The sequence below is a fragment of the Micromonospora sp. NPDC049836 genome (assembly GCF_044465125.1).
In the GTDB taxonomy this organism is placed as follows: domain Bacteria; phylum Actinomycetota; class Actinomycetes; order Mycobacteriales; family Micromonosporaceae; genus Micromonospora.
Genome location: NZ_JBITLH010000008.1, coordinates 111,749 through 226,068, shown reverse-complemented (window position 1 = coordinate 226,068; position 114,320 = coordinate 111,749). Strand labels below are relative to the sequence as shown.

95 protein-coding genes and 1 tRNA gene (2 of these 96 running past the window's edge) are annotated in these 114,320 nt (G+C 73.4%); 30 read left to right on the top strand and 66 right to left on the bottom strand.

Annotated elements, in window-relative coordinates:
• A protein-coding gene (locus ACIBPB_RS22355) for a PP2C family protein-serine/threonine phosphatase (RefSeq protein ID WP_396841432.1) crosses the window boundary here: on the top strand, positions 1–1,444 show its 3' portion. The gene continues 221 nt to the left of window position 1, outside the view; only the last 1,444 of its 1,665 coding nucleotides appear in the window; its start codon lies off the left edge, out of view; it ends in the stop codon at positions 1,442–1,444.
• A gap of 80 nt (positions 1,445–1,524) precedes the next feature.
• Here ACIBPB_RS22355 and ACIBPB_RS22350 read toward each other — a convergent pair whose 3' ends face one another.
• On the bottom strand, positions 1,525–2,070 hold the full coding sequence (locus ACIBPB_RS22350; protein ID WP_396841431.1) for a MarR family winged helix-turn-helix transcriptional regulator: 546 nt from the start codon (positions 2,068–2,070) through the stop codon (positions 1,525–1,527).
• A 95-nt stretch (positions 2,071–2,165) separates the two neighbouring features.
• Here ACIBPB_RS22350 and ACIBPB_RS22345 point away from each other — a divergent pair, with 95 nt between their 5' ends.
• A complete protein-coding gene (locus tag ACIBPB_RS22345) occupies positions 2,166–3,296 on the top strand; it encodes a PP2C family protein-serine/threonine phosphatase (protein WP_396841430.1) in 1,131 nt (376 codons plus the stop codon).
• Between the two features lie 12 nt (positions 3,297–3,308).
• Here the strand turns inward: ACIBPB_RS22345 and ACIBPB_RS22340 are convergent, their stop codons facing one another.
• From ACIBPB_RS22340 to ACIBPB_RS22310, 7 genes are all read right to left on the bottom strand, one after another.
• Positions 3,309–4,793, bottom strand: a complete 1,485-nt coding sequence (locus tag ACIBPB_RS22340; RefSeq protein ID WP_396841429.1) for a sugar transferase — start codon at positions 4,791–4,793, stop codon at positions 3,309–3,311.
• A 203-nt stretch (positions 4,794–4,996) separates the two neighbouring features.
• Positions 4,997–6,754 (bottom strand): substrate-binding domain-containing protein, encoded by a 1,758-nt coding sequence (locus tag ACIBPB_RS22335; RefSeq protein WP_396841428.1) that lies wholly within the window; start codon positions 6,752–6,754, stop codon positions 4,997–4,999.
• Positions 6,755–6,930: 176 nt separating this feature from the next.
• Complete coding sequence (locus tag ACIBPB_RS22330; RefSeq protein WP_396841427.1) at positions 6,931–7,968, bottom strand: lactonase family protein; 1,038 nt, start codon at positions 7,966–7,968, stop codon at positions 6,931–6,933.
• Between the two features lie 103 nt (positions 7,969–8,071).
• The gene (locus tag ACIBPB_RS22325) at positions 8,072–8,674 is read right to left on the bottom strand and encodes a GTP-binding protein (RefSeq protein ID WP_396841426.1); all 603 of its coding nucleotides are present in this window, start codon (positions 8,672–8,674) and stop codon (positions 8,072–8,074) included.
• The gene (locus tag ACIBPB_RS22320) at positions 8,655–9,044 is read right to left on the bottom strand and encodes a DUF742 domain-containing protein (protein WP_357318379.1); all 390 of its coding nucleotides are present in this window, start codon (positions 9,042–9,044) and stop codon (positions 8,655–8,657) included. Before ACIBPB_RS22320 ends, ACIBPB_RS22325 begins: the two co-directional genes overlap by 20 nt.
• A complete protein-coding gene (locus ACIBPB_RS22315; protein ID WP_046566132.1) occupies positions 9,034–9,456 on the bottom strand; it encodes a roadblock/LC7 domain-containing protein in 423 nt (140 codons plus the stop codon). Before ACIBPB_RS22315 ends, ACIBPB_RS22320 begins: the two co-directional genes overlap by 11 nt.
• On the bottom strand, positions 9,456–11,771 hold the full coding sequence (locus ACIBPB_RS22310) for a nitrate- and nitrite sensing domain-containing protein (RefSeq protein ID WP_396841425.1): 2,316 nt from the start codon (positions 11,769–11,771) through the stop codon (positions 9,456–9,458). Before ACIBPB_RS22310 ends, ACIBPB_RS22315 begins: the two co-directional genes overlap by 1 nt.
• A gap of 284 nt (positions 11,772–12,055) precedes the next feature.
• Between ACIBPB_RS22310 and ACIBPB_RS22305 the strand changes: the two genes are divergently transcribed.
• The 5 genes from ACIBPB_RS22305 to ACIBPB_RS22285 all read left to right on the top strand — a co-directional run bounded on the left by ACIBPB_RS22305 (position 12,056) and on the right by ACIBPB_RS22285 (position 16,359).
• Positions 12,056–12,649: a hypothetical protein gene (locus ACIBPB_RS22305; RefSeq protein ID WP_046566130.1), complete on the top strand. Its 594-nt coding sequence runs from the start codon at positions 12,056–12,058 to the stop codon at positions 12,647–12,649.
• A 13-nt stretch (positions 12,650–12,662) separates the two neighbouring features.
• Complete coding sequence (locus ACIBPB_RS22300) at positions 12,663–13,679, top strand: hypothetical protein (protein ID WP_396841424.1); 1,017 nt, start codon at positions 12,663–12,665, stop codon at positions 13,677–13,679.
• A gap of 139 nt (positions 13,680–13,818) precedes the next feature.
• Entirely contained in the window at positions 13,819–15,474 is a 1,656-nt protein-coding gene (locus tag ACIBPB_RS22295) for a sodium:solute symporter family protein (RefSeq protein WP_396841423.1), read from the top strand.
• A gap of 16 nt (positions 15,475–15,490) precedes the next feature.
• Positions 15,491–15,805 (top strand): hypothetical protein, encoded by a 315-nt coding sequence (locus tag ACIBPB_RS22290; RefSeq protein WP_357318364.1) that lies wholly within the window; start codon positions 15,491–15,493, stop codon positions 15,803–15,805.
• 170 nt (positions 15,806–15,975) lie between these two features.
• On the top strand, positions 15,976–16,359 hold the full coding sequence (locus tag ACIBPB_RS22285) for a hypothetical protein (RefSeq protein WP_396841422.1): 384 nt from the start codon (positions 15,976–15,978) through the stop codon (positions 16,357–16,359).
• Positions 16,360–16,512: 153 nt separating this feature from the next.
• On the opposite strand, the gene ACIBPB_RS22280 is transcribed toward ACIBPB_RS22285, so the two are convergent.
• The gene (locus ACIBPB_RS22280; protein ID WP_396841421.1) at positions 16,513–18,315 is read right to left on the bottom strand and encodes a glycoside hydrolase family 6 protein; all 1,803 of its coding nucleotides are present in this window, start codon (positions 18,313–18,315) and stop codon (positions 16,513–16,515) included.
• A gap of 502 nt (positions 18,316–18,817) precedes the next feature.
• On the opposite strand from ACIBPB_RS22280, the gene ACIBPB_RS22275 reads away from it, so the two are divergent.
• Both ACIBPB_RS22275 and ACIBPB_RS22270 read left to right on the top strand, forming a co-directional pair.
• Positions 18,818–19,708 carry a hypothetical protein gene (locus ACIBPB_RS22275; RefSeq protein ID WP_396841420.1) on the top strand — a complete coding sequence of 297 codons (891 nt, stop codon included), beginning with the start codon at positions 18,818–18,820 and terminating at the stop codon, positions 19,706–19,708.
• Positions 19,695–20,435: a class F sortase gene (locus ACIBPB_RS22270; protein WP_396841419.1), complete on the top strand. Its 741-nt coding sequence runs from the start codon at positions 19,695–19,697 to the stop codon at positions 20,433–20,435. The genes ACIBPB_RS22275 and ACIBPB_RS22270 overlap by 14 nt, the downstream gene beginning before the upstream one ends.
• Positions 20,436–20,495: 60 nt before the next feature.
• Here ACIBPB_RS22270 and ACIBPB_RS22265 read toward each other — a convergent pair whose 3' ends face one another.
• Complete coding sequence (locus ACIBPB_RS22265) at positions 20,496–25,562, bottom strand: NAD-glutamate dehydrogenase (RefSeq protein ID WP_396841418.1); 5,067 nt, start codon at positions 25,560–25,562, stop codon at positions 20,496–20,498.
• A gap of 285 nt (positions 25,563–25,847) precedes the next feature.
• Between ACIBPB_RS22265 and ACIBPB_RS22260 the strand changes: the two genes are divergently transcribed.
• Positions 25,848–27,815: a penicillin-binding transpeptidase domain-containing protein gene (locus ACIBPB_RS22260; protein WP_396841417.1), complete on the top strand. Its 1,968-nt coding sequence runs from the start codon at positions 25,848–25,850 to the stop codon at positions 27,813–27,815.
• A gap of 33 nt (positions 27,816–27,848) precedes the next feature.
• On the opposite strand, the gene ACIBPB_RS22255 is transcribed toward ACIBPB_RS22260, so the two are convergent.
• The 9 genes from ACIBPB_RS22255 to ACIBPB_RS22215 form a co-directional block, all read right to left on the bottom strand.
• On the bottom strand, positions 27,849–29,108 hold the full coding sequence (locus tag ACIBPB_RS22255) for an arginase family protein (RefSeq protein WP_396841416.1): 1,260 nt from the start codon (positions 29,106–29,108) through the stop codon (positions 27,849–27,851).
• Between the two features lie 66 nt (positions 29,109–29,174).
• Complete coding sequence (locus tag ACIBPB_RS22250; RefSeq protein WP_396841415.1) at positions 29,175–30,095, bottom strand: tetratricopeptide repeat protein; 921 nt, start codon at positions 30,093–30,095, stop codon at positions 29,175–29,177.
• A gap of 273 nt (positions 30,096–30,368) precedes the next feature.
• A complete protein-coding gene (locus ACIBPB_RS22245) occupies positions 30,369–32,057 on the bottom strand; it encodes a methylmalonyl-CoA mutase (RefSeq protein ID WP_396841414.1) in 1,689 nt (562 codons plus the stop codon).
• A 96-nt stretch (positions 32,058–32,153) separates the two neighbouring features.
• Positions 32,154–32,567 carry an Asp23/Gls24 family envelope stress response protein gene (locus tag ACIBPB_RS22240; RefSeq protein ID WP_396841413.1) on the bottom strand — a complete coding sequence of 138 codons (414 nt, stop codon included), beginning with the start codon at positions 32,565–32,567 and terminating at the stop codon, positions 32,154–32,156.
• Between the two features lie 179 nt (positions 32,568–32,746).
• Complete coding sequence (locus ACIBPB_RS22235) at positions 32,747–35,080, bottom strand: endo-1,4-beta-xylanase (protein WP_396841412.1); 2,334 nt, start codon at positions 35,078–35,080, stop codon at positions 32,747–32,749.
• 113 nt (positions 35,081–35,193) lie between these two features.
• Positions 35,194–36,129, bottom strand: a complete 936-nt coding sequence (meaB, locus tag ACIBPB_RS22230) for a methylmalonyl Co-A mutase-associated GTPase MeaB (RefSeq protein WP_396841549.1) — start codon at positions 36,127–36,129, stop codon at positions 35,194–35,196.
• Positions 36,130–36,259: 130 nt separating this feature from the next.
• Positions 36,260–37,453, bottom strand: coding sequence for an acetyl-CoA C-acetyltransferase (locus ACIBPB_RS22225; protein ID WP_396841411.1), 1,194 nt, complete (start codon positions 37,451–37,453; stop codon positions 36,260–36,262).
• Between the two features lie 303 nt (positions 37,454–37,756).
• Positions 37,757–38,077, bottom strand: coding sequence for a hypothetical protein (locus ACIBPB_RS22220; protein WP_396841410.1), 321 nt, complete (start codon positions 38,075–38,077; stop codon positions 37,757–37,759).
• A 204-nt stretch (positions 38,078–38,281) separates the two neighbouring features.
• Positions 38,282–38,614, bottom strand: a complete 333-nt coding sequence (locus ACIBPB_RS22215) for a hypothetical protein (protein WP_396841409.1) — start codon at positions 38,612–38,614, stop codon at positions 38,282–38,284.
• A 410-nt stretch (positions 38,615–39,024) separates the two neighbouring features.
• Here ACIBPB_RS22215 and mce point away from each other — a divergent pair, with 410 nt between their 5' ends.
• From mce to ACIBPB_RS22190, 5 genes are all read left to right on the top strand, one after another.
• Positions 39,025–39,489 (top strand): methylmalonyl-CoA epimerase, encoded by a 465-nt coding sequence (gene mce / locus ACIBPB_RS22210; protein WP_396841408.1) that lies wholly within the window; start codon positions 39,025–39,027, stop codon positions 39,487–39,489.
• Between the two features lie 359 nt (positions 39,490–39,848).
• Positions 39,849–41,204: a crotonyl-CoA carboxylase/reductase gene (gene ccrA, locus ACIBPB_RS22205; RefSeq protein ID WP_396841548.1), complete on the top strand. Its 1,356-nt coding sequence runs from the start codon at positions 39,849–39,851 to the stop codon at positions 41,202–41,204.
• A gap of 276 nt (positions 41,205–41,480) precedes the next feature.
• Positions 41,481–42,734, top strand: a complete 1,254-nt coding sequence (locus ACIBPB_RS22200) for a DivIVA domain-containing protein (RefSeq protein ID WP_396841407.1) — start codon at positions 41,481–41,483, stop codon at positions 42,732–42,734.
• A gap of 167 nt (positions 42,735–42,901) precedes the next feature.
• On the top strand, positions 42,902–44,911 hold the full coding sequence (locus tag ACIBPB_RS22195) for a hypothetical protein (protein ID WP_396841406.1): 2,010 nt from the start codon (positions 42,902–42,904) through the stop codon (positions 44,909–44,911).
• A gap of 326 nt (positions 44,912–45,237) precedes the next feature.
• Positions 45,238–46,332 (top strand): AI-2E family transporter, encoded by a 1,095-nt coding sequence (locus ACIBPB_RS22190; protein ID WP_396841547.1) that lies wholly within the window; start codon positions 45,238–45,240, stop codon positions 46,330–46,332.
• A 38-nt stretch (positions 46,333–46,370) separates the two neighbouring features.
• Here the strand turns inward: ACIBPB_RS22190 and ACIBPB_RS22185 are convergent, their stop codons facing one another.
• The 7 genes from ACIBPB_RS22185 to ACIBPB_RS22155 form a co-directional block, all read right to left on the bottom strand.
• Entirely contained in the window at positions 46,371–47,180 is an 810-nt protein-coding gene (locus ACIBPB_RS22185; RefSeq protein ID WP_357318310.1) for an alpha/beta hydrolase, read from the bottom strand.
• A 66-nt stretch (positions 47,181–47,246) separates the two neighbouring features.
• On the bottom strand, positions 47,247–47,573 hold the full coding sequence (locus ACIBPB_RS22180; RefSeq protein WP_396841405.1) for a hypothetical protein: 327 nt from the start codon (positions 47,571–47,573) through the stop codon (positions 47,247–47,249).
• Between the two features lie 63 nt (positions 47,574–47,636).
• Positions 47,637–48,713, bottom strand: coding sequence for a hypothetical protein (locus ACIBPB_RS22175; protein ID WP_396841404.1), 1,077 nt, complete (start codon positions 48,711–48,713; stop codon positions 47,637–47,639).
• A complete protein-coding gene (locus tag ACIBPB_RS22170) occupies positions 48,710–49,204 on the bottom strand; it encodes a SigE family RNA polymerase sigma factor (RefSeq protein ID WP_396841403.1) in 495 nt (164 codons plus the stop codon). Before ACIBPB_RS22170 ends, ACIBPB_RS22175 begins: the two co-directional genes overlap by 4 nt.
• Positions 49,205–49,245: 41 nt before the next feature.
• Positions 49,246–51,036 carry a 3-hydroxyacyl-CoA dehydrogenase family protein gene (locus ACIBPB_RS22165; RefSeq protein ID WP_396841402.1) on the bottom strand — a complete coding sequence of 597 codons (1,791 nt, stop codon included), beginning with the start codon at positions 51,034–51,036 and terminating at the stop codon, positions 49,246–49,248.
• A 122-nt stretch (positions 51,037–51,158) separates the two neighbouring features.
• On the bottom strand, positions 51,159–52,223 hold the full coding sequence (locus tag ACIBPB_RS22160; protein WP_396841401.1) for an alpha/beta fold hydrolase: 1,065 nt from the start codon (positions 52,221–52,223) through the stop codon (positions 51,159–51,161).
• 86 nt (positions 52,224–52,309) lie between these two features.
• Complete coding sequence (locus tag ACIBPB_RS22155; RefSeq protein ID WP_396841400.1) at positions 52,310–52,840, bottom strand: FHA domain-containing protein; 531 nt, start codon at positions 52,838–52,840, stop codon at positions 52,310–52,312.
• 166 nt (positions 52,841–53,006) lie between these two features.
• On the opposite strand from ACIBPB_RS22155, the gene ACIBPB_RS22150 reads away from it, so the two are divergent.
• The gene (locus ACIBPB_RS22150) at positions 53,007–54,509 is read left to right on the top strand and encodes an aldehyde dehydrogenase family protein (RefSeq protein ID WP_396841399.1); all 1,503 of its coding nucleotides are present in this window, start codon (positions 53,007–53,009) and stop codon (positions 54,507–54,509) included.
• 70 nt (positions 54,510–54,579) lie between these two features.
• Here the strand turns inward: ACIBPB_RS22150 and nucS are convergent, their stop codons facing one another.
• A complete protein-coding gene (gene nucS, locus ACIBPB_RS22145; protein WP_357318286.1) occupies positions 54,580–55,239 on the bottom strand; it encodes an endonuclease NucS in 660 nt (219 codons plus the stop codon).
• Positions 55,240–55,310: 71 nt separating this feature from the next.
• On the opposite strand from nucS, the gene ACIBPB_RS22140 reads away from it, so the two are divergent.
• Positions 55,311–55,928: a DUF4126 domain-containing protein gene (locus ACIBPB_RS22140; RefSeq protein ID WP_357318283.1), complete on the top strand. Its 618-nt coding sequence runs from the start codon at positions 55,311–55,313 to the stop codon at positions 55,926–55,928.
• 201 nt (positions 55,929–56,129) lie between these two features.
• Here the strand turns inward: ACIBPB_RS22140 and ACIBPB_RS22135 are convergent, their stop codons facing one another.
• Entirely contained in the window at positions 56,130–56,723 is a 594-nt protein-coding gene (locus tag ACIBPB_RS22135; RefSeq protein WP_396841398.1) for a hypothetical protein, read from the bottom strand.
• A gap of 722 nt (positions 56,724–57,445) precedes the next feature.
• Between ACIBPB_RS22135 and ACIBPB_RS22130 the strand changes: the two genes are divergently transcribed.
• Positions 57,446–57,742, top strand: coding sequence for a DUF1540 domain-containing protein (locus ACIBPB_RS22130; protein ID WP_357328449.1), 297 nt, complete (start codon positions 57,446–57,448; stop codon positions 57,740–57,742).
• Positions 57,743–57,854: 112 nt separating this feature from the next.
• Here the strand turns inward: ACIBPB_RS22130 and ACIBPB_RS22125 are convergent, their stop codons facing one another.
• The 4 genes from ACIBPB_RS22125 to ACIBPB_RS22110 all read right to left on the bottom strand — a co-directional run bounded on the left by ACIBPB_RS22125 (position 57,855) and on the right by ACIBPB_RS22110 (position 63,311).
• Positions 57,855–59,858 carry a protein meaA gene (locus ACIBPB_RS22125; protein ID WP_396841397.1) on the bottom strand — a complete coding sequence of 668 codons (2,004 nt, stop codon included), beginning with the start codon at positions 59,856–59,858 and terminating at the stop codon, positions 57,855–57,857.
• 101 nt (positions 59,859–59,959) lie between these two features.
• A complete protein-coding gene (locus ACIBPB_RS22120; protein ID WP_396841396.1) occupies positions 59,960–62,113 on the bottom strand; it encodes an FtsX-like permease family protein in 2,154 nt (717 codons plus the stop codon).
• On the bottom strand, positions 62,110–62,790 hold the full coding sequence (locus tag ACIBPB_RS22115) for an ABC transporter ATP-binding protein (protein WP_396841395.1): 681 nt from the start codon (positions 62,788–62,790) through the stop codon (positions 62,110–62,112). Before ACIBPB_RS22115 ends, ACIBPB_RS22120 begins: the two co-directional genes overlap by 4 nt.
• A complete protein-coding gene (locus ACIBPB_RS22110; protein WP_396841394.1) occupies positions 62,787–63,311 on the bottom strand; it encodes a PadR family transcriptional regulator in 525 nt (174 codons plus the stop codon). Before ACIBPB_RS22110 ends, ACIBPB_RS22115 begins: the two co-directional genes overlap by 4 nt.
• An 86-nt stretch (positions 63,312–63,397) precedes the next feature.
• Between ACIBPB_RS22110 and ACIBPB_RS22105 the strand changes: the two genes are divergently transcribed.
• Both ACIBPB_RS22105 and ACIBPB_RS22100 read left to right on the top strand, forming a co-directional pair.
• Positions 63,398–64,246 (top strand): ABC transporter ATP-binding protein, encoded by an 849-nt coding sequence (locus ACIBPB_RS22105; RefSeq protein ID WP_396841393.1) that lies wholly within the window; start codon positions 63,398–63,400, stop codon positions 64,244–64,246.
• On the top strand, positions 64,243–65,091 hold the full coding sequence (locus tag ACIBPB_RS22100; RefSeq protein ID WP_396841392.1) for an ABC transporter permease: 849 nt from the start codon (positions 64,243–64,245) through the stop codon (positions 65,089–65,091). Before ACIBPB_RS22105 ends, ACIBPB_RS22100 begins: the two co-directional genes overlap by 4 nt.
• An 83-nt stretch (positions 65,092–65,174) precedes the next feature.
• Here ACIBPB_RS22100 and ACIBPB_RS22095 read toward each other — a convergent pair whose 3' ends face one another.
• Entirely contained in the window at positions 65,175–66,023 is an 849-nt protein-coding gene (locus ACIBPB_RS22095) for a 3-hydroxyacyl-CoA dehydrogenase family protein (protein ID WP_396841391.1), read from the bottom strand.
• Positions 66,024–66,092: 69 nt separating this feature from the next.
• Positions 66,093–67,532, bottom strand: a complete 1,440-nt coding sequence (gene murA, locus ACIBPB_RS22090) for a UDP-N-acetylglucosamine 1-carboxyvinyltransferase (protein ID WP_396841390.1) — start codon at positions 67,530–67,532, stop codon at positions 66,093–66,095.
• Between murA and ACIBPB_RS22085 the strand changes: the two genes are divergently transcribed.
• Both ACIBPB_RS22085 and ACIBPB_RS22080 read left to right on the top strand, forming a co-directional pair.
• Positions 67,531–68,103, top strand: a complete 573-nt coding sequence (locus ACIBPB_RS22085) for a cob(I)yrinic acid a,c-diamide adenosyltransferase (RefSeq protein WP_396841389.1) — start codon at positions 67,531–67,533, stop codon at positions 68,101–68,103. The two genes, murA and ACIBPB_RS22085, sit on opposite strands and share 2 nt — an antisense overlap.
• A complete protein-coding gene (locus tag ACIBPB_RS22080; protein WP_396841388.1) occupies positions 68,079–68,501 on the top strand; it encodes a VOC family protein in 423 nt (140 codons plus the stop codon). Before ACIBPB_RS22085 ends, ACIBPB_RS22080 begins: the two co-directional genes overlap by 25 nt.
• Positions 68,502–68,532: 31 nt before the next feature.
• Here the strand turns inward: ACIBPB_RS22080 and ACIBPB_RS22075 are convergent, their stop codons facing one another.
• The 13 genes from ACIBPB_RS22075 to glyA form a co-directional block, all read right to left on the bottom strand.
• Positions 68,533–68,988: a DUF2550 domain-containing protein gene (locus ACIBPB_RS22075; protein WP_357328418.1), complete on the bottom strand. Its 456-nt coding sequence runs from the start codon at positions 68,986–68,988 to the stop codon at positions 68,533–68,535.
• A gap of 12 nt (positions 68,989–69,000) precedes the next feature.
• Positions 69,001–69,279, bottom strand: coding sequence for a F0F1 ATP synthase subunit epsilon (locus ACIBPB_RS22070; protein ID WP_089012816.1), 279 nt, complete (start codon positions 69,277–69,279; stop codon positions 69,001–69,003).
• A 134-nt stretch (positions 69,280–69,413) separates the two neighbouring features.
• Positions 69,414–70,556 (bottom strand): LCP family protein, encoded by a 1,143-nt coding sequence (locus tag ACIBPB_RS22065; protein WP_396841387.1) that lies wholly within the window; start codon positions 70,554–70,556, stop codon positions 69,414–69,416.
• Positions 70,557–70,772: 216 nt separating this feature from the next.
• The gene (gene atpD / locus ACIBPB_RS22060; RefSeq protein WP_396841386.1) at positions 70,773–72,227 is read right to left on the bottom strand and encodes a F0F1 ATP synthase subunit beta; all 1,455 of its coding nucleotides are present in this window, start codon (positions 72,225–72,227) and stop codon (positions 70,773–70,775) included.
• Positions 72,227–73,156 carry a F0F1 ATP synthase subunit gamma gene (locus ACIBPB_RS22055; RefSeq protein WP_396841385.1) on the bottom strand — a complete coding sequence of 310 codons (930 nt, stop codon included), beginning with the start codon at positions 73,154–73,156 and terminating at the stop codon, positions 72,227–72,229. Before ACIBPB_RS22055 ends, atpD begins: the two co-directional genes overlap by 1 nt.
• 2 nt (positions 73,157–73,158) lie before the next feature.
• Positions 73,159–74,811: a F0F1 ATP synthase subunit alpha gene (atpA, locus tag ACIBPB_RS22050; protein WP_357328405.1), complete on the bottom strand. Its 1,653-nt coding sequence runs from the start codon at positions 74,809–74,811 to the stop codon at positions 73,159–73,161.
• Positions 74,812–74,896: 85 nt separating this feature from the next.
• Positions 74,897–75,718, bottom strand: a complete 822-nt coding sequence (locus tag ACIBPB_RS22045) for a F0F1 ATP synthase subunit delta (RefSeq protein WP_396841384.1) — start codon at positions 75,716–75,718, stop codon at positions 74,897–74,899.
• The gene (locus tag ACIBPB_RS22040; RefSeq protein ID WP_357328400.1) at positions 75,718–76,260 is read right to left on the bottom strand and encodes a F0F1 ATP synthase subunit B; all 543 of its coding nucleotides are present in this window, start codon (positions 76,258–76,260) and stop codon (positions 75,718–75,720) included. The genes ACIBPB_RS22045 and ACIBPB_RS22040 overlap by 1 nt, the downstream gene beginning before the upstream one ends.
• 29 nt (positions 76,261–76,289) lie before the next feature.
• Complete coding sequence (locus tag ACIBPB_RS22035; protein ID WP_091318740.1) at positions 76,290–76,517, bottom strand: F0F1 ATP synthase subunit C; 228 nt, start codon at positions 76,515–76,517, stop codon at positions 76,290–76,292.
• A 68-nt stretch (positions 76,518–76,585) separates the two neighbouring features.
• Positions 76,586–77,383, bottom strand: a complete 798-nt coding sequence (gene atpB, locus ACIBPB_RS22030; RefSeq protein ID WP_357328396.1) for a F0F1 ATP synthase subunit A — start codon at positions 77,381–77,383, stop codon at positions 76,586–76,588.
• Between the two features lie 11 nt (positions 77,384–77,394).
• Positions 77,395–77,631 carry an AtpZ/AtpI family protein gene (locus ACIBPB_RS22025; protein ID WP_013288260.1) on the bottom strand — a complete coding sequence of 79 codons (237 nt, stop codon included), beginning with the start codon at positions 77,629–77,631 and terminating at the stop codon, positions 77,395–77,397.
• A gap of 245 nt (positions 77,632–77,876) precedes the next feature.
• Entirely contained in the window at positions 77,877–78,311 is a 435-nt protein-coding gene (locus tag ACIBPB_RS22020) for a hypothetical protein (RefSeq protein ID WP_396841383.1), read from the bottom strand.
• Positions 78,304–79,593, bottom strand: a complete 1,290-nt coding sequence (glyA, locus tag ACIBPB_RS22015; RefSeq protein ID WP_396841382.1) for a serine hydroxymethyltransferase — start codon at positions 79,591–79,593, stop codon at positions 78,304–78,306. The genes ACIBPB_RS22020 and glyA overlap by 8 nt, the downstream gene beginning before the upstream one ends.
• Before the next feature lie 35 nt (positions 79,594–79,628).
• Here glyA and ACIBPB_RS22010 point away from each other — a divergent pair, with 35 nt between their 5' ends.
• Positions 79,629–81,095 (top strand): SDR family oxidoreductase, encoded by a 1,467-nt coding sequence (locus tag ACIBPB_RS22010; protein ID WP_396841381.1) that lies wholly within the window; start codon positions 79,629–79,631, stop codon positions 81,093–81,095.
• A 186-nt stretch (positions 81,096–81,281) separates the two neighbouring features.
• Here the strand turns inward: ACIBPB_RS22010 and ACIBPB_RS22005 are convergent, their stop codons facing one another.
• The 4 genes from ACIBPB_RS22005 to prmC form a co-directional block, all read right to left on the bottom strand.
• Positions 81,282–83,393: a transglycosylase domain-containing protein gene (locus ACIBPB_RS22005; protein ID WP_396841380.1), complete on the bottom strand. Its 2,112-nt coding sequence runs from the start codon at positions 83,391–83,393 to the stop codon at positions 81,282–81,284.
• A 102-nt stretch (positions 83,394–83,495) separates the two neighbouring features.
• Positions 83,496–84,107 (bottom strand): phosphotyrosine protein phosphatase, encoded by a 612-nt coding sequence (locus ACIBPB_RS22000; RefSeq protein ID WP_396841379.1) that lies wholly within the window; start codon positions 84,105–84,107, stop codon positions 83,496–83,498.
• Positions 84,108–84,752: an L-threonylcarbamoyladenylate synthase gene (locus ACIBPB_RS21995; RefSeq protein ID WP_046563796.1), complete on the bottom strand. Its 645-nt coding sequence runs from the start codon at positions 84,750–84,752 to the stop codon at positions 84,108–84,110.
• A complete protein-coding gene (gene prmC, locus ACIBPB_RS21990) occupies positions 84,752–85,642 on the bottom strand; it encodes a peptide chain release factor N(5)-glutamine methyltransferase (protein ID WP_396841546.1) in 891 nt (296 codons plus the stop codon). Before prmC ends, ACIBPB_RS21995 begins: the two co-directional genes overlap by 1 nt.
• Before the next feature lie 131 nt (positions 85,643–85,773).
• Here prmC and ACIBPB_RS21985 point away from each other — a divergent pair, with 131 nt between their 5' ends.
• The gene (locus ACIBPB_RS21985) at positions 85,774–87,327 is read left to right on the top strand and encodes a diguanylate cyclase domain-containing protein (RefSeq protein ID WP_396841378.1); all 1,554 of its coding nucleotides are present in this window, start codon (positions 85,774–85,776) and stop codon (positions 87,325–87,327) included.
• Positions 87,328–87,370: 43 nt separating this feature from the next.
• Here the strand turns inward: ACIBPB_RS21985 and prfA are convergent, their stop codons facing one another.
• The gene (prfA, locus tag ACIBPB_RS21980) at positions 87,371–88,459 is read right to left on the bottom strand and encodes a peptide chain release factor 1 (protein ID WP_396841377.1); all 1,089 of its coding nucleotides are present in this window, start codon (positions 88,457–88,459) and stop codon (positions 87,371–87,373) included.
• 110 nt (positions 88,460–88,569) lie between these two features.
• The gene (gene rpmE, locus ACIBPB_RS21975; RefSeq protein ID WP_046563792.1) at positions 88,570–88,794 is read right to left on the bottom strand and encodes a 50S ribosomal protein L31; all 225 of its coding nucleotides are present in this window, start codon (positions 88,792–88,794) and stop codon (positions 88,570–88,572) included.
• A gap of 250 nt (positions 88,795–89,044) precedes the next feature.
• Between rpmE and ACIBPB_RS21970 the strand changes: the two genes are divergently transcribed.
• On the top strand, positions 89,045–89,941 hold the full coding sequence (locus ACIBPB_RS21970) for an AAA family ATPase (protein ID WP_396841376.1): 897 nt from the start codon (positions 89,045–89,047) through the stop codon (positions 89,939–89,941).
• Positions 89,942–90,077: 136 nt separating this feature from the next.
• Here ACIBPB_RS21970 and ACIBPB_RS21965 read toward each other — a convergent pair whose 3' ends face one another.
• From ACIBPB_RS21965 to thrB, 3 genes are all read right to left on the bottom strand, one after another.
• Positions 90,078–93,548: a phosphodiester glycosidase family protein gene (locus tag ACIBPB_RS21965; RefSeq protein WP_396841375.1), complete on the bottom strand. Its 3,471-nt coding sequence runs from the start codon at positions 93,546–93,548 to the stop codon at positions 90,078–90,080.
• A 231-nt stretch (positions 93,549–93,779) separates the two neighbouring features.
• Complete coding sequence (gene rho, locus ACIBPB_RS21960; RefSeq protein ID WP_396841374.1) at positions 93,780–95,906, bottom strand: transcription termination factor Rho; 2,127 nt, start codon at positions 95,904–95,906, stop codon at positions 93,780–93,782.
• 294 nt (positions 95,907–96,200) lie between these two features.
• Complete coding sequence (thrB, locus tag ACIBPB_RS21955) at positions 96,201–97,139, bottom strand: homoserine kinase (RefSeq protein WP_396841545.1); 939 nt, start codon at positions 97,137–97,139, stop codon at positions 96,201–96,203.
• 112 nt (positions 97,140–97,251) lie between these two features.
• Between thrB and ACIBPB_RS21950 the strand changes: the two genes are divergently transcribed.
• Positions 97,252–97,686: a hypothetical protein gene (locus ACIBPB_RS21950; RefSeq protein ID WP_396841373.1), complete on the top strand. Its 435-nt coding sequence runs from the start codon at positions 97,252–97,254 to the stop codon at positions 97,684–97,686.
• Positions 97,687–97,691: 5 nt separating this feature from the next.
• Here the strand turns inward: ACIBPB_RS21950 and ACIBPB_RS21945 are convergent, their stop codons facing one another.
• The 7 genes from ACIBPB_RS21945 to argS form a co-directional block, all read right to left on the bottom strand.
• Positions 97,692–98,936: an MFS transporter gene (locus tag ACIBPB_RS21945; protein WP_396841372.1), complete on the bottom strand. Its 1,245-nt coding sequence runs from the start codon at positions 98,934–98,936 to the stop codon at positions 97,692–97,694.
• Between the two features lie 21 nt (positions 98,937–98,957).
• On the bottom strand, positions 98,958–99,770 hold the full coding sequence (locus ACIBPB_RS21940) for a polysaccharide deacetylase family protein (protein ID WP_396841371.1): 813 nt from the start codon (positions 99,768–99,770) through the stop codon (positions 98,958–98,960).
• 193 nt (positions 99,771–99,963) lie between these two features.
• Positions 99,964–103,227, bottom strand: a complete 3,264-nt coding sequence (locus tag ACIBPB_RS21935; RefSeq protein ID WP_396841370.1) for an efflux RND transporter permease subunit — start codon at positions 103,225–103,227, stop codon at positions 99,964–99,966.
• Positions 103,228–103,417: 190 nt separating this feature from the next.
• Positions 103,418–104,467, bottom strand: coding sequence for a threonine synthase (gene thrC / locus ACIBPB_RS21930; protein WP_396841369.1), 1,050 nt, complete (start codon positions 104,465–104,467; stop codon positions 103,418–103,420).
• A 113-nt stretch (positions 104,468–104,580) separates the two neighbouring features.
• Positions 104,581–105,891 (bottom strand): homoserine dehydrogenase, encoded by a 1,311-nt coding sequence (locus ACIBPB_RS21925; protein ID WP_396841368.1) that lies wholly within the window; start codon positions 105,889–105,891, stop codon positions 104,581–104,583.
• Positions 105,888–107,273, bottom strand: a complete 1,386-nt coding sequence (gene lysA / locus ACIBPB_RS21920; protein ID WP_396841367.1) for a diaminopimelate decarboxylase — start codon at positions 107,271–107,273, stop codon at positions 105,888–105,890. The genes ACIBPB_RS21925 and lysA overlap by 4 nt, the downstream gene beginning before the upstream one ends.
• 56 nt (positions 107,274–107,329) lie before the next feature.
• A complete protein-coding gene (gene argS / locus ACIBPB_RS21915; RefSeq protein WP_396841366.1) occupies positions 107,330–108,994 on the bottom strand; it encodes an arginine--tRNA ligase in 1,665 nt (554 codons plus the stop codon).
• 99 nt (positions 108,995–109,093) lie between these two features.
• Between argS and ACIBPB_RS21910 the strand changes: the two genes are divergently transcribed.
• The 4 genes from ACIBPB_RS21910 to ACIBPB_RS21895 all read left to right on the top strand — a co-directional run bounded on the left by ACIBPB_RS21910 (position 109,094) and on the right by ACIBPB_RS21895 (position 111,617).
• A complete protein-coding gene (locus ACIBPB_RS21910) occupies positions 109,094–109,912 on the top strand; it encodes a DUF3105 domain-containing protein (RefSeq protein WP_396841365.1) in 819 nt (272 codons plus the stop codon).
• Positions 109,913–109,922: 10 nt separating this feature from the next.
• Positions 109,923–110,591: a DUF305 domain-containing protein gene (locus ACIBPB_RS21905; RefSeq protein ID WP_396841364.1), complete on the top strand. Its 669-nt coding sequence runs from the start codon at positions 109,923–109,925 to the stop codon at positions 110,589–110,591.
• Between the two features lie 181 nt (positions 110,592–110,772).
• Positions 110,773–111,468: a winged helix-turn-helix domain-containing protein gene (locus ACIBPB_RS21900; RefSeq protein WP_396841363.1), complete on the top strand. Its 696-nt coding sequence runs from the start codon at positions 110,773–110,775 to the stop codon at positions 111,466–111,468.
• A gap of 74 nt (positions 111,469–111,542) precedes the next feature.
• Positions 111,543–111,617 (top strand) — tRNA-Arg (locus ACIBPB_RS21895).
• A 133-nt stretch (positions 111,618–111,750) separates the two neighbouring features.
• Here the strand turns inward: ACIBPB_RS21895 and ACIBPB_RS21890 are convergent.
• From ACIBPB_RS21890 to ACIBPB_RS21880, 3 genes are all read right to left on the bottom strand, one after another.
• Positions 111,751–112,770 (bottom strand): hypothetical protein, encoded by a 1,020-nt coding sequence (locus ACIBPB_RS21890; protein WP_396841362.1) that lies wholly within the window; start codon positions 112,768–112,770, stop codon positions 111,751–111,753.
• A gap of 209 nt (positions 112,771–112,979) precedes the next feature.
• Entirely contained in the window at positions 112,980–113,939 is a 960-nt protein-coding gene (gene ligD, locus ACIBPB_RS21885) for a non-homologous end-joining DNA ligase (RefSeq protein ID WP_396841361.1), read from the bottom strand.
• Between the two features lie 60 nt (positions 113,940–113,999).
• Positions 114,000–114,320: the 3' end of an isocitrate lyase/phosphoenolpyruvate mutase family protein gene (locus ACIBPB_RS21880; protein WP_396841360.1), read on the bottom strand. 453 nt of this gene lie beyond the right edge of the window; the window shows 321 of its 774 coding nt (coding positions 454–774); the start codon falls outside the window, past its right edge; its stop codon occupies positions 114,000–114,002.

Here is a 114,320-nt window from a genome sequence, read left to right as displayed (position 1 = left end):
CCCCGGCACCGACCTGGCCGGTGGCGCGCTGCCCGGCCTGGCGGACGCGGTCCGCGCGGGCGCCGACAGCTTCGCCGCCGAGCACCGCGGCCGGCACCTGCACGGGCTGCGACGTGAGCTGCCCGGCGGGCGCAGCGCCTGGTACGTGCGGGACGTCACCGAGGAACGGGCCCGCGCCGCGGCGCTGCTCGCCGAACGCGCCCGCACCCGGTTCCTGGCCCAGGCCGGCAGCCGGCTCGGCCTCTCCCTGGACCGGGAGCAGGCGCTGCGGGCCGCCGTCACCCTGCCGGTGCCCTACCTGGCCGACGCGGCGCTGGTCGTGCACCGCCCGCCACCCCCCGCCGGGCCGGTCCCGCACTGGATCCGGTACGCCGCCGGGGACCCCGGTCCGGCCACCGGCGTCGGCGACCCGGCCCTGCTCGACGCCGTACCGGGGCTGGTCGAGGCCCTCGACGGCGACGCATCGGAGCCGGGCCCCTGGTGGGCGGCCGAGCTGACCGGGGTGCTGCCCGCCGGCTTCGGCCGGACCGGCGCCGTGCTGGTCAGCCCGATGGGCGGCGCCGGCGGCCCGGCCGGCGCGCTGATCCTGGTCCGCCGCCCCGACCGGCCCGGGTTCGACCAGCGGGAGCTGACCCTGGCCCGGGAGTTCGCCGCCCGGGCCGGCGCCGCGCTGGCCGCCGCCCAGCTCTTCGGCGAGCAGGCCCACCTGGCCCGCGTCCTGCAGCACAGCCTCCTCCCGCCGGACCTGCCACCGGTGGCGGGCATGACGCTGGCCGGCGGCTACCGGGCGGCCGGCGACGGCCTGCGCATCGGCGGCGACTTCTACGACCTCTTCCCCACCGGGGCGGGCGCGCTCTTCGCCCTCGGCGACGTGTGCGGCAAGGGGGTCGGGGCGGCCGTGCTGACCGGCCGGGTACGCCAGTCCCTGCGCACGCTGCGCCTGGTCGAGCAGCGGCCGCGGGAGCTACTGGGCCTGCTCAACCGGGCACTGCTCGACCCGCCGGACGCGGCCCGGCGGGCCCAGTTCACCACCCTGCTGCTGGGCGCCCTGACCCGCGAGCCGGACGGCGGGCTGCGGGTCCGGCTGGCCGGCGGCGGGCACCCCGACCCGCTGGTGGTCCGCGCCGGCGGCGGGACCGAGCCGGTGCGGGTGGGCGGCATGCCGGTCGGCGCGCTGGCCGCCGCCCGGTTCGGCGTGGCCGAGGTACGGCTCGCGCCGGGCGACCTGCTGGTGGCGTACACCGACGGGGTGACCGAGGCCCGCGGCGGCCCGGACGGGCTGGAGATGTTCGGCGAGCCGCGGCTGCGCGCGGCGCTGGCCCCCGTCGCCGGCCGGCCGCCGGCCGACCTGGTGGACCGGCTGCTCCGGCTGGTGGACGGGTGGCTCGGCGGGCAGGCCCACGACGACATCGCCATGCTGGTCGTGACCCCGGCCCCGGCCTGACCCGCCCGGCCGACCGGGGGTGCCGGGCCGGACGGTCGATGAAGCAGGCGAGGGACCGCCGGGCCCGGACGGGGCCGCGGTCAGGCGGTGCGGGCCACGGGTGGCTCGCCGGTCTGCGACGGGCCCTGCTCGCCCGGCGCGGCGCCGGCCGGTGCGGTCCCCACCGGCTCGCCGGCCGGCTGGAGCAGCACCACCCCCTCCGTGGCGGCGGCCTCGCCCCGCCGGGCGGCCTCGTCGAACTCCCGCATGCCGCGCAGCAGGGCGGCCCGGCCCTCCGCGCTCATCCCGGCCAGGATCCGCTCCAGCCGCTGCCGCCGGTCGGCCCGCAGCTCGCCCAGGAGGCGGGTCGCCGCCGGCGTGAGGTGCAGGGAGATCTCCCGCCGGTCGTACCGGCCGGGCTCCCGCTCGAGCATCCCGGCGGCCACCAGGCGGTCGCAGAGCCGGCTGGCCGAGGAGAGCAGCATGTCCGTCAGCGTGGCGAGCCGGCGCAGGTTGATCCCGTCGTACTGCTCCACGACCATGACCGCGCGTAGCTGGGCGCCGGAGAGCCGGCTCGTGGTCCGCTCCCGGGCGGCCTCCCAGACAGCCAGCAGGGTGGCCGCCGCCTCGTCCAGCGCGGCGGCCATACTCGCATCAGGTCCGTGCGGACCGCGTTCTTCGGCCATGGTGGGCCCGAGACTACCCGCCCCACCAGGCCGACGACCTGTGCAAAGGAGCAAAGATGAGCGGACCGGAGGATCGGGCGCGGCGGACCCTCACCGGGGCCCCGACGGATCTGCTCGTCGACCGGCTCGGCGCCGAGCTGGAACGGTCGTACGGCATCACCCGGACGGTGCTCTACCAGGTCGACTACCGGCTGGCCGTACTGCTGCCGCTCGGCGAGGGCGAGCCCGTCTCCGGGCCGGGCCACCCGGCCTGGCGCTGCTTCGACCACCAGGAGCCGATCGTCGCGGCGGGCACCGGCTGGTTCCCGGTGGGGATGCGCGGCGAGCGGCGCGGGGTGCTGCACGTCTCGCCGGTGCCGAGCGATCCGGACGCCCTGCGCGAACTGGACGCGATCGCCACCGCGCTCGGCCACGAGCTGACCGCAGTGGCCGCCACCACCGACATCTACCTCACCGCCCGGCGCGACCGGCGGCTCACGCTCGCCGCGGAGATGCAGTGGGAGCTGCTGCCCGGCCGCAGCCGGGTCCGGCCCTCGTTCAGCCTCGCCGGCCAGCTCGAACCCGCGTACGCGGTGCGCGGCGACGGCTTCGACTGGTCCGACGACGGCTCCCGGCTCTGGCTCTCGGTGATCAACGGCACCGGCGAGGGGGTGGCCGCGTCGATGCTCACCTCGCTGGCCACCCACGCGCTGCGCAACGCCCGCCGTGCCCAGCTGGCCCTGGCCGACCAGGCCGCCCTGGCCGACCAGGCGATCTACGCGCTGCACCGGGGCGGGCAGCACCTCTCCGCGCTGCTGCTGGAGCTGGACCTCGCCACCGGGACGATGACCGTGGTCGACGCCGGCTCGCCCCGCCTGCTGCGGCTGCGCGACGCCGAGGTGAGCGAGCAGGTGCTGACGAAGCAGTTCCCGCTCGGCATGTTCGACGGCACGGACTACCAGGAGCAGCGGTTCCTGCTCCGCCCCGGCGACCGGCTCTTCGTGGTCAGCGACGGGGTGATCGACGCGACCGCCGAGCAGGTCCGGTACGGCGAGACCGCGCTGGACCGGTTCCTGCGCCGGACCGGGCCGATGGAGCCGCTGGAGGCGGTCCGCTCGCTCATCGGCGACCTGCGCGCCTTCGTCGCCGGCGACCTGGTCGACGACGCCGTGGTGGTCTGCCTGGACTGGTTCGGCCCGCAGCCCTGACCGGCCGCCGGCTCAGTACGCGCCGCGGCTGCGCAGCACCGCGCCGAAGGTCTTCCAGAGGATGGTCAGGTCGGCGGCGAGCGACCAGTTCTCCACGTAGTAGAGGTCCAGCCGGATGCCGTCCTCCCAGCTCAGGTCGGACCGGCCACTGACCTGCCAGAGGCCGGTCATGCCGGGCTTGACCAGCAGGCGACGGGCGACGTCGCCGTCGTAGCGGGCCACCTCGGAGGGCAGCGGCGGCCGGGGGCCGACCAGGCTCATCTGGCCGAGCAGGACGTTGGCCAGCTGGGGCAGCTCGTCCAGGGACCATTTGCGCAGCAGCCGGCCGACCCGGGTCACCCGGGGGTCGTCGCGCATCTTGAACATCAACCCGTCGGTCTCGTTGCGCGCGGCCAGCTCGGCCAGCAGGGCGTCGGCGTTGACCACCATGGTGCGGAACTTGAACACGCCGAACTCCCGGCCACCCTGGCCGACGCGGACCTGCCGGAACAGCACCGGCCCGCGGCTGTCCAGCTTGATGGCGAGCGCGATCACCAGCAGCGCGGGCAGCAGCAGGAGCAGCGCGACCAGCGACACCGACCGGTCCACGAAGCCCTTGACCAGCTTGCGGGCACCCCGGAACTCGGGCGCCTCGACGTGGATCAGCGGCAGGCCGGCGACCGGGCGGGTGTGGATCCGCGGGCCGGCGACGTCGGTCAGCGCCGGTGCCACGACCAGGTCGACCCCGGTGCCCTCGAGCTGCCAGCCGAGGCGACGCAGCCGGGTCGCGGTCAGCTCACCCGAGGCGGTCACCGCCACGGTGTCCGCGCCGATGGCGGTGGCCGCCTCGGGGATGCCGCGGAACGAGCCGACCACCGGCACGTCGCCGAGCCGCTGCGGCACCGGGGCGAGCAGCGCGTCCGGGATGCAGGCGCCGACCACCCGGTAGCCGGCGTACGGCTCGCGGTGCAGGGTGTGCACCAGCTCCAGCACGTGGGCGGTGTCGCCGACCACCAGCACCTTGCGGGACCAGCCCCGGCCCCGGTACCGGGCCCGGTGCAGCCGCTTGCGGGCGCCGAACCGGGCCACCTCCAGGCCGAGGGTGCCCACCACGAAGGAGATGGCCAGGAAGCCCCGGGAGACCCCCACGTCGGCGATGTACCCGGTGATCGCGATGCCGCCGGCCAGCCGCAGGCTCGCCGAGCTGACCCGCCGGTACTCGTCCGCGCCGTAGCCGAGCACCCGGTCGTCGTAGCAGCCCATGGCGCGCAGCGAGATCAGCCAGACCACCAGGAGCCCGGGCGCGAACAGCACGTACGGGATCTCCGAGCCGCTCGGCCGGTCGTCGCCGAACCGGCCGGCGTACCCGACGAGGATCGCCACGGCCAGCACGGCGGTGTCCAGCACCACGAGGATCCGGAGGTACGCCCGTTCGGCGGCGCGGGTGGCGGAGCCGGGACCGCCCCCACCGGGCCGCGCCGAGGTGGTGGCGGGGGTCAGCAGCGTAGCCGCGCTCATCGGCCCTCCCCACCTCGCGCTGGACGGCTCCGCGGCGGGCGACGCCGACGGACGGTCGCCGACCCGGAGCACACCGACATCCTGCCTCGATAATTATTGATGATGATTGATACCGACGTGTTGCTGTCACTTTTCCCGGCCCGGAAAGCGTTCCGCCGCACCGGTTCACCGGTACGGCGGATCGCCTGTCGCGGGCCGGCGGATCAGCGCGGCGCCTGGGGGCGCAGCGCGATCGCCTGGAGGAAGATCTCACCGATCTTGGTCGGGTCGGTGGCCACGAAGGCCGCACCGTCGGCCTCGTGCGCGATCGCGTCCAACTCCGCCTTGTTGACCTCGGTGCCGATGCCGATGACGATGGCCCGCACCGGCTGCTCCGGGTCCTTGATCTTCCTGAGCTGCTGGATGAGCTGGGCCCGGGTGATGCCGTTGGCGTCGTCGTTCTTGCCGTCGGTGAAGAGCACCACCGAGTTGACCTTGCCCGGCTCCCAGTCCCGCTGGACCTCCTTGTAGGCCGCCAGCAGCGTGTCGTAGAGCCCGGTGTCGCCGTTGGAGGGCTTGATCGAGGCCAGTCCGCGCTGGATCGGAGCTCGGTTACTCGACAGCGGCTTGATCCCCACCACCTCGTTCCAGTCCTGCGACCCGTGCAGGTTGGTGGAGAAGGTCCAGAGGCCGATCGACCAGGAGTCGTCGAACAGGTCCAGGCCACCGGTGGCGGCTGCCACCGTGACCTGCTCCCGGCTGGCGCCATTTGCGGTCGGCACCGGCTTCTTCATCGAGCCGGAGACGTCGATGACGCAGAGCATCCGGCCGGACTGGGTCGCCGCCGACCAGGTGGTGGTGGCCTTGGCGATGGCGATCGGGTCGAGGTCCGCCGCGCCGCCCTGGCCGACCGGCGGGACGGCGCTCGCGCCGCCGTTGGCCGGGCTCGGGGCACCCTGCGGCGCCTTGAAGCCCTCACCCCAGTTGCCATCCGGGGCGCGCAGCGCCTGCCCGGCCAGCCGGTTCTTGAACTTGGGGGTGGTCAGCACCTCGAAGAGCACCCGCGCCGCGGACGCCTTGGCCGGCTCGATGCCGGGCAGCACCGCGAACGGGTAGTCCAGCGGCATCGGTGACGGCTGGGGGTAGAGCGCGGCCAGCGGGATCGGCGGCTTGGTGTTGTTGTACGCGATCACGTCCTCCTCCGACAGCGCCGCGGCGCCCAGCCCGTTGATGACGGACGTCGGATCGGACGAGCGCGGGAAGCGCGCGAGGAGGTCCTGCCGGAGCGAGGAGCGGTTGGTGGCCAGCGCCCGCAGAGCCCCCACCATGGCCTCCTTGGCCTGGGGCGAGCCGGCCGAGCCACTGGCGCTCGCCGCGGCGGTCAGCGAGAGCAGCCCGGACAGCCCGGCGGCGTCCTGGGTCGGCTCGACGATGCCCGCCCGCAGCGGCTGCTTGCCGGTGGTCACCTGCCGCAGCAGGTCGGTCCAGGTGACGGGCTTGTCCGGCCAGCCGATCCGGGACGCCAGCGGCTCCGGCATGGCCACCACCACCGGGCTGCGCGCGATGGACACCCCGTTCGCCGGGGCGAAGGCGGTCGCACCGCCGCTCTTGAGCCGCAGCAGCCAGGTCGAGGAGTCGGGCACCCAGACGTCCGGGGTCACCGCCGTGCCGTTGGCCTGCCCGACGCCGGCCAGCGTGGCACCGTGCTTGCTGGCCACGGTGGCCGCCACGTCCACCGGGTCGGAGGAGATCACGTTCACCGCGATGCACGTCCCGCCGACCGCCGCGCCGTCGCTGACCCACTGGTCGGCGGCCCCCTTGATCGCCGGGGCGATCTCCGGCGCGGCCGCCACGGACAGCTGGATCCGACCGGAGCAGGACGGACCCGCCAGCTGCTGGTAGCCGAACCAGGAACCGGCTACGACGACGACGAGCGCGGTGGCCGCCGCGGCGGCACCTGCTCCACGGAGGCTTGAACGCATGCGATGGCGGCCAGACACGGTGACCATCTTGCGTATCTCGTGGGGTTACTGCCACAACCGTTCGGACGAAAGTTACTCAGGAGCAATAGTGGATCGACAAAAAACTACTTTGAGTGATCAGTCAGTCATCGGGCGTGGCCGGCGTCCATGATGGACAGCGCTCCGGAGCCGGTCCGTCACGGCAGCACGCAGGTCGGGCTCGGCACCGGCACCGGCTCGCCCAGCGGCTCCGGAACCCCGGTGTCCGGGTCCACCCGGAAGATCCTGATCATGTCGGCCCGCTCGTCGGCCACGTAGAGGTGCTCGCCGGTGAGGGCGAAGTGCCGCGGCCACTCCCCGCCGGTGTCGACCTCGGCGACCAGCTCGGGCACCACGCCCGCCAGCGCGAAGACCGCCACCGTGCCGACCCCCCGGTTGCCGACGTAGAGGAAGCGGCCCCCCGGGCCCACCGCCACCTCCGAGGGCTGGACGTGGCCGGTCCGCTCGCTGGCGTCCACCCGGACCCGCTGGTGCAGGGCGCCGTCGTCGGTCAGCTCGTACCCGGTGACCGTGGCGTCCAGCTCGCCGACCAGCCAGCAGCGCCGCCCGTCCGGATGCCGGGCCAGGTGCCGCGGCCCGGTGCCCGCCGGGGTGCGCAGCCGGGGCGCCCGGGGCACCAGCCGGCCGGTGGCGGCGTCGAGGTCGTACCGGTAGACCGAGTCGGTGCCCAGGTCCACGGCGAGCAGCGGGCCGCCCGCCGGCCCGGGCGAGACCATGTGGCAGTGCGCCCGCTCCTGCCGCTGCGGGTCGGCCCCGTGGCCCTCGTGCCGGACCAGGTCGGTGCGCTCCCCCGGCGCGCCGTCGCCGTCGAGCGGGAAGACGGCCAGGCTGCCCCCGCCGTAGTTCGCCACCACGAGGTACCCGCCGTCCGGGGTGACCGCGAGGTGACAGGGCTCGGCCCCACCGGTCGGACGGACGCCGAGCGGGGCGAGGTCGCCGTCCGCGGCGACCCGGAACGCGCTGACCCGGCCGTCGGCCAGCTCGTTGACCGCGTACAGGACGGGCAGCGTGGGGTGCCGGACCAGGAACGAGGGCGCGGGGGTGACCGCCGCGGTGCCGAGCGGGGTCAGCGCGCCGGTCACCGGGTCGCGGCGGGCCGCGACGATGCCCTCGGCCCGCCCGCCCGTCTCCGCCGTGTAGCCGCCGATATGGACGATCGCGCCCGTTCCGGTCACCGCTCCCACCTTCCGCCGTCCCTGCGTCGATCCAACCAGAGGCATCCGGACCAGCCGGCCGGTTGGCCGGCTTTCCCGCCGGCCCCACCCGCCTCCGCGGCGGTCAGCCCACCGGCACCGGCTCGCCCCGCTGCCGGGCGACGTGCTCGACCAGGGAGATCAGCACCAGCTTGCCGGACTGCCGGTCCCGGGCGTCGCAGAGCACCAGCGGCACCTCCGGATCCAGGTCCAACGCGTCGCGCACCGCCTCCAGACTGAACCGCCGCGCCCCGTCGAAACAGTTCACCCCGACCACGAACGGGATGCCGCGCTGCTCGAAGTAGTCGATCGAGGGGAAGCAGTCGGCCAGCCGGCGGGTGTCGGCCAGCACCACCGCGCCCAGGGCGCCGAAGGCCAGCTCGTCCCAGAGGAACCAGAACCGGTCCTGCCCGGGGGTGCCGAACAGGTAGACCTGGAGGTCGTCGGTGATGGTGATCCGGCCGAAGTCCATCGCCACCGTGGTGGTCGACTTCTCCTCGACACCCGAGGTGTCGTCGGTGCCGATCGAGGCACCGGTCAGCACCTCCTCGGTCTGCAACGGCCGGACCTCGCTCAACGCGCTCACCAGCGTCGTCTTGCCGGCGCCGAAGCCACCGGCGATGAGGATCTTGAGGGCCAGCGGGACCGGCGGGCTGGCCGCGTCCCGGTCAAAGCGCACGGAGTCCACTGACCACCGCCTTGAGGATGTTGTCGTCGGGCAGATACGCGGCGGGCGGCGGCTGGTGCACCGCGACGAGCCCCCGGGCGAGCAGGTCGCCGAGCAGCACCCGGACCACGCCGACGGCGAGGTCCAGGTCGGCGGCGAGGTCGGCCACCGCGACCGGTTGCCGGGCCAGCTCGACCAGGCGCCGGTGCTCCGGCTGCAGGCCGGGCCCGCCGGGCCCGCCCCGGGCCGGCGTGGCGAACACGAAGGCCACCAGGTCGAAGCCGTCCACCGGCGGCCGCACCCGGCCGCCGGTCAGCGTGTACGGGCGGACCACCGGGCCGGCCGCGGCGTCCAGCCACTCGTGCTGCGGGCCCGGCGGCTCAGCCCGCATCGCCGGCCCCGGAGGCCGTACGGGCCGGTGCGCTGAGGTTCTCGCCGACCCGGATCACCAGCATGGCCATCTCGTACGCCACCAGCCCGATGTCGGCGTCGGCGTCGCTGACCACGGCCAGGCAGGCGCCCTGCCCGGCCGCCGTCACGAACAGGTACGCGGAGTCCATCTCCACCACCGTCTGGCGGACCGCCCCGCCGTCGAGGTGCCGGGTGGCGCCCTTGGCCAGGCTGGAGAAGCCGGAGGCCAGGGCGCAGAGATGCTCCGCGTCGGTGCGGCTCAGCTCGGCGGAGCCGCCGAGCAGCAGCCCGTCCGCCGAGAGCACCACCGCCTGGCGGGCGGCCGGTACCCGCTCCACCAGGTCGTCGAGCAACCAGTCGAGATCGGCGTTCTGCCGCGTCGTGTGCACCACTAGGCGTCCCTCTCAGTTGCGGTCGGGGGTTGCGGAGCCCGCACCGGCTCCGGCGGGGAGGGGACGGTCCCGGTGGCCGCGTCGGCGGCGCGGGCGCCGTCCCGGCGGCCCCGGGCGGTCCCGGCCTGCAGGGCGGACATGGCCTGGCGGGCCTCGTCGGGGGTGCGGGACGACGGGGCGTCCGCGGGGGCCGGCCGGGGGCGGGCGACGGTCCCGCGCCGGCGCACCCGGCGCGGCAGGCCGTCACCGTCCGCGGCCGGCTCGACCCCGGAGGAGGTACGGGCCGCCGGCAGCGCCACCACCGCCGAGTCGGCGCGTTCCCGCCCGGCCCGGCCGGCGCGCGTCCGGGGCGCCGCGCCCAGCCGGGTCACCTTCGCCATCCGCCGGCCGTCGGACGCCGCACCCCGGGGGCCGGGACCGGTGGATCCCAGCGCCGGCTCGTCGGTGATCAGGTCGGCCGGGAGATGCACCACGGCGGTCACCCCGCCGGGCGTGCCCGGCCGCAGCTCGACCCGGACGCCGTGCCGGGCGGCGAGCCGGGCCACCACGAAGTGGCCCAGCCGGGCGCTGTCCGCCGGGTCGAACTCCGGCGACCGGGACAGCTTGCGGTTGGCGGCCGCCAGGGCCGGCGGCGACATGCCCAGGCCGTGATCGGTGATCTCGAAGGCGTACCCGTCGGGCGTGGCCCGGCCGGTGACGTCGACCCGGCTGGCCGGCGGGGAGAAGGTGGTGGCGTTCTCGACCAGCTCGGCGAGGAGGTGGATGACGTCGCCGACGGCCCGGCCGAGCACCCCGGCGGGCGGCACCTCGCCCACGTCCACCCGGTCGTACGACTCGACCTCGGAGATCGCGCCGCGGACCACGTCGACGGCGGCGACCGGGTTGCGCCAGCCCCGGCCGGGCGCCGCGCCGGCGAGGATGACCAGGTCCTCGGCGTGCCGGCGGAGCCGGGTGGCCAGGTGGTCGACCTGGAAGAGACCGGCCAGCTCGTCCGGGTCCTCGGTCTGCCGTTCCAGCCGGTCCAGCAGCGCGAGCTGCCGGTGCACCAGGCCCTGGCTGCGCCGGGCGATGTTGAGGAAGACCTCGTTGAGCCCCCGGCGCAGGGTCACCTCGTCGACGGCGGACTGCAGGGCGGTCCGGCGCATCTCGTTGAAGGCCCGCCCCACCTCGCCGATCTCGTCGCCGCCGTGGTCCAGCTCGGGCGCCTCGGCGGCGACGTCCACCTCCTCGCCGCGGCGCAGCCGGGTCACCACGTCGGGCAGCCGGTGCTCGGCCATCTCCAGGGCGGCGGTGCGTACGCCGGTGAGCCGGCGGGCCAGCGAGCGGCCGACCCGCAGCGCCACCAGCACGCAGAACACGATGGCGAGCAGGCCGAGCACGCCGGCGGCGCCGAGCCGGACCAGGATGCCCACGGCCATCGGCACGGACCGCTCGGCCAGCCCGTCGGCGCCGCGCAGCTCGAAGTCCCGCATGCTCCGCCAGACGCCGGTCTGGCTGGCCTCCCAGCCCGCCACGTCGAACCGGGCGGGCAGCTCGGGGCTGCGGATCAGCAGGTCCTCAAGGGCGCGCAGCCGGACGAAGTCCGCTGCCTCGGTGAGCCGCTGGTACTCCGCGCGCTCCCCGGCGGGCAGGTCGGCCACCGCGTCCTCGGCCAGGAACCGCCCGTTGTCGATGGTCCGGACCAGCTGCGCGTGCTCGCCCTCGGCGTACCGGCCGGCGGTGATCGCGCCGGCCAGCAGGGCGTCGGTCTGGCCGAGCAGCTCCCGGGCCCGGCCCAGCGCGGTGAGCGCCAGCGCCTCCCGGTTGAGCTGCGTGTCGGGCAGCGCGGCCATCGCGGAGAAGGCCTGGAAGGCGGAGCTGATCATGCCGCTGTAGAGGCCGATGGCGCCGGCCCGGTCCACCTTGCGGGTGTCGATGAAGCCGCGCCCGGCGGGCAGTGCGTCGAGCGCGGAGACGAGCTGGTCCAGGCGGGCGTCGAGCAGCCCGTCGGCGGCGTCCCGCAGCGCCTCCCCGTCGACCCGGCGGCGCAGCTCGGCAACCGTCCGGTCGGTGCGGACCCGCTGCTCGGCCAGCGCCGGCAGGGCGGCGTCGCCGGCCAGCTGCACCACCGACAGGCGGCGCTCCCGTTGCAGCTCGGCGACCACGGCCTCGCCCGGGCGGCCCAGGTCGTAGAGGTAGGTGCGGGCGGCGAGCAGGTCGAGGGCGGGCCCGAAGGTCAGCGTCGTGGCGAAGATCCAGAGCGCCAGCAGCGCGGTCACCGGACCGATGACCAACGCGGTCAGCTTGGCGCGGATCGGCCAGTCACGGGTGTTCATCCAACCTCGCCCGGAGGGTGTCGCAGGGGTGGCGCGGCCCGGTGGCCGGGAGCGATCCGGCCAGGACGCCGGGCCCCGCCTCGGGCGCCCTGGGCAGGATACGTAATCGCCGCCCGAAGCACTACCGGCCGTCTCGGTCGTCACTACCGTCCGAGATGTTCCGCCCTGAGACCTTTCGGGGTGGCCGCCGCCGGATCGGGTACCGGAAATCGCCCGGGAAAGTGCCTCGGATCGGGATTGGCGATCACTGCCCGCAGGGAATACCAGCGGGCGAAGGAGGAGCCATGTCGTCCACCCAGGTAGTCGTCATAGTCGTCGTCGTTCTGGTGCTCGCGGCGCTGGCCGCGGTCGCCGTGATCGCCAGCCGCCGGCGCGCGCTGCGGCAGCGCTTCGGCCCCGAGTACGACCGGGCCGTCGAGGAGCAGGACAGCCGCAGCGCCGCCGAGCGGGAGCTGCGCGAGCGCGAGCGCCGCCACGCCGAGCTGGAACTCACCCCGCTGAGCCCCGAGTCCCGGGCCCGGTACGCCGCGGCCTGGGAGGAACTCCAGGTCCGCTTCGTCGATTCCCCCGCCGAGACCGTCGGCGAGGCCGACGAGCTGGTCAGCCAGTTGATCGCCGAGCGGGGCTACCCCACCGGCGACTTCTCCGAGCAGCTCGCCCACCTCTCCGTCGAGCACGCCCGCACCCTCACCCACTACCGCGACGCCCACGAGATCCGGCTGCGCAACGAGCGCGGCGAGGCCGGCACCGAGGATCTCCGGCAGGCGCTCGTGCACTACCGGGCCCTCTTCGCCGACCTGCTCGGCGAGGAGCCGGTCGGCCACCGGCCGCCGGAGCCGCGCCACTCCGATCCCGAGCACGACGTCCCGAGCCGCTGAGGAGGCCGCCACCATGCGCCAGCAAGAGCAGCAGGTCACACCGGACCACCCCGAGGCCGTCCGGTCCGCACCGGTGCCGGTCCCGGGTGACGCCGACGGGCACCGGACCGACGCGGACACCCGCGCCGACGTACCCGAGGACGCCCTGGACGACCGGGGCACCTTCGACGACCCGGCGATCGCCGACGACCGGGCGGCCGACGACGCGGAGCCCGACGAGACCCGGGCGTACGACGCTCGGGAGAGCCACGACGCGGAGGCCGCCGCCGACGACGACCGGGCGGACGCGACCTACGCCGACGACCGGACCAACGACGACCGGATCGACGACGACGACCGGATCGAGGCCGCCGACGCCGACGACCGGACCGAGTACCACGACCCGGCGCCGGCGCCGACGTCCTTCGCGGGCGCGACCACGGTGGGCGACGCGGTGGCCGCCTCCGCGCTGGCCAGCGGCCGGCCGCTGGACGAGCGGGACCCGCGCGACGAGGACACCGCGGCGCCGGGCGACGGCGCGCCGGGACGCACCGACGCCTTCGACGACGAGCGCGCCGACCCCACGGCCGGGGACCGGCTGCACGACCCGGACCGGTGGGACGCCGAGCACGCCGCGGTCACCGACGACGCGGCGGCCGCCGGGGCCGCCGGGTACGGCAGCGCCGAGCCGGCGATGGTCGACCCGGACGGCGGCACCGCCGGGGCCGGCGCGGGCGCCGCGCTGGCCGCGGACCGGCCCACCCCGGGCTCGGTGCCGACGGACGCCGCCACGCTCTTCGCCCCGGAGGCCGCGCAGGGCTTCCGGGACCGCTGGCGGGACGTGCAGCTCCGCTTCGTGGACGACCCGCGCGCCGCGGTCGGCGAGGCCCAGGCCCTGGTCGACGAGGCGATGGAGGCGCTGGCCACCGCGCTGCGCGAGCAGAAGAGCCGGCTGGGCGGCTGGCAGGAGTCCGGCTCGGCGGACACCGAGCAGCTCCGGGTGGCCGTGCGCGGTTACCGGGACTTCCTGGACCGTGTCCTGGGCCGCTGAGCCCACCCCTTCCGGCGCCATCCGAGCCCCGGCCGCCGCGGCGGCCGGGGCTCCGCACGTCCGGATCGCCCATCGGGATTGAAAGTTCGCGATCGGGGTACCTGCGGGCGCAGCACCGCGTCACGGAGGGAGCAGCGGCATGGGTGGCGGCCTTCGGTTGGACATGAACGCGCTGGACTACCTGATCCTGGCGCTCTATTTCGTCACGGTGCTGGGGGTCGGCTTCGCCGCCCGTCGCGCCATCCGCACCAGCGTCGACTTCTTCCTGTCCGGGCGGTCGCTGCCGGCCTGGGTGACCGGCCTGGCGTTCGTCTCGGCGAACCTGGGCGCGCTGGAGATCATCGGGATGGCCGCCAACGGCGCCCAGTACGGCGCGATGACGGTGCACTACTACTGGATCGGCGCCGTACCGGCGATGGTCTTCCTGGGCATCGTGATGATGCCCTTCTACTACGGCTCGAAGGTGCGCAGCGTCCCCGAGTACCTGCGGCTGCGCTTCAACCGGCCGACCCACCTGCTCAACGCGATCAGCTTCGCGGTCGCCCAGGTCCTCATCGCCGGCGTGAACCTCTACGCGCTCGCCCTGATCATGCAGGCGCTGCTCGGCTGGCCGCTCTGGGTGGCGATCGTGATCGGCGCGTTCATCGTGCTGACCTACATCACCATCGGCGGCCTCTCCGGTGCGATCTACAACGAGGTGCTCCAGTTCTTCGTGATCATCGCCGGGTTGGTGCCGATCACCGTGCTCGGCCTGGTCAAGGTCGGCGGCGTCGGCGGCCTGATGGACGCGGTCCGCGACTCCAGGCTGGGCGAGGCCGGCCTGCACGCCTGGCAGGGCACCGGCAGCACCGACAACCCGCTCGGCGCGCACTGGCTGGGCATCGTGTTCGGGCTCGGGTTCGTGCTCTCGTTCGGCTACTGGACGACCAACTTCGCCGAGGTGCAGCGGGCGCTCTCCGCGCGCAACATGAGCGCCGCCCGGCGTACGCCGATCATCGGCGCGTACCCGAAGCTGCTCATCCCGCTGGTCACCGTGATTCCCGGCCTGATCGCCCTGGTCACCGTGAAGGGCCTCGGCGCCGAGAAGGGCGATCTGGTCTACAACAACGCCATCCCGCTGCTCATGCGGGACCTGCTGCCCAACGGGGTGCTCGGCGTCGCGGTGACCGGCCTGGTGGCGTCGTTCATGGCCGGCATGGCCGCCAACGTCAGCGGCTTCAACACGGTGTTCACGTACGACATCTGGCAGGCGTACTTCCGGCGGGACCGGCCGGACGAGTACTACGTGCGGATCGGCCGGATCGCCACCGTCGTGGCCGTGGTGATCGGCATCGGCACGGCGTTCATCGCGGCCGGGTTCAACAACATCATGAACTACATCCAGGCGCTCTTCTCGGTCTTCAACGCCCCGCTCTTCGGCACCTTCATCATCGGCATGTTCTGGAAGCGGATGAGCCCGCTCGCCGGCTTCTGGTCGCTGCTCGCCGGCACCGTGGTGGCCATCACGACGTACCTGCTCCACCTGGCCGACGTGCTCAGCTTCAACTCGGACCTGGAGGAGAGCTTCTGGGGGGCCGGCCTCGCCTTCGTCACGGTGGCGGTGGTCGCCGCGATCCTGACCCCGCTGACCCGGCCGAAGCGCGACGACGAGCTGACCGGCCTGGTCTACGGCATGACCGACACCACGCTGGCCGACGACTCGCTGGCCGGCGACGCCGCCTGGTACCGCTCGCCGGTGCTGCTCGGCGTCGTCGCGGTGATCCTCGCCGCCCTCTTCTACATCCCGGTCTTCTGAGGAAGGGACGCACATCATGGCCGACGACTACCAGCACGGCGAGGCCCACGACCCGCTGGTCGACGAGACCGAGGACGCCCGGGAGGCGCGTTCGGCGGCCGCCCGGCTCTTCGACATCCGCCGGGTGATCGGCGGCCTGTTCGTCGTCTACGGGCTGATCGTGACCCTGATGGGGCTCTTCGACTCGTCGGCGCAGGTCGAGAAGGCGCAGGGCGTCCGGATCAACCTCTGGGCCGGCCTGGTCATGCTCGTCTTCGGTCTGCTCATGCTCGCCTGGCAGCGGCTGCGGCCGGCGGACGCGCCGGAGCAGCCGGCCCGCGACGACAGCTGACCCGCCGGAACGACCGGCCCGCGACGACAGCTGACCCGCCCGAGCAGCCGGCCCGCGACGACAGCTCACCCGCCCGAGCAGCCGGCCCGCGACGAGGGCGGGCGCCGCGGCATGGCCGGGCCGTCACGGGGTACGCCAGGGATCACCGAACGGGACAGGAGGGCAGCAGCATGACTGATCGTGACCGCGGTGGCGAGCGGCCGCTGGAGGAGACTCCCGAGGTGGCCGCGGCGGTGGACGACGACAGCACGGTGCCGCAGCTCCGCGCCGGCGGCTCCGATCCGGACAACCCGGTCTTCACCGAGCCCGACGGCGCGGTGCCCGACACCGGCTCCCCGGACATCCTCGGCGACCCGTACGCGGCCGGCACCGGGGCGACCGGCACCGGGACCGGGGCGGCCCCGGACAACATCCGTACCGGCGCGGAGCAGCCGTGGGAGCCGGAGGATCTGGTGATGGCCCGTGGTCAGGACCTCACTCCGGAGAACCTCGAGCAGGCCCGCCGGGACCTGGCCGAGCTGGGCCGGGCGGCGATCGAGAGGACGGTTCCCTGAGCCGGCGCGCCCCGCCCGGCCGGGTGGCGGGACGGGGCGCGCCGGTCCGGGCAGCCCGGGGGCCCCTGGCCGACGTGGGGCGTCGACCAGGGGCCCGGGGAACCCGCGCGGCGGTGCCTCACTCCCGCCGCTGCGGGTGGGCCGACCGCCGGATCAGGAGAGCGGCGGGTAGGCGTTCTGCATCAGCTGCTGGAACTGGGCCGGGAACCACGCACCGGAGATCGGCGCGTTCGGCAGGGCACCGGACATGTTGTTGCCGTTGCGGGCGTTGCCGGTGTACGTCGGGTCGCACATCCGGTCGAAGCCCTTGCCCTCGTTGTTCGGGATCTCGGTGCTGGAGCCGTCCGACTCGCCCGGAGGCTTCACCCAGACGTACGCGTCGATACCCGTCTCGGGGTTCGCCCGCGGCCGCTCGCCGAGGCCCGCGCCGGACTGGTTGCACCAGTTGCCGGTGTGGTAGCGCCGGTCGATCCGGCCACCGTCGACGTAGGCGTCCACGCTGGTGGTCGGGCCAGGGCCGGTGGGCCGGGCGGAGCCGCCCCAACCGTTGCGGGAGGTGTCGATCAGCATGCCGATGTTGCTGTTGAAGCCGACCGAGACCAGCTTCTGCCGGAACGCCTGGGCGAACGACAGCTCGTCGACGTACTGGTTCCAGTCGATCCACTTGGACTGGCGTACGGTCTGGCCGTTCACCGAGTCGGTGACCTTGACGTACGGCTCCTTCAGCGCGGAGTAGTTCGCCGTGTTGACGATGAAGCCGGTGACGTTGTTGACCGTGCTGCCGGAGGCGACGGCGGCGGCCTTGAGCTGGTCGGCGACCGGGCCGAAGTTGCTGTCCCAGCCGATCCAGCCGTGGTGCGCGGCGTCGATGTAGTTGTAGACGTTGCCGATCGCGCCGAGCTTGGCCAGGGCGTAGCCGACACCGTTCACGTACGCGCCGTTGGCCTTCACGGTGTCACACATCACGGTGCCGCCCGCGTTACCCGAGGTGTTGGTCACCAGGTTGGGCAGCGAGTCGATCTCGATGATGTTGACGATGCGCAGGTTCTTGTACTTCGAGTCGGCCTGGATCGCGGCGATCGGGTCGATGTACTCGGACTTGTAGCGGGGCAGCTCGTCCGGGCCCAGCTCGCCGTTCGAGGCCAGCGCGGAGCAGTCCCGGCCGGGCAGGTTGTAGATGACGAACTGGATGTAGCCGGCGCCCTGGGCGAGCGCGGCGTCCAGGTGGTCACGGACCCCCATCGCGCCGTTGGAGCTGCTGTCCGGCGTGCCGTTGATGGCGGCGATCCGGTCGATCCAGACCGCGGTCGGGTTGCTCGACACCCGGCTGCCGCCGGAGACCGACTCGGCCTTGGCCTTCCACTCCGGGTTCACGTACCCCTTCACCCCGTAGTACGGGTTGTCGACCCGCTGGCCGGGCGGCGGCGTGGTCGGCGGCGGCGTGGTGGGCGGCGGGGTGGTCGGCGGCGGCGTGGTGGGCGGCGGCGTGGTCGGGTTCGTGGTGGTGGGCGGCGGCGTGGTGGGCGTGCCGCCGTTGCAGACCGTGCCGTTGAGGGTGAACTGGGCGGGCTTCGGGTTGCTGCCGCTCCACGAACCGTTGAACCCGAGGCTGGTGGTGGCGCCCGTGCCCAGCGACCCGTTGTACGACTCGTTCTGCGCGGTCACGTTCTGGCCGCTCTGCGACCACCGGGCCGACCAGCCCTGGACGACCTTCTGGGAGCTGTTCGGGAAGGTGAACCCGAGCGTCCAGGAACTGAGCGGGTCGCCGAGGTTCTTGATCGTCACGTTGGCGGTGAAGCCGCCGGGCCAGTCGTTGGTCGTGTAGTCCACGCTGCACTGGGTCGCGGCCTGCGCCGCGGTGACCGGGAGGGTCACCAGTCCGCCGGCGACCAGGACGCCCGCGCTGGTCAGCGCGAGCGCCCGGCTCCGGCCGGACAGCCTTCTCCACAGATTCATGCCACTGATCTCCTTGGGCGAGACCGGATCCGCGTACGGCCCGGTGAAAGGCCCTCGGGACGTCCGCACGGACGGCCGTCGGCGCCACGGGTGTCTTCGGGGGGCGCCCGACCCGGACGGGCGTGGTGGTGGTGTGCGCTCGACCGGCACGCCGGTCGAGGAGTCAGCCGTCGTCCGGCGAACCGGTGCCCTCGACGTCTGCGCTCGCGGTGCGGCTCCCCGAACCGCGTGCAGCGATTCTTGCATGGGAGCGCTTCCATGGCAATGGCTCGATGGTTGGCCGGCGCCGGCCGAATCATCTCCCCGAGGCCCGGTCGGGCACAACCGGGCCGCGACCGACCCGGACGACCACGAAGAGCCGAGCGGGCGTCGCGATACCACCTACCGCCCGCAAACTCCTATACGTGAATCTTTCCTCGGATAAGTCGCGAAACGGTCTAACGTCGGCCGTAGCTCGACCGATGTCGGGCTCAGGACAAACAGGGATGGAGTGACGCGGGTCATGGGAACGAAGATGGTCAGGAAGCTCGTTGCGGGCGCTGCGCTGGGCGGCGCGTCCCTGCTGCTGTTCTCACCGGGAACGGCGAACGCGGCCGCGCAGGGCACGGGCAACGTCGCAGCCAAGCCGCAGGTCAGTCTTCTTGGCGTCTGCCCCGGGGACCACGGCGACTGGGGCCAGAAGAGCTGGGACCGCAAGGACTGGGACCGCTCGGACTCGGACTACCAGGACTGGGACCGCAAGGACGCGGATCAGGGCCCCGACGGCAAGGACCGGCACGGTCGTGACGAGCAGGGCAAGGACGAGCACGGCAAGGACGCGAAGGACGAGCACGGCAAGGACGCCAAGGACGAGCACGGCAAGGACGCCCGGGGCGAGGACGAGCCGGAGTACGACGGCGGTCGTCCGCCGGGCCCCGGCGGCGCGGGCGGCGGGATGGTCGCCGCCGACCAGCCCGACCAGGGCGACTGGAAGGACCCGAAGGGCGCCGACAAGAAGGAGTGGCAGGGCGGCGACGAGTACAGCCAGGACGCGGAGTCCGACTACGGCCAGCAGGACAAGGACCGTAAGGACGAGAAGGCCGACCACGGCAAGGACGGCAAGGACGAGCACGGCAAGGACGAGCACGGCAAGGACGGCAAGGACGAGCACGGCAAGGACGCCAAGGACGAGCACGGCGACTGGGCTGGCCGCGACGACCACGGCAAGGACGACTGGAAGGACCACGACCGCACGGACTGCGTGCCGCGCGGGCACGTGGACGGCGGCGACGGTGGCATGACGACCACCAGCCTGGACCGCAACATGGCCGCCGGCGGGGTGGGCGTGATCAGCGCCGCCGCCCTCGGGGGCATGGTCCTGCTGCGTCGGCGCCGCGCCGATGAGCTGGTCTGACCAGACGGCGACACCGGCCGGCGGCCGCCACGGGAGCCCGTGGCGTGCCGCCGGCACGGTCATCGTCGTCCTGCTCGCCATGCTGGGCGCCGGCATGGTCGGGGCGTCCTTCCGGACCACCCCACCGCCCCGCCCGCCCCAACCGGTCGCCCAGGCCGGCGCTCCCACCTCGACCCCCGCCACCTCCGACGCCGGCGCCGACCGGGCCCCCGTCGACGGCGTCACGCCCGCCCCCGACCTGCCGGACCCCGACCTGCCGGCCGCCGGGCTGCCCCGGTCGGTCCCGACCACGATCTCGATCCCCCGGATCGGGGTGCGGGCCCCGATCATGTCCCTCGGGCTGAAGCCCGACGGCACCCTCGAGGTGCCCCCGCTGGCCGAGGCCCAGAAGGCGGGGTGGTACTCGTTGGGGGCCAGCCCGGGCGAGGTCGGCAACGCCGTCGTCGTCGGCCACGTCGACTCGGCCAAGCTCGGGCCGGCGGTCTTCTTCAACCTCGGCTCGCTGGTCAAGGGCGACACGATCAGCGTGGCCCGGGAGGACGGCTCGACCGTCACCTTCGTGGTCGACGGGGTGACGTCGTACCCGAAGGCGTCCTTCCCCACCGACCTGGTCTACGGCCCCAGCGACAAGCCCGGGCTGCGGGTCGTGACCTGCGGCGGGGTCTTCGACTCCAGCGCCGGCAGCTACCTCAACAACGTCATCGTCCTGGCGACGATGACCGGGTGAGACCCGGAACGGGCGCGGCCCGGTGGTCGGTGACCGACCACCGGGCCGCGCCCGTGTCGCTCAGGCCGCCGCCGACGTCCGCACCAGGGTACGGATCTGCCGCAGCAGCACCGACAGGGCGGACAGGTCGGCGCGGGACTCGTCGAACTCCCCCATCGCCCGGTGCGCCCGGTGGATCGAGGTGGCGTTCGCCTGCTCCCACTCCTGCACCCGGTCGACCGGCGGCAGGCTGTCCGGGGTGGAGCCGAGGACCTCGGCGGTGAGCGCGGCCAGCGCGGCGTACAGGTCGTAGCGCAACGCCATCCGGGCCAGGGTCTGCCAGCGGTCCTCCCGCGGCAGCAGCGAGATCTTCGACAGCAGCGAGTCCACCCGGAACCGGTCGGAGAGGACGAAGTAGACCGAGGCCACCTCACTCACCTCCCGGTTGGTCGACCGGGCGGTCTCCACCACGTCCAGCAGCCCGAAGCTGTACATCAGCCGGGTCGCCTGCTCGGCCAGCTCGCGGGGCAGCCCCTTGCCGGTCAGCGAGTCGATGTGGGCGGCGATCGCCTCCCGCTCGGTGCCGTAGAAGAGGTGCTCCAGGTCCGGCAGGAGCCGGGCCACCCCGTCCCGCAGCCGGGCGATCTCGGCCGGCACGTCCAGCGGCGAGCGCCGGTTGGTGACCAGCCAGCGCACCGCCCGGTCGAGCAGCCGGCGGGTGTCCAGGTAGACGCTGGTCTGCAACTCGGGCGAGACCTGGTTGTCCAGCGCCTCGACCGCGTCCCACAGCTCGCGCAGCCCGAACACCTCGCGGACCACCACGTACGCCCGCAGCACGTCCGCGGCGGAGGCGGCCGTCTCCTCGACGACCCGGAAGACGAACGAGATGCCGCCCCGGTTGATCGCCTCGTTGACCAGCACGGTGGTGACGATGTCCCGGCGCAGCCGGTGCCGGCCCATCCGGTCGGCGAAGCGCTCGCGCAGCGGGGTCGGGAAGTAGTTGACCAGGATGTCGGTCGTCCACTCCTCGTCGGCCAGCCCTTCGCTGACGATCTCCCGCTCCAGCACGATCTTCACGTACGCCAGCAGCACCGCGAACTCCGGCGCGGTCAGGCCGTTCTCGGTCCGTACCGCCAGCTCGTCGTCCGGCGGCAGCGCCTCCAGGGCCCGGTCCAGCGCCCCCGACCGCTCCAGCTCGTTGATCATCCGGCGGTGCACCGGGAGCAGCGAGGCGGCCTGGGCCTCGGCGTTGTTCAGCGCCCGGGCCTGGTCGTAGTTGTCCCGCAGCACCAGCTCCGCGACCTCGTCGGTCATCTGGGCCAGCAGCTCGTCGCGCTCCGGCCGGCCCAGCTCGTCGTCGGCGACCGCCGTGTTGAGCAGGATCTTGATGTTCACCTCGTGGTCGGAGCAGTCCACCCCGGCCGCGTTGTCGATGAAGTCGGTGTAGATCCGGCCGCCGCCCGAGGCGTACTCGATTCGGCCGTGCTGGGTGAAGCCCAGGTTGCCGCCCTCGCCGACCACCCGGCAGCGCAGGCTCTTGCCGTCCACCCGGATGGCGTCGTTGGACTTGTCGCCGACCTCGGCGTTGGTCTGCGTCGACGCCTTCACGTAGGTGCCGATGCCGCCGTTCCAGAACAGGTCCACCGGCGCGGTGAGGATGGCCTTCATCAGCTCCTGCGGGCTGAGCTGGCTGACGTCGTCGTCGAGGCCGAGCACCGCGCGCACCTGCGGCGTGATCGGCACCGACTTGGCGGTACGGGGGTGGATCCCGCCGCCGGCCGAGATCAGCTCCGGGTTGTAGTCCTCCCAGGAGGAGCGGGGCAGGTCGAACAGCCGCTTCCGCTCGTCCCACGAGGTCGCCGCGTCCGGGTCCGGATCCAGGAAGATGTGCCGGTGGTCGAAGGCGGCCACCAGCCGGATGTGCTTCGACAGCAGCATCCCGTTGCCGAACACGTCGCCGGACATGTCGCCGACGCCGACCACGGTGAAGTCCTGGGTCTGGGTGTCGTGCCCCAGCTCCCGGAAGTGCCGCTTCACCGACTCCCAGGCGCCCCGGGCGGTGATGCCCATCTTCTTGTGGTCGTAGCCGGCCGAGCCGCCGGAGGCGAACGCGTCGCCCAACCAGAAGTTGTGCGCCTCGGAGATCTCGTTGGCGATGTCGGAGAAGGTGGCGGTGCCCTTGTCCGCGGCCACCACCAGGTACGGGTCGTCCGCGTCGTGCCGGACCACGTCGTCGGGCGGCACGATCTCACCGCTGAGGATGTTGTCGGTGACGTCGAGCAGCGCGCCGACGAACTCCTTGTAGCAGGCCACCGCCTCGTCCCGGTCGCCCGGCTTCTGCTTGAGCACGAAGCCGCCCTTGGCACCCACCGGCACGATCACGGCGTTCTTCACCATCTGCGCCTTGACCAGGCCGAGCACCTCGGTGCGGAAGTCCTCCCGCCGGTCCGACCAGCGGAGGCCGCCCCGGGCCACCGGCCCGAACCGCAGGTGCACGCCCTCGAACCGGGGCGAGTAGACGAAGATCTCGAACTTCGGCCGCGGCGCCGGCAGGTCCGGGATCGCCTGCGGGTCCAGCTTGAACGCCACGTACGACTTGGGCCGCCCGCCGACCGGCTTCTGGTAGAAGCTGGTGCGCAGGGTGGCCTGGATCAACGTCAGGTACGCCCGCAGGATCCGGTCCTGGTCGAGGCTGGCCACGTCATCCAGCGCCGCGCCGATCGCACCGACCAGCTCGCCGCTGCGCTGCCGCCGCTCGTCCATCGTGGTCGCCCCCGGGCGGAACCGGGTCTCGAAGAGCTCCACCAGCAGCGAGGCGATCTTCGGGTACGCGATGAACGTCTGCTCCATGTACTCCTGGGAGAAGACGGTGCCCGCCTGCCGCAGATACTTCGCGTACGCCCGGAGCACCACCACCTGCCGCCAGGTGAGCCCGCCCCGGAGCACCAGCTCGTTGAAGCCGTCCACCTCGGCCTCGCCCCGCCAGGCGGCGGCGAAGGCGTTCTCCACGTGCGGGCGCACCTCGGCCAGTTCCTGGTGCGCCTCGGGCAGTTGCAGGCCGAAGTCGTAGAGCCAGATCCGGCCGTCGACGCGTTCCACCTCGTACGGGTGCTCGTCGACCACCTTCACGCCGAGCGAGTGCAGCACCGGCAGCACCGCGGAGAGCATCATCGGCTCGCCGTACCGGTAGACCTTGAACCGCACGTCCATGGCCTCGTCGGCCTCGCCGTCCCGGCCGACCCCGGCGGCGCGCGGAGCGACCTGCTTGCGGAACAGGTGCATCTCCAGCTGGCCGGGCTCCTCCAGCAGCTCCAGCTTGGCCAGGTCCTTCATCGCCTCGTACGGCGTGTGCCCGTCCTTGTAGCCCTCCGGGAACGCGTCGGCGTACCGGCTGAACAGGTGCTTGGCCTGCTCGTCGCCGAGCTTGCGCTCGAGCACCAGCCGGTAGTCGTCGTCCCAGAGCCGGGTGGCGTCGGCCAGTTCCTCGGCGAGCAGGTCGGCGTCGATCTGCCCGGGCGGGTTGCTCGGGTCGGTCCGGACGATGAAGTGCACCCGGGCGAGCATCGACTCGGTGACCCGGGTGGTGTAGTCCACCCCGACGCCGTTCAGCTCGCGCAGCAGGATGTCCTGCATGCGCAGCCGGTTCTGGGTGGTGAACCGGTCCCGGGGCAGGTAGATCAGGCAGGAGATGAACCGCCCGTACGCGTCCCGGCGCAGGAAGACCCGCAGCTGGCGGCGGCCGGCCATGCGCAGCACGCCGATCACCGCGTGGTAGAGGTCGTCGGTCTTGATCTGGAACAGCTCGTCGCGCGGGTAGGTCTCCAGGATCTGCAGCAGGTCCTTGCCGGAGTGGCTGCGCAGGCTCAGGCCCGAGCGGTCCAGCACCTCGGCGACCTTGCGGCGGACCACCGGCAGCTCCTGCACGCTGGTCCGGTAGGCGGCCGTGGAGAACAGGCCCAGAAAACGCCGCTCCCCGACCACGTCGCCGGCCTCGTTGAAGATCTTGAAGCCGATGTAGTCGAGGTAGGCCGAGCGGTGCACGGTGGCCCGGGAGTTCGCCTTCGTGATGATCAGCAGGCGTTTCTCCAGCACCTTCTCGTGCGCCTCGGGCGTCATCGAGTTCAGCGACCGGGCCTCCGGCGAGTCGGACCGCAGGATGCCCAGCCCGGTGCCGAGGACGGCCTCCAGGGCCTGGCCGCCGCCGGCGCCCTCGGTGTCGACCAGCCGGTATTCCCGGTAGCCGAGGAAGGTGAAGTGGTCGTGCGCCAGCCAGCGCAGCAGCTCCACGGAGTCGGTGATGTCCTTCTCCGGCACCGGCGGGCGGTTGTCCGAGGTACGGGCCGAGGCCAGCTCGTCGGCGAGGGCGAGGGCCCGCTGGCGCATCTTCGGCCAGTCCTCGACGGCCTCCCGCACGTCGGTGAGCACCCGCTGCAGCTCCCGGCGCAGCCGCTCCCGGTCGGCCGGGTCACGGACCGGGTCGATCTCGATTCGCATCCAGCTCTCGACCAGGTCACCGGCGATCGCGTCGTCCGGCTCCACGTCCGCGGAGACCTCGGTGAGCCGGCCCAGCGGCTCCCGGCGGACCACCACCAGCGGGTGCACCAGCAGGTGCACGTCCAGGTGGTGCGAGTTCAGCAGGGCGGTCACCGAGTCGACCAGGAACGGCATGTCGTCGGTGACGATCTCGATGACAGTGTGGTGCTGGTCGGCGTCCGGCTCGTGGATGCGCAGCTTCAGCTCGCCCGGTACGCGCTGCTGGGCCAGGTCCCGGTGCGCGCGGGCGGCGGTGAGCATCTCCTCGGCGGTGAAGCCGATCAGCTCCTCGTCCGGCGCGAACCGCCAGAAGCGGCCGACCAGCGTCGCCGCGTCGTGGTCGTCCCCGGCCAGCGCCACGGCCTGCGCCACCAGGCGCTCCGCGTTGGGTACCGGCTCGTCCAGCTCGGCGTCGTCGGCCTCGTCGCCGAGGGCCGGCGCGGGCAGGCCCAGGTCGTAGAGGGTGTCGATGCTGGAACCGGTCATCCCGGTCACTCCCGTGTCGAGACGGCTGAAACCATCCCCGTCGGTCGCCGAATCGAAGCTGTCATCGTCCCGGCTGGTGTCAGCCTGCCGGAGGTCGGGTCCCGGTTTGATCGCCGGACGCCGGTCCATCGGTGCCACTCCCCTCGACCCACCGCGTTGTGGGTCACTCGCCGTCCAGCCTAGGCCTGCCGCTCTGCCCCTTCGTCGGCGGACCACTGGCCGGACGTCCGGATCGGGACTCTGTCCATTCACCTGTTGCGGGTGCGTGGTCGGCCGGTCGCGGAGTACCCGTACTGGCGATGTTCATCACACGGTGCCAGCGGGGTCTTTCCCCTCGCCAAGGCCGTGCGGGACGGTGGGCGACGGCCGGCCGTACTAGCGTGCGGGGGAACTTCATCCCGGAGGGACCGCTTCATGCTCCTGTCGTACCCCGTCCACCGCCTTCTCTCCCCTCGCCGACCGGTTCTCGCGGCGGTGACCGCGGCGGCGCTGGCGGCCGGCGGGCTCGCCGGCTGCTCGGGCGAGGACGGGCCGGAGCGGAGCGTCGACGCCTTCCTGAAGGGCTGGCGCTCCGGCGATCTCCAGGCGGTGGGCTTCGTCGAGCCGACCGGCGGCCGGGTCCCGGCCGCCGAGGTCAGCAAGCAGATCAAGGCGCTCTCCGGCGAGCTGGCCGCCACCCCGCCGGAGCTGAAGCGGACCGGCGACATCCCGATCACCGCCGACGTGGCCACCGCCCGGGTGCAGGTCAGCTGGCCGCTGCCGGGCGGGACCCGCTGGGCCTACGAGACCCGGGTACGCCTCAAGCACGGCGACGACGACCAGTGGCAGGTGATCTGGGAGCCGAAGGTCGTCCAGGAGCAGCTGGAGGACGGCGACCGGCTCGCGCTGCGTCGCGACCGGGCCACCCGGGCCGGCGTCCTCGACAACGCCGGCACCCCGCTCGTGGCGCCCCGGCCGGTGGTCCGGGTGGGCGTGCAACCCAACCAGGTCAAGGACGTCAAGGCGCTGTCCCGGCAGCTCGACGCCGCGTTCAAGGCGATCCGTCCCGCGCTCGTCCCGGCGGTCGACCTGACCGATCTGCCCAAGCGTCTCGCCGAGGCCGAGCCGGGCGCGCTCGTCGAGGTGGTGACCCTGCGCGACGAGGCGTACCGGCAGATCAAGCCCCGCATCTACGACCTGCCCGGCACCAAGTTCCAGGCCGACAAGCTCGACCTCGCCCCGACCCGGGAGTTCGCCCGGGCGCTGCTCGGCACGGTCGACCCGGCCCAGGCCGACGACCTCAAGGCGCACCCCGACCGGTACGTCGCCGGCGACCTGGTCGGCCACGGCGGCCTCCAGGCCCGGTACGACGACCGGCTGCGCGGCGCGCCGGGGCTGACCGTGCTCAGCCAACGGTCCAAGCCCGACGAGCCCGGCGTCACCACCGGCGCGGAACTCTTCCACAGCGAGCCGAAGCCCGGCCAGCCGGTGAAGACCACCCTCGACCTGGCAACCCAGAACGCCGCCGACGCGGCGCTGCGCGGTGAGGCCCGGCGCTCCGCGCTGGTGGCCGTCCGGGTCAGCGACGGCGCGGTGCTGGCCGCCGCGAACGGCCCCGGCCCGGCCGGGGAGAACCTGGCCTTCACCGCTCAGGTGCCGCCCGGCTCGACGTTCAAGATGGTCAGTGCGCTCGCCCTGCTCGACCGGGGCGCGGTGACGCCCGAGACGACGGTGCGTTGCCCGAAGACGTTCGAGGTCGACGGCCGGTCGTTCAAGAACTCCGACAACTTCGCGCTCGGTGACGTGCCGTTCCGCACCGACTTCGCGAAGTCCTGCAACACCGCGTTCACCGCCCTGGCGCCGAAACTCGGCCCGGACGGGCTGGCCCAGGCCGGGCGTGCCCTCGGCCTGGAGAGCGAGTGGGACCTCGGCGTCGACGTCTTCACCGGCAAGGTCTCGGCCAACGGTTCGCCGACCGAGCAGGCCGCCGCCGCGATCGGCCAGGGCACCACGGTGGTCAGCCCGCTCGCCATGGCCGGCGCCACCGCGGCGGTCGCCCGCGGCCACTGGGAGCAGCCGAAGCTGCTGCTCGACCCCGCGCCGACGAAGCCGGCCCCGGCCGGCGCGGCGCTGAAGGCCGACTCCGTGGCCGCGCTGAAGACGATGATGCGCGCGGTGGTCACCAGCGGCACCGCCAGCGCCCTCAAGGACGTCCCGGGCCAGCCGGTGTACGGCAAGACCGGCACCGCCGAGTACGACAACAACCCGGCGCACACCCACGCCTGGTTCGTCGGCTGGCAGGGCGACGTGGCCTTCGCCGTCTTCGTCGAGCAGGGCGGGTCGAGCACGGCCAGCGCCGTCCCGATCGCCGAGCGCTTCCTGCGTGGCCTGGCCGCCCGCTGACCCACCCACCCGGACGGCGTGCCGCCGGGCGGGTCAGGCGATGTCGAGCCCGGTCCCGGCCGGGCCGGCCTCGCCCGGTTCGGCCGGCGGGTCGTCGTCCGGCACGGGGACCCGGCGCAGCCGACCCGGACCGGTCGACGGGGGCGGACCGGCCGGTGCCGCCCCGTCCGGGCCGTCCGCCGCGCCGGCGGCCCGCCGCGGGTCGTCCTCGTGCTCGTCGTCGGGGGTCAAGGCGGGGCCGATCGGCTCCACGGCCACCGCGGGTGCCGGGACGGCCGCCGGGGCCGGCAGCACGGTCCGCTCGGCGGCCCGACCGTTGCCCGGCCGGGGCGCGGGCGCGACCGGGCCGGGCGGCAGCAGCCGCGGCGGCACCGCGCTCGGCGAGGAGACCGGGGCGAGCCCGGCCACCACGGTGTTGACGATCTCGGCGGCGTACGAGCCGTCCGGGTCGTAGTCGGGGTCGAAGACGGTCAGCTCGACGCCGAGGCAGTGCGGGGTATCCACTAACCCGGCGAGCAGGATCTCCAGCTCGGCGAAGGCGATCCCGCCCGGGTCCGGCGCGTCCACCGCCGGCATCACCGCCGGGTCGAGCACGTCCACGTCGATGTGCACCCAGTAGCCGGCGCAGTCGGCCAGCTGCTCATGCGCCCACTGGGCGGTCCGGGCCGCCCCCTCGGCGCGCAGCGCGGGCACCGGCCGGGTGGTGATCCCGGCGGCCTGCAGGTCGAGCCGGTACTCGTCCTGCGCCCGGATGCCGAGCACCACCACGTCGATGTCCCGGAAGTAGGGGCGCCGCCCCTCGATGGCGGCCAGGTCGGCCTGCCCCCGGCCGGTGACCAGGGCCAGGTCCTCCCCCGCCGCCGCGCCCACATACGAGGCGTTGCCGGGGTGCCGGAAGTCCGAGTGGCCGTCGACGAAGACCAGGCCGATCCGCCCGCCGACGGCCTCGCCGAGCCGGTGCATGGCCAGCGCCGAGCCGAGCAGCACCGAGCAGTCACCGCCGAGCACCAGCGGGAACTCACCCCGGTCGATGATCGCGCCGATCCGGTCGGCCAGCGCCACCGAGTAGTTCGAGATCTCGGGGGCGTGGCAGACGCCGTCGCCGGGGCGCCAGTCGCCCGGGTCGTACCGGGGCGGGGTGAGGCAACCGGCGTCGCGGGCCCGCAGCCGGGCGAGCAGGCCGTGGTCGCGCAGCGCGCCGGGCGCCTTGCCGCAGCCGGGGGCGGAGGTGGACGTGGGCGGGCGCAGCCCCAGGTTGGTCGGCGCGTCGAGGACGGCGATCCGGCGCATCATGGGCTCCCGTCCTCGATGGTCGGGCGGGCCGGCCGGTACGCCGGCCCGCGCTGGCGTGCTGCGAACTCAGAACAGTGCGCTGGCCAGGGCCCGGCGGGCCGAGGCCACGGCGGGGTCCTCGGGACCGGCGATGGTGAAGAGCGAGACCAGGTGCTGCCGGGTCTTCTCCCGGTCGTCGCCGGCGGTCCGGCGGACCAGGTCCACCAGGCGCCGGTAGGCCTGCTCGGCCAGCCCGCTGAGCACCTCGATGTCGGCGGCGAGGAGCTGGGCCTCGACGTCGTCGGGGGCCTGCTCGGCGGCGGCCAGCGCGGCCCGCGGGTCGGCGCCGGCCACCCGCCGGGCCACCCCGACCTGGGCCAGGCCGGCCTCGGCCGCGACGTCCGCCGGGCTCTCCGCCAGGATCTTCTTGTACGCCGCCTCGGCGGCGTCCAGGTCGCCGGTCATCAGGGCGTCGTCGGCCTCGACCAGCCGCGGGTCCTCCGGTTCGGCGACGCTGACGCCGCCGGCCTTGAGCACGGCCTGGATCCACTGCCGCAGCTGGGACTCGGGGATGACGCCGGGGAAGGCGTCGACGGGCCGGCCGCCGACGATCGCGTAGACGGTCGGTACCGCCTGGAGCTGGAACATCTGGGCGATGCGGGGGTGCTGCTGGACGTCGACCCGGGCCAGCAGCCAGGCGCCGCCGCCCTCCGCCGCCAGCCGCTCCAGCACCGGGGCGAACTCGTCGCTCTCCGGGTAGCCCGCGGCGCCGAAGAAGACCACGACGGGGGTGGTGAGCGAGCGTTCCAGCACCTCGGTCTGGATGTTCGCCTCGGTCACGTCGATCACGGCGGCCGAGCCACCGACGGGGCTGCCCGGCAGACCTGTCGGCGGGCCGGACTGGGCCGGTGTGGCGGGGCGGGTGTCGGCCGGTGCCGTGCTGCGCAGCGCGCTGAGGTCGACCGCGCCGCGGGTGAAGATCGACGAGGTGATCCGTGGGTCGCTCATGGTTATCTAGTCTCGCACGTGTCCCGCTGAACTCAGATCAACCGCGACGGCGACAGTTGCAACTCTCACGCTGCTCACGCCACCCCTGCCCGGCCGCCCGCCCCGCCGGGCGCGATCCGGCCCGGCCCCACCCGGGCGAGCGCGGCGGCGGCCGCACCGGGAGGGCCGGCGGTGCGGGATCGGGCGGGCCCGGCGGTGCGGGATCGCGGCGGGGCCGGCGGTGCGAGGTCGGGGCGGGGCCGGGCGGGTCGGGTCAGAAGCGGGCGGGTCGGGTCAGAAGCGGGCGGGCTCGCGGTAGACGCCCCACTCGGCGCGGAGCGCGTCGCAGATCTCGCCGAGGGTGGCCTCGGCGCGGACGGCGTCCAGCATGGCCGGGATCATGTTCTCGCCGGTCCGGGCGACCTCGACCATCCGGGCCACGGCGGCCTTCACGGCGGCGTCGTCGCGGGCGGTCTTGCGCTCGGCGAGGACCCGGCGCTGCTCCAGCTCCACCTCGTGCGAGATGCGCAGGATCTCCAGCTCCTTGGCGACCGTGCCGGTGTGGCAGTTGACCCCGACGATCCGCTTGTCGCCCTTCTCCAGCGCCTGCTGGTAGACGAAGGCCGACTCGGCGATGTGGCCGGTGAACCAGCCGTCCTCGATGCCGCGCAGGATGCCCGAGGTCATCGGCCCGATCTGGTGCGGGCCCTCGCCGCCGAGCTGGCGGATCCGGGCGAAGATCTCCTCCGCCTCGGCCTCGATCCGGTCGGTGAGCGCCTCGACGTACCAGGAGCCGCCGAGCGGGTCGGCGACGTTGACCACCCCGGTCTCCTCCATCAGCACCTGCTGGGTCCGCAGGGCGATCTCGGCGGACTCGTCGGTGGGCAGCGCGAGGGTCTCGTCGAGGGCGTTGGTGTGCAGCGAGTTGGTGCCGCCGAGCACCGCGGCGAGCGCCTCCACGGCCGTACGCACGACGTTGTTGACCGGCTGCTGGGCGGTCAGCGACACCCCGGCGGTCTGGGTGTGGAACTTCAGCCAGAGCGCCTTCTCGCTGGTGGCGCCGTAGACGTCGCGCAGCCAGCGGGCCCAGATCCGGCGGGCCGCGCGGAACTTCGCGATCTCCTCGAAGAAGTCGACGTGCGAGTCGAAGAAGAAGCTCAGGCCGGGGGCGAAGACGTTGACGTCCATGCCTCGGCTCAGGCCCAGCTCGACGTAGCCGAACCCGTCGGCGAGGGTGTACGCCAACTCCTGCGCGGCGGTCGCCCCGGCCTCCCGGATGTGGTAGCCGGAGACCGAGAGCGGCTTGTACTTCGGGATCTCCCGGGCGCAGTACTCCATCAGGTCGCCGATCAGGCGCAGGTGCGGCTCGGGGTCGAAGAGCCACTCCTTCTGCGCGATGTACTCCTTGAAGATGTCCGTCTGGAGCGTGCCGTCCAGCCGGGACAGGTCGGCGCCCTGCCGCTCGGCGGCGACCAGGTACATGCAGAAGACCGGCACGGCCGGGCCGGAGATGGTCATGCTCGTGGTGACGCCGGCCAGGTCGATGCCGTCGAAGAGCACCTCCATGTCGGCGGCCGAGTCGATGGCCACGCCGCAGTGGCCGACCTCGCCGAGCGACTGCGGGTCGTCGGAGTCGCGCCCCATCAGGGTCGGCATGTCGAAGGCGACGGAGAGCCCGCCGCCACCGGCGCCGAGGATCATCTTGTAGCGCTCGTTGGTCTGCTGGGCGTTGCCGAACCCGGCGAACTGCCGGATCGTCCAGGTCCGCCCGCGGTAGCCGGTCGGGTAGAGGCCCCGGGTGTACGGGAACTCGCCCGGCCAGCCGATCCGCTCGAAGCCCGGGTACGGCACGCCCTCCGGCGGCCCGTACACCGGGTCCACGGTCATCCCCGAGAGCGTGGTGAAGTCCGCGTCCCGCTTGCGCGCGGCGTCGTAGCGGGCCTGCCAGCGTGCCCGTCCGGCGGCGATCTCGTCGGCGTTCATGCGCGGGGCTCCTCCTCGAGTCCTCGACTGAAGACCGAGTGTAGAACGGAGGCCTGAACGATCGCTAAGTATGTGCGTACCGGCCGGTAACCTGACTCAGCTCGACGGCACCGCCGGACCACCGAGAGCCACGTCGTCGACCCGGATGTTGATCTCGTCGACCCGCAGCCCGTACGCCTCGACCGCCGAGGTCACCGCCGAGCGGACCGCGTCGGTCACCTCGGGCACCGGCCGGCCGCCGTCGATCACGATGACCAGGTTGATCACCGCAGCCCCGTTCGTGACGTGCGCCGAGCAGCCGCGCCGGGCGTCGCCGACCTGGTCCAGCCCGACCCGGTCCAGCACCGCGTTGAAGAACCGGGCCACGTCGCCGCCCAGCTCGGCCACCCCGGGCACCGCCTTGGCGGCGGCCACCGCGATCTTCTCCACCACCTCGTCAGAGATGTGCGTCGTACCGCCCGCGGTCGCGTCCGGCCGCGTCGACAGCTCCTGCGTAGCCTCGTGGTCCACGTTCTCCCCCACCGCACCGACACCGACACCCGCCCCGACCCCGGCAGCCTACAAGCCCCCACCCCCACCCACACCCCCCGACCGTCGATCGTGGAGGCGCGGTGCCGCGGATGTCCGCTGTGCGGCCTTCGCCAGGCACCACAAGTCCATGATCGACGAGGTGGGGGGGGTGGGGTGGGTTAGGGGGTGGCTAGGGCGGTGATTTCGGCGGGTTGGAGGGCGCGTTGGTGGACCTGGACGTCGTCCAGGGCGCCGGTGAGGCGGCCACCGGTCATCGACACGCCGACGTGCAGCCCGCCCGTCGCCGGGGGTGAGGTGGTGGTGGCGCTGGTGCCTTGCAGCACGCCGTCCACGTACAGCTGGAAGCGTCCCCAGCCGGCGTTCCAGACCGCCGCGAGGTGCGTCCACCGGCCGGCCACCGCCGGAGCGAGCGACTCCACCGTCGGCCAGCCGGTCGGCCCCGCGTCGGTCACCGGGACCTTGTACGCCCACCGGCCGTTGTCGGACTCGTACTGGAGTTGGAAGGTCCCCCGCTCCCGGCCGTCCTGGCTGGCGACCACCTGGTCGCCGGCGCCGTCCGGGCGGCCGTCGCGGTTGGCGTCGGTCAGCCGCACCCAGGCGGCGACCGTGTAGGACCGGTCCGTCCACAGCGTCATGCCACCGCGTACGTCGATCACCTCGGTGCCGGTGAGCAGGAGCGCGCGGGCCGGTCGCCCGGCCCGGTCGGCGGTGAAGCCCACCTGCTCCGGCCGGGGGAACCCGTCCCGGCTGAACCACGACTCGTCCCCGGTGTGCCCGTCGAAGGTCCAGCGGCCGACGGCCGCGTCGGCGAGGGCCGCCGCCTCGGCCGCGTCCACCACCCGGGCGAAGACCCGTACGTCGCTGATCCCCCCGGCGAACGCCTCCCCGGCCGACGAGCGCCCGAGCCGGAACGGACCCCGGCCCGTCCACCCGGTCGCCGGCGGCTGGCCGCTCGGCGGCCCGGTCATCTCCAGCACGCCGTCGACGTAGAGCTGCATCCGGCCCCACCCCGCGTTCCAGACGGCGGTCAGCTGCGTCCACCGGTTGACGGCCGGCACGCTGGTGGACGAGACGGTCCGCACGCCGGCCTGCGCCGAGTCGGCCAGCGGCACGGCGAACACCCAGCGGTCCGTCGACGGCTCGTAGGAGAGGGTGAAGGCGCTCCGGGCCGTGCCGTCCTGGCTCGCCACCACCCGTCGCGCGGTCTTGCTGGTCAGCGACACCCACGCGGAGACCGTGTAGGACCGCGCGGTGTCGACCACCGGCCCCGCGGTGACCGCCCCGGTGCCGGCGCCGTCGCCCCGCAGGGCGAACGTGGTCGGCTGCCGTTCGTACCAGCCCAGCGTGGTGCCGGACACCGCGGCCGAGTGGCCCGAGCCCGAGGCGTCGCTGGCCGTGGTGCCGCCCCAGTCGTCGAGCCGCCACCACGCGACCGGCCCGGTGCCGGGGCGCTGCCAGTCCCGCAGTACGGCGAGCAGGCGACGGTACGCGGGCTTGGCGCCCAGGGACTCGTCGAGCAGGGTGGCCGCGCCCCATCCCGGGTACTGGGCGGGGATCCACGACCGGGCGTCGGTGAAGCCCCAGGTGGTGATCGACCGGCACCGGGGCACGGCCAGGCAAGCCTGCGCCGCCCAGGCGTACACCTCGGCCTGCTGCGCCAGCTCCGTGGCGTCCGCCGGCACCGGCACCCGCACGTCCAGCTCGGTGACGGCCACGTCGAGGCCGAGGTCGGCGAAGCGGCGCAGCACGTCACCGAGGGCGGACAGTCGGGAGGTCAGCAGCTTGTGGGTCTGGAAGCCCACCCCGTCGACCGGCACCCCGCGCGCCCGCAGGTCCCGCACCAGGTCGTAGAGACCGCGCGCCTTCGCCGCGTTCGTCTCGGTGCTGTACTCGTTGAGGTAGAGCTGGGCCGCCGGGTCGACGGCGCGCGCCCAGTGGAACGCGTCGGCGAGGTATCCGGGCCCGAGGCGGCTCAGCCAGAAGCCGTCACGCGGCGTCCCGTCCTCGGCGAGCGGCTCGTTGACCACGTCCCAGACCGCGACCCGGCCGCGGTAGCGGGACACCACCGTCTGCACGTGGTTCCTGAGGATGTCACGCAGCTCCGCCTGGGAGAACGTGCCGGTCGTCAGCCACTCCGGCAGGGCGGAGTGCCAGACCAGCGTGTGGCCCCGGACGGCCTGACCGTGCGCGGCGGCGAAGTCGACGATCCGGTCCGCCCGGCTGAAGTCGTACCGGCCCCGGACCGGTTCCAGGACCGACCACTTGAACTCGTTCTCCGTCGTCACGGTGGTGAACTCGGCGGCCACCCGGTCGCGGTAGGCCGGGTCCGTTTCGAGGGCGCTCGCGGAGACGGCCGAGCCCACCTGGACGCCCCGCGCGGCGGCGGCCTCCCGCAGCGTCGTCACCTCCGCCGCGGCCGCCGCGTCCGGGCCGACCAACGTGCCGACGACGAGCTGCGCGCCCACCACGAGCGCCGCCATCCACCACCGCATCCCACTGCTCCCCCGCTGACGCCCCGCTCCGCCGGCGGGGCGTCAGCAGCGTAGGAAGCGCCCTGTCCGGCTGCCGCCCCACCGGACAGAACGGGGCACGTCGGGCGGCGGGCTCAGCTACCGAGTTGCGCCAGCAGCTCGTCCGCCGCGGCGTACGGGTCGATGGCGCCCTCGGCCACCTTGGCGGCGAGCGTCGGCAGCTGCGTACCGTCGCGCAGCGAGCCGATCCGGGCCCGCAGCACGCCCAGCGCGATCGCCTCGATCTCGGCGGCGGCCCGCGCCTCCCGGCGGCGGCGCAGCTCACCGTGCTGCTCCAGCCAGCCGCGGTGCTTGTCGATCGCGGCGGCGATGTCGTCGATCCCCTCACCGCGCGCGGCGATCGACCGGACCACCTGCGGTCGCCACTCCCCCGGCCCGCGCTCGCCCAGCGCGATCATCCCCTGGATGTCGCGCACGGTGGCGTCGGCGCCGTCCCGGTCGGCCTTGTTGACCACGAAGACGTCGGCGATCTCCAGGATGCCGGCCTTGACCGCCTGGATCGCGTCACCCATGCCGGGGGCGAGCAGCACCAGCGTGGTGTCGGCCAGCGAGGCCACCTCGACCTCGGCCTGCCCGACCCCGACGGTCTCCACCAGCACCACGTCGCAGCCGGCGCCCTCCAGCACCCGGACCGCCTGTGGCGTGGCCGCGGAGAGCCCGCCGAGGTGGCCGCGGCTGGACATGGACCGGATGTAGACGCCGGGGTCGGTGGCATGGTCCTGCATCCGGACCCGGTCGCCGAGGATCGCCCCGCCGGTGAACGGGCTGGACGGGTCGATGGCCAGCACCCCGACCCGGTGGCCACGGGCCCGCAGCGCCCGCACCAGCTCGTTGGTGGTGGTCGACTTGCCCACCCCCGGCGAACCGGTCAGGCCGACCACCTGGGCCTGCCCGGCGTACGGCGCGAGGGCCGCCGCCACCTGCGGCAGCACCTCGTCACCGGACTCGACCAGAGTGATCAGCCGGGCCACCGCGCGGGGGTCGCCCGCGCGGGCCCGCTGCACCAGCATCGGTACGTCCCGGCTGCGGCGCACCGGGCCGGTGGCCGCCGCCGGGGCGTTCTCGACGGTCACTGCGCCACCTTCGTTCGCGACTGCGGGGCTCGCAGACCCGGCTCGCTCCTCGCGCTCACCCGCACGGTCAGCTCTCGCCCCCGGTCGGCACGTGGATGATCAGGGCGTCGCCCTGCCCGCCGCCGCCGCAGAGCGCGGCCGCGCCGGTGCCGCCGCCCCGCCGCTTGAGCTCCATCGCCAGGCTGAGCACCAGCCGGGCGCCGGACATCCCGATCGGGTGGCCGAGCGCGATGGCGCCGCCGTTGACGTTGACCTTGTCCGGGTTGACCCCCAGGTCCCGGGTGGACTGGATGCCGACCGCGGCGAACGCCTCGTTGATCTCGATGAGGTCGAGGTCGGAGACGGCCAGGCCGGCCTTCTTCAGGGCGTGGTTGATGGCGTTGGACGGCTGCGAGTGCAGCGAGTTGTCCGGGCCCGCCACGTTGCCGTGCGCGCCGATCTCGGCCAGCCAGGTGAGCCCCAGCTCCTTGGCCTTGGCCATGCTCATCACGACCACCGCGGCGGCGCCGTCGGAGATCGGCGAGGAACTGCCGGCGGTGATGGTCCCGTCCTTGGTGAACGCCGGACGGAGCTTGCCCAGCGACTCGGCGGTGGTGTCCGGCCGGATGCCCTCGTCCTCGCTGATCACCAGCGGGTCGCCCTTGCGCTGCGGGATGATCACCGGAGTGATCTCGTCGGCGAAGTGGCCGTTCTTCTGCGCGGCGGCCGCGCGCTGGTGGCTCGCGGCGGCGAACTCGTCCTGCTCGGCGCGGGTGATGCCGTGCCGGGCCCCGTGCCGCTCGGTCGACTCGCCCATCGAGCAGCAGTCCCAGGCGTCGGTGAGGCCGTCGAGGGCCATGTGGTCCTTGATCGTGACGTCGCCGTACTTGTAGCCGGAGCGCTGGCCCAGCAGCAGGTGCGGGGCGTTGGTCATCGACTCCATGCCGCCGGCCACCACGATGTCGAACTCGCCGGCCCGGATGAGCTGGTCGGCCAGGGCGATCGCGTCCAGGCCGGAGAGGCAGACCTTGTTGATGGTCAGCGCCGGGGTGGACATCGGGATGCCCGCCTCGACCGCGGCCTGCCGGGCCGGGATCTGGCCGGCGCCGGCCTGGAGCACCTGCCCCATGATCACGTACTGCACCTGGTCGGGGGCGACGCCAGCGCGCTCCAGCGCGGCCTTGATCGCGATGCCGCCCAGCCTGGTCGCCGGGAGGTCCTTGAGGTTGCCCAGCAGGCGCCCCATCGGGGTCCGCGCGCCGCTGACGATCACCGAAGCCATTGCCTGCCTCCGAGGGGGTGCCGACCTGTCCGCCTTAACGATTGTTAGGACGCACCTTATCTGCCGGCGCCAGCGGCAGCACGGTGACCCCGCGCACGTTCACCACCGCTCCAGGTTACGACCGTCGATGGGACGTTCGCCGCACCAGGCCGGCCGCGCCGCCCAGCGTACGGCCCGCCCGCCCGGGCCCGACCGCTCGGCGCACCGCTCGTCCGCCCGGGCCCCGCCGCCCGACGGCCGACCCGGTCCGACCGGGCCCGGGTCGGCGCGCCCCGGGCGTCCGGGGCCCGGCCTCGCCGCGGTTCAGGCCCGGCGCGGGCGGCCCCGGCGCGGCGGCACCGGGCCCCTCGGGCAGGCGGCCGATGGCCGGGGCGGCCGGCCGGCCACCTCGATCCGCGGGGTCCGGTCCGCCGGGAGATGGTCGAACTCCGCGACCACCACCACGTCGACCTTCCCGTCGAGCATCATCTGCCGCACCTCGTCCCACGGCGCCGTGGTGATGATCCCGAGCAGGTCATAGCGGCATCGCCTGGCGTGGTCCAGGCAGGCCATCAGGTGGGGTTCGATGGGGTCCACCTGGACCGGGATCCAGATGGCGGCAACGGGGCGTGACAGTGAACTCACCATCCGTACTCTTCTCCGGATGCAAGTTGCAGATCAACCTCCCGCCGTCCGGGTTCGCATATGCCGAACGATCGATGGGCGGGATTGCCTCCGGACACTCGGGCCCCGACCGCAGCGCGCGGACCCGCTCGTCCGCGCCCGGGTCGGTGGGGCGACCGCCACCCCGGCCATCGGGCGCGCCCGGCCGCCGCGCCGATCATCCGGTCAGCCGCCCGCCGGCCGACCACGCCGCCCGCCAAGGTGCTCGTCGAGGCGGCTCTCCACGCCCTTGAGCCGGCGTTCCGCGTCGTTGACCGCGTCCCGCAACGTCCCGCGCCCGTCCGGGTGCAACTCCACCTCGAGCCGCCGCAGCCGCTCCGGCACCCCCGGGACGGCCTCCCGGCCCGGTCGGGCGGGCGCCCCGTACCAGTCCTGCCGGAACTCCTCGTTCTGCCGGGCCAGCCGGCGCAGCGGCCGGCTCACCGCCACGGCCAGGGTCAGCGCGCTGAGGATGGACCCCGACACCACGCCGACCGCCGCCCACTGCTCCAGGGTCACCGCGACCACCCCGCGGCCCGCCGCCCGGCGGGGACACGCCACCGGCGGGTGACGTCCGGTGTGCTGCCGCGCTTCTTCGGTGCCGTACCCACGGCCAGGCCCTCCCGAGTCCGATCCGGGCCCCCGTGCCGGGCCCGCGCGGCGCCGGCCGGGGGCGACCAGTGCTGATGAACGTGCCGGTTCGCATCGTGCGCCCGCGCCGCGTCGCGGGGCATCCCCCGTCCAGCAGGACGAACGGCACGGGGCGGCCCGACGCTCGGGCGTCCGGCCGAGGTCGTCCGGGCGGCCCCGGCCGGGGTCGGCCGTTCGACCGAGCCGCCCGGCGCGGGCGTCCGGGCGTCACCCGTTCAGGGGAGTGAGATGCCCGACCGGGTCACCGTCCCGAACGATCGTTCGGTCACACTGGCGCCATGGCTGAGAACTCCCCCGTCGAATCCGTTCCCGACCACGTCAGCGACATCGGCCTGCGCCGCATCGACCATGTCGGGATCGCCGTGCCCGACCTCGACGCCGCGATCGACTTCTACCAGCGCACCTTCGGCATGCGCTGCGTGCACACCGAGACGAACGAGGAGCAGGGCGTCCGCGAGGCCATGCTCGCGGTCGGCCCGGACGCCGAGGGCGGCCTGGTGCAACTGCTGGCGCCGCTGTCGCCCGACTCCACGATCGGCAAGTTCCTGGACCGGCGCGGTCCGGGGATCCAGCAGGTCGCGTACACCGTGGCGGACATCGACGCGGCCTGCGCGGCGCTGCGCGAGCGCGGCGTGCGGCTGCTCTACGAGACCCCGCGGCGGGGCACCTCGGACTCGCGGGTGAACTTCGTGCACCCGAAGGACGCCGGCGGCGTGCTGATCGAACTCGTCCAGCCAGCCTGAGCCGGCCGGACCGGGCGCCGCCCGGCCTGAGCCGGCCGGACCTGGTCCCGCCCGGTTTGAGCCGGCCGGACCGGCTCCCGCCCGGCCGGCGCCGGTCGGGCGGGAGCCGTCCTGATCCCTGGGACAAGGCGCGGCAGTGCGCGGTTGCGCGTTCCCACGGACACCTCCACGCATCGGTGGATGCAGTTTTTCACACAGGACTTCCGACCCTAGCTACCGTTCAGTAACGTCCGGCTGCACAGGAGTGCGACCGGTGCCGGATGTGTCGATTGCCGACATGGCGGTCCCGTCGCACCGGCGCCGACGATGGCAGCACCCCTGCCCGCCCGGTGCGGGTGCGCAACGAACGGGAGGTCACCGTGCAGGACATCCTTGAAGCGATCATGGCGGCGGAAGGCTCCGCGCAACCGGAGCGGGAACTCGCCGGCCTCGCCGGCCTGCCGGTCCCGGAGAGCTACCGGGGTGTGGTGGTGCGGGCCGAGGACACCCGGATGTTCGAGGGCATGGCCACCCGGGACAAGGACCCGCGCAAGGCGCTGCACGTCCAGGAGGTGCCCACCCCCGAGCTGGGCCCGGGCGAGGCGCTGGTCGCCGTGATGGCCAGCGCCATCAACTACAACACCGTGTGGACCAGCATCTTCGAGCCGCTGCCCACCTTCAAGTTCCTCCAGCGCTACGGCCGGCTCTCCGAGCTGACCCGCCGGCACGACCTGCCGTACCACGTGGTCGGCTCGGACGCGGCCGGCGTGGTGCTGCGCACCGGACCGGGGGTGACCAAGTGGAAGGCCGGCGACGAGGTGGTCGCGCACTGCCTGTCGGTGGAGCTGGAGGACGCCGCCGGCCACGACGACACCATGCTCGACCCGCAGCAACGGATCTGGGGCTTCGAGACCAACTTCGGCGGCCTGGCCGAGCTGGCCGTGGTCAAGGCCAACCAGCTGATGCCGAAGCCGCGCCACCTGAGCTGGGAGGAGGCGGCCAGCCCCGGGCTGGTCAACTCCACCGCGTACCGGCAGCTCGTCTCGCACCACGGGGCGAACATGAAGCAGGGCGACGTGGTGCTGATCTGGGGCGCGTCCGGCGGCCTCGGCGGGTACGCCACCCAGATGGCGCTGGGCGGCGGCGCCATCCCGGTCTGCGTGGTCTCCTCGCCGGAGAAGGCCGAGCTGTGCCGGAAGATGGGCGCCGAACTGGTCATCGACCGCACCGCCGAGGGCTTCCGGTTCTGGAAGGACGAGCAGACCCAGGACCAGGACGAGTGGCGCCGCTTCGGTGAGCGGATCCGCGAGCTGACCGGCGGCGAGGACCCGGACATCGTCTTCGAACACCCGGGCCGGGAGACCTTCGGCGCCAGCGTCTACGTCGCCAAGAAGGGCGGCACCATCGTCACCTGCGCCTCCACCAGCGGCTACCTGCACCAGTACGACAACCGCTACCTCTGGATGCACCTGAAGCGGATCGTCGGCAGCCACTTCGCCAACTACCACGAGGCCTGGCAGGCCAACCGGCTGGTGGCGCTCGGCAAGGTGCACCCGACCGTGTCGAAGACCTACCCGCTGGAGCAGACCGGCCAGGCCGCGTACGAGGTGCACCGCAACGCCCACCAGGGCAAGGTCGGGGTGCGCTGCCTCGCGCCGTCGGACGGGCTGGGCGTGCGCGACACCGCGCTGCGGGCCCGGCACGAAACGGCGATCAACCGGTTCCGCGGGCACTGACCCGTTCGGCTGATCGGGCCGCACCAAAGCGCGGAGGAGGGCTTGCCTTTCCAGCGCCGGGCACACCATTCGATTGCCGTACGACAAAGGGCCGCGGGCGACCACCCGCGGCCCTTTTTCCGGCCCTCCTCGGCCGCCGCCCGACCCGCCCGGGACCTGCCAAGATCGCCGTTTGGTCCGGTCCCACCGGGTCACCCGAGTTGACCATGTAATGAGGACATGAAAGGTGCGGACCGCTCTTGCGGAGCACCCTGGGGCGTCTGCCAGTATGTCCCAATGCCCCAGCAGCAGTCCTCCCCTCTTGCGTTCTTCGATAACGCGAACTCACAGCCCGATTTCACCGTTGGCCTGCGTGGATACAACACCGGGCAGGTCGACGACTTCATCGGCCGGCTGACCGCCGCCCTGACCCAGTCCGAGCAGGCCCGCGCCGAGGCCGAGCAGCGGATGAACGACGCCCAGCGCCGGCTCCGGCAGGCCGAGCAGCGCCAGAGCGCGCTGGAGCAGAAGCTCACCGAGACCAACAAGCAGCTCGAGGAGAACAGCCGGCCGACCCTCTCCGGCCTGGGCACCCGCGTCGAGCAGATCCTCCGGCTGGCCGAGGAGCAGGCCAACGACCACCGCAACGAGGCCAAGCGCGAGTCGGAGGGCATCCTCTCCGCCGCCCGCCTCGAGGCCCGGGAGATCACCGACAAGGCGCGCGCCGAGGCGGCCGCCATGAAGGCCAGCGCCGAGCGGGAGGCGGGCAACGTCCGCACCGCTGCCGAGCGCGAGGCCGCCGAGGTCCGGGTGCAGGCCCGGCGCGAGGCCGACACCCTGCGCGCCGACGCCGACCGGGAGACCAAGCAGCTGCGTACGGTCACCGCGCACGAGGTCGCCGAGCTGAAGTCCACCGTCGAGCGCGAGGTCGCCACCCTGCGGGCCACCGCCGAGCGGGAGATCACCCAGCAGCGGGCGAAGGCCGCCCGGGAGGCCGAGGAGAAGCGGGCCGAGGCGACCAAGCTGCTCACCGACGCGCGGGACAAGCGCGACAAGGACCTCCAGGCGCTGGAGCTGCAGCTCGCCGAGCGGCGCGAGAAGGCGGAGCGCGAGGAGTCGGAGCGGCACGCCGCGCAGGTCGCCCAGACCCAGAAGCTGGTCAGCGAGGCCGAGCAGCGGGCCCGGGCCGCCCAGGAGCGGGCCAAGGAGATCGAGCAGCGGGCCGAGGCCCGGCGGGTCGAGTCGGAGCGCACCGCCAACGAGACCGTCGACAAGGCCAAGGCGCTGGCCGACAAGACGCTCAACGAGGCGCGCGCCGAGGCGCAGCGGGTGCTCAGCGAGGCCCGCACCGAGGCGGAGCTGACCACGCAGGCGGCCCGCCGCGAGGTCGAGGACCTCACCCGGCAGAAGGACGCGGTCACCTCGCAGCTCGGCCAGATGCTCTCCGGCCTGGCCGGCATCGTGCCGGGCGTGCCGGCGGCCGGCGCCAAGCCGGAGGCGGCCAAGGACGCGGGCTCCGAGAAGAAGGTCACGGCCGAGTCGGCCAGCTGAGCACCATCCGCATCGGGGCATGAACCGCGGCGCGGGGTGACACCGGGTGACCGGTGGCGCCCCGCGCCGTCATGCTTTCCCGCCCGTTTCGCCACGTCAGTGAAGTAGCTCCCAACAGGGGCGTCCGTATCGCCCCAGCAGAGCCGGATGCGTGTGAGGATGGGGGTATGTCGCACGGCGAGGAACTGTTCGCTCTCGGCGGGGACGTGACCACGGAGCCCAGCTTCGAGTCCGCGCTCCGGGGTTACGACAAACGACAGGTCGACCGGTACGTCGCTCGTGCCGAGCACGAGATCGCGGCGCTGACGGGCGAACGGGAGCAGGCGTACACCCAGATCCACAAGTTGGCCGGCCAGGTCGAGGTGCTGCAACGCGACCTCGCCCAGGTGCGCAAACAGGTGGGCGTGGTGGACCGGGCCTCGTTCCGGCACCTGGGGCCCCGGGTCGAGCAGATCCTCACCATGGCCGAGGAACAGGCCGACGAGATCCTCGCCGCCGCCAACGAGGAGATCGAGGCCCGGCGCGCGACCGCCGAGCACATCATCGAGGAGGCGCGGGAGCAGGCCGCCCAGGCGCTCAAGGACTTCGAGATCGCCCTCGCCGCCCGGCGGGCCGAGGAGGAGCGGCACACCGCCGCCCGGAAGGCCGAGGCGGAGGCCGCGCTCAAGGCGGCCACCGACGAGGCCGAGCGGCTGCGCCGTACCGCGCAGGAGGCGCTCGCCACGGCGCAGCAGGAGGCGACCCAACTCCGGGACACCGCCAAGGAGATCCACACCCGGGCCCAGCAGGAGTCGACCCGGCTGCGCGAGACGGCCAAGGAGGCCGTGGCCAAGGCCCAGCAGGAGGCCAACCAGCTCCGCGAGGCGGCCAAGGAGGTGCACGCCAAGGCGCAGCAGGAGGCCAAGCGGCTCACCGAGGCGGCGGCCGAGGCCGGCCGGGCCACCCACGCCAAGGCGCTCACCGACGCCAAGAAGATCGTCGACGACGCGGAAGAGGCCGCGAAGGCGACCCGCGGCCGGGCGCGCACCGAGGCGAACCGGCTCACCAGCGAGGCCGCCGAGGCCGGCAAGCGCAACCGCGCCGAGGTCGAGGCGTACGTGCAGCGGATGCGCAGCGAGACCGAGGCGTACGTCCAGCAGGCCCGGACGCAGACCCAGCAGGAGCTGGGCACCTGGCGGGCCGGGGTGGAGAAGGAGGTCAAGGCCCGGCGGGACGCCGCCGACAAGGAGCTGGCCCAGCGCCGCGCCGCCGCCGAGCAGGAGTACGCCAAGCACCGCGACGAGCTGGACAAGCAGCACCGCCGGCGGACCGAGGAGCTGGAGCAGGGGTACACCGCCCGCCGCCAGGAGATCGAGCAGGCCGCGACCGGCGTGCGCGAGGCCGCCGAGCGGGACGCGCTGACCGTGCGCCAGCGGGCCGAGGAGGAGGCCGCCGAGCTGCTGCGGCGGGCCGAGGAGGAGGCCGGCGACAAGCGCCGCAAGGCCGACGAGCACGTGGCCGCCTCGCGCCGCCAGTTCGAGGAGTACGCGGCCACCACGCAGCAGCACCTGGCCACCACCCAGCAGCACCTCGCCGCCACCCAGCAGGAGGTGGCCGCCGGCCGGCAACAGCTCGCCGAGGTGATGCTGGAGATCGCCACCGCCCAGCAGGAGCTCGCCGACCTGCGGACCGAGACCTGGTCGTTGCGGCAGGAGTCCGACGACCTCCAGCGGCGCCTCGCCGAGCTGCGGCTGTCGGCGGACTCCGCCGGCCTCGCCACCACCCCGGTCGACCCGGACGAGCTGGCGGCCGCCGCCGGCGCTGACCCGACCGGCGACGAGGACGGCGGCGCGCCGGCGGGCGACCGGGCCGCCGCGACCGTCCCGGCCAAGGGCGGCGCGGCCAAGGGTGGCGCGGCCACCTCCCCCAACGGCGGCCGCCCGGCCCCGGAGTCGGGGAAGCCGGCGGAGGGCGGCACGACCCGCCCGGTCGCCGAGCCGGTCACCACCGTGGACGGTACCGCCGCCAGCGCCGGGGTGGACGGCGAGCCGACCGTGGCCGCGGTGCCCGGCGAGGGCGGCCGGGGCGCCACCCCCACGAAGATCACCAGCACCGGCGAGAACGGCAAGCGGCCGAGCAAGCCGACCACCGACGAGCGCAGCGCCAAGCCGAGCACCGTCACCGTCGACAAGGACTGACCGCCCGCCGACCCGGCGTCGCGGCCGGCACCCCGCCGGTCCCGGCACACAGCACGGGCGGGGGATGGCCGGGCCGCCCGGCCGACCGCTAACCTGCGGGCAGGGATCGCGCCGCGAAACCGCGCGGTCCGTCACAGGTCGCTCCGCCGGGAGCGGGAGCCGGGAGGAAGCGGGTGTCGCAGCAGGGGTCCACCGGCCCGGCCGACGACGACCCGTCCCGGGCGGCCCGCCCCGACCCCGCAGACGGCACCGAGCCGCCCCGCGCCACCGGACCGACCCACGCCACCGGGCCGACCCGCGCCACCGGACCGGCCGGCGCGGGCGCGGTGGCCGACGTGGTGCCGGAGACCGAGCCCACCGAGTTCGAGCCGAGTGGCCGGTTCGGCGTGCCCGGCAAGCCGCTGCGCCGCAGCAGCTTCCTCGTCGGCTTCACCGGCGCGCTCGGCGTGCTGCTGGCGTACGCGCTCTTCCTGGGCATCCGCAACTCCGCCGGCATCCTGGTGCTGGTGGTGATCGCGCTCTTCCTCGCCGTCGGGCTGCACCCGGCGGTGGTCCGGCTGCGCGGCTGGGGCCTGCCGCACGGGCTGGCCGTGGCCGTGGTGACGCTCGCCGTGGTGCTGCTGATCGTGGGCGGCCTGCTGGCGCTGGTGCCGCCGGTGGTGACTCAGTCCGGGCAGTTCATCCAGCACCTGCCCGAGTACGTCGAGGACCTGCGCCGCAACCCCACCGTCAACGACCTCGTCGAGCGGTACGACGTGGTGCAGCGGGTCCAGTCGGCGGCCAACGCGGACACCGTCGGCCGGGCGCTCGGCGGCGTGCTGGGCGGCGCACAGCTGATCTTCGGCACCATCTTCCGGGTGCTGACCGTGCTCGTGCTGACCATCTACTTCCTGGCCTACTTCAACAAGCTGCGCGACCTCGGGTACGCGCTGGTGCCCCGCTCGCGGCGGGAGCGGGTGCGGCTGATCGGCGACGAGATCCTGACCCGGGTCGGCGCCTACATGGTGGGTGCGCTGACCATCGCGGTGCTGGCCGGCGCGAGCACCTTCGTCTTCGCGCTGATCGTCGGCCTGCCGTACCCGTTCGCGCTGGCCGTGGTGGTCGCGGTGACCGACCTGATCCCGCAGATCGGGGCGACCCTGGGCGCGGTCGTGGTGACCCTGGTCGGCCTCGCCACCGACCTGCCGATCGGCATCGCCTGCCTGGTCTTCTTCCTGGTCTACCAGCAGGTGGAGAACTACCTGATCTACCCGAAGATCATGCGCCGGGCGGTCTCCGTCAACGAGGTGGCGGCGCTGCTCGGCGCGCTGCTCGGGGTGTCGCTGCTCGGCGTGGTCGGCGCGCTGCTCGCCATCCCGATGGTGGCGGCCCTCCAGCTCATCCTCCGCGAGGTGGTCCTGCCCCGGCAGGAGTCCCGCTGACCGGCCCGCCGGCCGAGCGCGCCCCGGACGGATCGGCGCTACTCCGCGCGGCGCTGGGCGGGCCCCGGGACCGGGGTGTCCGAGAAGGCGGCCACCGTGCGGTCGGCGTACGCGCTGACGTCGCCGGTCTCCATCGGGCCGTCCCAGGTGGTGGGCAGCGGCAGCGGCACGGCCGGGTTGACCCGGCGGACGATCTCGTTCAGCGCGGTCTCCGCGTCACCGACCCAGAGGTGCTTGGCGCCGGGCACCCCGACCACCTCGGCCTGCGGCACGGCCGCGAAGCGCCGCCGGGCCTCCTCGGGGCGCAGGTAGTCGTCGAACTCGGGCACCAGGGCGGTGAGCGGGCGGCCCGACTCGGCCCAGACGGTCAGGTCCTCGGGCTGGGAGAAGCGCAGCGGCGGGGAGAGCAGGATGGCCCCGGCGATCGCCGGATCGCAGCCGTACTTCAGCGCCAGGTCGGTGCCGAACGACCAACCGACCAGCCAGATGTCCGGCAGCTCGTGGAACTCGGCGTACTCGATGGCGGCGGCCACGTCGAAGCGCTCGCCGACCGCGTTGTCGAACGCGCCCTCGCTGGTGCCCCGGACGCTGCTGGTGCCCCGGGTGTTGAACCGGAGCACCGCGAGGTCGGCCAGGGCGGGCAGCCGCCACGCCGCCTTGCGGAACACGTGGCTGTCCATCATCCCGCCGTGGGTGGGCAGCGGGTGCAGGCAGACCAGGGTCGCGACCGGCTCCCGGTCCAGCGGCCGGGCCAGCTCGCCGACCAGTCGCAGCCCGTCGGCGGTGTGCAGCTCGATGTCCTCCCGCCGGCCGGGCAGGATCGACGACGCACGGATCGCGGTGCTCACCGCCCCAGTCTCCCGCGCCGCCGCCCGCGCCGCCCGGCGGGGCGCAAACAGGGTGATCCAGATCGCTCAGCCGTGGCGGGGGGCGCCGCGGCCGCGCTGCAGGTTCGGCCCGCGCCGGTCCCGGGCCCGCCAGCAGCCGCTGTGCCAGTGCCGCCGGTCGGTCAGGTCGCCCTGCCCGTCGGCCGGCCACGCCACCACGTGCGCCACGCCTGGGCGGATCTCCTGGTCACAGCCGGGACAGCGGTACGTCTTGACCGACGCCCCGCCGCTGATCCCGCGTACCTGCCACTCGCCGTCGCGCCACTGCTGGACGGTCGGCACGCCCTGGCGGGCCCGCTCGGAGTCCAGCTGGCTGGTCTCGTCCCGGCGGGGACGGTTGCGACGGGGGCTCACGGTCACCAAGCGTACGGTCCGCCGGCCGGGCCGGCCCCGGTCGGGCGGCCCGGCCGGCGGATCTCACCGCCAGGTCTCCGGGTCGGTCAGGTCCTTCGGCACCTGCGCCCCGGCCAGCACGGTCGTCGCCTCGGCCTCGGTGAAGCCGGGGCCCTCGGGCGGTTCCGTCCCGGGGTACGGCCAACCGAAGTCGGCGGTCAGGTGGGCCCGCGGGATGTCGAGCCGGTCCAGCTTCGTCCCGTCCGGGTACAGGTAGGCGGGGTGCCCGGCCACGGTGCGGTTGCCCTGGTCCCGCGTGATCGCGATCTCCGACCCGTAGACCAACCGCACCCACATCGTCGCCGACGGCTCGCGGACGAGGGTCAGCTCGACGTTGAGGCCCTTCGGGAACGCCGTGACCTCGACGGAGCAGGTGGCCACCCTCGTGCCCTCGGGCAGCTTCGTCAGCCGCAGCGGACCCGCACACCGGCGTGCCTCGTTCCAGCGGACGGCCTCCACGGCCGCGGACAGCGCGCCCTGGTCGCCGCCGAGCGTGCTGGCCCGGGCGTACAGGCCGGGGACGGGCTCCCAGGCCTTGAGCAGCCCGCCGGAGGTGCCCGGGACCGGCCGTATGGTGCCGTCGACGGCGGCCCCGGTCGCCACCGCCTGGGCGGGGAAACCGTCGATCGGCATTTCCTTGATCACCTGGGCGGAGTGGGACACCTCGACCAGGATCGGCTGCCCGCCCCCGACGCTGAACCGGATCGACTCGACCTGGGGCGCTCCGTACACCGCCCAGCGCAGGTACCGGGCCCGGCCGGGGTCCAGCCCGAAGTGCAGTGTCGACGGGTCGGAGCCGACCAGGTCGGGGCGCTCGGCCGCGCCGGGCACCCCGTCGGCGCGGGGCGGCACCGGCGCGGCGACGGTCGGCGTGGACGCCACCCAGGGCAGCCGCCCGGACAGCCCACCGAGGTCCGTACTGGTCACCCCGACGAAGCCGAGCACCCCGACCAGGGCCAGGGCGGTGCCGGTGGCGGCCCGTCGGCGTACCTGCCGACGCCGGCCGAGGGTGCGGGACGCCCTCAGCAGCCGGTGGGTGTCGGTCTCCCCCTCGGCGTGCTCCCGCAGCACCGAGGTGATCCGCTGGTCGAGGTCGGTCACGGCCGGCTCCCGTTGGTCGTCGGGACGCCGCAGCGCTCCCGAAGGTGGGCGAGCGCCCGCATCGCGTGGGTGCGGACGGTGACCGGCGAGCAGTCGAGGATCTGGGCGATGGTGGCGTCGTCCAGGTCCTCGTAGTAGCGCAGCACCAGCACGGCGCGCTGGCGGTCGGGCAGCGCGAGGATCAGCCGCCACATCGCGTCCCGGTCGGCCGCCTCCCTGCCGAGGTCGCCCCGGTGGGCCCGCTCGGCGAAGCTGTCCACGGCCAGCTCGCGGCTGGACCGCCGCCGCCACCAGGACCGGTTGGCGTTGATCAGCATCCGGCGCACGTACACGTCGGGCCGGTCGGCCCGGACGATCTTCCGCCAGTGCACGTACGCGCTGGCCAGCACGTCCTGGGTCAGGTCCTCGGCGCGGTGCTCGTCGCCGGTCAGCAGCCGGGCCAGGCGCAACAGGGCCGGGCCGCGGCTGCCGACGTACTCCTCGAAGGTCACACCCTCAAGACGCGGTCACCGGAGGCCGGTGTTGACCCGGATCAGCGATTGGTGTGGTCGCGGAACCCGCGGCCGCTCTTGCGGCCCAGGTAACCCGCGGTGACCAGGTGCTCCAGCAGCGGCGCGGGGGCGAACCCGGGCTCGCGCAGCTCCAGGTAGAGCTCCCGCTGGATGGCCAGCGAGACGTCCAGCCCGACCACGTCCAGCAGCTGGAACGGGCCCATCGGGTAGCCGCAGCCGAGCTTCATCGCGTGGTCGATGTCGTCGGCCGTCGAGTAGCTGGCCTCCAGCATCTTCACCGCGTCGTTGAGGTACGGGAAGAGCAGCGCGTTGACGATGAAGCCGGACCGGTCGCCGCAGACCACGCCGGTCTTGCCGAGACCCGCGCAGACCGCCCGGGCGGTGGCCGTGGTCTCCGCCGAGGTGCGGATGGTCTGCACGATCTCCACCAGCGGCATGATCGGCGCCGGGTTGAAGAAGTGCAGTCCGATCACGTCGGCCGGGCGGTGGGTGGCCATCGCCACGTCGATCACCGGCAGCGACGAGGTGGTGGTGGCCAGCACGACGCCCGGCTTGCAGATCTCGTCGAGGCTGGCGAACAGGGCCTTCTTGACGCTCAGCTCCTCGACCACCGCCTCCACCACGAGGTCGACGTCGACCAGGTGCTCCAGGGTCGCCGACCAGGTGACCCGGCCCAGCGCCGCGTCCCGGTCCGCCTCGCTGAGCTTGCCCCGCACCACGCCCTTGTTCAGCGAGGTCTTCACCGCCTCGCAGACCTTCGCGGACTTCTCCGCGCCCCGGGTCACCGAGACGACCTCGTACCCGGCCTTGGCGAAGACCTCGATGATGCCGGTGGCCATGGTGCCGGAGCCGACCACGCCGACCTTCGCGATGGCCCGGGCGCCGTCGGCCAGCGCGGCGCCCGTGCTCACCGGCGTCTGCTCGTCGGGTACGACCACCGGGGAGCCCGGCCGCTCGTAGGTGTAGAAGCCGCGGCCGGACTTCCGGCCGAGCAGCCCGGCGGTGACCATCTGCTTGATCAGCGGCACCGGGGCGTGCCGGCGGTCCCGGCCGCCGCGCCGGTACATGGTGTCCAGGATCTCGTACGCGGTGTCCAGGCCGATCAGGTCCATCAGCGCGAGCGGGCCCATCGGCAGGCCACAACCCAGCTTCATGGCGGCGTCGATGTCCTCGCGGGTGGCGTACCGCGCCTCGAACATGCTCACCGCGTGGTTCAGGTAGCCGAAGAGCAGCGCGTTGGCGATGAAGCCGGCCCGGTCGCTGATGGTCACGTCGACCTTGCCGAGCCGCTCGCAGAGCGCCTCCACGTCGGCCACCACGTCCGCCGAGGTGACCACGGTGCGGACCACCTCGACCAGCTTCATCACCGGCGCCGGGTTGAAGAAGTGGATGCCGATCACCTGGTTGGGGCGGGTGGTGGCCACGGAGATCTCGGTGACGCTCAGGGACGAGGTGTTGGTGGCGAGGATCGCCTCGGGCTTGCAGACCCGGTCCAGCTCGGCGAAGATCCGCTGCTTCAGATCCAGGTGCTCGGGGACCGCCTCGACGACCAGGTCCACCGAGTGCAGCGCGTCCAGCCCGACCTGGAAGTCGACCCGGCTCAGCAGCGCGTCCCGGTCCGCCTCGGCCAGCTTGCCCTTGGCCACGGCGCGGTCCGTCGAGCCGGTCAGGGTGGCCCGGCCGCGCTCCAGGGCGGTCGGGGAGATCTCCACCGCCACCACGTCGATGCCGTTACGGGCGAACACCTCGACGATGCCGGCACCCATGGTGCCCAGACCCACCACACCCACACTGGTGAACTCGCGCGCCACGACCGGCCTCCCCTGGTTGACTCCGCCGCTGTCGACATGAACGGCCGCTAAGGTTATGCGCCGGAGTCTGCCACGTGACGCTGTGTTGTCGAGACGCGGTGGGATATTTCACGCACCACGCCTCACCCGGCGGCCTTCTCCCCGGCCAGCGCCAGCAGCTCGGCGACGAACTCGGCCGGCCGCTCCAGGTGCGGGCTGTGCCCGCAGCCCGGCAGCACCACCTCCCGGTACGTCCCGCCGGCCGCCGCGTACCGGTCCAGCACCGCCCGGGTCTGCCCGACCATCGGCTGCGGCGGGCACTCCCGCGCGCCCGGCCAGCCGGGCAGCACGCCGAGCTGACCGAGGTACGCCAGGTCGAACAGCGAGGTGTCCGAGACGATCACGTCGGCGTCGCCGCGTACCCAGGTCACCGGCGGCTTGGCCGCGACGGCGACCAGTTCGTCGGCGAGCCGGAAGTGGGCCGGGGCCAGCGCGTTGAGCACGCCGCGCCGCCCCGCCGCGGTGCCCGGCCAGTGCGCCGAGGTGACCGCCGTGCCCGGGTAGTTGTCGTCCCCGGTGGCGGTGGTCAGCATGCTCTCCAGCAGCAGGTCCTCGTCCGCGCCCAGCGACGCCGGGTCGGCCACGTACGCCGAGCGCAGCACGTTCCGCGGGCTGGTCGGGCCGTCCACGCCCCGGTCCTGCGCGGCGAGGCGGGCCACGAAGTCCGCGTTCGCGCCGCCCGCACCGGTGCCGGCGAAGTCGGGCGTGGTCGGCGTGCCGTCGAGGTCGCGGGTGCCGCCGAAGCCGTACGGCGAGACCGGCGCCTCCAGCAGCAGCCCGGCGACCCGCTCCGGCTGGTCGACGAGCAGCCGCATGGCCACGCCGCCGCCGAGCGAGTGCCCCACCACCACCGGCCGGGCGCCGGGCCGGAACAGCCCGGGTACGTCGAGCAGGGCGGCCACGTCGTCGGCGAAGTCGGTCAGGCCGCGGGTGGCGTCCACCGGGGCGCGGTCGGTCTCGCCGTACCCGCGCAGGTCCGGCGCGACCACCCGGAGAGTGTCCGGCAGCCGGCACAGCAGCGGCTCCCAGAACGCCGACGACGAGACGTTGCCGTGCACGAGCAGCACCGGCACGCCGTCCGGCCGGCCGGCCACCCGGACCGCCTGGGTGATGTCGTTGGCCTGGACCGTCTGCCGTGCGCTCTCCATCCGCGCATGCTGGCACGCCGGCCCGGCCCCGGCCATGTGCCGGACCCCCACCCCGGACGGCCGGCGGGTGTGGCGCGCCGCCCCGGTCAGCCGTTGAGATCGGCCGCGAGCGGCACGGCGTCGCCGCGCGGCGCGACCGGCTCGGTCGCCTCCACCGCCCGGCGCTGTGCCGGCACCGGCAGCGGCAGGGTGGGCCGGTGGTCGCGGCGCGGCAGCCCGAAGTGCAGCCCCACCGGGTCGGTCCGGGCCACCCCCGGGTCGAAGAAGCGCAACTCGGTGCGGCCGAGCCGGACCAGGTCACCGTCGGCGAGGTGGATCGTGCCGGCGATCCGCTGGTCGTTGCGCCAGCTGCCGTTGGTGGAGCCGAGGTCGGTCAGCGCGACCCCCTCGGCGGTGAGCTGGACCGTGGCGTGCCGGCGGCTGAGGTGCGGGTCGGCCAGCACGATATCGACGGTCGGCGCGCGGCCGATCACCTGCGGGTCCCACCGGACCCGGAAGCTCAGCCCGCGCATCGCTCCCGCCGCCACGGTCAACAGCGGCATCAACTCCGGGTGCTCCTCCATGGACTTCTCGCCCTCCACCCCCACGATCGCCCTCGCGCCAGCGTGCCACCTCACCGTATCGGTCTCCACCGCCGCCCGGTCAGGCCGATGACCCCGGGTAGTCACCTCCCGTTCGCCGTTCGGGCGGGCGCCCGCGGTGCGCCGGCCCGCTCCCGGACCCCGGCTCCGGCGGCGCCGCCGACACCTACCGGTGAGTAGGGCTCAGGTCTAGACTTCGGCCATGACGGCTGTGCATGTCCCGGGCGCCCCCACCATCTCCGCCGGCGACCTGATCTCCACCAGCCCGGCGACCGGCGCGGAGGCCGGCCGGTTCCCGGTGGCGACCGAGGCGGACGTGCGCGAGGCGGTGCAGCGCGCCCGGACGGCCGGCGAGTGGTGGGCCGGGCTCGGCTTCACCGGCCGCCGGGAGCGGCTGCTGCGCTGGCGGGGTGTGCTCGCCCGCCGGATCGAGGAGCTGGCCGAGCTGGTGCACACCGAGGGCGGCAAGCCCGTCGGGGACGCCGTCGTCGAGATCCTCACCGCCCTGGAACACATCGACTGGGCCGCCCGCAACGCCCGGCGCGTGCTCGGGCCCCGCCGGGTCCGCACCCGGCTGATCCTCGCCGAGTTCACCGGCCACCTCGAATACCAGCCGTACGGGGTGGTCGGCGTGATCGGGCCGTGGAACTACCCCGTCTTCACCCCGATCGGCTCCGCCGCGTACGCCCTGGCCGCCGGCAACGCCGTGGTCTTCAAGCCGAGCGAGTACACCCCCGCCGTCGGGCAGTGGCTGGTGGACCGCTTCGCCGAGGTGGTGCCCGAGCAGCCGGTCTTCCAGGCGGTGCACGGCCTCGGCGACGTGGGCGCCGCGCTCTGCCGCTCCGGGGTGGCCAAGCTGGCCTTCACCGGCTCCACCGCCACCGCCCGGAAGGTCATGGCCGCCTGCGCCGAGACGCTCACGCCGGTGCTGCTGGAGGCCGGCGGCAAGGACGCGATGATCGTCGACGCCGACGCCGACCTGGACGCCGCCGCCGAGGCGTGCGTCTGGGGGGCGTTGACCAACGCCGGCCAGACCTGCATCGGCATCGAGCGGGTCTACGCCGTCGACCAGGTCTTCGACGCCTTCGTCGACCGGGTGGTGACGAAGGCCGGCCGGCTCACCGTGGGCCCCGACGGCGCGGACATCGGCCCGATCACCATGCCCTCGCAGGTCGACGTCATCCGCCGGCACATCGAGGACGCCGTCGCCCGCGGCGGCCGGGCGGTGCTCGGCGGCCCCGACGCGGTCCAGCCGCCGTACGTCCACCCGACCGTGCTCGTCGACGTGCCGGAGGACTCCGCCGCCGTACGGGAGGAGACCTTCGGCCCGACGGTGACCGTCAACCGGGTCCGCGACGTGGACGAGGCCGTCGAACGGGCCAACGCGCTGCCGTACGGCCTGGGCGGTTCGGTCTTCGGCCGCAAGCGGGCGGTGGCCGTCGCGCGGCGGCTGCGCTCCGGGATGGCGGCGGTCAACTCGACCCTCACCTTCGCCGGGATGTCCACCCTGCCGTTCGGCGGGGTCGGCGAATCCGGCTTCGGCCGCATCCACGGCGAGGACGGGCTGCGCGAGTTCGGCCGGGCCAAGTCCGTCACCCGCCGCCGGGCCCGCTCGCTGCTGCCGTCGATGACCTTCGAGCGCACCCCGACGGACGTCGCCCGCCTGGTCAAGGTCGCCAAGCTGATGTACGGCCGGGGCCGCTGACGCCGCCAGCCGCGCGGCTCAGCCCGTCGCCCTCGACGGCGGGCTCAGTTCGTCGCCCTCGTTGGCGGGCTCAGAAGAGGGTCAGCTCGTCGCGCTCGATGCCGCGCAGCTTGTCGTAGTCGACCACCACGCAGCGGATGCCCCGGTCCGTGGCGAGCACCCTCGCCTGCGGCTTGATCTCCTGCGCGGCGAAGACGCCGGCGACCGGGGCGAGCAGCGGATCCCGGTTCATCAGCTCCAGGTAGCGGGTCAACTGCTCCACGCCGTCGATCTCGCCGCGCCGCTTCACCTCGACCGCGACCGCGCCCTGGTTGGCGTCCCGGCAGAGCAGGTCCACCGGCCCGATCGCGGTCATGTACTCCCGCCGGACCAGGGTGAAGCCCTCACCGAGCGTCTGCGGGTTGGCGGCCAGCAGCTCCTGCAGGTGCGCCTCCACGCCGTCCTTGCGCAGGCCCGGGTCCACCCCCAGCTCGTACGAGGTGTCCTGGAAGATCTCCTCCAGGGTGATCCGCAGCTCCTCGCCGGCCTTGTTGACCACCCGCCACACCCCGGGGGCCTCCTCCAGCCGGCACGGCGGGCTCATCCAGTTCAACGGCTTGTACGCCCGGTCGTCCGCGTGGATCGACACCGAGCCGTCCGCCTTCACCATGAGCAGGCGAGTGGCCAGCGGCAGGTGTGCCGAGAGCCGTCCGACGTAGTCCACCGAGCACTTCGCAATCACCAACCGCACCCGACGAGGGTAGCCGAGCACCCGACCACCGCCGACGAGCGCCACTGGCGTACCGGTGCCATATTGAGATCGTGCTCGAAGTCCTCACCGGTTCCGGTCTCGCCGCTTCCGCCGGCCTGAACGCCTACATCCCGCTGCTGCTGATGGGTCTGCTGGCGCGCTACACCGACCTGGTCGACCTGCCCAGCGGCTGGCAGTGGCTGGGCAACGGGTGGGTCGTCCTGATCCTCGCCGTGCTGCTCGCCGTCGAGGTGGTCGCCGACAAGGTCCCGGTCCTGGACCACGCCAACGACGTGGTGCAGACCCTCGTCCGGCCGACCGCCGGCGGTCTGGCCTTCGGCGCCGGCTCCAGCTCCGAGACCGTGACGGTCAGCGACCCGGACACCTTCTTCTCCTCCCACCAGTGGGTGCCGGTCGTGGTCGGCGTGCTGATCGCGCTCGGCGTGCACCTGCTCAAGGCCGCCGCCCGCCCGGTCATCAACGCGACCACCGCCGGCTTCGGCGCCCCGATCGCCAGCACCGCCGAGGACGCCACCAGCGCGGTGATGTCCGTGGTGGCGATCCTGCTGCCGGTGCTGGTCCTGGTCTTCCTGCTCGGCTTCGTGTGGTTCCTCTTCTGGTTCCTGCGCCGCCGCCGGGATCGGCGACGCGAGCGCGCCGCGGCGCGGGCCGCAGGGTTCCGGGTCTGATCGGCCCCTGCCGCCGGCAGCTGAATACTGCGCGGGCCGCAGGGTTCGAGGGCTGATCGGCTCCTGCCGTTGGCAGCTGACTACGGCAGCGGGCCCTGCACGTGAAGACGCCGCTGGCCGGCACCCGGTTCGGGGTGCCGGCCAGCGGCAGTCACGTTCCTGAACTTGTCAGCTCCCGCGCTTGGTGGTTGGTGCTTGTGGTCAGCTGTTCCAGTGCTGGGCGACGATGTCGGCGGCCTGCTGCTCCCACTGGGCGTAGGCATCCGGGTAGGCCGAGACCTGCACGGTCTGCGCGGCCTCGGTCAGCGGCATGTCCTGCCAGCCGTCGACCTGCTTCAGACCCTTCTCGAACGCCAGCGTCGCGTACTCCGGGTTCGTGATCTGCTCCGGCGTGCCCCAACCCGAACTCGGGCGCTGCTGGAACAGGCCCAGCGAGTCATGGTCGTTCTTGTCGCCGAGGTGGCCCAGGTTCTCCAGCTTCGACTCCTGCAGACTCGTGGCGATGGAGATCACCGCGGCCCGCTCCGGCAGACCCGCCTTCTTGGTGGCGGCGATGATCGCCTTGGCGTTGGCGGTCTGCTCATCGGACAGGTCGATACGCGACTGGGCGCCCTGCACACCGTGCGGAATCAGCTTGCCCTTGTCGACGCCGGGCTTGTCGGCCTGCACGGCCGCGACCGGCTTCGCCTGCATGGTCGGGGTGTCGGCGTGGGCGGCGATCGGACCGGCGAACACACCACCGGTGAACGCCAGACCAGCAATACCCAGCACGCTCTTACGCAGCATCGTGTTCATGACAAAGCTCCATTCGGGGGTCGGCGCACACACCGGCGGGGGACCGGTGAGGCGTGCGCAAGCACCGTCAGGCGCTCAAAGAAGGCGACGCGATACACGCGCACACCCACAGGGGGAAAATCTCCGGGATCCTCGCGCGGCAGGCGCGCACCCACGGAGGGGGAAAGTCTTAGGGGATCATCCCAGCCGCGGGGCGGGGGCCTCTTCGCGGCGCCGGGACCATGTGTAACGACCACCGGCCCACCATCATTCCCGGGGGCCCGACACCCGTGAAGGGTGCTCTTCCTCGGCCGTTCACCCGGATACAACGACCCCCGGCCCCCAGCCATTCCGGCCCCACGGTGCCGCCGACCACACCCCCGGAACCGGACAGGCCACGCATCGGCGACCAGACAGCACCGGCCTTACGGCCGCCACAAGGGCAATCGTGTCGTGTCCACGGTCTGGCACACCACCCCTCCCCGCCGAAACCGGCACACGGCATGGCCACCGCGCCCCCAGCCCAGGACACACCACCGCAATCGGAATATAAGGGTCGGTCCGGTGGGCTCCGGGCGGAAGAGGCCATGCCCGGGCGGGCCACCATGGGGGCGCGAGACGGGACAGGGCGCGCCGCCCGCCAGTCAAGGGCACCCGACCGCGTGACGCCGACCGAACGACCCTCGCCGCTATGGACAAAAGGCCTAGATTTGTGGCAAACATCCCAGAGGAGGGCCGGAGAGATGACCGCGTCGATGGAGATGCCCCGGGTCCAGGAGTGCGCCGTCCGGTCCTGCGCCTACAACCACACCAACGACTGCCACGCGTTCGCCATCACGATCGGCAGCAGCGACCACGCCCACTGCCACACCTTCATCGAGATGCCGATCCGCGGCGGTGTCGAGCAGATGGTCGCCCAGGTGGGTGCCTGCCAGCGGGCCGACTGCCAGCACAACTCGGACCTGGAGTGCCACGCGCCGGCGATCACGGTCGGCCCGGACATGGACCTGGCGGACTGCCAGACGTACGTGAGCCGCTGACCGGGGACCGGGCCGGGACCTCCGCTGGAGGCCAAGCGGGCCGAGCCAGGTCGGGCGGAGCCAGGCCGGGCAAGGACGCAGGGCGGGCGAGGACCCAGGGCGGGGACGTGCCTCACTCCAGGGCGTTGGCCTGGCGGATCACGGTGACCAGTTCGTCGATGATGCCGGTCAGCGCGAAGTCCTTCGGGGTGAAGACCCGGGCCACCCCGGCGGTCCGCAGCACCTCGGCGTCCCCGGCGGGGATGATCCCGCCGACCACCACCGGCAGGTCGCCGCGCCCGGCGGCGCGCAGCCCGTCCAGCACGGCGGGTACGGCGGCCAGGTGCGAGCCGGAGAGCACGGAGAGGCCGACCAGGTCCACGTCCTCCTCGACGGCGGCCGCCACGATCTGCCCGGCGGTGAGCCGGATGCCCTGGTAGACGACCTCGAAGCCGGCGTCGCGGGCGCGTACCGCGATCTGCTCGGCGCCGTTGGAGTGCCCGTCCAGGCCGGGCTTGCCGACGAGCAGCCGCAGCCGGCCGCTGCCCAGTTCCCGGGCGGTGGCGGCGACCCGCTCCCGGACCGAGGCGAGCCGGGCATCGCCGCCGGCACCGGCCGCGCCGGAGAGGCCGGTCGGGGCCCGGTACTCGCCGAACACCTGACGCAGCGCGCCGGCCCACTCCCCCGTGGTCACCCCGGCCCGCACGCATTCGAGCGTGGCGGCCATCAGGTTCGTGGTGGTCGCGGCGTCCGCGCGGAGCCGGGCCAGTGCCGCGTCCACGGCCGCCGCGTCCCGGTCCGCCCGCCACTCGCGTACGGCGGTGGCGGCGGCCGCCTCGACGGCGGGATCGACCTGCTCGATGGCCTCGGCGCCGGCCGTGGTCAGCGGCGACGGCTCGGTCTCGGTGAACCGGTTGACGCCGATCACCACGTCGGCACCGGACTCCATCCGCCGGCGCCGCTCGGCGAGCGAGGCGACCAGCGCGCTCTTCAGGTAGCCGGATTCCACGGCGGTCACCACGCCGCCCATCTCCAGCACCTTGTCCAGCTCGACGCGGGCGCCGGTCACGATGTCGTCGACCAGCGCGGTCATCACGTGCGAGCCCTCGAACAGGTCCGGATATTCCAGCAGGTCCGACTCGTACGCGAGCACCTGCTGCATGCGCAGCGACCACTGCTGGTCCCAGGGGCGGGGCAGGCCGAGCGCCTCGTTCCAGGCGGGTAGCTGCACGGCGCGGGCCCGGGCGTCCCGGGAGAGCGTGACGCCGAGCATCTCCAGCACGATGCGCTGGATGTTGTTCTCCGGCTGGGCCTCGGTGAGGCCGAGCGAGTTGACCTGGACGCCGTAGCGGAAGCGGCGCTGCTTCGGGTTCTCGACGCCGTACCGGTCGCGGGTGATCTCGTCCCAGAGCGCGCCGAACGCGCGCATTTTGGCGATCTCCTCGACGAAGCGCACGCCGGCGTTGACGAAGAAGGAGATCCGCTGGACCACGTCGCCCATCCGCTCGGCCGGCACCTGGCCGGAGTCGCGCACCGCGTCGAGCACGGCGACGGCAGTGGCCAGGGCGAAGCCGACCTCCTGCACCGGCGTGGCGCCGGCCTCCTGGAGGTGGTACGAGCAGATGTTGACCGGGTTCCACCTCGGCATCTCGCGCAGCGTGTACGCGATGACGTCGGCGGTGAGCCGCAGCGACGCGGCCGGCGGGAAGATGTACGTCCCCCGGGACAGGTATTCCTTGATGATGTCGTTCTGCGTGGTGCCGGCGCAGCGGCTCAGCTCCGCACCCTGCTCGGCGGCGACCGTGCCGTAGAGGCCGAGCAGCCACATGGCGGGCGCGTTGATGGTCATCGAGGTGTTCATCTCGGCGAGCGGGATGCCGTCGACGAGGGCCCGCATGTCGCCGAGGTGGGCCACCGGCACGCCCACCCGGCCCACCTCGCCGGCGGCGAGTTCGTGGTCCGGGTCGTACCCGGTCTGGGTGGGCAGGTCGAAGGCGACCGACAGGCCGGTCTGTCCCTTCGCCAGGTTGCGGCGGAAGAGCGCGTTGGTGGCCGCGGCGGAGGAGTGCCCGGCGTACGTGCGCATCACCCACGGGCGGTCCCGCTCGGGCAGTCGTCCCGGCATCGCGTCGTCCATGGCCGGAGTTTAAGTTACCGTTCAGTAAAAGAGAGTGTGGAAAACCACACAACCCGATGTCCGCACCGGTGGGCCGGCGTGCGGCCGGCCCACCGTACGGCTCACTCGCTGCGGGCGGTCTCCGGGCCGGTGATCCGTTCCAGCAGTGGCAGGGTGGCGGCGATGACCGCGAGGCAGCCCAGGACGCCCAGGGCCACCACCCCGGCGAACCCGATCCCCGGTACGCGCAGGTCGTAGTCCATCTGCGCGCGCAGGAACAGCTGCGCGGCGAGCAGTCCCATCCCGACCGCCACCACGGTGACGGTCAGCAGCGGCACCGTGCTCTCCAGGGCCACCACCCGGCGCAGCAGCCGCATCGGGGCGCCGCTGAGCCGGAGCAGGCTGAACGGCCGTCTGCGTTCGCTGAGGCCGGCCGCCACGGCCACGGCCAGGCTGCATCCGGCGAGCGCGAGACCGGCCACCACCACGATGTCGGCCAGCCGCTGCCAGCCCCGCATGGTGTCGGCGAAGTCGGCCTCGAAGTCGCCGGGCACGTTCGGCGCCACGAAGAAGGCCGGGAACGCGGCTTCGAGGACCGTCCGGGCCCGCTCCACGGCAACCGGGTTCGCCGCCTCGACCAGCACCGAACCGGCGGGCAGCCCCGCGAGGTCGGCCGGGTCCACCGGGGAGGACGGCCAGACCCGGTCGGCCGAGGCGGACTCCCGCCACGGGACCAGGTCCGGCGGCACCTCCGCGACGCGCGCCCCGGCGGCGCACCGCCCGAACGCGGGCGGGATGTCCGCGCAGGCGATCACTCCGGAGTCGCGGTCGTTGGCGCGTACCGGGTTCTCCCGGATGAGCACCGGGTGGCGCACGCCGGGGACCGCGGCCAGGTCGGCCAGCAGCGTGCCGGGCACCGGCGGGTCGTCCGCCAGCACCATCGACAGCCGGCCGGCGTCCAGGGAACCTCGGGGCGCCGGACCGCGCTCGTGCGCGATCGTCCCCATCACGCCCACGGCCACCGTCGTGACGAACAGCGCCAGCATCACCCCGCTCACTGCCCGGAACCCGGCGGCCGGGTTGTCGGCGAGCCGGCGCGCGGCGATCAGCGCGGCCGGCCGGCTGGCCCGGGCGGCCATCGCCCGGGCGCCGACCATGGTCAGCCACGGGCCGCCGGTGATCAGCCCGACCATGACCAGCAGCAGGGCGGGCAGGAACAGCGCGGTCTGGCCGTCCGACGTGGGCGGTCGGTACACCAGGGCGAAGCCCAGCCCGGCCAGGCCGAGCGCGAGCGGGATCAGCCGGTACACCCGGGGCGGTCGCGGCGTGACCCGGCGGGTGACACCGAGCGGGGAGATCCGGACCCGGCGCAGGGCGATCCAGGCCGCGGCCGCCGCGCCCGCCGGCACGCCGAGCGCCACCACGAGGACCTCCGGCGCGCCGAGGGTCATGTCTCCGGGGAAGAACGGCATGCCGGTGAACGGAATGCCGGCGAGCTGCCCACGGAACGCGAAGAACCCCGCGAAGCCGGCCGCCGCGCCGGCCGCCGCCGCGAGCGCGGCCTCGACCGCCGCGACCGCCGAGATCTGCCGGGGCGTGGCCCCGACCAGCCGCATGGCCGCGAACCGTTGCTCCCGGCGGGCGGCGCCGAGCCGGGTCGCCGTGCCGATGAAGACGAGGACGGGAAACAGCAGCCCGCCGGCGACCACGCCGAGGATGAGGTCGACCGCCGCCCTCGGCAGCGGAGCCCGGTTGTCGTCGAGCCGGGTGACCTTCCTGACCTGGTCCAGCTTCCCGACCTGCTCCGGGGTGCCGCCCACCAGGACGAGCAGGGTGTCCGGCGAGGTGAGCGCCGCCGGTCCGACCTCGCCGAGGTCCCGGCCCGGGTAGCGGTCGGCGAGCTGGTCGGCGGGCGTGGTGGCCAGCAGCTTCCGCAACGCCGGGGAGGCGTAGAACTCGCCGGGCCCCGGCGTGCGGGGCACGCCGATCGGCGTGGACGCGTCCGGGCCGGTGGCGGCGACGTCGACGCGGATGATCTGATCGCCCCGGAAGTAGTCGGTCCGGGTGGACCACAGCAGCGGGTCGGCGGACCCGCCCGCCGTCTCCTGCGGGTACATCGACGCGTAGCGGGTGAGCTGGGTGTCGGCGGCGTGCACACCGGCGAGCGTGGTGAGCAGCAGCCCGGTGCCGACCGCGACGGCGGCGGCGATGGCGAGCAGCCGGACCAGCGCCTCCCGGCCGCCGGCGACGGCGAGCCGGAGCGCGAGCCCGATCACGAGGCCACCCCGGCGGGGACGCTGACCCGGCCGTCCCGCACCATGACCTCCCGGTCGGCGTACGCGGCGATGCGCGCCTCGTGGGTCACCAGGACGACTGTGGTGCCGCGCTCGCGGGCGGCCTCGACCAGCAGCGTCATCACCTCCTCGCCGGTGAGCGAGTCGAGCGCGCCGGTGGGCTCGTCGGCGAACAGCACCCGCGGCTCGGCGACCAGGCCGCGCGCGAGGGCGACCCGCTGGGCCTGCCCGCCGGACAGTTCGCCGGAGCGGCGGTGCTCCAGGCCGGCCAGGCCGAGCCGCTCGAACCAGCCCCGCGCGGTGTGCAGCGCCGGCGTGCGGCGGACACCGCGCAGCAGCAGCGGCAGCGCCACGTTCTCGGCCGCGGTGAGTTCCGGCACGAGCTGGCCGAACTGGAAGACGAAGCCGAAGCGGTCGCGGCGCAGCGCGCTGCGGTCGGCCTCGCCGAGCGTGTCGATGCGCGTGCCGTCGAACCGGACCTCACCGTCGTCGGGGCGCAGGATGCCGGCCAGGCAGTGCAGCAACGTCGACTTGCCCGAGCCGCTCGGTCCCATCACGGCGACGATCTCGCCGGCCGCCACGGCGAGGCTCGCGCCGCGCAGCGCGGGGGTCTCGCCGAACGCGTACGTGACATCGCGGGCCTCGATCATCGGGGTCATGGCCGTACCGCCTTTCGCAGGGCGTCCAGTCGGGCGTCGGTCGTCTCGATCCACCGCAGGTCCGCCTCCAGGTGGTAGAGACCGTGGTCGGCGAGCATCACGTCGACGAGTTCGCCGGTGCGCTTGATCTCGGTGAGCTCGCGCATCCGGCGCAGGTGGGCGGCGCGCTGGCTGTCCAGGTACTCCGCGGCCGGGCGGTCGAGCATCAGCGCCAGCACGACCTTGGTGAACAGCAGGGTCTGCAGGTGCGGCTCCGGTTCGACCGGCTCGGCCAGCCAGTGCTCCACCTCGGTGGCGCCCAGGTCGGTGATGACGTAGCGCTTGCGGTCCGGTCCGGCGCCGGGCGCGACGTCGCCGACCACCACCTTGCCGTCCCGGGCCAGCCGGCTCAGCGTCGAGTAGACCTGCCCGTACGGCAGCGGCTTGCCGCGCCCGAAGAAGGTGTCGTAGTCGCGCTTGAGGTCGTAGCCGTGGCTCGGTTCGCGTTCGAGCAGCCCGAGCAGGGTCAGGGGAACCGTCATGAGCAGAGACTACACCGAGTGTATACCTCGCGTATATAGCTGACCCGACAGTGGACCTGGCGACCGCACGACGCACACTTGACGGCATGGAGAACGAGCTCGCGATTTCCGTGCGAGGGCTGCGCAAGGCGTACGGCGACAACGTCGCCGTGGCCGGGGTGGACCTGGACGTCCACCGGGGCGAGGTGTTCGCCCTGCTCGGCCCGAACGGCGCCGGCAAGACCACCACGGTGGAGATCCTGGAGGGCTACCGCCAGCGCGACGCCGGAGAGGTACGCGTACTCGGCGCCGACCCGGCCCACCCCGACGCCGGCTGGCGCTCCCGGGTCGGCATCGTGCTCCAGGGCACCGGGGAGTTCGACGAGCTGACCGTGGGCGAGGTCGTCCGGCACTTCTCCGGCTTCTACGCCGACGCGGACGACCCGGACAAGGTCATCGAACGGGTCGGGCTCGGCGCCAAGGCGAAGGCCCGCACGCACACCCTCTCCGGCGGGCAGAAGCGCCGGCTGGACGTGGCGCTGGGCATCATCGGCCGTCCCGAGCTGCTCTTCCTCGACGAGCCGACCACCGGCTTCGACCCGGAGGCGCGGCGCGAGTTCTGGGAGCTGATCCGGGACCTGGCCGCCGCCGGCACCACCATCGTGCTCACCACGCACTACCTGGACGAGGCCGAGGCGCTCGCCGACCGGGTGGGCGTGATCGCCGCCGGGCGGGTGATCGAGGTCGCGCCGCCCAGCGCGCTCGGCAACCGGCAGGAGTCGCTCGCGACGGTCTCCTGGCGTACCCCGGACGGGACGCCGGAGCGCGCGGAGACCGCGACGCCGACGGCGCTCGTGGCGGAACTGGCCGCGCGCTTCGGCGGCGAGGTGCCCGGCCTGACCGTGACCCGGCCGACCCTGGAAGACGTCTACCTGACGATGATCGGACACTCATGACGACCACGACGAAGCCGGCGACGCCCGTCGCCGACGCCGCGCCGGGCCGGCGGCCCGGCAGTGGCACCCTGGCCCTGCGGCAGGGGCGGTTGGAGATCACCCAGTTCCTGCGCAGCCGGGAGTCCGTCGTCTTCACGATGGGCTTCCCGATCATCATGATTCTGATCTTCGCGTCGATCTTCGGCGGGACGATCGGCAACGGGGTCAAGTTCACCCAGTACTTCATCACCGGCATGATCGCGACCGGCCTGATGACGGTGAGCTTCCAGAACCTCGGCATCTGGATCCCGATCGAGCGGGACCGGGGCGTGCTCAAGCGCTACCGGGGCACCCCGATGCCGAAGTGGGTCTGGTTCGCCGGCAAGGTGATCATGGTGGTGGCGATCGGCATCGCGGAGACCGCGCTGCTGCTCGTCGTGGCCGTGCTGCTGTTCGACCTGAAGCTGCCGGGCACCGCCGCGAAGTGGGCGACCTTCGGGTGGGTCGCCGCGCTCGGCGTCACCGCCTGCACCCTGTGCGGCATCGCCATCTCCTCGCTGGCCCGCACCGCGCGCAGCGGTTCCGCCGTGGTCACCCCGGTCTCGCTGGTGCTCCAGTTCATCTCCGGGGTGTTCTTCGTCTTCACCAGCCTGCCGACCTGGATGCAGCAGGTCGCCGCGCTCTTCCCGCTGAAGTGGATGTGCCAGGGACTGCGCGCGGTCTTCCTGCCGGACAGCTTCGGGGCCCAGGAGCCCGGCGGCTCGTTCGAGCTGGGCAAGGTCGCCCTGGTGCTCGGGCTCTGGTGCGTGATCGGCCTGGTGCTCTGCCTGACCACCTTCCGCTGGACCACCAAGCGCGACGGCTGACACCGGAGGGCCCCGGTCCGCGAGGACGTCCCGACGAACCGGACGCCCCCGACCGCCCAGGTCGGGGGCGTCCGTGGTCCGGCTCAGTACGCGTAGAAGCCCTGGCCGGTCTTGCGGCCCAGGTCGCCGGCGGTGGCCATGCGCTGGAGCAGCTCCGGCGGGAAGAACTTCTCGTCCGCGGTGTCCGTGTAGATGTTCCGGGTGGCGTTGAGCAGCACGTCCACCCCGGTCAGGTCGACCGTGGCCAGCGGGCCCATGGCGTGCCCGAAGCCCAGCTTGCAGGCGGTGTCCAGGTCCTCGGCGGAGATCACCCCGGCCTCGACCAGCTTGACCGCCTCCATGGCGAGCGCGCAGATCAGCCGGGTGGTGACGAAACCGGCGATGTCCCGGTTGACCACCACCACCGTCTTGCCGATCTCCTCGGCGAACGCCTTCGCGGTGGCCAGCGTGGCGTCGCTGGTCTTGTAGCCGCGGACCAGCTCGCAGAGCTTCATCATCGGCACCGGCGAGAAGAAGTGCGTGCCGACGACCGACTCCGGCCGCTCGGTGGCGGTGGCGATCTGGGTGACCGGGATGGCCGAGGTGTTGGTGGCCAGCACCGCGTCGGACTTGCAGATCTTGTCCAGCGCGCGGAACACCTCGTGCTTGATCTCGATCTTCTCGAAGACCGCCTCGACGACGATGTCCGCGTCGGCCGCCGCCTCCAGCTCGGTGGTCGGGGTGATCCGGCCCAGCGTCGCCTCGACGTCCGCCGTCTCGATCTTGCCCTTCTCGGCGAACTTCGTCAGCGACTTCCGGATGCCGTCCACGCCCCGCCTGGTGGCCGCGTCGTCGATGTCGCGCAGCGTCACCTGCCAGCCCGCCTGCGCCGCCACCTGGGCGATGCCCGAGCCCATCAGCCCGGCACCGACGACCGCGAGTCGACCCGCCATCTGCTTCTCCCTCGCCGTGTTCTGCAACGTCTGGGAGAACCCTACTTAACGAGGGATAAGCCCCGGCCGTCAGATGGCGAGGTCCGGCTCCTCCGGCGCGGTGCCGCGCTCCACCGCCACGCCGAGGGCCCGCAGGTCGGCGACGAAGTCCGGATAGCCGCGGTCGACGTGGTGCACGTGCGACACCTCGGTCACCCCGTCCGCGCGGAGCCCGGCGATGATCAGGCCGGCGCCGGCCCGGATGTCGGTGGCGCGTACCGGGGCGCCGGAGAGCCGCTCGCGGCCACAGACCAGGGCGTGGTGACCGTCGGTCCGGATGTCCGCGCCGAGACGCATCATCTCGTTGGCGAACATGAACCGCCCGTCGAAGATGTTCTCGGTGATCAGCGAAGCGCCCTCGCTCACCGCGGCCAGGCCGATCGCCATCGGCAGCAGGTCGGTGGCGAAGCCCGGGAACGGCAGGGTCACCACGTCGACGGCGGTGGGGCGGTCGTCCATCCGTACCCGGAAGGCACCGGCCCGGGTCTCCACCAGGCCGCCGGCCGAGACCAGCTTGTCCAGCGCGACCTCCAGGAAGGCCGGCTCGACCCCGGTCACCGTCACGTCGCCGCGGGTCATCGCGGCGGCGAACGCCCAGGTCCCGGCGACGATCCGGTCCCCCACCGTGGCGTGCCGCACCGGCGACAGCGCGGGCACCCCGACGATGTGCAGGGTGGACGTGCCGGCACCCTCGATCCGGGCGCCCATCCGGCTCAGCATGGTGCAGATGTCCACGATCTCCGGCTCCCGGGCCGCGTTGTCGATCGTGGTGGTGCCCCGGGCCAGCACCGCCGCCATCACCAGATTTTCCGTGGCGCCCACGCTGGGGAAGTCGAGCACGATGTCGGCGCCGCGCAGGCCGTCCGGGGCCTCGGCGATGACGAACCCGTGCTCACCGGAGATGGTCGCGCCCATCCGGGTCAGGCCGGCGATGTGCATGTCCAGGCCGCGCGAGCCGATGGCGTCCCCACCGGGATGCGCCACCCGCACGTAGCCGCGACGGGCCAGCAGCGGACCGAGCACGCAGATCGACGCGCGCAGCCGACGGACCAGGTCGTAGTCGGCCTCCGCACCGGGCCGCTCCGGCACGTCGATCGCCACCGAGCGGGAGCGCTCCACCCCGCCCCGGGCCACCATCGGGTCGACCGGGTCGTCGGCGGCGAAGCGTACGCCGCAACCCAGCCGCCGGAGCACCTCCCCCATGATCGCGATGTCGGTGATCCGGGGCACGTTGGTGATCACGCTGCGGCCGGGCGCGAGCAGCGCGGCGGCCATCAGTTTCAACGCCGAGTTCTTCGCGCCGACCACGTGCACGGTCCCGGCCAGCCGGGCCTCGCCGTGCAGCCGGATGACGTCGACGTCGTTGACCGCCGGATCACCGGCGTCGCCCGGCCCGACACCGGCCGACCAGCCGGGCTGGCCCGGCCGCGCCGGGATGGTCAGGTCCGGTATCCGTAGGCTGTGCGTCATGGCCGTCCACCTCACGCGCATCTACACCAAGGCCGGCGACGCCGGCATGACCAGGCTGAGCAACAACGAGCAGATCCCGAAGACCGACCCGCGGATCGCCGCGTACGCGGACGTCGACGAGTGCAACGCGGCGATCGGCGTCGCGCTCGCCCTCGGACAGCTCGACGACGAGCTGCGGGCGGTGTTGCAGTCGATCCAGAACGACATGTTCGACGTCGGCGCGGACCTGGCGACCCCGGTCGAGCCGGACCCGAAGTACCCGCCGCTGCGGGTGACCGAGGAGTACGTGGAGCGCCTTGAAGGCTGGTGCGACGAGTACAACGCGCGCCTGAGCAAGCTCGACTCCTTCATCCTCCCCGGCGGCACCGCTGGCGCGGCACTGCTGCACGTGGCACGGACGATCGCCCGGCGCGCCGAGCGTGCGGCGTGGGCCCTGGTCACGCACGACCCGGAGCGGACCAGCACCCTCCCGGCAAAGTATCTCAACCGGCTCTCCGATCTGCTCTTTATCCTGTCAAGAACGGCCAATCCGGACGGGGATGTGCTATGGGTCCCGGGCGGGAAGCGCTGACCGTCGGAGCACTGCACCACGTGGAGGTCTGGGTACCCGACCTAGCGGCAGCCAGGCACAGTTGGGGCTGGCTCCTGGGCGAACTCGGCTGGACGCCGTACCAGGACTGGCCCGCCGGCCGGTCCTGGCGGCTCGGCCCGACGTACCTGGTGCTGGAGCAGTCCCCGGCGCTGCGCGGGCGGGTGCACGACCGGCTCGCCCCGGGCCTCAACCACCTGGCCTTCCACGCCGGCCCGCCCGCCGCCGTGGACCGGCTTGTCGAAACCGCCCCGGCGTACGGCTGGGAACTGCTCTTCCCGGACCGCCACCCGCACGCCGGCGGCCCCCAGACGTACGCCGCCTACCTGAGCGACGGGCAGGGGTACGAGGTGGAACTGGTCGGGTCCGTCGACAGCTGACGGGCCGGAGCGGGCCGGACCGGGCGGGGGATCAGGCGGCGGGCCAGTCCTGGGAGGCCAGACGCGGCGAAGCCGCCCCGGGTGGGGCGGCTTCGAGCCAGGACAGGAAGCCGGTGACCGTGGATCGTGCCATCGCGATCTCGACCGGCGCGTGGTTGCTGGTACAGCGGAGGATCACCCAGTCGGCCGGCATGGAGAGGCGTTCCTGGCCCTCGGGGAGCCGGCGCCGCTCCACGGCGAGCACCTTGCGGGAGAGCACCCGCTTGGGTCGCAGGGCGAAGCTGAACATCCGGTACCAGCGGAGTTCGTCACCGACGAAACGGCCGAAGCCGGGTGACCAGCCTCGGCCGTCGAGCATCGTGGAGACCCGCACGCTGAGCCGGATGATGCCGCCACTGCGGGTGAACAGGGCCCGCCGGATGAAGAGGATCAGAAGCGCCGCGATGACAACCGCGATGCCGATTCCGATCCCTTCCACGATCTCCATCGGCGGATCGGCTCAGCGCGCCGGAGTGGCGGGGGTGGCGCTCTCGGCGAGGACCGTGACGCCCTCACCGGTGACCGACAGGAACCCGCCGGCGACGTCGTACGCGACCTGCTGGCCACCGGCCTGCTTGATGCGGACCTGGCTGGGCTCGGCGAGCTGGCCGAGCAGCGGCGCGTGCCCCGGCAGCACACCCAGCTCGCCCTCGGTCGTCCGGGCGACGACCATCTCGGCCTCGCCGGACCAGACCTTCTCCTCGACGGCTACGAGCTCGACGTGAAGCTGCTGTGCCACGCTGTCTCCTTGCTGCGGCGGCGGATTGCCGAAAGTCTAGTCGTGGCCCGGACGGCCACCCAAGGCGGGTGGCGAGAGCTGCGCCACGCTCAGCCGAGGGCCCCGGCGCGTGCCGGGGCCCGCTGGCGGTCAGACTAGCTGTTCTTCTGCTTGAAGTCGGGGTGCTCCAGCATGAAGGCGTCGACCTGCTCGGTGCGGAGCGCCGTGAAGAAGTCCTCCGCCGCCGGCTGCAGCCGCTCCCCCTTGTACGCCCCGTTGACCTCGATCGGCCCGCCCGGCAACTTGATCGTCTCGATCGAGTTGGCGCGGAGGCTCTTCAGGGCGAGGGCGAAGTCGACCACGCTGTTGCCCCGACCGTTGAAGATCAGGGACTGTCCGGCGGCGCGCAGCACCTTGTCGAGCTTGATCGGGTTGGTCACCACGTCGGCGCTGAACGCCTGGCTCACCATCGCCTTGACGAACTGCTGCTGGTGCCGCTGCCGGCCGTAGTCGGCGTCGGGCACGCCGTTGCGCGGGTAGCGCTGCCGGACGTAGTCCAGCGCCTGCCAGCCGTTGAGGTGGGCGTTGCCCTTCTTGTACTCGGCCTGCGGGCCGAGGTAGCCGCCGCCGCCGCGCTTCAGCTGGCGGGCGGTGCCGTCCGGCCGCAGGTGCTCGGACCGGACGTCCCGCTCGATGTACATGTCGACGCCGCCCATCGCGTCGACGATCTTCTTGAAACCGGTGAAGTTGATGATCGCGCCGGCGTCGAAGCGCTCGATGCCGGTGACCTGCCGCACGGTGTTGGAGAGCAGTTCGAAGCCGCGGGCGGCGTCCGGGTTCTGCCCGGGCACCCGGCTGCCGTACGACATGGCGGCGTTGAGCTTGTCGGTGCCGCCGGCGTAGTGGGCCTTGGGGAAGGCGGGGATCTCCACCCGCAGGTCCCGGGGGAGCGAGAAGAGGTAGCCGCGGTCCATTCCGGCCGGCACGTGCAGGATCATGATCGAGTCGGCGAGCGGCGGGGTTTCCGGCTTCCGCGGGTCGATGCCGACCAGGAGGATGTTCAGCGGGCCCTTGATGTCGCTCTTCTTCTGGGTGGCGCCGGCCGCCTGGTCGCCGAAGAGGTCGGCCTTGCCGACCGCGCCCTCGTAGCGGTGCACCAGTGCGCGGTAGCCCACCAGGGTGCCGCCGCTGAGCACCAGGAAAACGACGCCGAAGATCGTGCACAGCCGCGCCCAGCGCGGGATTTCCCGCCAGACGGACCGCTTGTCGCCGTCGGTGCCAGCCTTAGCCACGAGCATCTCCCATCGTCACGCCCACGACTGGTAGACGGGCGCGTGCAACGCTTTCGTTGCACAAGATCGACGTCCAGTACGTGAACGCGCCGTCACAAAACGGTACCGCGCAGTTCGCCGAACCGCTTGCCGAGGAAGCGGACATCTGCTAATGACGAGGCCAGACGGGCGAAGGCCGCCCCGACATTCGTCGGGACGGCCTCCGGGAGTGTGACGGGGGACTCAGCCCTCCATCAGCTCCTTCGCCTTCTTCTCGAGGTCCTCGAGACCACCGCACATGAAGAACGCCTGCTCGGGGAAGTGGTCGTACTCGCCCTCGCTGATCTTCTTGAACGCCTCGATGGTCTCCTTGATCGGGACCGTCGAGCCCGGCACGCCGGTGAACTGCTCGGCGGCGTAGGTGTTCTGCGAGAGGAAGCGCTCGATCCGGCGGGCCCGGCCCACCGTGACCTTGTCCTCCTCGGAGAGCTCCTCGATGCCGAGGATGGCGATGATGTCCTGCAGGTCCTTGTAGCGCTGCAGGATCCGCTTCACCTCGGTGGCCACCTGGAAGTGCTCCTGGCCGACGAACTCCGGGGCGAGGATCCGGGACGAGGACGCCAGCGGGTCCACGGCCGGGTAGATGCCCTTGTCGGAGATCGACCGCTCCAGGTTGGTGGTCGCGTCCAGGTGGGCGAACGTGGTGGCCGGCGCCGGGTCGGTGTAGTCGTCGGCGGGCACGTAGATCGCCTGCATCGAGGTGATGGCCTGGCCCCGGACGGAGGTGATCCGCTCCTGGAGCTCGCCCATCTCGTCGGCCAGGGTCGGCTGGTAACCCACGGCGCTCGGCATCCGGCCGAGCAGCGTGGAGACCTCGGAACCGGCCTGGGTGAAGCGGAAGATGTTGTCGATGAAGAGCAGCACCTCCTGCTTCTTCACGTCGCGGAAGTACTCCGCCATGGTCAGCGCGGAGAGGGCGACCCGCAGCCGGGTGCCCGGCGGCTCGTCCATCTGGCCGTAGACCAGCGCGGTCTTGTCGATGACGCCGGACTCGGTCATCTCGGCGATCAGGTCGTTGCCCTCACGGGTGCGCTCACCCACGCCGGCGAAGACCGAGGTACCACCGAAGTTCCGGGCCACCCGGGTGATCATCTCCTGGATGAGCACCGTCTTGCCCACGCCGGCGCCGCCGAACAGACCGATCTTGCCGCCCTTGACGTACGGGGCGAGCAGGTCGATCACCTTGATGCCGGTCTCCAGCATCTCGGTCTTCGGCTCCAGGTCCGCGAAGGCCGGGGCCTTGCGGTGGATGCCCCAGTGGTCGTCCGGCGTGAGCGTCTCACCCTCGGTGAGGTTGAGCACCTCGCCGATCGCGTTGAACACGTGGCCCTTGACCGCGTCGCCCACCGGCACGGTGATCGGCGAGCCGGTGTCCCGGACCTCGGCACCGCGGACCAGGCCGTCGGTCGGCTGCATCGAGATGGCGCGGACCATGTTGTCACCCAGGTGCTGGGCGACCTCGAGGGTCAGCGTCTTCTCGCCGCCGGAGAGCGTCACGTCCACGTGCAGGGCGTTGAACAGGGCCGGCATGGCGTCGCGCGGGAACTCGGCGTCGACGACCGGGCCGATGACCCGGACCACGCGACCGGTGGCCGTCTTGGTCTCCGCTGGTCCGCCAGCGGCAGTCGATACAGTCATCACACTTCACTTCCCGACGCGGCGAGCGCGTTCGCGCCGCCGACGATCTCGCTGATCTCCTGGGTGATCCCGGCCTGGCGGGCCGTGTTCATCTCACGCGTGTACTTCTCGATCATCTCTTCGGCGTTGTCGGTGGCGCTCTTCATCGCACGCCGCCGGGCCGCCGACTCGCTGGCCGCCGACTCGAGCAACGCCGCGTAGATCCGCGTGTTGATGTACTTCGGCAGCAGCGCGTCGAGCAGCGCCTCGGCCTCCGGCTCGAACTCGTACGCCGGCAGCAGGCCCTCGGACCGCGGCCGGTCCTCGACCTGCATCGGGCCGATGATCTTCGCGACCGGGGTCTGCGTCATCAGGGACTTGAACTCGGTGTAGACGATGTGCAGCTCGTCGATCCCGAGCACCCCGTCCGCCCCGGCGGTGCCCTCCACGTCGTCCGCGCCGGCCGAGAACGCCTTGATCAGCGTCTCGCCCACCTCGCGGGCGTCGGAGAAGCCCGGCTGCTCGGAGAAGCCCGTCCAGCTCGCCGCGATCTCCCGGTTGCGGAACCGGTAGTACGTCACGCCCTTGCGGCCGATGACGTAGAGCACCGGCTCCTTGCCGTCGGCCTGCAGCCGGGCGATCAGCGACTCGGCGGTCCGGATGGCGTTGGTGCTGTAACCACCGGCCAGGCCACGGTCGGCGGTGACGAGCAGGACGCCCGCCCGCTGCACCCGCTCGCGCGGGGTGAGCAGCGGGTGGTCGATCCGCGCGTTCGACGCCAGCGCCGTGAGCACGCCGGTGATGGCCTCGGCGTACGGAAGCGACGCCTCCACCCGGGCCTGGGCCTTGGCGATGCGGCTCGTCGCGACGAGCTCCATCGCCTTGGTGATCTTCTTCATCGACTTCGCCGAGCGGATCCGTTGACGAAGAACGCGAACCTGCGCGGCCATCGTCAGCTCTCAGCCGGGCGGTCGGTCGAGCCGTCCCGGAAGCGGGTCACCGTCTCGCGGTTCTCCTCGCCCTCGAGCGGCGCGGCCGGGGCCTCGTTGAGCCGGGTCTCGTCCTCCTTGCCCAGGAAGACCTTCTTGAACTCGGTGATGGCCGAGTCCAGCGAGCCGATGATGTCGTCGTCCCACTTGTTGTCGGCGATCCCGGCCAGGACACCCTCGTGCTTGTGCCGCAGGTACTGGAGGAACTCCGACTCGAAGCGCCGGACCTCGCCCACCGGGATGTCGTCCAGCTTGCCCTCGACGCCGGCCCAGACCGAGACGACCTCCTCCTGCACCGGGTACGGCGAGTAGTTCGGCTGCTTGAGCAGCTCGACCAGGCGGGAGCCGCGCTCCAGCTGGGCCCGGGAGGCCTTGTCCAGGTCGGAGGCGAAGGCGGCGAACGCCTCCAGCTCGCGGTACTGGGCCAGGTTGAGCCGCAGCGAGCCGGCGACCTTGCGCATCGGCTTGACCTGCGCGGCGCCACCGACCCGGGACACCGAGGTGCCGACGTTGATGGCCGGCCGGACGCCCTGGTTGAACAGGTCGGTCTCGAGGAAGATCTGCCCGTCGGTGATGGAGATGACGTTGGTCGGGATGAAGGCGGAGATGTCGTTCGCCTTCGTCTCGATGATCGGCAGACCGGTCATCGAGCCGCCGCCCAGCTCGTCGGAGAGCTTGGCGCAGCGCTCCAGCAGCCGGGAGTGCAGGTAGAAGACGTCACCCGGGTAGGCCTCGCGGCCCGGCGGGCGGCGCAGCAGCAGCGACACGGCCCGGTACGCCTCGGCCTGCTTGCTCAGGTCGTCGAAGACGATCAGGACGTGCTTGCCGCCGTACATCCAGTGCTGCCCGATGGACGAGCCGGTGTACGGGGCGATGTACTTGAAGCCGGCCGGGTCGGACGCCGGGGAGGCCACGATGGTGGTGTACTCCATCGCGCCCGCCTCTTCCAGCTGGCCCTTGATCGAGGCGATCGTGGAGGCCTTCTGGCCGATGGCGACGTAGATGCAGCGGACCTGCTTCTTCGGGTCGCCGGAGCGCCAGTTGTCCCGCTGGTTGAGGATGGCGTCCAGGGCGACCGTGGTCTTGCCGGTCTTCCGGTCACCGATGATCAGCTGCCGCTGGCCCCGGCCGATCGGCGTCATGGCGTCGATCGCCTTGATGCCGGTCTGCAGCGGCTCGAAGACCGACTGCCGCGACATCACGTTCGGAGCCTGGAGCTCCAGCTCGCGGTAGCCCTCGTCGGCGATGTCGCCGAGGCCGTCGATCGGCTGGCCGAGCGCGTTGACCACGCGGCCGAGGAACGCGTCGCCGACCGGCACGGAGAGCACCCGGTCGGTGCGCTTGACCCGCTGCCCCTCCTCCAGCTTGGCGGAGTCACCGAGAACGACGACACCGATCTCCCGGACGTCGAGGTTCAGCGCCACGCCGAGCGTGCCGTCCTCGAACTCCAGGAGCTCGTTGGTCTTGGTCGAGGGCAGCCCCTCGACGTGGGCGATGCCGTCACCGGTGTCGGCGACGGTGCCGACCTCCTCGCGGGAGACGTCGGCCGTGTAGGAGGAGACGTAGCGCTCCAGGGCGCCGCGGATCTCCTCCGTCGAGATGGTCAGCTCGGCCATCCTCTGCTTCCTTAAGTATCAGGGGCCCGGGATACCTAGTACCGACCGGTCCGATGGCATCGAATCAGGGCTGCTCAGTCGCTGATCAGCGCTTCGCGAGCGCGTTGCGGGTCTCGTTCAGGCGGCGCAGGACGGTGCCGTCGTACAGGTCGGAACCGACCCGGACACTCACCCCGCCGAGCACGTCGGGGTTCACCGTCTGCTTGACGGAGACCTCTCGACCGTACATCTCCGAGAGGCGGGCACCGAGGCGTCGCTCCTCCGCGTCATCCAGCGGAGCCGCCACGGTCACGTACGCGACCCGGCGGTCCCGCCGCTCGGCGGCCAGCTCGACCAGCCGGGTGAGCGCTCCGGTGAAGGAGCGCCCGCCGAAGCCGGCGAGCGCGACCCCGACGAGGTAACCGGTGATCGGCCGGGCCTTGTCGGCGAGCAGCTGGTCGGCCAGGGTGGCCCGCTGCGCGACCGGCGCCATCTGGTCGGAGAGCACGTTGGACAGCTCCGGGGAGCCGGCGACGACCTGCCCGAAACGGAACAGCTCGTCCTCCACCTCGCCCAGCTCGCCGGCCTTGTCGGCGCTGGCCAGGAGCGCCTCGACGCCCAGCCGCTCGGTGCCGTCGAGCAGTTCCGACGGAGCCGACCAGCGGCCGGAGACCAGCGAGACGAGCAGGTCGAGCGCGTCGGCGCCGATCTTGCCGCGCAGCATCTCGCTGAGCAGGCCGGCCCGATCCGACCCGGATCGGGCCGGGTCGGAGAGCGCCCGGCGCAGCCGCGGCTCGCGCCGCAGCAGGGCGGCGACGGAGAGGATGTCGTCGGCGGTGGTGGACACCGCCGACGGCTCCGCGCCGCGGGCGTACGCGTCGAGGCGGTCCGCCGCGACCTTGTACGACTCCCGGCTGGCGGCCTGCATCAGCGGGCCCCCGCGCTCTCGAGACCGCTCAGGAACCGGTCCACGGTGCCCTTGCGCCGCGCCTCGTCGGCGAGCGACTCGCCGACGATCTTGCTGGCCAGGTCCACCGCGATGGTGCCGACCTCAGTGCGCAGCTCGCGCACGATGGTGGCCCGCTCGGCGGCGAGCTGCTCCTTGCCGGCCGCGATGATCCGGTCGGACTCCTCGCGCGCCTTGGCGAGGATGTCCTGACGGATGCCCTCGGCGTCGGCGCGGGCGTCGTCGCGGATCTTGGCGGCGTCGGTACGCGCCTCCGCGAGCTGCGCCCGGTACTGCTCGAGCAGCTGGTTGGCCTCGGCCTGGGCGGCCTCGGCGCGCTTGATGCCGCCCTCGATCGCGTCGACCCGGGCCTGGAACGTCTGCTCCATGCGCGGGAAGACGAACTTCATCAGCACGTAGCAGAGCACGATGAAGGCGATGCCACCGACCACGATCTCCTGCCAGGCGGGAATGATCGGGTTGTGGGCGGCCTTTTCACCACCCTCAGCGGCGAGGAAGTACATGGGGAAACCTCCCGGTCAGAGGGGGTGGATCAGCCGGCCCAGATGAAGCCGAAGGCGATGCCCAGCAGCGCGAGCGCCTCGATCACGGCGAAGCCGATCCAGACGTACGGAAGGGTCATCCGCGACGACTCCGGCTGGCGGGCCGTCGACTGGATGTAGGCCGAGAACACCAGGCCCACGCCGATGCCCGGGCCGATGGCGGCCAGGCCGTAACCGATGGCAGCGGTGCTGCCCGTTACCTCGGCAAGGATGCTCATTGCGGTTCCTCCTGGTTATCACGCGTGACGGTCACGCGGGACGACAACGGTTGGTGCGAAAGAGTGGATCAGTGCTCTTCGGCGAGCGCGCCCTGCACGTAGCTGGCGGTCAGCACCGTGAAGACGTACGCCTGCAGACAGATCACCAGGAACTCGAGGAAGGTCAGCGCGATCGTCATCACCCAGGACAGCACCGAGACCGGGGCCAGCCAGGCGTTGGCGCTGAGCATGGCGAACCCGCCGAGCGTGAAGACCAGCAGGAGCATGTGGCCGGCGAACATGTTCGCGAAGAGACGGACGGCCAGCGAGAACGGCCGGACCAGGAACGTCGAGAAGAACTCGATCGGGATCAGCAGCGGCAGGATGTACCAGGGCGCCGGCGGGACCAGAGAGTTCTTGAAGTACTTCACGAAGCCGTGGTGCCGGATGCCGATCCAGTTGAACAGCACGTAGCTGATCACGGCGAGGAAGGCCGGAAAGGCGATGTGCGAGTTCGGCGAGATCTGGAAGAACGGGATGATCGCGAACGCGTTCGTCAGCAGGACGAAGCAGAAGAGTGTGGTGAAGTACGGCGCGAACCGCACCCCCGCGTGCCCGATCATGTCCACCGCGATGTTGTTCCGCACGAAGCCGTAGATCGACTCGGCGAACCACTGCTTCTTGGTCGGGACGAGCTTCGGGTTCCGGTAGCTGGCCAGGAAGAAGATGATCAGGACGCCGACGGCGAGCCAGACCATGGCCGTGATCTTGGTGAACCAGTAGTTGTCGTGCGCACCCCAGGGCAGGATGCTGGGCAGGTAGAAGTCCTCCACACTGGGTGGGAATTCCGCCTGGCCCGCTGCCAGGACGTTCGCCTGTCCGAACACCGCGTCCCTTCCTAAGTAGGCGTGCCCAGTCGGCGGACGACCAGGATGATCCCCCCGGCCATGCCGAGCACGACCCCGATGCCGGTGGCGATGCCGCCGGTATCGAGCCAACGGTCGACCAGCCAGCCGATGAAACCCCAGACGAGCATGCCCCCGATGAGATACGAGAGCGCGGTCCAACCCTGACCGGCACCGGACGGAACGTCGCCCGAGCCGCCAGTGTTGGGGGGTTTCTGGTCACCGGCCATGACGGGGCGAACGATATCAGTCGAGGAGACGAGGCTGTGCCTCACCCCCCGCACAACCTGGTTGTGTGGGACACGGGCGGGCGAAGTCGTCTCGAGGCACGCTACTCCTCTCCCGCCACTGAGAGAATGACCGATCGCAGACAGCACGGCGTGCCGTCCGGAAGGTGGGACAGCGCCCCCGGTCGACCCCCGCGGGCGTCCGCTCGCCGTGGTCAGCGTGGGGCCCCTGCGGGGGTGCACCGTGGTCAGCGCGGGACCCTGCGGGCGTGCACCGTGGCCAGCCACCAGATGTGCACCCCGGTCCAGACCACCACACCCGTGGCGATGCCCAGGGCGAACGGGACCAGCCCCGGCCAGCCGGTCGAGGCGACCAGCACCATCAACCCGCCGAGCAGCGTCATCTTGGCGATGTAGACGCCCAGCCCGAACGGCAGCACGAGCTGCGGGTCCCGGGCGTCCGCCCAGGCCAGCACGACCGTGGTGAGGGTGTAGCTGACCGCGGTGACGGCCACCCCGGCCGCCGCGCCGAGCGCGCCGTCCGCGCCGCGGGCCAGCCCGCCGGCCACCGCCGCCACCGCGGCCATCAGCGCCGAGGCGAGCAGCAGCACCGGCAGGTGGCGCAGCCGCCAGCCACGGTCCGCCTCCGCCGCCTCCGCCGCACGCGTCCCCGGCTCAGCCACGGGGGTACGCCGGGAAGGCGGTGACCAGCTCGGTCACGTCGGCGGCGACCCGGGTCAGCTCGTCGGCGCCGCCGGGGGATTCCGGATCGGTCCGGACCGCCCGGGCGATCAGCGCGGCGATCCGGCGCATCTCCCCCTCCCGCATGCCCTGGGTGGTGACGCTCGGGGTGCCCACCCGGAGGCCGGAGGCGACCATCGGCGGCTGCGGGTCGTACGGGATGGCGTTCTTGTTGAGGGTGATCCCGGCGGCGTCGCAGCGCGCCTCGGCGGCCGCGCCGGTCACGCCCAGCTCGCGCAGGTCGATCAGGGCCAGGTGGGTGTCGGTGCCGCCGGAGACCGGCCGCATGCCCTCCTCGGCCAGCCCGTCGGCCAGCGCCTGCGCGTTGCTGACCACCTGGCCGGCGTACGTCCGGAACTCGGGCTGGGCGGCCTCGCGCAGGGCGACCGCCTTGGCCGCCACGGCGTGCATCAGCGGGCCGCCCTGGCTGAACGGGAAGACCGCCTTGTCGATCCGGGACGCCAGCGACTCCCGGCAGAGGATCATGCCGCCGCGCGGGCCGCGCAGCACCTTGTGGGTGGTGCAGGTGACCACGTCGGCGTACGGCACCGGGGAGGGCACGGCGCGGCCGGCGACCAGCCCGATGAAGTGCGCCGCGTCCACCATCAGGTACGCGTCGACCTCGTCGGCGATCTCCCGGAACCGGGCGAAGTCGATCAGCCGCGGGTACGCCGTCGCACCACAAATGATCATCTTCGGCCGGTGCGCCCGGGCCAGGTCCCGGACCTCGTCGTAGTCGATCAGCTCGGTGTCCCGGCGGACCGTGTAGCCGACCGGGTGGAACCACTTGCCGGAGAAGTTCACCCGGCTGCCGTGGGTGAGGTGACCGCCGTGCGGCAGGTCCATCGCCAGCACGGTGTCGCCCGGCTGCACCAGGGCCGCGTACGCGGCCAGGTTGGCGCTGGCCCCGGAGTGCGGCTGGAGATTGGCGTGCTCGGCGCCGAAGAGCTCCGTCGCCCGGGCGATACCGATCTCCTCGGCCCGGTCCACCTCGGCGCAGCCGCCGTAGTAGCGCCGGCCCGGGTAGCCCTCGGCGTACTTGTTGGTCAGGGTGGAGCCCAGCGCGGCCAGCACCGCCGGCGAGGTGAGGTTCTCGCTGGCGATCAGTTGCAGGCCGCCGCGCAACCGCGCCAACTCCCCCAGCACCACCCCGGCGATCTCCGGATCCACGGTGCTGAGCTGCTGGAAGTCCGGCCCCCAGAAGGTTTCCCTCGCGTTCTCCACAACGAGGGAGTCTACGGAGCCGCACACTGGAGGCCGTGAGATGCCTGGTCACCGGAGCCACCGGTTATATCGGCGGGCGGCTCGCGCCCCGACTGCTCGCCGAGGGGCACACCGTACGCTGCCTGGCCCGCAAGGCGGGACGGCTGCGGGACGTGCCATGGGTGGGGCAGGCCGAGATCGCCGAGGGCGACCTGCGGAAGCCGGCGACGCTGCCGGCCGCCTTCGCCGACGTGGACGTGGCGTACTACCTGGTGCACTCGCTCGGCCAGGCCGGTTTCGAGGCGGCCGACCGGGAGGCGGCGACCAACTTCGCGGCGGCCGCCCGCGCCGCGGGCGTACGCCGGATCGTCTACCTGGGCGGACCGGAGCCGGCGGCGGACCGCGAGGTGTCGTCGCCGCACCTGCGCTCGCGCGCCGAGGTCGGCCGGATCCTGCTCGGCAGCGGGGTGCCGACCGCGGTGCTCCGGGCCGCGGTGATCATCGGGTCCGGCTCCGCCTCGTTCGAGATGCTGCGCTACCTGACCGAGCGGCTGCCGGCGATGGTCACCCCGCGCTGGGTGCGCAACCGGATCCAGCCGATCGCGGTCCGCGACGTGCTGCGCTACCTGGTCGCCTGCGCGGACCTGCCGCCCGAGGTGAACCGGGGCTTCGACATCGGCGGGCCGGACGTGCTCACCTTCCACGACATGATGCAGCGGTACGCGCGGGTGGCCGGCCTCCCCCGGCGGATGATCCTGCCGGTGCGGGCGCTGACCCCGTCGCTCTCCTCGCTCTGGGTCGGGCTGGTCACCCCGGTGCCCAACGCGATCGCCCGGCCGCTGGTGGAGAGCCTGGTCCACGAGGCGATCGCCCACGAACACGACATCGCCCGGTACGTGCCGGACCCGCCCGGCGGGCTGACCGACTTCGACGAGGCCGTCGCCCTGGCGCTGGCCAAGGTGCGCGACGCCGAGGTGGAGACCCGCTGGTCGACGGCGAGCGGGCCGGACGCCCCGGCCGAGCCGCTGCCCAGCGACCCCGCGTGGTCCGGCGGCAGCGCGTACACCGACCTGCGGGAGCGCACGGTGGCGGCACCGGCCGCGGCGCTCTGGCGGGTCATCGAGGGCGTCGGCGGCGAGCACGGCTGGTACTCGTTCCCGCTGGCCTGGTCGGTGCGGGGCTGGCTGGACCGGCTGGTCGGCGGGGTGGGGCTGCGCCGGGGCCGGCGTGACCCGCACCGCCTCCAGGTCGGCGAGGCGCTGGACTTCTGGCGGGTGGAGGAGATCGTCCCCGGTGAGCTGCTGCGGCTGCGCGCCGAGATGCGGCTGCCCGGCCGGGCCTGGCTGGAGATGCGGGCCGAGCCGGCCGGCGACGGCAGCAGCCGCTACATCCAGCGCGCCGTCTTCCTCCCGCACGGCCTGGCCGGCCACCTCTACTGGAAGTCGGTCGCCCCGTTCCACGCGGTCGTCTTCGGCGGCATGGCCCGCAACATCGCCCAGGGCGCCACCCACCCCGCCCGCTGACCCCCGCCGCCGCGGCCCGCGTCCGGGCCGGCACGGTGCCGGGTCACGGGCGCTCGACGGCGGGCGGGGACCGGTCGGACGGCCGGGCCAGGCGGGCCGGCGGCCGGGCGGGCCAGCGGCCGGACCGGGCCGGGCGGGCCGGCGGCGGAGCCGGGCCGGGCCGGCGGCGGGGCGAGGGCGGGGCGGTCAGTCGCCGGTGCGGGGCGAGGTCTGGCGCAGGGCCACGCTCTGGCTGGGCGGGACGAAGTCCAGGGCCGGCTGGTCGCGCAGGGCGTACGCGAGCAGGCGGCCGACGGCCTCGATCTGCCGGACCTGGACGCCGCCGCCCACCGCGTCCCGGGTGTCGTCCGGGTTAGCGGCGATGGTGGCGACGGCGAGCTGCGGGGTGAAGGCCACCACGGTCTCGGTGGCGTTCCGCTCGGAGCTGCCCGTCTTGCCGGCCACCGGCCGGCGCAGCCCGGGTGCCAGTTCCTCGGCGGTGCCGCCGTCGCAGCCCCGGTACATCGACTGCCCGCCCACCGGGCAGCGGGCCGCGTCGGCCGCCGCCCGGGCCACGTCGGTGTCGATCACCTGGCGGCAGTCCGGGCCGCCGGCGGCCACCGTCCGGCCCGAGCTGTCGGTGATCGAGGCGATCGGCGTGGGCCGGCACCAGGTGCCCTCGGCCGCCACGGTGGCGTACGCGTTGGCCAGGTCCAGCGGGGTGGTGGCCGCGACGCCCAGGGTGAACGCCCCCCAGTTCTTCGCACCGTCGCGGGCCAGCCGGGCGTCGTCGGGAGAGCGCAGCACGATGCCGAGCCGCTCGGCCATCTCCACCACCCGGTCGGCGCCGACCCGCTCGGTGAGCCAGGCGAAGTAGGTGTTCACCGACCGGCCGAACGCGCTCCACATGGTGCGCCGCCCGTCCATCCAGGTGGGGTTGGCGTTGGCCGGACACCAGTTGCCGCCGCAGTTCGCCGGCCCGCCGTCGACCGGGTAGTGGGTGACGTAGACGCTCGGCGCGTCGAAGTCGGTGGCCAGCGGCAGCCCGGACTCCAGCGCGGCCAGCATGGCGAAGAGCTTGAAGGTGGACCCGGCCTGGTAGCCGACGATGCCGTTGCCCCCGGCCACCAGCTGGTTGACGGTGTTCGGGTAGTTCTGCTGCCCGGCCGGGTTGGCCGCGACGCTGTAGTTCCGGTTCACCGCCATGGCCAGTACCCGGCCGGTGCCGGGCTGCACCACCGCGGTCGGGGCGGCCCGCTCGTTGCTCTTCGGGTAGATCCGCAGCACCTGATCGATCGCCTCGGCCTGCACGTCCGGGTCGAGCGAGGAGACGATCTTCCAGCCGCCCCGGCGCAGGGTCCGCTGCCGCTCGTCGACCGAGGAGCCGAACGCCGGTTGGGCGTTCCACCACTGGGTGAACCAGTCGCAGAAGAAGCCCCAGTCGTTGTGCGCGGCGGGCACCGCGGTGCAGTCGTTCGGCGTGGCGCTCGGGGTGAGCCGCAACTGCTCGGCCTTCGCGGCGGCGACGGTGGCCGCGTCCACCTGCCCGGTCTCCGCCATCCGGTCCAGCACGTACGCCCGGCGGGACAGCGCCGCGTCGGCGTCGCCGTTGATCGGGTCGTCGGTGTCGGGCGAGCGGACCAGCCCGGCCAGCAGCGCCGCCTGGGCCAGCGTGAGCTTGGCCGGCGTGGTGGAGAAGTAGCGCTTGCTGGCCGCCGCGATGCCGTACGCCCCGGCGCCGAAGTAGGCGATGTTCAGGTAGCGGCCGAGGATCTCGTCCTTGCTGAGCCGGCGTTCCAGGGCCAGCGCGTACCGCATCTCGCGGATCTTGCGGCCGGCGGTGATCTCGGTGGCCCGGGCCCGCTGCTCCTCGGTCAGCCGGGGGTCACCGGCCAGCGCGTTGCGGACGTACTGCATGGTCAGCGTGGAGGCGCCCTGCCGGGTGCCCTCCCGCCGGTTGGCCGTGAAGGCCCGCACCACGCCGCGCACGTCGACGCCGTGGTGCTGGTAGAAGCGGACGTCCTCGGCGGCCACGATGGCCTGCCGCATCACCGGCGCCACCTCGTCGACCGGCACGTCCACCCGGTCCTCGACGTAGAACGAGGTGATCAGGGTGCGGCCGTCGCTGGCGTAGAGGTTGGAGCGTTGGGCCGGTTCCGGCGTCTTCAGCGACTCCGGCAGCGCGGCGTAGGGCATCAGGTTCTTGAAGCCGATCCCGAAGACCAGCGCGGCCGGCAAGGCGGCCGCCGCGAGGGCCATGCCGGCGAGCACGCCGGCGAGCAGAACGGTGAACAGCTTGTTCAGGTGGGCCCGGTTCATCAGCTCTCCCCGCAGGAGCCGGCCGTACGGACCCGTCCAGAATGACCACAAGGGGGGCTTTCGCCGCCAAATGCGCAGGAAGTTCGCGAGAAAGGATGAACGTCAGGGCAACAGGGCGGCGGCCAGCGGCTGGACCGTCTCCTCGATCTCGTCGGCCACCCGGCTGAAGCACTGGTCGCCCCGCCCCCACGGATCGTCCAGGTCATCGGTCGGCAGCGTGCCGGCCCCCTCGCGGGCCGCGTCCGCCGCCGCCACCAGGGCCACGCCGCGGGCGTACACCCCCTCCGGGGTCGCCTCCGCCGGCGGCAGCCCGTCCGTCGACAGCGCGCCCAGCAGCCGGCCGAACTCACCGAGCACGAAGGTGCGGGCGGCGGCGTCCGGGCGCAGCGCCACCACGTACTCCTGTTGGTCGGCGGTCGCCGTGAGGACCAGGTCGGCGGCGTCGATCAGATCGGACCGGAGCTTGCGGGCGGCGAACCCGGCCACGTCGCCGCCGCGCGCGGTGACCTGCCGGGCCGCCGGCGGGTTCATCTCCTCGCCGGCGTGCCAGCCACCGGTGCCCGCGCTGTGGCTGTGCACCAGCCCGTCGGCGCCGCTCGCGTCGACCCCCAGCCGGCCCAGCCGCTCACGCACGGCGAGCACCAGCAGCCGCTCGGCCATCGGGGACCGGCAGATGTTGCCCATGCAGACGTGCAGGACGGTGAACGGCGGCACTCAGACCCCCCGCTCGTCGAGGATGTCCGGCACCACGTCCCGCAGCTTCTCCAGCGACACCGCGCCCTGGCGCAGCACCCGGGGCACGTCGCCGGTGAGGTCGACGATGGTGCTCGGCACCGGATCCAGCGCCGGCCCGGCCTCCAGGTACGCCCGCACGCCGTAGCCGAGCTGGTCGCGGGCCTCCTCGGCGGTGAGCGCGGCCGGCTGGCCGACCTTGTTGGCCGAGGCCACCGCCATCGGGCCGGTCTCCCGGAGCACCTCCAGCGCCACCGGATGCAGCGGCATCCGGACCGCCACCGTCCCGGACGAGTCGCCCAGGTCCCAGGCCAGGCTCGGGGAGTGCTCCACCACGATGGTCAGCGCGCCCGGCCAGAACGCCTCGACCAGCTCACGGGCCGAGCGGGGCAGCGAGAAGACCAGGCCGTCGAGGGTGTGCCGGGACCCGATCAGCACCGGGGGCGCCTGCCGGGTGCCACCCTTGGCGTCCGCGAGCGCCTTCACCGCGTACGGGGTGAAGGCGTCGGCGCCGATGCCGTAGACCGTGTCGGTCGGCAGGACGACCAGCTCACCGTTCTTGACCGCCTCGATCGCAGCGGCGATGCCGCGGTCCCGGTCGGCGAGGGACCGACAGTCGTAGAGCATCACGAGGAGCCAGTCTGCCACGCCGGGGCGGGGTCGGCGTGCCGGCCGTCCGCCCGGCGGGACGCGGTGGCGAAACGGGCCCGCTCGGCCAGGTCGCGATGCTCCTCGACCCGCTCGTACCGGCCGTCGGCGGCGAGCAGCGCGGGCACCGTCGCGCCGTGCGTGTCGTCGTGCTCGACGCCGAGGGCGCCGCCCGGGCGCAGCAGCTGCGCCGCCCGGGCCAGCACCGGGCGGATCACGGCCAGCCCGTCCGCACCGCCGAAGACCGCCTCGTCGGGGTCGTGCCGGGCCACCTCGGGCGGGACGGCCACCGCGCGCGGCACGTACGGCGGGTTGCAGAGCAGCACGTCGACCCGCCCGACCAGGTCGGCCAGCAGGTCCGGGTCGGTGACGTCGGCCGCGACCACCTCGATCGGGGTGTCCCCCGCGGCGGCCCGGTCGGCGGCGTTGCGGCGCAGCCAGTCCAGCGCCGCCGGGGACCGCTCCACCGCCACCACCCGCGCCGCCGGCAGCTCCTGGGCGACGGCCAGGGCGATCGCGCCGGAGCCGCTGCACAGGTCCACGACCAGGGGCGCGGCCAGCGGCCGGGCCTGCTCGATCCCCCAGCCGGCGAGCAGCTCGGTCTCCGGGCGGGGCACGAAGACCCCCGGCCCGACGGCCAGCTCCAGATGCCGGAAACCGGCCGTGCCGGTGAGGTGCTGGAGGGGTTCCCGGGCGGCCCGCCGCTCGACCAGGGCGGCCAGCCGGTCGCGCTGCGCCGGGCTGAACGCGTCGGCCAGCGCCAGCCGGCCGCGCGGCACGTCCAGCACGTACGCGGCCAGCTGCTCGGCCTCGGCCCGGGGCGCCTCGACGCCCGCGGCGGCGAGTGCCCGGGCGGCCCGGGCGACCACCTGTGAGGGTCGCTCGCCTTCTGTCCCTTTGGACGGGTGTTGCGGGAGGGAGGTCACGACATAATCATGAAACGTCGCGGGTCACAGCACGAGCGGGTGCGGCCGGAGGCACACCGACAGGGAGGTCGCGAGTGGGCTGGCTCGACCGGGTCGCCGACCAGGTTGACGCCCTCCGCCGGGCGCGCGCCCTGCAGGAGGCGAGCCGCTCCGCGGAGGCGTGCGTCCTGCTGGACCGGGTCATCCGCACCACCACCGACCCGTGCGCCCGGGCCGACGCGCTGGTCCAGCGCCTCTCCGCCCTGATCAATCTCGGTCGGACGGCCGAGTTCACCCGGGCCATCGAGGAGGCCTCCGCCGCCGTCCGGGACCTGTCCGAGCCCTACCTGCACGGGCACCTCAACGCGCTGGCCGCGCTCGCCGCGCACCACCAGGGGGCGCTCGACCGCTGCGTCACCCACCTGGTCAAGGCGGCCCGGGCGCTCACCGCCGACGACGACCCGGACCGGGACACCGCCTGGGGCTGGCACGACCTGGCGATGGCCTACTCCTACCTGAGCTTCCACGGGCACGCGCTCGGCGCGATCGAGCGGGCCCGCCAGGTCGGGCTCACCGCCGGCATACCCGAGGAGACCTTCGCCGCGCCGGGCATCCGGCTGCGCAACGCGGTCGCCCTGGACCACAACGGCGACAGCGACGGCTGCCTGCGGGTGCTGCGCGACGTGGCCGGCGACCTGAGCCGCTTCCTGCGCGACGGGCGGGCCGGCAACCTGCGGCCCAGCAGCCTGGCCGCGTACGGGTACGCGGCGTCCCGGCGGGCCGCGCTGGGCGACCGGACGGAGTCCGGCACCGACGCCGACCCGGCCCGGCTGCTGGCCCACGGCGGCGACAGCGCCCGCGCCCGTGACCTGCGCCAGCTCGGCCAGGTCTGCCTGGCCGTGGCGGACGGACGGCCGATCGAGGCGGTCGCCCGGCTGGACACCATCCGGGTCTCCGACGAGACGCTCGGCGCCGCCGAGGTGCCCCGGCTGCGCAGCGTCGCGCTGGCCCGGGCCGGCGACCACGCCGCCGCGCACACCGCCGACCGGCACGCGTTCCGGCTGGCGGCCCAGCGCAACGACCGGCTGCGCGACGTCTACATCGACGGCATCGCCGCCCGGATCGGCCACGAGGAGATGCGCCGGGAGGCCGCCCGCTACGAGGGCGAGGCGCTGACCGACCCGCTCACCGGGCTGCCCAACCGGCGCCGGCTGGAGCGCTACATCGGCGCGGTGGTGGCCCGCGGCGACCGGGTGGTGATCGGCGTCTGCGACCTGGACGGCTTCAAGGCGGTCAACACCCGGCACGGCCACCACTCCGGCGACCTGGTGCTGCAACGGATCGCCGGGGTGATCAACCGGGTGATGCGGCGCGGCGACTTCGTGGCCCGCTACGGCGGGGACGAGTTCGTGGTGGTGCTGCCCGAGACGGGCATGACGGAGGCGGCCGAGGTGGCCCGCCGGATCCAGGCCGCGGTGCGGACCGAGGACTGGGAGTCGCTGGTGCCCGGCACCCCGGTCGGGGTGAGCATCGGCTTCGCCGAGGTGAGCGGCGGCCCCGGGGTGAGCGTCCGGGAGGCGCTGGGCGCCGCGTTCGAGCTGGCCGACCGGGAGATGCTCCGGGCCAAGGACCGCCTCCGCGCCAGCTGAGCGCGGGGCCGGGCGTCCGCGCCGGCCGGGGGACGGCCCCGGGTCAGCGGCGGCTCAGCTCCGTCTCGCCGGCCAGCCGGGCGGCGCGGTCGGCCTCGGCCAGGGCGTCGAGCACGCCGTCCAGCTCACCGGCCAGGGCCAGATCCAGGTTGTACGCGGTGTAGCCGATCCGGTGATCGGTGATCCGGTTCTGCGGAAAGTTGTAGGTGCGGATCCGCTCGGACCGGTCCACCGTGCGCACCTGCGCCTTGCGGGCGTCCGAGGCGGCCGCGTCGGCCTGCTCCTGGGCCGCCGCGAGCAGCCGGGCACGCAGGATCCGCATGGCCTGCTCGCGGTTCTGCAGCTGGGACTTCTCGTTCTGGCAGGAGACCACGATCCCGGTCGGCACGTGGGTGATCCGGACCGCCGAGTCGGTGGTGTTGACCGACTGCCCGCCGGGCCCGGACGAGCGGAACACGTCGATCCGCAGGTCGTTCGGGTCGATGGTGACGTCGACGTCCTCGGCCTCGGGCAGCACCAGCACGCCGGCGGCGCTGGTGTGGATCCGGCCCTGCGACTCGGTGACCGGGACGCGCTGCACCCGGTGCACGCCGCCCTCCCACTTCAGCCGGGACCAGACGCCGTTGCCGGCCTCCGGCACCCCCTTGGTCTTGATCGCCAGGGAGACGTCCTTGACGCCGCCGAGGTCGGAGTCCTGGGCGTCGATCACCTCGGTGACCCAGCCGTGCCGCTCGGCGTACCGGGTGTACATCCGAAGCAGGTCGCCGGCGAAGAGCGCCGACTCCTCGCCGCCCTCGCCGGCCTTGATCTCGACGATGACGTCCTTGGCGTCGTGCGGGTCGCGCGGGATCAGCAGCTCCGCCAGCCGCTCCTCCAGCGCCGGCAGGGACGCCGCCAGCGCCTCCGCCTCGCCGGCGAACGCCGGGTCCTCGGCGGCCAGCTCGCGGGCCGCGGCCAGGTCGGCGCGGGCCTGCTCCAGCTCGTCGGCGGCCTTGTGCAGCGGGACCAGCTCGGCGTAGCGCCGGCCCACCCGCCGGGCGGTGCCCTGGTCGGCGTGGATGGCCGGGTCGGCCAGCCGCCGCTCCAGCTCGGCGTACTCGTCGAGAAGGGCGGCCAGGCGCTCACTGCTCATGCTGCGGGTGCTCCTTCGGCGACGGCCGGGCGGTGGACGGGAACAGGCGGGCGGAAACGGACGAACGCCCGTGTCCGGCACGGAGCCGGACACGGGCGTCGTCGACGGAGCTACTTGGCCTTCTTGGCCTGAACCTTGGCGTACTTCTGCTGGAACTTCGCGACCCGACCGGCGGTGTCCAGCACGCGCTGCTTACCGGTGTAGAACGGGTGGCAGGCGCTGCAGGTCTCGACGCTGATGGCGCCGCCCTTGGCGGTGCTGCGGGTCGTGAAGGAGTTGCCGCAGGAGCAGCGGACCTCGGTGGTCACGTACTCCGGGTGGATGTTGGGCTTCATGTCGCCTCGGTCCTTTCGTCGGTGGTCGCCGGGTCGCCGTCGGGCGTCCCGTCGTGGTGCGACGGGACTCGGGCGTGAACCGGAACCGGTGGCCGATTGACCAGTGTGCCACGGGCGTCCGTCGACTCGACGAGCGGCCCACACAGCAGGTCCGGCAGGCGCAACGCTCACCTCCCGGCACGCATTCCCGCCCGGCTCCCGGGCATTCCTCCCCCGGGGTGCCCGGCACGGGACGAACGGGAGGTGTGGCGTGTTCCGTCTGATCGCGACCCGGGGGCTGCCCGCCTCCGGCAAGACCACCTTCGCCCGGCGGCTCCAGCCCGGCGTGGTCCGGGTCAACCGGGACGACCTGCGCCGGATGCTGCACGGCGAACGGCTCTTCACCCAGTGGGCCGAGGGCCAGGTCACCCGGGTCCAGCGGGCGCAGGTGGAGGCGCTGCTGGCCGCCCGGGTCAGCGTCTGCGTGGACGACACCAACCTGCGCTCGCGCACCCTGCGGGACTGGGCCGAACTGGCCGAACGGTTCGGCGCGGCGTTCGAGGTGCACGACTTCACCGACGTGCCGCTGGCCGAGTGCCTGCGCCGGGACGCGGCCCGCCCGGAGGCGGACCGGGTCGGCGCGGCGGCGATCCGCCGGCTGCACGAGCGCTACCTGGCCAACCGCCCGCTGCCGCTGCCGGTGCCGACGGCCGGCACGGGCGGCCCGGCGACCGTCCACCCGCCGCGCCCCGAACCGCCGCCGATCGTGCTGGTGGACATCGACGGCACGGTGGCGCTGGCCGTCTCCCGCAGCCCGTACGACATGAGCCGGGTGGCCGAGGACGCGCCGAACGAGGCGGTGATCGCGGCGGTGCGGGCCATGCACGCGGCCGGGCACGGGGTGGTGTTCTGCTCGGGCCGGGACGCCTCGGCCCGGGCCGACACGGAGGCCTGGCTGGCCCGGCACGTCCGGGTGCCGTACCTGGCGCTGCACCTGCGCGCGGTCGGCGACCACCGCAAGGACGCCGTGGTCAAGCGGGAGATCTACGAGCGGGAGATCCGCGACCGGTACCGGGTGGTCGGGGTCTTCGACGACCGGCAGCAGGTGGTCCGGATGTGGCGCTCGCTCGGCCTGACGGTCTTCCAGGTCGCCGAGGGCGACTTCTGAGCGGGCCGGGCCGGGCCCGCCGCCGGTGGCGGAGTGCACCCGCCGGCGGGCTCCTCCCCCAGGTCGAGGAGCCCGCCGGCGGGCGGGCCGGCCCCGGGGACGCGGGCGGCACCCTCCGCGTCGCCGGGGCCGGGCGTCAGGCGGCGGGCGCCTCCGCCGCCGCCAGGGTCACCGTCGCCTGGGCGCGGACGCCGTTGACGGTGACCGCGAGCAGCACCTGGGCGCCGGGCCGCAGCGCGGTCAGCCGCCCGGTGGCCGGGTCGAAGCGGGCCACGTGCCAGGGCTTCACCCCGCCGGACCCGCCGATGTGCAGGTTGGGCGAGCCGGACCAGTCGGCGCTGACCGGCGCGGCCACCGGGACGGTCCGGCCGCTGGGCTGGGTGAGCGTCGCGGTGACCAGCGCCGGGGCGCCGACCGTGACCTCGGCCGGCGCGGCCAGGTCGAGCCGGTCCAGGTGGGCGTGGAACTCGGCCGCCACCCACTCCGGCCCCTCGGCCAGCGGGTCGCGCCGGGCCCGCTCGGCCTCCTGCGGACTCACCGGGTCGACGCCGAACTCCGTCCAGCCGGTGAAGCCGCCCAGCTGGGCCGGGGTGGACGGGTCCTTGCCGGAGTTGCCGTTGATCACGTACGGCACGCCGTCCACCCGGTCGGCGTGGAAGGTGCCGACGTGCCCGTTGACCATCAGCGCGCCCTTGCCGGTGCGGTGCTGGAAGTCGGCCAGCCACTGCTCCACCAGGGCCGCCTCCTTGCGGTCGAGGAGCTGACTGGCCTTGGCCGGGCTGGGGTCGCGGGGCGGGTGGTGGAAGAGCACCGCCACCGAGCCCACGGCCGGGTCGGCGGCCGCCGCGTCGAGCGTGGACCGGAGCAGTTCCACCTGGTCGAAGCCGCCGCCGCGGAGCGAGCCGGTGGCCGTGCTCAGCGTGACGAACCGGGTGCCCCGGTGGTCGAAGACCCGGGAGGTGTCGCCGAAGACGGCCGCGAAGTTCCCGATCGGGGCGCCCATGATCTCGTGGTTGCCCGGCACGTAGTAGTACGGCAGCTGCCCGCCCAGTTCCTCGTCGAGGATCCGCTTGGCCAGCGCGAAGTCCGCCGGGTACGCGGTGTCCACGAAGTCCCCGTCGATCACCAGGAAGTCGGGCTTCGCCGCCTTGACCTCGCGGAGCGTACGGCGGGCCTGGGCGACCAGGTCGCTGTCCGGGTTGGCGGCCACGAACTGGGCGTCGGAGAGCACCGCGAAGCGCCACGGCGCGCCGTCCACCGTGCCGTCGCGGAGCACCACCCGGTCGGTGCGGTTCGCCTCCTCCGGGGCCTGGAGGGTCGGCGGGACCCGGGCCACCAGGTCGTCGATGACCACCTCGCTGCGGTACTGCTTGGCCGGATCGGTCTCGGCCACGTAGAACCGGCGCACCCGCACCGGATACTGCACCCCGGCCGGGACGGCGAACTCGACGTAGCGCCAGCCGGTCCAGGTGAGGTACGGGCCGCGGAGCACGAACTGGGTGTCCTGGGCGTCGTGCAGGTGCAGGCTGGGCCACTCCCCCGTGCCGTTGCTCTTGATCCACATGCCGAACGCCTGCGGCTGGCCGGGCACGTCGATCCAGGCGGGCGGGTCGGCGTACGCGGCCCGGGTGCCGGTGGACTGGCTGAAGTCGTACGACATCTTCAGGCCGGTGCCGGTGTGGCCGGCCGCCGGGGCGACCGAGCCGGCGGCCCGGGCCTGGCTGAACGTCCACGAGGCCGCGTCGTCGAAGCCGGCCACCGGCACGTCGGTCAGCCCGACGGTCACCGGCAGCACCGTGGTGGTCCCGCCCACGGTGACCGTGACCAGGGCGGAGCCGCTGTCGACACGGGCCCGCACGTCGAGGTTGCCGTCCGGTCGCGGGGTGATCTCGAGCAGGTCGTGGTCGTACGCCAGGCGCAGGTCGGCCGGCTCGATCGGCGCGGTGTTGCCCTCGGCGTCGTAGCCGACCACGCCGAACAGGCCGCTGTCGCCGGCCTGGTTCAGGCCGAGCCGGTCCACCGTGGCGTCGATCCGCTCCAGCGGGCCGAGCACGGTCAGCTCGATGCTGCCGCGCGCCTTCTCCCGAGAGGCGGTGACGGTGGCGTGGCCGGGCCGGCCGGCCCGGAACACCCCCGCGTCGTCCACCCGGCCCTGGGCGGCCGGGGTGGCCCGCCAGTCCGGCGTGCCGGCGGCCGGCCCGTACGTCTCGTCGTAGCCGGCGGCGGTGAGCCGGCGGGTGAGGCCGGGGAAGACCCGGTCGGGTCGGCCGCCGCGCACCGGCGCGACGCCCGGCGCGGCGGTCGGGTCGCTGGCGGTCTCCAGCCAGAAGCCGGTGAGCCGGCCGCTGCCCTGCGGCGCGTAGATGGCCAGGCCGTTCGGGACCGGGCGTTCGGTGCCGTCGGACGGGCTGTTCTCCACCTGGACCGTGGCCGCGCCGGGCTCCCGGGCCAGCAGGGTCGAGGAGCCGCCGCCGTCGAGGTTCAGCGCGTTCCACGCGCCGAGCTCGCGCATCATCCGGCCCATCTCGGTCTGGGTCACGCCCCGGCTGTCCACCTGCCGGCCGTCCACCGTCAGCATGATCATTTTGCGTCCGTCGGCGGAGAAGCCGACCGAGGTACGCGGCGCCAGGCTGGGGTCGGCGACGTCCTGCACGACCCCGTCGCGGACCAGCACGCTGCCGCCGCCGACCGCGGCGCGCGGGCTGCTGCCGTCGGCGGCCTTCGGCCGCCAGGTCAGGTCCACCGGGTCGCCGGGGCGCAGCGCGGCCAGGGCGTCCGCCCCCGCCTCCCGGCCGAGCAGCACCGTGCTGCCGGCCGGGATCGGCCCCGTTCCGGCCGTGGCGGCCACGGTCGCGACCTGCCCGCCGGTCACCGTCACCTCGACCACCCGGGCCGCGCCCTCCACCGCCCGCCCCCGGGAGTACGTCCCCCAGAGCGGCGTGAAGACGCCCACCCCGTCGCGCTGCACGATGTTGTTGAACTGGGTCAGCGGCACCGGCCCGGCCGGCAGGGCGGCGCTGCCCTCGAAGCCGACCTGGACGATCCGGCCCAGCCCTTCCGCGCTGATCGCGGCGGCGTTGGCATGCCCGGCGACCGGCGACTGGATCAGCTCGCCGGATTGGATACCGATGCCCTGCGCCGCACCGGAGGCGTTGATGTCGAAGAAGTCGCCGTTGACCGCGGCGACCGCCCGGGAGCGGTCCACCGCCGCCCGCAGCGGCTCGTCCCGGGTGACCGCCCCGGAGTTGACGTAGTCGACGGTGACGCCCCCGGAGAGGTCGGCGGTGAGCGCGTCGGCGCGCAGCCAGCCGGCGGCGTCGTACCGGTCGAAGGAGGTCAGTTCGAGCCCGGGGGCGACCGGGCGGGTGGCCTTCGCGGTCTCCAGGCCACCGGCCGGCTCCAGGCCGCCGGCGGTGGCGGTGGCGGCCGGGCTGGCCAGGGTGACCGCGGTGTCGGGTCGGGAGGAGGCGGCCGGTGCGTCCTCGGCCGACGTGGCGGTGCCGACCGGAGGCGCGGCGACGCCGGCCGGTACGGGTCCGGCCAGCGTGAGCACCGGCGTCAGCAGCAGGACGCCGGCGAGACGGGCGGTTCGACTGCGGATACGCATGGACGACAGTCAACCGAGACTGAACAGAAGTTTCAATAGCTCTCGGCTTAACCGAAGAAAAACTTCACCCGTCGGCGGCATCGGGCCGGCGGCCATCCGGCAGCGTGAGGCCGGTACGGCAGCTCGCCCGGCGGCGTCGCGTGCCCGCCGTCGGCGGTCGTCCGGCGGCGATCCCGGGACGCGACGAGGGGCACGGCCCGCAGGCCGTGCCCCTCGCGTCGTTCCGTCAGCTCACTCGCCCGGAGTGGACTTCGCGATCTGCATCAGGAACTCGATGTTCGTCCGGGACTGCTTGAGCCGGTCCAGCAGGAGGTCGAGCGCCGCCTGCGAGTCCAGCGAGTGCAGCACCTTCCGGAGCTTGTGGACGATCGCCAGCTCTTCCGGCGCGAGGAGGACCTCCTCCTTGCGGGTGCCGGACGGGTTGATGTCGATCGCCGGGAAGACCCGCTTGTCGGCGATCTTCCGGTCCAGCTTGAGCTCGGCGTTGCCGGTGCCCTTGAACTCCTCGAAGATGACCGTGTCCGCCATCGAACCGGTCTCCACCAGCGCGGTGGCGAGGATGGTCAGCGAGCCGCCGTTCTCGATGTTCCGCGCCGCGCCCAGGAAGCGCTTCGGCGGGTAGAGCGCGGTGGAGTCGATACCACCCGACATGATCCGGCCGCTGGCCGGCGCCGCCAGGTTGTACGACCGGCCGAGCCGGGTCACCGAGTCCAGCAGCACGACCACGTCGTGGCCCAGCTCGACCAGGCGCTTGGCCCGCTCGATCGCCAGCTCCGCCACCGTGGTGTGGTCCTGCGGCGGACGGTCGAACGTGGCCGCGATGACCTCGCCCTTCACCGACCGCTGCATGTCGGTGACCTCTTCCGGCCGCTCGTCGACCAGCACCACCATCAGGTGGCACTCCGGGTTGTTGCGGGTGATCGCGTTCGCGATCGCCTGCAGCACCATGGTCTTACCGGCCTTCGGCGGCGAGACGATCAGGGCGCGCTGGCCCTTGCCGATCGGCATCACCAGGTCGATGACCCGGGTGGTCAGGATGTGCGGCTCGGTCTCCAGCCGCAGCCGCTCCTGCGGGTACAGCGGGGTGAGCTTGTAGAACTCCGGCCGGCGCCGGGCCTCCTCGGGCTCCATCCCGTTGATGGTGTCCAGCCGGACCAGCGGGTTGTACTTGTCGCGCCGCTGCTCGCCGTCCCGGGCGGCCCGCACGGCGCCGGTGATCGCGTCACCGCGGCGCAGGCCGTACTTCTTGATCTGGGACATCGAGACGTACACGTCGTTCGGGCCGGCCAGGTAGCCGGTGGTCCGCACGAACGCGTAGTTGTCGAGCACGTCGATGATGCCGGCGACCGGGACGAGCACGTCGTCCTCGCCGACCTGCGGCTCACGGCCGCCGGTCTCACCCTCGCCCCGCTCGCCACGGCCGCGCCGACGGTCGCGGAACCGGCTGCGCCGGCCGCGCCGGCCGCCGCCCTCGCCGTCGTCGTCGTCGTGGTCACGCTCGGCCCGCTGGCCACGGTCGTTGCGGTCGCCACGGTCGCCACGGTCGTTGCGGTCGTTGCGGTCGCCACGGTCACCGCGCTCGTTGCGGTCGCCCCGCTCGTTGCGGTCCCCGCGCTCGGCCCGCTCGCCGCGGTCGCCACGCTCGGTCCGCTCGCCACGCTCGGCACGGTCGCCACGCTCGGCACGGTCGCCACGCTCGGCACGGTCGCCACGCTCGGCACGGTCGCCACGGTCACCGGTGCGCTCGGCGCGGTCGCCGCCACGGTCGCCGGTGCGCTCGGCACGCTCGCCGGTGCGCTCGGCACGCTCGCCGGTGCGCTCGGCACGCTCGCCGGTGCGCTCGGCACGCTCGCCGGTGCGCTCGACGCGCTCCCGGCCCCGGCCCTCGCCGCGCTCGGCCCGCTCGCCGGTCTCGGCGGTGGCCTCCTCGGTGCGGGTCTCCGCCGCCCGTGCCTCACCACCGGCGGTCCGACCCCGGCGGCTCCGGGTGCGGCCCTCGGTCGCCTCGGCGGCCGGCGCCGGCTCGGCGGAGCGCCGCTCGGTCTCGGCGCGCTCCTCGCGCACCTCCGCGTGGACCTCCTCCCGGGCGGGAGCGGCCGCGGCCGCGACCTCGGCCCGCGGTCGAGGGGTGCCGGCGGCGGCGCCGCCCTGCCGCTCGGTGATCGCGCTGATCAGCTCGCCTTTACGCATGCGAGCCGTACCGGAGATTCCGAGCGACGCGGCGAGGCTCTGCAGCTCTGGCAGCAGCATCGCCGACAGGCCGGTACCGCTGCGCCGACGGCGCGTGGGGGCGGCGGTGGTGGTGGCATCGCCAGCGACGTTGGAAACATCCGACGTCACGTCGGTGGTGTCGCTCAATGGATTCCTTCCCTCGGTAGGCCGGGACTGCCCGGAGTCGAGAACCAGGTGGCCGGGCGGCCTCGGTGCACCCGCTTCGCACGGACGCGGCGCGGGAGTCTGTGACACAGCAGCCGGTCGGTTTCCCGACTCACCGACGTGGTGAGCAGGTCTCGCCGTCTGCGGCGACCTGCGGAAACTGCGGTGCGGCGTGGGCCTTGGCAGGGGTGACGGGCTGACCGCCGAGAGCTTCGGGGGTGCGCCGACCCGCAGGGAGATCGCGTGCTTCGCGGCTGTGCTGAGTCTAGAGCGTAATCAACTCTTCCGACCTGCGGCAACAGGGTCCCGCTCGGCGTGTCCCAGTCTACCCCGGGTGACCCGGGCACCGCTGACGTCTATCGGCAACTCCCAGCGTTGCCAGTTTGTTCCCCCCGGGAAGGCGGGAGGAACCTCGGTGAACGCCAGAACCGTGGGGCCCGCCCCACTGACCACGGCCGCCACACCCGCCGCACGCAGCGCTCTGACCAGGGCCGCCGTCGCCGGCATGCCGGGAGCCCGGTAGTCCTGGTGCAGCCGGTCGACGGTGGCCGGCAGCAGCAGCGCCGGCTCGGTGGTCAGCGCGTGCACCAGCAGCGCCGCCCGCCCGGCGGTCAGCGCCGCGTCCGGATGCGGCACGGTGGCCGGCAGCGCGGCCCGCGCCTCGGCGGTCAGGCCCCGCTCGGCGGGCACGAAGACGGTCGGGTGGACCGCCTCCGCCACGGGCAGCGAGACCGCCCGGGCGCCGGACGGCTCGGTCCAGGCGATCGTGAAGCCGCCGAGCAGGCAGGGCGCCACATTGTCCGGGTGGCCCTCGAGCTCGGAGGCCAGCCGCAGCGCGGCGGCGTCGTCCAGCCGCTCGGCACCGTCGGCGACCAGCGCGCGGGCCAGCAGCACGCCGGCCACGATGGCCGCCGAGGAGGAACCCAGGCCCCGGGCCTGCGGGATCCGGTTGACGCACTCCAGGGCCAGCCCCGGCGGTTGTCCGCCGAGCACGTCGAAGGCGGCCCGCATGGCGGTGACCACCAGGTGCCGGTCGTCCGCCGGCAGGTCACCGGCCCCCTCCCCGGTCACCGTCACCGTGACGCCGCCCGTGGTCACCTCGGCCGCCACGTCGTCGTGCAGGCCCAGGGCCAGCCCGAGCGCGTCGAAGCCGGGCCCCAGGTTCGCGCTGGTCGCGGGCACTCGGACCCGTACGGAACCGGCGGTGAAAGTCATCGGCACCGGCTCATGCTAGGGCCCCGCACCGACAGCGCGGCGGTTCGCCCGGACCGTGGGAATGGCGCCCGTCCACTAGCCTGACGCCGGTCCGCCTAGATCGGGAGATGACGTGCGCTACCTCGGGAACACCGCTCTGCAGGTGCTCGCGCAGCTGCCGACCCTCCTCGTCCTGGCCGTCGGGCTGGTGCTGGCGCTGGTCAACCGGCGGCTGCCGCGCGGCCCGCGCGGGCTGCTGCTCGGCGGGGTGGCGGTGCTGCTGGTCGGCGCCGCGGTCGGCCTGCTCTGGTCGCTGACCATCAGCCGCTCCCTCGGCGCGGGCTGGAGCAGCACCGAGCTGATCCGGCTCAGCATGCTGATCGGCCTGATCCAGCTCGTGCTGCACCCGCTCGGACTGGCCCTGGTGATCGCCGCGGCGCTGGCCGGCCGGCGCGCGAGCGGCCCGGACGCCCCGCCCCCGGGGTGGGCCGGCTGGCCGTACCCGCCGGCCACCCCGCCCGCCGCCGCGGCCCCGTACCCGCCGTCGCCGCCGCACGAACCGGCCTGACCCGGTCAGGAAGCCGGGCTCGCCTCCGGCTGCTCCGCCGGGTCGGTCAGCGAGAGCCGGCGGGTGGCCAGTCGCCAGCCCACCGCGTAGACCACGGTCACCAGGCCGCAGCCGGCCAGCACGGTCCGCTCGTCCACCCGGTCCACGACCAGGGCCACCACCAGCTGGCTGATCGAGATGGCCAGCGTCGCGAGCATCATGTCGGTGGCGAACACCCGGCCCCGCAGCCGGTCCGGCACCTCGCCCTGCAGGGCGTAGTTGGACATCACCCAGTTGCTGCCGCCGCCCAGGTGGGCCAGGAAGACCAGCACCAGCACCAGCGGGAACCAGCTGACCACCGAGGCGCCGAGATAGGCCAGGCCGTAGAGGGACATGGAGAGCGCCAGCCCGGTGAGCAGCCAGGCCCGGTTGCTGAGCACCCGGCGCATCAGGATCGGGCCGACCAGGGCGCCGGCGCCGCGGCTGGCGAAGAGCAGGCCGGTGCCCACCGACCCGACGCCGTACACCCCGGCGAGCAGCGGGAAGACGGTCAGCACGCCGTTGCCCAGGCCGACCGCCGACTTCACGGTGACCAGGGCGAGCACCCGCGGCCGGTGCGCGATGTAGCGCAGCGCCTCGCGGATCGCCGGCCAGGTGCGCGGAGTGGCGACCGCCGGGTCCCGGGGGGCCTGCAACGGCCGGCGGATCAGCGCGGCCAGGCCCGCGGCCCCCGCCAGGGCGCCCGCCGCCACCCAGAAGCTGACGTACGGGCCGGCGGCGGCGCTGAGCATGCCGCCGAGCGAGGCGCCGACCACCGTCATGGTGCCCCAGGCGGAACCGGCGATCGCGTTGCCCGCGGCCAGGTCCGCCGGGTCGAGCACGTTGGGCAGGGCGGCCTGGGCGGCCGGCGAGTAGAACGCCTTGGCCACCGCCACCGCCGCGATCGACACCAGGGCCAGCCAGGCGGTGCCGGCGCCGCGGACCCCGAGCAGCAGCAGGATGCCGGCGAGCGCGGCGAGGTTCGCCGCCATCATGATCTTCCGCCGGTCGAACCGGTCGGCGATGGTCCCGCTGTACGGCAGCAGCAGCGCCGTCGTGCCGGTGTCCACGGCGAGCACCAGCGCCCCCCACACCCCGCTGCCGGTCAGCTCCGGCAGGAGCACCAGCAGCGGGACCATGACGAACCAGTCGGCGCCGAACACCACCAGCTCGGCGAGGAACAGGTTGCGGAAGTCGCGGTTGCGGACCAGGACCGAGAGGGTGGGTGACACGCCGGGAACCCTATCCCCCGCTCAGCCGGCGGGCGCGCGCCGGAGCAGCTGGGAGACGGTGACGAACGAGTACCCCCGGTCGCGCAGTCCGGTGATGATGTCGGGCAGGCCGCGGAGCGCCACCAGGCGCTTGTCGGTGCCGACGTCGTGTCCGAGCAGGATCGTGCCGGGCTGGACGTCGGCGACGATGCGCCGGGCGTGGCCCGCCGGGTCGTTCGGGAACTCGCCCTCGACCATCTGCAGGGTCCAGAGCACCAGCCGGTAGTTCAGCCGGGCGGCCGCGTGCAGCACCGCCCCGCCCAGGTGTCCCCACGGCGGGCGGAGCAGCCGGGGGGCCTGGCCGGTGGCCGTGGCGATCGCGTCGTGGCTGCGCCGTAGGTCGTCGTACGCGGTGGGCGCGTCCATCCGGGCCAGGTCGTGGTGGCCCCAGCTGTGGTTGCCGACCTCGTGCCGGCCCAGCCGGTCGCGCACCAGCGCGGCGTGCTGCCGGGCCCGCGCGCCGACCAGGAAGAAGGTGGCCGGCACCCGGTGCTGCTCCAGGGTGTCCAGCACCATCGGCGTCCACCGGGGCTGCGGGCCGTCGTCGAAGGTGAGCGCGACCAGCCGTTCGGCGGTGGGCACCCCCCAGGCGACCTCGACCACGCCGGCGCCGACCTGCTGGTGGCGGCTGCCCAGGGTGGCGCTGGCCGGGCCGCCGGCCAGCGGCAGCCGGCGGTCGGCGATCCAGGTGGTCTGCGAGGTGACGGCGGCGCCCAGGGCGGCGCCGCCGGCCAGCAGGGCGCTGCGGCGCAGCACGGTGCGCCGGCCCCACACCGCGCCCGTGCCGTCCGCCATGACCCCGCTCCCGGTCCGGTCCGCGACCCCGGCAACCGGGACGTCGCGGCACAGACAGTAGGTGGCAACTCACTCACGGTACAACCAGCGCGTTCCGCGCACCGCCCCCTTTCCGGGCCTACACGGCACGATGGCCGCCCCGAGCGGGACGGCCATCGTGGCGGTGCGGTGCGCCCGGCACGGGCGCGGTGGGTCACTCCGTGGGCGGCAGCGGGGAACGGCGGCTCTTCGGCAGCCGGAGCACCTCGAACTGGTCGGTGCCGTCGAGCAGCGCGGCCGACGGGGCCCGCCGCGCGGGCGGATCGGCGGTCGCCGCCGCCGGCGAAGCGTCCGCCCCGACCATGGCCGGGACCGGCTCGGGCGCCGGCTCCTGCTCCGGCGCCGGCGACACCGGCTCCGGCACGCCCCGGCGGCGGGCCCGCCGCTCGCGCAGCGCCTCCTTGGTGCGCTCCACCATGGTGTAGAGGGTCGGCACCAGGATCAGGGTCAGCAGCGTCGAGCTGAGCAGGCCGCCGATCACCACGACCGCCAGCGGGCGGGAGATGAAACCGCCCTCGCCGGTCAGGCCGAACGCCATCGGCAGCAGCGCGAAGATCGTGGCCACGGCGGTCATCAGGATCGGCCGCAGCCGGCGCCGGCCACCCTCGACCACCGCCTCGGCGACGCCCATGCCCTGCCCCCGGTACTGGTTGATCAGGTCGAGCAGCACGATCGCGTTGGTCACCACGATGCCGACCAGCATGAGCACGCCGATCAGCGCCGGTACGCCCAGCGGCGTGCCGGTGACCAGCAGCAGCGCGATCGCGCCGGTGGCCGCGAACGGGACCGAGATGAGCAGGATCAGCGCCTGGGTCAGGCTGCGGAACGTACCCACCATGATCAGGAAGACGATCGCGATCGCGGCCAGCACGGCCAGCCCCAGGTCGGCGAAGGCGTCCTTCTGCTGGGCGCTGACCCCACCGACGGCGAACGTCGCCCCCGGCACGTCCAGCGCGTCCAGCCGCCGCTGCAACTCCTGCGTGGTGGCGCCCAGGTTCGAGCCGGTGGCCGTACCGGTGATCGAGACGCTGCGCTCGCCGTCGATCCGGGTCACCTGCTGCGGGCCGTCGACCTGGTTGACGTCGGCGATGTCGTCCAGCTTGACCCGGCCCAGCGGCAGGGCGCGCAGCTCGTCCACGGTCAGCGGCGGCCGGACGCCGGTGCTGAGCAGCACGTCCTGCTGCCCGCCGTCGAGGGTGACCCGGCCCAGCGGGGAGCCCCGGTACGCCTGCGCGACGAACTGCCCGACGGCCGCCTCGGTGAAGCCGGCCCGGGCCGCGGCGACCCGGTCGACGGTCACCTCGACCCGGGGCACCTGGGTGGCCAGGCTCGTGGTGACGTCCTCGACGCCCGGCGTGTCGGCCAGCGCGCCCCGGGCGGCCTCGGCGGCCCGGGCCAGCGTGTCCTGGTCGGCGGCCTGGACGACCACCGCGAGCTGGCTGGCCGAGGCGGCGTTCTGCCCCGCGCCGAAGCTCAGCTCGCCGGCCTCGGCGCCGAGCGCGTCGAAGTCCTTGCGCAGGGTCTCGCGGACCGCCGCGGCGTCGGTGTCGTCGTCGAGCGCCACCGCGAAGGAGGCGGTGTTGTTGCCGCCGCCCGCCCATGGGTTGTCGTTGCCGCCGGCCGTGACCTGGTACGTCTTCACCCCCGGCGTACGCCGGAGGATCTCCTCGACCCGGGCGGCGGCCTGGTCGGTGCCGGCCAGACCGGTGCCCGCCGGCAGCTTCTGGGTGATGGAGAGGGTGTCCTGGCCGGAGTCGTCGAGGAAGTTGGTCTCCAGCTTCTGCGCCAGGCCGAAGGTGCCGAACAGCAGCAGCAGGCCCAGCCCCACGGTGGCCCAGCGGGTGCCCCGGGACCGGGTGGCGAAGCCGATCACCGGCAGGTACGCCCGCTGCAACGGGCTGCGCAGCTCCTTCTCCTCGGCGCTGCGCCGGACCGCGCCGTCGGCGGCCGGCCGTGGCTTCAGGAACCAGTACGCCAGCACCGGGATCACCGTCAGCGACACCAGCAGCGAGGCGAGCAGGGCCACCGTCACGGTGATCGCGAAGGGCGCGAAGAGCTGGCCGACGAAGCCGCCGACCAGCGCGATCGGCGCGAAGACGGCGACCGTGGTGAGGGTGGAGGCGGTCACCGCGCCGGCCACCTCGCGGACCGCGCCGAGGATGGCGTCCCGCTTCGGTTCGCCGTATTCCAGGTGCCGCTTGATGTTCTCCAGCACCACGATGGAGTCGTCCACCACCCGGCCGACGGCGATGGTCAGCGCGCCCAGGGTGAGCAGGTTGAGCGAGTAGTCACCGGCCCAGAGCACGATCAGCGCGACCAGCACCGACAGCGGGATGGAGACCGCGGTGACCACGGTGGAGCGGACCGAGAGCAGGAAGACCAGGATCACCACGACCGCCATCAGCAGGCCGAGCAGGCCCTCGGTGGTGAGGCTCTCGATGGACCGCTCGACGAAGGGCGCCTGGTCGAAGACCACGGTCAGCTCGGCGCCGGAGGCGGCCGCGAGCTCGTCGAGCCGGTCCCGGATGTCGTGCGAGATGCCCACCGCGTTGCCGTCCGGGCTGGCGGTGACCGCGATACCCAGGCTGGGCTTGCCGTTGGTGCGGGTGATCGCGGTGGCCGGGGCGAGCTGCTGCTCCACCCGGGCCACGTCGCCGAGGCGTACCGGGGTGGCGGGGGCGGTGGCGAGCACGATGCCGCGCAGGTCCTCCAGGGTGCGGATCGGGGTGCCCACCTGCACCGGGAGCGACCGGCTGCCGTCGGCCACCGCGCCGGCCGGCAGCGCCACGCCGTTGTTCCGCAGCGCCGTGGCGACGGCGGTGGGGGCCAGCCGGGCCGCGGCCAGCTTGGCCGGGTCGGGGGTGACCACCACGACCTGGTCGCGGGTGCCGGTCACGTCGACCGTGCGGACCCCGTCCAGGCTCTCCAGCTCGGGTACGACGGTGCTGCGCAGCTTCTCGGCCAGGGCCTGCTCGTCGCCGCCGCCGCTGGCGGCGACCACCACGGCCGGCAGGTCGTCGGTGCTGCCGGCGATGACCTGCGGGTCCACGCCCTCGGGCAGCTGCGCGTCGATCCGGCTCAGCGCGGTCTGCATCTTGTTGACCACGTCGTCCAGGTCGGTGCCGAACGCGTACTGCACCTGGACGGTGGCGGCGCCCTCGCGGGAGGTGGAGGTCACCTTCTCCAGCCCGGGGATGCCCTGGAGGCTGTTCTCGATCGGCTCGGCGACCTGCGCCTCGACGATCTCCGGCGCGGCGCCCGGGTACGGCGCCACGATGAAGGCGGCGGGGAACTCCAGCGACGGCAGCAGCTGCTGCTTGAGCGACGGTACGGCGAACGCCCCGAACGCCGTGGTCACCAGGGCGATGAGGGCGATCAGTCCGCGGTTGGCGAGGCTGAATCTGGCGAGCAGCGACATCTGCGTTACTCACTCCTGAAGGGGTCGGCGGGTGCCCAGAGTCTCCCCCATCCGATCACGCCCTCCCGCACCACCCCACCCCCACCCGACAACCTTGTTGATCAAGGAGTTTGCGCCGGGCTTCACACCCGTCCCGACGTGAAACCCTTGATCAACCGCGCTCGGCTGGGGCCGGGGGTGGGGTGCGGGCTCAGGCGAGGTCCAGGGAGCGGGCGGCAGCCAGGGGGTCGTTGGCGATGGTGATCGGGGCGGGGGCGGTGGAGATGGCCCACTCCGGGTCCTTGAGGCCGTGACCGGTGACCGTGCAGACCACTGTGGCGCCGGCCGGTACGCCGCCCGCGGCGGCCTGCTGGAGCAGACCGGCCACGCTCGCCGCGCTGCCCAGCTCGACGAAGACGCCCACCTCGCGGGCCAGCAGCCGGTACGCCGCCAGGATCTCCCGGTCGGTGACCGCGGCGATCAGGCCCGCCGAGGCGTCCCGGGCGTCGACCGCCTTCGTCCAGCTCGCCGGGTTGCCGATCCGGATCGCGGTGGCGATGGTGGACGGCTCCGGCACCACCCGGCCGGTGACGATGGGCGCCGCGCCGGCCGCCTGGAAGCCGTACATCCGGGGGGTCCTGGTGGCGTTGCCGTCCCGCAGGTCTTCGGAGTAGCCCATCCAGTACGCGGAGATGTTGCCGGCGTTGCCGACCGGCAGGCAGTGGATGTCCGGCGCGTCGCCGAGCGCCTCGACGATCTCGAACGCCGCGGTCTTCTGGCCGTGCAGCCGGTCGATGTTGACCGAGTTGACCAGGGCGACCGGGTAGTCCTGGGCGAGCTTGCCGGCCAGCGCCAGGCAGTCGTCGAAGTTGCCCTGCACCTGGAGCAGCTTGGCGCCGTGCACGAGCGCCTGGGCCAGCTTGCCCAGCGCGATCTTGCCCTGCGGCACCAGCACCGCGCAGGTGATCCCGGCGCGCGCCGCGTACGCCGCGGCGGAGGCGCTGGTGTTGCCGGTGGAGGCGCAGATGATCGCCTTGTCGCCGGCCCCGACCGCCTTGGAGACGGCGACCGTCATGCCCCGGTCCTTGAACGAGCCGGTCGGGTTGGCCCCCTCGACCTTGAGCCAGACGTCGGCCCCGGTGCGGGCGGAGAGCACCGGCGCCGGCAGCAGCGGCGTGTTCCCCTCGTGCAGGGTGACGACGGGAGTGGCGTCGGTGACCGGCAGCCGGTCCCGGTACGTCTCGATCAGACCCCGCCACATGTCGCTCTCCTCGTCTCCCGCCCCGGCCGTGTCGGGGCCCTCACCAGCGTGGCCCAGCCTCCCGAACGGGCCGCCGGCACACCTCCCCTTAACCATCAGGCGGGACGGTGGAGTTACGCGCCACCCTCCACCCGGAGGACGCTGGTGACCGAGCGGACGATGGCCAACCCGCGCAGCTCCCGCACGGTGGCGGCGAGCGCGGCGTCCGGCGCCACGTGGGTCACGATGACCAGTTCCGCGCCCGGGCCCGCGCCGGCCGGGGCCTGCCGCACGGTGGCGATGGAGACCTCGTGCCGGGCGAAGACCCCGGCCACCGCCTCCAGCACACCCGGCCGGTCCGCCACGTCGAGGCTGATGTGGTAGCGGGTGAGCGCCTCCCCCATCGGCCGGACCGGCAGGTCGGCGTAGGCGGACTCGCTGGCCGCGTGCACCCCGGCGAGCCGGTTGCGGGCCACCGCCACCACGTCGCCGAGGACCGCGCTGGCGGTCGGCGCGCCGCCGGCGCCACGGCCGTAGAACATCAGCTGCCCGGCCGCCTCGGCCTCGACGAAGACCGCGTTGAACGCGTCGCCGACGCTGGCCAGCGGGTGGGTCAGCGGGATCATCGCCGGGTGCACCCGGACGCTGACCGTCTCCCGGCCGGCCGCGTCGGCGCCCCGGGCGGCGATGCAGAGCAGCTTGATGGTGCAGCCCATCGCCTTGGCGCTGGCCACGTCGGCGGCGCTCACCTCGGTGATGCCCTCCCGGTGCACGTCGGCGGCGGTGACCCGGGTGTGGAACGCCAGCGAGGCCAGGATGGCGGCCTTCGCGGCGGCGTCGAAGCCCTCCACGTCGGCGGTCGGGTCGGCCTCGGCGTAGCCCAGCTCGGTCGCCTCCTCCAGGGCCTCGGCGAAGCCGGCGCCGGTGGCGTCCATGGCGGAGAGGATGAAGTTGGTGGTGCCGTTGACGATGCCGGTGACCCGGTTGATCCGGTCGCCGTGCAGCGACTCCCGCAGCGGGCGCAGCAGCGGGATGGCCCCGGCGACGCTGGCCTCGTAGTAGAGGTCGGCGCCGCCCTCGGCGGCGGCGTCGTGCAGCGTGGCGCCGTCCTCGGCGAGCAGCGCCTTGTTGGCGGTGACCACGCTCCTGCCGGCGCGCAGCGCCTCGACCAGCCAGCTCCGGGCCGGCTCGATGCCGCCGACCACCTCGACCACCACGTCCACGTCGTCGCGTTTGATCAGCCCGAGCGCGTCGGTGGTGAACAGCGCCGGGTCGACCGGCAGGTCGCCGCGGTCCCGGCCGAGCCGGCGTACCGCGATGCCGGCGATCTCCAGCGGGGCGCCGATCCGGGCGGCGAGGTCGGCCGACTGCTCGTGCAGCAGCCGCACCACGTCGCTGCCGACCGTGCCACAGCCGAGCAGCGCCAAACGAACCGGTGAGGTCATCCCACATCCAATGCGAGCAGGTCGTCTTCGGTCTCCCGGCGGACGATCAGCCGCGCCCGACCGTCGCGGACGGCGACCACCGGGGGCCGCGGGACATGGTTGTAGTTGCTGGCCATGCTCCGGCAGTAGGCCCCGGTGCCGGGCACCGCGACAAGATCTCCGGGCTGCACGTCGGCGGGCAGAAATTCATCCTTCACCACGATGTCCCCGGACTCACAATGCTTTCCCACCACGCGGGCGAGCATCGGCTCCGCCGAGGAGGCGCGGTTGGCCACCGTCGCCGAGTACGACGCGTCGTAGAGCGCGGTGCGGATGTTGTCGCTCATCCCGCCGTCGACGCTCACGTACGTCCGGATCCCATCCACGTCCTTGACCGTGCCCACCTCGTAGAGGGTGAGCACGGCCGGCCCGACGATGGCCCGGCCGGGCTCGATGGACAGGTGCGGCACCCGCAGCTGCTCCGCCGCGCACTCCCCGTCGACGATCTTGACCAGCCGCTTGGCCAGCTCCTGCGGCGCGGCCGGGTCGTCCTGGGTGGTGTACGCGATGCCGAAGCCGCCGCCCAGGTCCAGCTCGGGCAGCTCCACGCCGCGGGCGTCGCGGATCTGCGCCTGCAGGGCGAGCACCCGGCGGGCGGAGACCTCGAAGCCGCTGGCGTCGAAGATCTGCGAACCGATGTGCGAATGCAGGCCGCGCAGCTCCAGCACGCCCTCGTCGAGAATCTTGAAGGCGGCCGCGGCGGCCGCGCCGCCCGCCAGCGAGAAGCCGAACTTCTGGTCCTCGTGCGCGGTGGCGATGAACTCGTGGGTGTGCGCCTCCACGCCGACGGTGACCCGGACCAGCACCCGGGGGCGTACCCCCCGCTCGCGGGCCAGCGCGGTGAGCCGGTCGATCTCGGCGAAAGAGTCCACGATGATCCGGCCCACCCCGGCGTCCACCGCCCGGGTCAGCTCGGCCACCGACTTGTTGTTGCCGTGGAAGCCGATCCGCTCGGCCGGCATCCCGGCCGAGAGCGCGGTGGCCAGCTCGCCGCCGGTGCAGACGTCGAGGAACAGGCCCTCCTCGGCGATCATGCGGACCACCGCGCGGCAGAGGAACGCCTTGCCGGCGTAGTACACGTCGGCGTCGGGGAAGGCCGCCCGGAACCCGCGGCAGCGCTCGCGCAGGTCGTCCTCGTCCAGCACGTACGCCGGGGTGCCGTACTCGGCGGCCAGGTCGCGGATGTCCAGGCCCGCGACGGTCAGCGCGCCACCGTCGGCGCGCGCCACGTTGCGCGGCCACAGCTGCGGCACCAGGGCGTTGACGTCGACCGGGGGACGCAGCCACGCCGGCCCGCGGTTGCCGAGGTCACCGTGCAGGGCCCCGGCCTCGTGGGCGCGCATCAGTTGTCTCCGCTTCGCGACTGCGGGGCTCGCATGCTCACTCCTCGCGCTTGCATCTACATCCGCTCCGGGGCCGAGACGCCGAGCAGGCGCAGGCCGTTGGCGATGACCACCCGGGTGGCGTCGTTGAGCCACAGCCGGGCCCGGTGCAGGTCGGTGACCTCCTCGTCGCCGCGCGGCAGGATCCGGCAGTTGTCGTAGAACCGGTGGTAGGCCTGCGCCAGGTCCTCCAGGTAGTGCGCGAGCCGGTGCGGGGCGCGCAGCTCGGCCGCGGCGGCGACCACCGAGGGAAACGCGGCCAGCTCCTTGAGCAGCTCGTTCTCCTTCTCGTGGGAGAGCAGCTCGGCATGGAAACCGGCGGCGTCGCCCCGGGTCAGCCCGACCTCGGCGGCGTTGCGCCCGACGCTGGCGGTCCGGGCCGCGACGTACTGCACGTAGTAGACCGGGTTGTCGCGGGTGGCCCGGGTCCACAGCTCCACGTCGATGTCGATCGGGGAGTCGCTGGAGTAGCGGGCCAGCGCGTACCGGGCGGCGTCCACGCCGATCGCGTCGACCAGGTCCTCCAGCGTGACCACGGTGCCGGCCCGCTTGCTCATCCGCACCGGGGCGCCGTCGCGCAGCAGGTTGACCAGCTGGCCGATGAGGATCTCCAGGTTGCGGTCGGGATCGTCACCGAAGCAGGCCGCCATCGCCTTCATCCGGCCGACGTAGCCGTGGTGGTCGGCGCCCAGCATGATCACCACGCGCTCGAAGCCGCGCTCCCGCTTGTCCAGGTAGTAGGCGCAGTCGGCGGCGAAGTAGGTCCACTCCCCGTTGGACTTGCGCAGCACCCGGTCCTTGTCGTCGCCGAAGTCGGTGGTGCGCAGCCAGGTGGCGCCCTCGGACTCGTAGAGGTGGCCCTGCCCGCGCAGCCGCTCCAGCGCCTGGTCCAGCTCGCCCCGCTCGTGCAGGTCCTTCTCGTTGAAGTAGGTGTCGAACTCGACGCCGAAGTCGCGCAGCGACGACTTGATCTCGGCGAACATCAGCTGGACGCCCTCGACCCGGAACACCTCCTGGGCCTCGGCGTCGGCGAGGTCCCGCACCTCGGGCCGGCGCTTCACCACCTCGGTGGCGATCTCGGCGATGTACGCGCCGCCGTAGCCGTCCTCCGGCGCGGGCTCGCCCTTGGCCGCGGCGAGCAGGGAGCGGGCGAACCGGTCGATCTGGGAGCCCGCGTCGTTGAAGTAGTACTCGGTGCCGACGTCCGCGCCGGTGGCGCGGAGCAGCCGGCTGAGCGCGTCACCGACGGCGGCCCAGCGAACCCCGCCGATGTGCACCGGCCCGGTCGGGTTCGCCGAGACGAACTCCAGGTTGATCTTCTGGCCGGCGAGGGCGTCACCGCGGCCGTACTCCGGGCCGGCCTCGACGATGACCTTGGCGAGCTGCCCGGCGGCGGCGGCGTCGAGCCGGATGTTCAGGAAGCCCGGGCCGGCGATCTCCACCGACTTGACCCCCGCCGCCCGGCCGAGCTGCTCGGCCAGGGCGGTGGCCAGCTCGCGCGGGGGCACCCCCACCTTCTTGCTGAGCTGCAGCGCCAGCGTCGAGGCGTAGTCGCCGTGATCGGGGTTACGGGGCCGCTCGACGGCGGTCTGCGCGGGCAGCGCGGAGCGGTCCAGCCCTCGGTCTTCGAAGACGGCATGGGCTGCGGCGAGGACGACCTCGGCGAGTTCTGCGGGAGTCACCGAACCATGTTATCGGGGGTAGACTCGGTCCCCGCGGCGGCGACCAGCATCTGAACAGGCTCCGCGGCTCCCCCTGACCGACCGACCTGACGAGGCACGATGAGCATCAGCACCCCGGGCGGCCCGGAACGCCGCCCGACCGTGGTCAGCACCGGCAAGAAGCCGGCCGCCGGCCGACCGGCCGCTGGCGACAAGCCCGCCGGCGGCAAGTCCGGCGCCGGCAAGGGCACGCCGCGGCCGACCACCGGTGGCAAGGGCCGCAAGCCGGTCGCCCCGGTGAAGGTCAGCCAGGGCCGGGCCTGGGGTCCGATCGCGCTCTTCGTCGCCGTCGGCGTGCTGGCCGTCGGCATCATGGGGTGGGGCGCCTGGGCGGTTTACAAGGGCTCCCAGCCGTGGCAGGACCGGGCCGACGCGATCTCCGGCGTGGTCGACTTCCGCAAGAAGGACAAGAACCTGGTCCAGGGCGGTCAGCACCAGCAGGGCTCGGTCAAGTACGACGTCCTCCCGCCGGTCGCCGGCCCGCACAACCCGGCCTGGCAGAACTGCATGGGCGACGTGTACGACGCACCGATCGCCAACGAGCACGCGGTGCACAGCCTGGAGCACGGCACCGTCTGGATCACCTACCGCCCGGACCTGCCGGCCGACCAGGTCGCCAAGCTCAAGGAGAAGGTGCAGGGCAAGGAGAAGCTGATGCTCAGCCCGTTCGAGGGGCTGGACAAGCCGATCTCCCTGCAGGCCTGGGGCTTCCAGCTCAAGGTCGACAACGCCGACGACGGCCGGATCGACGAGTTCATCAAGACGCTGCGGGTGAACGCCTCCGTCGAGGGCCCGAACGCCAACTGCGCGCAGGGCGTCACCGCCACCGGCACCACCCCGCGTGACCTGGGCAACCAGATGGAACAGCCGACGCAGTGAGGACGCCGCGATGACCGTTCCCGTGACCACGGACACCGACCTGGACGAGACGCCCGTCGACGACGGTCGTCCGGCCGCGCGCCGCTTCGGCCTGCTGGCCGTGGCGCTCGCCGTCCTGGTCGGCCTGCTCCTCGGGTACGCGGGCGGCCTGCTCACCCCGACCATCACCCGGCCGGGCGAGAGCTCGCCGGAGGCGGGTTTCGCCCGGGACATGAGCACCCACCACGCCCAGGCGGTGGAGATGGGGTTGATGGCCTTCCAGCAGGGTCAGGACCCGGAGGTACGGCAGATCGGCGGCGACATCGCCACCGGTCAGCAGGGTGAGATCGGGACGATGCAGACCTGGCTGCGGTCGTGGAAGCTCGACCCGACCGGCGACCAGGCGCCGATGGCCTGGATGCCGGACGGCGCGCAGTCGGTGAAGAACGGCCTGATGCCGGGGATGGCGACGCCCGAGGAGATGGCGAAGCTGCGGTCCGCCAAGGGGCGCGAGTTCGACCTGCTGTTCCTGCAGATGATGATCAAGCACCACATCGGCGGGGTGCACATGCTCGACGCCGTGCTGGAGCAGGGGCACGACGACGACGTGCTCGCGGTCGCCCAGGTCATGAAGAACACCCAGCAGACCGACCTGACCAACCTGGTGGCGGCGCAGAAGCGGCTGGGCGGCCAGTCCTAGGCACACCACGTCCCGAACGGGCCCGCGCCGGTGTCGGCGCGGGCCCGTTCCGTGTCCCCGGGCACACCTTGTCCGTTATGCCGCTTTATAACGATTTGAGCAGTCCGACCCATTGGATGTCTTGGAGACTTTTCTCCACACATATCGTGACCGGTTGCGATTCGGGCTCGTTGCGTAGGACGTGGGGGTTGCACTCAGAGACGCAGGGCGGTCGGTGACCAGCTGGTGCCGACGCCACACCATCGGCGGTGACGGGGCGGTGGCAGCCGTCCGTCGCGGACTGCGGCAGGGCGAGTCGGGCACGCTCAGCCGCGAACAGGAACTCGAACTGATCGACGTGCTACGGGGCGTGCACCCCGACGAGTTCGGCCTGGACGAGGAGCTCTGGACGCGCCAGAGCCTGACCACCCTCATCGAGCGCCGGTTCGACCTGGCGATGGACGCCGGCACGGTCGGGGCGTACCTGCGGGCCTGGGGGTTGGGTCCGCGCGAGCCCCGCGAGCGCGCCTGCGGGCTCTGCGTCGGCGCGGTGGAGCGGTGGGTACGCAGCGAGTACCCGGCGATCACCCGGGCGGCCCAGGAGCACGCCGCGGAGGTCTACTGGATCGGGCGGGTCCGGCTGCGCGGCACCATGCCGGCCGCCGACGTGATCTCCGCGGTCTCGTCCCGGGGGCGGGTGCGCTTCATGATCACCACGCCGACCGTGGACCCGCCGCTCCCCCGCGACTTCGTGCTGCGGCTCAGCGGCGCCGAGGAACGCACCGTGCACCTCATCGTGGACGGCTCGTGGCCCCGCAACGAGTGGCCCCGCCGCCTTCCCCGCCGCATCGTCCTGCACCCGCTGCCCAGCTGCGGCCGCCCGGTCGCCGCCGCCTGACGGGCGACGATCGGCACGCCGGGCACCGATTCGGCGATCCGGGAGGGCGTTTGCTACTCTTCTCGGGTCGCTGAGCCCCCGTAGCTCAGGGGATAGAGCACCGCCCTCCGGAGGCGGGGGCGCAGGTTCGAATCCTGCCGGGGGCACCAGACACGAGCCACACGAAAAGGCCGCTGACCAGGCAGAACCAGGTCGGCGGCCTTCATCGCGTGTGCAGCCGTCACGGGCCGTTCGCGGGTGCCGGTGCCGCAGTGGTGCGACGGGGTGCCCGGGCGGCGGGGGTCAGAAGTCGATGAAGCCGTACAGCGCCAGGTGGTTGGACTTGGTGCTGCTCACCGTGTGGCCGATCGTGGAGGGCTGCACGGTACCGCGGACGAACAGGTAGTCGATCTTGCTGGATCCGGAGGTGGCCTTCGTGCCGTAGCCGGTCATGCCGTACCCGCTCAGCGTGCTCGCCGGGATGCCCGTGCGGTTGGCGTCGATGCCGACGATGCGGATCGTCGAGGCGTTGAGCAGGCTGGTCGCGTCGGCACCGAGGTGGATGCCGGTGCCGCCGATGCCCGTGTCGCCGGCACCGGCGCAGGCGTTCTGGCGGTTCTCCTGCGGCAGGTGCATGGTCGCGGCGAACACCGTCACGCCGGTGTCCTTGATGGTGAAACGCGCCGCGATGGCGCTGGTGCGCTTCCACTTGTACGCGTTGACCGTGCCGCTGTCGCTGTTCGGGGGCTTGTACAGCGTGCAGCCGGCCCCGCCGTTGTACGCCGTGCCCGGCTTGAGCCAGCCGGCGCTCCAGTACTTCGACACGTCGCCGCTGGCCAGGCTGAGTCGGCGGGTGTTGTAGATGATGGCGTTGGTCTGCCGCTTCTTCAGGTCACCGAGCGACTGCTGGCTGCAGTGGTGGGTGCTGCCCCACTCCTCGGGGTTGTCCCAGGCGACGATCGCCCGGTAGGCGCCGGCCGCGTAGCCGAACTTCGCCGACAGCTGGTCGGCGTACGCCTGCGCCTGCCCGGTGCCGCGGACCTGCTGCACGATCAGCAGGTCCGGCGCCTGTACCCCGGACGTGCCGGTCCTGCCGTCGCTGTCGACCAGCATCGAGGTCAGGTGGTCGGGGCCGGAGACGCGGGTGCAGGTGCCGTCCGCGTTGTTCCGCACCAGGTTCTCGATGTTGTTGTTGTAGACCCGCAGCGTGCGGTCCCCGACCAGGGTGGTCGGGGAGCCGAGCGCCGGGGCCGGTACGAACGCGAAACCCGCCAACAGCGCCGACGTCGCCGCCACGCGTTTCCACAGCAATCCCTGCGTCATCGCCACCCGTCCGATCTCCGCGGTTTCATGATCCGGCGCGAGTATAGGTCGACATCGTTGCGGCCGAAGGCCCGTGAGCAGGCCGCTGTCGCACCGCCCGGATGCGCCGATCCAGAACTCCTCCCGGTCAGTCGTCGGGCCGCATCGGCATCCGCGAATTTGGCGGGCAGGGTCGGGTCGGGGGCCGGCCACCCGGCCCGCCGATCCGGTCAGCCGGCCTCGCGGCGGGCCTTCGCCCGGCGCTTGCCCTCGTGCATGGCCTGCACCCGGGCCACCGGGATGGTCCGCCCCTCGGCCACCAGGTCCGCGGGCAGCCGTTGCGGGGCCGGCAGCGCCTCGGCCCACGGGTCCCGGTCGGCGACCAGCGCCGGCACCGTCCGGACGGTGAAGTCGGCGGGCGCCGCCGAGGCCAGGTCGGCCCAGCCCACCGGGTACGACACCGGCGTCCCGGGCCGGATGCGCGGGCTGTACGCGGCCACCACGGTCGCCCCGTACGCCCGGGTGGAGTCGACGAAGACCCGGCCGCCCCGGTCCTCCACGATGAACGCGGTGGTGGCCAGCGCCGGGTCCAGCCGCTCGGCGCGGGCCGCGACGGCCCGGGTCGCGGCGGCCGCCTCCTCGGCGGTGGTGACCGGGTCCACCGGCACGATCACGTGCAGCCCCTTCGCGCCACTGGTCTTGACCGCCCCGGCCAGCCCGACGTCGGCGAGCGCCTGGCGGACCAGCAGCGCTGCGCCGACCGCCATGCCGAACGAGTCCCCGGCCGGCGGGTCCAGGTCCAGCACCAGGTGGCTGGGGTGCTCCGGCTGGCCCGCCCGGCTCAACGTCGGGTGATACTCGACGGCCCGCTGGTTGGCGAACCAGAGCAGGGTGCGCCGGTCGTCGCAGAGGGCGTACGAGATGCTCCGGCGGGACGCCTCGGCCCAGACCGAGGTGCGGCGCACCCAGTCCGGGGTGTACTTCGGCAGGTTCTTCTGCATGAACGGCTCCTGGCCGGGCCGCACCCGGACCACCGACAGCGGCCGGTCGCGCAGCCCCGGCAGCATCCACTCGTGCACGGCGTCGAGGTAGTCGACCAGGTCGCGCTTGGTCGCCCCGGCCCCGTCGAAGAGCGGCTGGTCCAGGTTGGTCAGCGACACGCCGTCCCGGGTCTCGTCAGCGGCAGCCATCCGCTCACCCTGCCGCCCGCGCGGCCACCAGGCAACCCGACGCGGCGGGCGGTGGGTAGGTCAGGGGCCGAACGGGTCGCCGCCGGCGCGGATGGCCGCGAGCAGGTCGGCGACCCGGGCGCGGGCCGCCGCGTACACCCCGGAGCCGTAGCTGATCCGCGCCACGCCGAGCGCGGCCAGCTCGGCGAGGCCGGGCGCGCTGGGCCGGGCCAGCACGTTCACCGGGGCGGCCAGCTCGGCGACGAAGTCGCGGATCGACGCCGGGTCGGCCAGCATGATCGGGTAGACGCAGTCCGCACCGGCCGCCAGGTAGCGCCGGGCCCGGCGGACCGCCTCGGCGAGCCGCTCCTCCGCCGGCCCGTACGCCCGCAGGTGCACGTC

What these genes read in the sequence shown, in the direction of transcription:
- ACIBPB_RS22350 (WP_396841431.1), bottom strand. Translation starts at nt 2,070, where the DNA reads ATGGCCGCCGCGCTGGACGAGGCGGCGGCCACCCTGCTGGCTGTCTGG.
- ACIBPB_RS22345 (WP_396841430.1), top strand. Translation starts at nt 2,166, where the DNA reads ATGAGCGGACCGGAGGATCGGGCGCGGCGGACCCTCACCGGGGCCCCG.
- ACIBPB_RS22340 (WP_396841429.1), bottom strand. Translation starts at nt 4,793, where the DNA reads ATGAGCGCGGCTACGCTGCTGACCCCCGCCACCACCTCGGCGCGGCCC.
- ACIBPB_RS22335 (WP_396841428.1), bottom strand. Translation starts at nt 6,754, where the DNA reads ATGCGTTCAAGCCTCCGTGGAGCAGGTGCCGCCGCGGCGGCCACCGCG.
- ACIBPB_RS22320 (WP_357318379.1), bottom strand. Translation starts at nt 9,044, where the DNA reads ATGCGGGCTGAGCCGCCGGGCCCGCAGCACGAGTGGCTGGACGCCGCG.
- ACIBPB_RS22310 (WP_396841425.1), bottom strand. Translation starts at nt 11,771, where the DNA reads ATGAACACCCGTGACTGGCCGATCCGCGCCAAGCTGACCGCGTTGGTC.
- ACIBPB_RS22305 (WP_046566130.1), top strand. Translation starts at nt 12,056, where the DNA reads ATGTCGTCCACCCAGGTAGTCGTCATAGTCGTCGTCGTTCTGGTGCTC.
- ACIBPB_RS22300 (WP_396841424.1), top strand. Translation starts at nt 12,663, where the DNA reads ATGCGCCAGCAAGAGCAGCAGGTCACACCGGACCACCCCGAGGCCGTC.
- ACIBPB_RS22295 (WP_396841423.1), top strand. Translation starts at nt 13,819, where the DNA reads ATGGGTGGCGGCCTTCGGTTGGACATGAACGCGCTGGACTACCTGATC.
- ACIBPB_RS22290 (WP_357318364.1), top strand. Translation starts at nt 15,491, where the DNA reads ATGGCCGACGACTACCAGCACGGCGAGGCCCACGACCCGCTGGTCGAC.
- ACIBPB_RS22285 (WP_396841422.1), top strand. Translation starts at nt 15,976, where the DNA reads ATGACTGATCGTGACCGCGGTGGCGAGCGGCCGCTGGAGGAGACTCCC.
- ACIBPB_RS22280 (WP_396841421.1), bottom strand. Translation starts at nt 18,315, where the DNA reads ATGAATCTGTGGAGAAGGCTGTCCGGCCGGAGCCGGGCGCTCGCGCTG.
- ACIBPB_RS22275 (WP_396841420.1), top strand. Translation starts at nt 18,818, where the DNA reads ATGGGAACGAAGATGGTCAGGAAGCTCGTTGCGGGCGCTGCGCTGGGC.
- ACIBPB_RS22270 (WP_396841419.1), top strand. Translation starts at nt 19,695, where the DNA reads ATGAGCTGGTCTGACCAGACGGCGACACCGGCCGGCGGCCGCCACGGG.
- ACIBPB_RS22265 (WP_396841418.1), bottom strand. Translation starts at nt 25,562, where the DNA reads ATGGACCGGCGTCCGGCGATCAAACCGGGACCCGACCTCCGGCAGGCT.
- ACIBPB_RS22260 (WP_396841417.1), top strand. Translation starts at nt 25,848, where the DNA reads ATGCTCCTGTCGTACCCCGTCCACCGCCTTCTCTCCCCTCGCCGACCG.
- ACIBPB_RS22255 (WP_396841416.1), bottom strand. Translation starts at nt 29,108, where the DNA reads ATGATGCGCCGGATCGCCGTCCTCGACGCGCCGACCAACCTGGGGCTG.
- ACIBPB_RS22250 (WP_396841415.1), bottom strand. Translation starts at nt 30,095, where the DNA reads ATGAGCGACCCACGGATCACCTCGTCGATCTTCACCCGCGGCGCGGTC.
- ACIBPB_RS22245 (WP_396841414.1), bottom strand. Translation starts at nt 32,057, where the DNA reads ATGAACGCCGACGAGATCGCCGCCGGACGGGCACGCTGGCAGGCCCGC.
- ACIBPB_RS22235 (WP_396841412.1), bottom strand. Translation starts at nt 35,080, where the DNA reads ATGCGGTGGTGGATGGCGGCGCTCGTGGTGGGCGCGCAGCTCGTCGTC.
- meaB (WP_396841549.1), bottom strand. Translation starts at nt 36,129, where the DNA reads ATGCTGGTGCAGCGGGCCCGCGCGGGCGACCCCCGCGCGGTGGCCCGG.
- ACIBPB_RS22225 (WP_396841411.1), bottom strand. Translation starts at nt 37,453, where the DNA reads ATGGCTTCGGTGATCGTCAGCGGCGCGCGGACCCCGATGGGGCGCCTG.
- mce (WP_396841408.1), top strand. Translation starts at nt 39,025, where the DNA reads ATGGCTGAGAACTCCCCCGTCGAATCCGTTCCCGACCACGTCAGCGAC.
- ACIBPB_RS22200 (WP_396841407.1), top strand. Translation starts at nt 41,481, where the DNA reads ATGCCCCAGCAGCAGTCCTCCCCTCTTGCGTTCTTCGATAACGCGAAC.
- ACIBPB_RS22195 (WP_396841406.1), top strand. Translation starts at nt 42,902, where the DNA reads ATGTCGCACGGCGAGGAACTGTTCGCTCTCGGCGGGGACGTGACCACG.
- ACIBPB_RS22160 (WP_396841401.1), bottom strand. Translation starts at nt 52,223, where the DNA reads ATGGAGAGCGCACGGCAGACGGTCCAGGCCAACGACATCACCCAGGCG.
- ACIBPB_RS22150 (WP_396841399.1), top strand. Translation starts at nt 53,007, where the DNA reads ATGACGGCTGTGCATGTCCCGGGCGCCCCCACCATCTCCGCCGGCGAC.
- ACIBPB_RS22135 (WP_396841398.1), bottom strand. Translation starts at nt 56,723, where the DNA reads ATGAACACGATGCTGCGTAAGAGCGTGCTGGGTATTGCTGGTCTGGCG.
- ACIBPB_RS22130 (WP_357328449.1), top strand. Translation starts at nt 57,446, where the DNA reads ATGACCGCGTCGATGGAGATGCCCCGGGTCCAGGAGTGCGCCGTCCGG.
- ACIBPB_RS22125 (WP_396841397.1), bottom strand. Translation starts at nt 59,858, where the DNA reads ATGGACGACGCGATGCCGGGACGACTGCCCGAGCGGGACCGCCCGTGG.
- ACIBPB_RS22115 (WP_396841395.1), bottom strand. Translation starts at nt 62,790, where the DNA reads ATGACCCCGATGATCGAGGCCCGCGATGTCACGTACGCGTTCGGCGAG.
- ACIBPB_RS22110 (WP_396841394.1), bottom strand. Translation starts at nt 63,311, where the DNA reads ATGACGGTTCCCCTGACCCTGCTCGGGCTGCTCGAACGCGAACCGAGC.
- ACIBPB_RS22105 (WP_396841393.1), top strand. Translation starts at nt 63,398, where the DNA reads ATGGAGAACGAGCTCGCGATTTCCGTGCGAGGGCTGCGCAAGGCGTAC.
- ACIBPB_RS22100 (WP_396841392.1), top strand. Translation starts at nt 64,243, where the DNA reads ATGACGACCACGACGAAGCCGGCGACGCCCGTCGCCGACGCCGCGCCG.
- ACIBPB_RS22095 (WP_396841391.1), bottom strand. Translation starts at nt 66,023, where the DNA reads ATGGCGGGTCGACTCGCGGTCGTCGGTGCCGGGCTGATGGGCTCGGGC.
- ACIBPB_RS22085 (WP_396841389.1), top strand. Translation starts at nt 67,531, where the DNA reads ATGGCCGTCCACCTCACGCGCATCTACACCAAGGCCGGCGACGCCGGC.
- murA (WP_396841390.1), bottom strand. Translation starts at nt 67,532, where the DNA reads ATGACGCACAGCCTACGGATACCGGACCTGACCATCCCGGCGCGGCCG.
- ACIBPB_RS22080 (WP_396841388.1), top strand. Translation starts at nt 68,079, where the DNA reads ATGGGTCCCGGGCGGGAAGCGCTGACCGTCGGAGCACTGCACCACGTG.
- ACIBPB_RS22075 (WP_357328418.1), bottom strand. Translation starts at nt 68,988, where the DNA reads ATGGAGATCGTGGAAGGGATCGGAATCGGCATCGCGGTTGTCATCGCG.
- ACIBPB_RS22065 (WP_396841387.1), bottom strand. Translation starts at nt 70,556, where the DNA reads ATGCTCGTGGCTAAGGCTGGCACCGACGGCGACAAGCGGTCCGTCTGG.
- atpD (WP_396841386.1), bottom strand. Translation starts at nt 72,227, where the DNA reads ATGACTGTATCGACTGCCGCTGGCGGACCAGCGGAGACCAAGACGGCC.
- ACIBPB_RS22055 (WP_396841385.1), bottom strand. Translation starts at nt 73,156, where the DNA reads ATGGCCGCGCAGGTTCGCGTTCTTCGTCAACGGATCCGCTCGGCGAAG.
- atpA (WP_357328405.1), bottom strand. Translation starts at nt 74,811, where the DNA reads ATGGCCGAGCTGACCATCTCGACGGAGGAGATCCGCGGCGCCCTGGAG.
- ACIBPB_RS22045 (WP_396841384.1), bottom strand. Translation starts at nt 75,718, where the DNA reads ATGCAGGCCGCCAGCCGGGAGTCGTACAAGGTCGCGGCGGACCGCCTC.
- ACIBPB_RS22040 (WP_357328400.1), bottom strand. Translation starts at nt 76,260, where the DNA reads ATGTACTTCCTCGCCGCTGAGGGTGGTGAAAAGGCCGCCCACAACCCG.
- ACIBPB_RS22035 (WP_091318740.1), bottom strand. Translation starts at nt 76,517, where the DNA reads ATGAGCATCCTTGCCGAGGTAACGGGCAGCACCGCTGCCATCGGTTAC.
- ACIBPB_RS22025 (WP_013288260.1), bottom strand. Translation starts at nt 77,631, where the DNA reads ATGGCCGGTGACCAGAAACCCCCCAACACTGGCGGCTCGGGCGACGTT.
- ACIBPB_RS22005 (WP_396841380.1), bottom strand. Translation starts at nt 83,393, where the DNA reads ATGAACCGGGCCCACCTGAACAAGCTGTTCACCGTTCTGCTCGCCGGC.
- ACIBPB_RS21995 (WP_046563796.1), bottom strand. Translation starts at nt 84,752, where the DNA reads ATGCTCTACGACTGTCGGTCCCTCGCCGACCGGGACCGCGGCATCGCC.
- prfA (WP_396841377.1), bottom strand. Translation starts at nt 88,459, where the DNA reads ATGAGCAGTGAGCGCCTGGCCGCCCTTCTCGACGAGTACGCCGAGCTG.
- rpmE (WP_046563792.1), bottom strand. Translation starts at nt 88,794, where the DNA reads ATGAAGCCCAACATCCACCCGGAGTACGTGACCACCGAGGTCCGCTGC.
- ACIBPB_RS21965 (WP_396841375.1), bottom strand. Translation starts at nt 93,548, where the DNA reads ATGCGTATCCGCAGTCGAACCGCCCGTCTCGCCGGCGTCCTGCTGCTG.
- thrB (WP_396841545.1), bottom strand. Translation starts at nt 97,139, where the DNA reads ATGACTTTCACCGCCGGTTCCGTACGGGTCCGAGTGCCCGCGACCAGC.
- ACIBPB_RS21940 (WP_396841371.1), bottom strand. Translation starts at nt 99,770, where the DNA reads ATGGCGGACGGCACGGGCGCGGTGTGGGGCCGGCGCACCGTGCTGCGC.
- ACIBPB_RS21935 (WP_396841370.1), bottom strand. Translation starts at nt 103,227, where the DNA reads ATGTCGCTGCTCGCCAGATTCAGCCTCGCCAACCGCGGACTGATCGCC.
- thrC (WP_396841369.1), bottom strand. Translation starts at nt 104,467, where the DNA reads ATGTGGCGGGGTCTGATCGAGACGTACCGGGACCGGCTGCCGGTCACC.
- ACIBPB_RS21925 (WP_396841368.1), bottom strand. Translation starts at nt 105,891, where the DNA reads ATGACCTCACCGGTTCGTTTGGCGCTGCTCGGCTGTGGCACGGTCGGC.
- lysA (WP_396841367.1), bottom strand. Translation starts at nt 107,273, where the DNA reads ATGCGCGCCCACGAGGCCGGGGCCCTGCACGGTGACCTCGGCAACCGC.
- ACIBPB_RS21910 (WP_396841365.1), top strand. Translation starts at nt 109,094, where the DNA reads ATGAGCATCAGCACCCCGGGCGGCCCGGAACGCCGCCCGACCGTGGTC.
- ACIBPB_RS21905 (WP_396841364.1), top strand. Translation starts at nt 109,923, where the DNA reads ATGACCGTTCCCGTGACCACGGACACCGACCTGGACGAGACGCCCGTC.
- ACIBPB_RS21890 (WP_396841362.1), bottom strand. Translation starts at nt 112,770, where the DNA reads ATGACGCAGGGATTGCTGTGGAAACGCGTGGCGGCGACGTCGGCGCTG.
- ligD (WP_396841361.1), bottom strand. Translation starts at nt 113,939, where the DNA reads ATGGCTGCCGCTGACGAGACCCGGGACGGCGTGTCGCTGACCAACCTG.